The organism is Mesorhizobium sp. EU05-FHT14A09, from assembly GCF_058790995.1.
Genome location: NZ_JBYTDF010000004.1, coordinates 169,506 through 284,848 on the forward strand (window position 1 = coordinate 169,506; position 115,343 = coordinate 284,848).

Sequence of the window (115,343 nt, forward strand, 5' to 3'; positions counted from 1 at the left end):
CTGGTAGAGTTCGTCCGGCACGCCGGCATCGGCGATCCTGGTCACGGTCTCGACCCACTTGAAAGCCATACGCTCGCGATCGGTGAAAAGCGGTGATTCCTTCCATGCGGCAACTAGGTACAGGCGCTGCTCACTCTCACCATCGTCGCGCGCCTCGCGGCTGTGCATTTCCACGCAATAGGAGCAACCGTTGATCTGAGAGGCGCGCAGCTTGATCAGGTGCAGAAGGCTTTTGTCGAGCCCACACTCCTCGACCGCCCTGTTCAGGCTGACGACATATTTCATCAGCTGGGGCGCCGCGGCGAAAAAATCTAACCTGGGTTGCATGGTCGGTCCTTTCCTGGACTGTCGGTTACTGTTTGGAAGCGGATTTCTGCGGCCGGGCATGATGCGCGGCGAAGGCGCAGGCAGCGTGGACGACGCGCGGATCGGCATCGGCCATGAATTCGGCGATGATGTCGGAAAGCTTCTCCGCAGCCAGTGCAGCACGATAAGCGCGCTCGGCGCGCAGCATGGCGGCGTTGATGCCACACGGCTGCACATAGGCGGATGCATCGATCTTGGCCGGGCTGTTGCGGCGAATCTCGCCACACCGGAACGCCGGGCGCGACCCTTCGACGGCCAGCACGATGTCGAGCAGCGAGATCTTCTCCGGCACACGCGCCAACCGATATCCGCCGGTAGGGCCGGGAACGGATTCGAGGATACGGGCGGCAGTCAGAGCCTGCAGATGCTTCAGCAGATAACTGGCAGAGAGGCCAAAGGCCTCCGCCAGAGCCGACCCCGGCATCGTCGCTTCCCCCTCGAGCGCAGCGAGCATAGCGACCGAATGAATGGCGGCTTCAACGCCTTCGCTTAGCTTCATATCTGCCGCTCCTTAATCATGGATATTTTTTATCGTGGATAATTTTTATCGTCAATAAGAATATCAAAAAAGGCGGTGCAGAACTGCACCGCCTTTTTCCAGTCAGAACTACTCGGCAGCCACCTTGGCCATCGGGTTGTTGGGATGCGTCGTCCAGTTCGCATAGACCGGCTCGACCGTCTTGCCGGTGCGCTGGTCGAGCGTGCCCGCAGCCAGCGGCACCATGGTGATGCAGCCATCGACCGGACAGACATTGACGCACAGGTTACAGCCGACGCACTCGTCCTCCATCACCTCGAAATGGCGAACGCCATCGACCATCGCAGTGATCGCCTGATGCGAAGTGTCCTCGCAGGCAATGTGGCAACGACCGCATTTGATGCAGGCATCCTGATCGATATGCGCCTTGGCGATGTAGTTGAGGTTGAGATACTGCCAGTCGCTCACATTGGGCGTCGCGCGCCCGATGACGTCGTCGAGCGACCGATGTCCCTTCTCGTCCATCCAGTTTTCCAGCCCGGCGATCATTTCCTGCACGATCTTGAAACCGTAGGTCATGGCCGCCGTGCAGACCTGCACGTTGCCGGCGCCCAGGGCCAGAAACTCGGCCGCGTCGCGCCAGGTGGTGATGCCGCCAATGCCGGAGATCGGCAGGCCGTGCGTTTCCGGATCACGGGCAATCTCGGCCACCATGTTGAGCGCGATCGGTTTCACCGCCGGACCGCAATAGCCGCCGTGGCTGCCCTTGCCATCGATCGAAGGCTCGGGCGAGAAGCTGTCGAGATTGACCGAGGTGATCGAGTTGATGGTGTTGATAAGCGACACCGCGTCGGTGCCACCAGCATTGGCCGCCCGCGCCGGCTTGCGGATGTCGGTGATGTTGGGCGTCAACTTGGTGATCACCGGCATGCGCGTATACTGTTTGCACCAGCGCACCACCATCTCGATGTATTCGGGCACCTGACCGACGGCAGCGCCCATGCCGCGCTCGCTCATGCCATGCGGGCAGCCGAAATTGAGTTCGATGCCGTCCGCCTCGGTCTCCTCGACCAGTGGCAGGATCGCCTTCCAGCTGTCTTCGACACAGGGCACCATGATCGAGGCGATCAACGCACGGTCCGGCCAGTTTTTCTTGACCTGCTTCATTTCGCGCAGGTTGGTCTGCAGGTCGCGATCGGTGATCAGCTCGATGTTGTTGAGGCCGAGCAGCCGGCGGTCAGCGCCCCAGATCGCGCCGTAGCGCGGTCCGTTGACATTGACCACGGGTGGGCCTTCCTCGCCCAATGTCTTCCAGACCACGCCGCCCCAGCCTGCCTTGAAGGCACGCTCGACATTGTAGGCCTTGTCGGTCGGTGGCGCGGACGCCAGCCAGAACGGATTGGGTGACTTGATGCCGACAAAATTGTTGCGGATGTCCGCCATGGCTTCTTACTCCGCGTTTCGGGAAAAGAAAGTTGTGTTGCGATCGACTGCACGGCGCGGATCCGCGCCGGCGTCACGGGCATGCTTCACGAGTTCGGTCCAAAGCGCATCGTCGGCAATCGTCTCGGCATCTTGCTTGCCGAGTTTCGACTTCACCAGATCAAACAGCTGTCCCATTGTAACGAGCTGCTCCGCTTCCGCATTTTCGAACCTGATGGCGAAGGCCAGTTCAATGGCCTCGATCATCTCGATCTCGTCGCCGTCACCCCGCATATCCAAGGAATTCGCCTTGCGGGGAGACAGCCAGCTCATTGTCAGCCCATCAATTGCCGATGGATGCTCTCTGCTGCGTCGCGTCCTGCCGCGACGGCCGAGACGGTGAGGTCTTCACGGCTGTCGATGACACAGTCGCCACCGGCCCAGACCTTGGCCAGCGACGTACGGCCTTCGCCGTCGACCTTGATACGGCCGTTCTCCAGTGCGATTGCCTGACCACTTCCGTTCAGCGCCGCCGGCACGAAGGATTGCCCGATCGCCTTGAACACCTGGTCGGCGGCGAGCTTCAGCGTTTCGCCGGTGCCGACGAGCTTGCCATCCTTCATCGTGGTGTATTCGAGTTCGATCGCAATCGCCCTGCCGTCGTCGGCAATGACCTTCCTGGGCTGCAGCCAGTGCCGGATTGTGACACCGTTGGCGGCCGCGAGATCCTGCTCGAATTCCGAGGCGTTCATGTCTTCCTTGCCACGGCGGTAGCAGATCGTCACTTCTTCCGCGCCTAGCAGCTTCGACTGCACGGCGGCATCCACCGCCGTCATGCCGCCGCCGATGACAACGACGCGGCGACCAACCGGCAGGCTGCCGAGGTCGCTCGCCTGACGCAGTTCGGCGATGAAGTCGACCGCATTGGCGACGCCATCGGTGTCCTCGCCTTCGGCGCGTAGCGCATTGACGCCGCCCATCCCCATGCCGAGGAACACCGCGTCATACTGCTTGGTCAGATCGGAAAGCTGGTAGTCGCGGCCCAGCGCCTTGCCATTTTCGATGGCGATGCCGCCGATCGCCGTCACATAGTCGACCTCGGCCTGAGCGAAATTGTCGACGCTCTTGTAGGCGGCGATGCCATATTCATTGAGGCCCCCTGATTTCGGCTTCGCCTCGAGCACGGTCACGTCATGACCATAGCGTGCGAGCCGATGGGCTGCTGCAAGGCCGGCAGGCCCTGCGCCGACAACGGCGACTTTCTTGCCGCTCGACTTGGCGCGGCTGTAGAACTGCTTGCCCTCCTCCATCGCCACGTCCGTTGCGTAGCGCTGCAGGCGACCGATCTGCACCGGTTTGCCTTCGGCGGTCTCGCGCACGCAGACTTCCTCACACAGCGTTTCGGTCGGGCAGACCCGGGCGCACATGCCACCAAGGATGTTCTGGTCGAAAATCGTCTTGGCCGAACCCAGCGCATTGCCGGTCGAGATCTGCCGGATGAACATCGGGATGTCGATGGACGTCGGACAGGCCTGCATGCATGGCGCGTCGTAGCAGAAGTAGCAACGATCGGATTCGACCAATGCCTCATGATGGTCGAGCGGCGGGTGCAAGTCGGAAAAATTGTCGGCATAGACATCCGGCGACAGCCGGCCGCCGGCTATGCCTTCCTTGAAATGACCTGTCGTCATTCCGGTTCCCCATTGTTGTGGTTTTGAGGGAAGGCTAGCACGTTTTATTTTTTTATCAATTGGTCAATTTTCAGGTTAAGTGCTTGAAAACCCTCAAAAATAACATGACTTTTATTGTCATGATTTAGTGTGGATATTTGCTGCATTGCAGAAATTTTCTTGGCCACTGTCGAAATGGCGGCCTCAGCTTCGTCTTAAGATTGCCGGCAGCAAGATCATGATCCGATCACCTGCCAAAATAGCTTGGACCCAAGGGAGAACGACATGCCAGCTTCAGCGAAATCCTTCTTCTGGTACGAATTGATGACCACCGACCTCGATGCCGCAGAGGCGTTCTATACCGCTGTGGTCGGCTGGCGTGCCGAGCCATTCGACAAGACGCCCGGGTCGCCGCGCTACATTGTCATCAATGCAGGCGACCGTGGCGTCGGCGGCCTGATGACGTTGCCGGAAGAAGCCGCCAGGATGGGCGTCCCGACAGCCTGGATGGGTTACTTCCCAACCGGGGATATCGATGCCTCGGTCAAAGCCTTGACCGAAGCTGGCGGCACGGTCCATCGCCCGATCGACGACATTCCCGGCGTCGGCCGTTTTGCCGTCGTCGCAGATCCGCAAGGGGCGGCGTTCATGTTCCTGGAGCCGAACGGCCCCGACCAGGAGGCAGTCCCGCTGAACACCCCGGGCCACATTGGATGGCATGAGCTCTACACGAGCGACTGGCAGCAGGCCTTCGACTTTTACGCGAGCCAGTTTGGCTGGGTGAAGGACGAACCTTTCGACATGGGCCCCATGGGTATCTATCAGCTCTTTTCGGTCGATGGCGAGCGTGCCGGCGGCATGATGAACAAGCCGGAACAAATCCCGGTGCCGGTCTGGCTTTTCTATTTCAACGTCGCAGGCATCGACGACGCCGCCAAGCGCGTCACCGACAATGGCGGCAAGGTTGTCATGGGGCCGATGGAGGTGCCCAATGGCCAATGGATCGTGCAATGCACCGATCCGCAGGGAGCCTATTTCGCGCTGCTCGCGCCGAAACGCTGACCACATCGCCGGCGAGAGCGCCCACCGCCTCTTGTCGGCGGCACATCACCCACGCAACCGCTGCTGGTTGCCGTCGAACAGCGGCGCCGGCTGCATGCGGGCAGCATGGCGACGGCCGAGATATTCGATCTCGAAGCCGTCGCTGTCGTCCGCGATCTCCTTCGGCACGTAGCCCATTGCCACCGATACACCGGAATGGTGAGCATAGCCGCCGGACGTCACCCAGCCACGCACCGCACCACCGTGCCAGATCGGTTCGTCACCGATCACATCCGCGTCCACCGCCTCGACCACGAAGCTGCGCAGCCTCAACGTCCCACCGGACGCGCGCTCGGCCATGGCCGCTTTCTTGCCGACGAACTCTACGGGTTTCGAATAGGCGACGAAGCGGTCGAGCCCGGCCTCGAGCGGTCCGTAGATCGGCCGGTATTCGCGCGCCCACGATCCATAGTTCTTCTCCAGCCGCAGCGCATTGAGCGCTCGCGAACCGAACAGGCCGATCCCGAACGCTGCACCGGCCGAGCGCAGCGTTTCGAAGACATGGCGCTGATATTCCGGTGCCATCCAGATTTCGTAGCCGAGATCGCCGGTATAGCTGACGCGCCCGACCAGACATGGCGCCATGCCGATATCGAGGTGCCTGATGTCCATGAACTTGAACGCCTCGGGCGACACATCGCTACGCGTGACCTTGGCAAGGACGTCCCGCGCCAGCGGTCCTGCAATCGACAGCCCGACACGGCGCAAGCCTAGCGCCTCGATCGTCACCGAACCATCAGCGGGCAGATGCCGCTCGAACCAGCGCATGTGGTATTGCTCGGCGACACCCGATCCAGCGAGGAACCATTCCGCATCATCACCCGTGCCGAGGTGGGCGAGCGAAAAATCACCGATCAGCTTGCCGTCCTCCTTCAGCATCGGCGCAAGGGTGATGCGCCCCTCCGCTGGCAATTTGCAGGCGAGCAGTGCGTCAAGCCAAGCCTCCGCGCCCTGCCCCTTCACACTATACTTGGCGAAGGAAGAGATCTCGGAAAGACCGACACGCTCACGCACCGTCCTTACTTCGGCGGCAACGTGCTCAAAGTCCGTCGAACGTCGCCACGAGAAGTCGTCGCGCACACCCTCCGGCGCATACCAGAGCGGCACCTCCAGCCCGAAAGCAGCGCCGAACTGAGCACCGCGAGCCGCGAGCTGGTCGTAGATCGGAGTTGTCTTGAGCCCGCGTGCTGCCGGCAGTTCCTCATTGGGGAAACGGATGGAGAAGCGGCGGGAGTAATTCTCGCGCACCTTGGCGTTGGTGTAGGCCATCGAAGCCCAATCGCCATAGCGCGCGACGTCCATGGCAAAGATGTCAGCACCAGGGTCGCCATGCATCATCCAGTTTGCCAATGCGAGACCGACGCCGCCGCCCTGGCTGAATCCGGCCATAACGCCGCAAGCGGCCCAGAAGCCCGGCAGCCCACGCACCGGACCGACAAGCGGATTGCCGTCTGGCGCAAAAGTGAACGGGCCATTGATGATCTGCTTGATGCCGGTGTTCTGGAATGCCGGGAAATGCCGGAACCCCACCTCCAGCGACGGCGCGATACGGTCGATATCCGGTTCCAGCAATTCGTGCCCGAAATCCCATGGCGTGGCTTGTTCCGACCACGGCTTGCCGGCCTTCTCATAGGTACCCATCAGCATGCCGCCCCGCTCCTGACGCAGGTAGAGCTCGCCATCGAAGTCGACGGCATGCATGATCTCGGTGCCGGTTTTCCTGTTCCACTCCGCGACCTCGGGCATGTCCTCGGTGATGAGATACATGTGCTCCATGGCCAGCACGGGCAGTTCGAGCCCGACCATGCGGCCGACCTCGCGTGCCCACAGGCCGCCGGCATTGACGACATGTTCGGCCACCACCTCACCCTTGTTGGTGATGACACGCCACAAGCCGTCCGGCCGGCGCGCGATATCCTCCACCTTGGTGAAGCGCTCGATCTCGGCGCCGAGCTTGCGTGCCGCCTTCGCATAGGCATGGGTCACACCCGAAGGGTCGAGATGGCCGTCTTCCTTGTTGTGGATGGCGCCGACGAACTGGCCGGGATCGATCAGTGGCATCAGTTCGGCCGCCTGCCGAGGCGAGATTTCCTCGAGTTCGATGCCGAGATAGCGCCCCTTGGCTACCATGTTGCGCAACCAGTCCATGCGTGCCTCGGTTGCGGCAAGGAACACGCCGCCGGTCAGGTGTACACCGGTCGCCTGCCCCGACAGTTCCTCGATCTCCTTGTAGAGGCTGATCGTGTATTTCTGCAGCTTGGCGACGTTGGGATCACCATTGATCGTGTGCATGCCACCGGCCGCATGCCAGGTCGAGCCGGATGTCAGCTCATCGCGCTCGATCAGCACGACATCGGTCCAGCCAGCGCGCGCGAGATGAAACAGCACCGAGCAGCCGACGACACCGCCGCCAATGACAACGACCCTCGCATGCGACTTCATCGTTCTTCCTGACAATTCAAAAGCTTGGACGGGTTTCGGGATTCAGGATGGGAAACAGTTGAATCGGTTTCTGAGGTCCGGATGGGCAATCACGGCTCCCCAACCCCGATCTCTTCCCTGCGCTTGGCCATATAGGCGTCCAGCGCTTCACGCCGGGCGACATCCATCGGTGGTTGCACATATTCCGCCAGCGCCTTCTTCCACAGGCGGGTTGCACGGTGCGTCGCATCGAGAGCGCCGGCTTCCGTCCACGCCTCGTAGTTCTGCCAGTTGGACAGTGGCGGCTGGTAGAAGGCCGTGGCGTAGCGCTCCAGCGTGTGCGGCTCGCCGAAGAAATGCCCTCCGGTCGGCACCGCCGCCAGCGCGTCCAAAGCCAGTTCATCGTCGTCAACCGCGATGGGACGGAGGAATTCCATCATGTGCTGGATCATCTCCACGTCGATGATGAACTTCTCGTAGGAGGCAGTCAGCCCGCCCTCCTGCCAGCCTGCGGCATGGTAGACGAGATTGCCGTGGCCGAGCACGGCCCCCCACAAGGCCATCAGCGTTTCATAGGCGCCCTGCGCATCGGCAGCATTGGAGGCTGAGCCCGGCGTGGTGCGGTAGGGCAGATTGTATCGCCGCGCCAGCTGGCCCGAAGCTATGTTGGCCTTGGTGTTCTCCGGCGTGCCGAAGGCCGGCGCGCCCGAGCGCATGTCCACATTCGACGTAAAGGCGCCGTACACCACCGGGCAACCAGGGCGTATCAGTTGTGCGAGCGTGATTCCGAACAAGGCTTCGGCGTTCTGCTGCGCCAACGCGCCGGCCAGCGTCACCGGGCTCATGGCGCCCATCAGGGTGAACGGGGTCACGCAAACGGATTGGCCGAACTCGGCCATCGCCATCAGACCGTCCGCCATCATCTCATCGAAGCGGCGGGGCGAATTGACCGAGATGACGGTGCCGACGCCGGGATCATCGGCGGCCTGCTCGAGCGAGAGCCCGCGGGAAATCGCCATCATGTTGATGCCATCCAGCGCCCTGCCCCGGCCAATGGCCGATACGTGGAACGGTTTGTCGGTCAGCGTCAGATTGGCGAGGTAAGTGTCGAGATGACGCGTGTTGGCCGGCAACTCGATCGGCGCGCAGACCTGGTTGCCCAGCATGTGAATGCAATTGAAATGCTGGGCGAGGCTGACCAACTCGTGATAGTCGCGCAGATTGCCGGAACGGCGACCACGCTCGAAATCGTGGACGTTGGGAGGCCCGGCGACCAGCGTGAAATTGATGACATTGCCACCAAATGTCAGCTGGCGAGCCGGATTGCGCGAGGCCAGCGTATAAGAGGACGGCGCTGTCTTGAGGGCTTCCGCGATCAGGCCTCGGTCGAGCCGCACCGTCATGGTGCCATGATCGACATCCGCACCGGCATCCTGAAACACTCCAAGCGCGCGACGGTTCATCACCTCGATGCCGAGATTTTCCAGGATGTGCAGCGATGCAAGATGGATCGTTTCGACCTGATCGACGGAGAGCAACGCCATGGGTGGATAAGGGTTTTCCACTCGGCGCGGCGGTAGTTGCGGGATCGGTATCCCGGCTCTGGAATGGACGCGTTCGGCGCTGCGTCTGGCGCGAAGTGCGGTCATGCCGCATCAGAACGCCGTTCGGCTGACCATACTATCAAAAATACGCCATATCCGGACGAGATTTTATCTCGAGCGTCATTATCCTCTAAATCGTATTAAATATACGACATCATTGGCCGTAAAATCAACAATCCTTCTTTTTGCCTTGCATCCGCCCAACAGGTTAAGAAGCGACGCAAGACTCCTTTTATGATTTGCGACTAATGCTTTCGCCATGCGTGCGTACAGTTTTAGTCGAGTTTTAGCGGTCGGTTTCGTGCTGGTGCTTGGCGCCTGCGCAACGGCGCCAAATCGCATCAACGATGTGTGCGCCGTGTTCGATCAGCGCGATGGCTGGTTCAACGACTGGCGTTCGTCGGCGGAACGCACGCAGCGCAAATATGGCATTCCGGTGCATGTGCTGATGGCGACCGTGCGCAAGGAATCGGGATTCAACAGCACAGCTCGCCCGCCGCGCACCAAGCTGCTTGGCTTCATCCCATGGACGCGCGTCTCCAGCGCCTATGGCTATTCGCAGGCGCTTGACGGCACCTGGAGCCAGTATCGGCGCGAAAGCGGCAACTTCACTGCAAGCCGCACCAATTTTGCCGACGCCGTGGATTTCGTCGGCTGGTACCACACCAAGACGGTCGATACCTACGGCGTGGCACGTGATGATGCCTACAACCTGTACCTTGCTTACTACATGGGCTGGGGCGCCTATAAACGCGGCGACTGGCGTGGCAACAGCGGTATCCAGCGCTATGCGCGTGACACCGCCGCCATGGCCGACCGCTACCGCGGGCAGTTGCAGAACTGCCGCTGAGCCCGAGGATCCGTTAGGAAAAGCGGTTACCTGGGCTTTCTTCCGAACACGCGCACATATTCCTCTTCGCCGCCATCAGCGAGAGCCTTGGCCTGCCTGATCCATTCATCGCGTTCGGAACGACCAAGCAACACCAGGCGCTTGTCGATCCATTCGCGTTCGGTCTCGGACCAGCCGGCGATCTGCGCAAAACGGTAGACGCCGAAATCATTGAGAGCGATCTCGATCTGCGGCCCGATACCGACGATGAGCTTGAGATCGTCCGGGGTGGCAGGACGTACCGTGCCGGACGGCCGGCCCACATCGGCGGGATCGACCGGCTCCACCGGCGGTTCGGCAGGCGCTGAAACAACCCTTCCGGCAGCTTTCGCAGGCTTGGCCTTCACGACCTTTGCTTTGACGCTCTTTACCGGGCCCTCTTCTTTCAGTGTTTGAGCCGCCTTGGCAGCGACCTTCCTGGTTGCTGGTTTTTTCGCGGCTGGTTCTGCAGAAACCTCAGCCGCCTCAGTCTTCTTCGCGGTCCTGATGGCCCTGCGGGAAACGGTTGCCTTGCGGACAGGCTTACCGCTCACCACGGCGGTGTCGACAACTCCTGCGGCATCGTCCGGGATGCCTTCGAGTGCCGCATGCTCCTTGTCGAACCGGATCACCGGCTCCATCGTGCCGAGAACCTCATCCGACAGCCAGCAAAGTGATCTGTGACCACTGCCAAGGTCCTTCAGCGGCGGCACTTCCTTCTCGCAGCGACCATCGGCCACCAGATGTTTGTAGCGGCAGCGTGTCTGGAACGGGCAACCGGGCGGAGGGTTCATGGCCGACGGGATATCCCCCTCGAGCACGATATGTTTCTTCACCACCGAGGTGTCGGCGATCGGGATCGCCGACAGCAGCGCCTCGGTATAGGGATGATAGGGCGGCGAGAAGATCTGATCGGTCGTGCCCTGCTCGACGATATGGCCGAGATACATGACGACGACGCGATCGGCGATGTAGCGCACGACAGACAGATCGTGGCTGATGAACAGCATCGTCGTCTTGTTCTTGCGCTGGATGTCCATCAACAGTTCGGTGACAGCTGCCTGCACCGAAACGTCGAGCGCCGACACGGGTTCGTCCGCCACGACCACCTTGGCCGAACCGGCGAAGGCACGCGCCACGCCGATGCGTTGCTTCTGCCCGCCGGAAAGCTGCCGCGGCTTGCGCTCGGCGAAAGCTCTCGGCAGCTTCACAAGGTCGAGCAGCTCCAGCATACGCTGCTTGCGGTCGGCGACCGTCCTGCCGACCTTGAATTTCTCCAGCGTGCGGATGATCTGCGACCCGACGGTATGGCTGGGGTTCAGCGTGTCGAACGGGTTCTGGAACACCATCTGGATGGCGGAAACCGTGTCGACGTCACGCTTCTCGATGCCGGTTGACTGGATTTCGCGGTTGCCGAGCGTCACCTTGCCGGAGCTCGCCGTCTCCAGGCCGAGCAGAACCTTGGCCAGCGTCGACTTCCCGCAGCCGCTTTCGCCGACGATGGCGACGGTTTCGCTTTCGCGCGCCTCGAAACTGATCGTCTCGTTGGCCTTGACCGTGCGGCCTTCGCCACCGCCGAACACGCCGCCTGTGCCGACGTGATAATACTTTCTCAAGTCGTCGATCTTGAGCACCGGCGCACCGGGCTTGACCGGCTCGGCTGATTTCTTCGCGCCGGGCGGCAGCGCGGCCCAATCGATCTCATCGAAGCGCACGCAGCGCGAGAAATGGCCTTCATGGCCTTCGACGTCGATCATCGGTATTTCGGCGGCGTTACAGACGCCCTCGATGAAGTGGTGGCAGCGCGGCCCGAAGTTGCAGCCCTTCGGACGCTCATGCGGCAATGGCAACTGGCCGGGAATGGCGATGAGCGGCCGTTCATTCTTGTCGGCACCGGGTAGTGGGATCGAGCGAAACAGCCCCTGCGTATAGGGATGCCGCATGCGGTCGAACACGTCCTTGATCTTGCCCGTTTCGACTGCCTCGCCCGAATACATCACAGTGATCTTGTCGCAGGTTTCCAGGATCAGCCCCAGATTGTGCGAGACAAAGATCATCGAGGTGCCGAACTGCTGGCCAAGCCCTTTCACCAGTTCGACGATGCCGGCTTCCACCGTCACGTCGAGCGCGGTGGTCGGCTCGTCGAGCAAAAGCAGCGCCGGCTTCGACAAAAGCGCCATGGCAATGACGATGCGCTGTTGCTGGCCACCGGACAGCTGGTGCGGATAGGAGCGCATCATACGTTCCGGATCAGGCAGCCTGACCGCGCGCACCATCTCCAGTGAACGCTTGTACGCCTCGTCCTTCGACACCTTGTCGTGGATGAGCGGCACTTCCATCAGCTGCTGGCCGATCTTCATGGCCGGGTTCAGCGAAGCCATCGGCTCCTGGTAAATCATGGCGATCTTGTTGCCGCGGATGGAGCGAAGCTCCTCCTCGGTCATCTCGCCCATGTCTTTGCCCTGGAACTTGATGCGCCCGCCGACGATCCTGCCGACATTGGACAGGTCGCGCATGATGCCGAGCGACACGGTCGACTTGCCGCAACCGCTCTCGCCGACGATGCCCATCGCCTCGCCCGGCATCACCGTGCAGGAGAAGTCCATCACCGCCGGGATTTCGCCCTTGCGGGTGAAGAACGAGATCGACAGGTTCTCGATCTCGATGATCGGCTCGGCATTGGCTGTGTTCGTGGCTTTTACGGCTTCGTTCATGGCGTCGCCCTCACTGGAGCGTTTCCGTTTTTCACGGAAACGCGGATACGCTCTAGTTCTTTGTTTTCCGCTATTCCGGACGGAAAACCGTCACACACTTTTCCTGGAATAGCTTTAGTCTTTCATCGATTGCTCACGCAGCGAGTCGGCGAGCAGGTTCAGTCCCAGCACGAACGACATCAGTGCGATCGTCGGCGGCAGCGCTGGGTGGATGAAGGAGCGCAGCAAGCGGCTGGCGTCCTTGATCGCCGTTCCCCAGTCCGGGCTCTCAGGCGCGAGGCCGAGACCGAAGTAACCCAGCGTGCCGAGCAGGATGGTGGTGTAGCCGATGCGAAGGCACGCATCGACAATCAGCGGACCGCGCGCATTGGGCAGGATTTCCCACAGCATGATGTACCAGGGCGTCTCGCCGCGCGTCTGGGCTGCTGCCACATAGTCGCGTGTCTTGATATCCATGGTCAGACCGCGAACGATGCGGAACACGCCAGGCGAGGAGGCGAACACCACCGCCACGAAGATGTTGAGCTGGTTCGGCTCGATATGCACGATCCGCAGCGGGTCGGCATCGAACACCAGGCCTATATAAATCCAGCCGCCCAGCAACAGTGTCAGTCCGAGCAGCCAATAGAGACGATCGGGCCGGTTCTTGTAGCGGGTCCAGAACAGCACGCAGAAGAAGATGATCGGGAATAGGAAGAACAATCCCGCCATCGCATAAGGGATCGGCGTGTCCATGATGCCTGGCGTGACGAGCAGATAGAACAGCAGGATCACCGGGAACGCCAGCACCAGATTGGCCAGGAACGACAGCAGCGTGTCGATCTTGCCGCCATAATAGCCGGCGGGCAGGCCGAGCGTGATGCCGACCATAAGCGCGAAACCGGTCGCTGCTGGCGCGATGATCAGGACGATCTGGCTGCCATAGACCATGCGGGAGAAGATATCGCGCGCCAGCTTGTCGCCGCCGAACAGGTACACGCCCTTGGAGGCCGGCTCGATAGCCCCCGGCAGCACATCCTTCATCACCGGAATCTGGCTGAGTGGATCGAACGGCGCGACGGTCGAAGCGAAGATCGCCGTGAACAACCAGAACAGGCAGATGACGACACCGGCTACGCCGACGCTGCTGTCGAAGAGCTGGCCGTAGAGGCCAAGCCGTTTCTTGTAGGTGAAGCTGGCGCCCAGCACGATGGCCATTGCCAGCCAGACCGGCCAGAACCGCACCAGCACGCCGATGATGATGTTGAAGGACCCGATGAATTCGATTTGCATCGCTCGCCCTCCCTACTGCACACGAATGCGCGGGTTTAAATACGCATAGCCGACATCCGAGATCAGCTGGGTGATCAGCACGATGAACACCGAGACCAGCGAACAGCCGAGCAGGAGATCGATGTCATTGTTGCCCGCAGCCTCCACGAGCGTGTAGCCGAAGCCCTGGTAACGGAACATCGTCTCGACGATGACGACACCGGTCAAAAGCCATGGGAACTGCAGCATGATGACGGTGAACGGCGCGATCAGCGCGTTGCGCAGCGCGTGCTTGACGACCACGTTGGAGAAGGACAACCCCTTCAGCCGCGCGGTGCGGATGTATTGCTGTGTCATCACCTCGACCATCGAGGCCCGCGTCATGCGCGCGATGTAGCCGATGCCGTAGATCGCCAGCGTGATTACCGGCAAGGTGAAATTGTAGAAGGTGATGCCTTGCGCCGCCGAAGCCGCTGAACCGTTAAGCCAGCCGAGCCAGGACGCGAAGATGACGGTGAAGATGACGCCCGAGACATATTCAGGCGTCGCCGTCGTCGCGATGGATGCGACCGATAATATTCGATCGGTGCGCGACCCCTCCCGCATGCCGGCGAGGATACCTATGAGCAGCGACACCGGCACCATCACCACCAGCACCCAGAACATCAGGATGCCCGTCGCACGCAATGCCGGAAACAGCTTCGCGGCAACCGTGGTCTTGAACTTCGTCGAACAACCGAAATTGCCCTGCAGCACCCCGGAATAGGCCGGCTCGACCGGGTCGTTGCAGAAAGAGAACCGCTGCGAGGCTTTCCCCGTCGTCGCATCGACGATGGGCTCCATCTTGAGCACACCCAGCCAATGGCCGTAACGGACGAAGAAATTCTGCCGGTAGCCGTGGTTGACCAACCAGCTTTCCAACTGTTCCGGCGGCGTGTGCATCTCGGTCTGGCTGATCGCCAGCTTCTTCAGGTTGGGCTCGAGATTCACCAGAAAGAAAACGACCAGCGTCAGGCACAGCATGGTCAGAAGGATGGTGCCGATACGTCTGGCTATGAATGAGAGCATTGCGTCCCCCTGCCGGCCGGGTTGGGGTCAGAAGCGATCAACCCTGTGTCAAAAATCTTTTTTGATTTAGGGCCGCCGCGACAAGGGGCGTCGCGACGGCGATGCCACCGGGCACGGAAGACAATCGTCTCCCATGCCCGCCGAACGATCTATCAGGCCTGCTCGAGCCAGACCTTGCCGAAGTCGTGCTCGTAGGTCGGGTGCATCGAGTGGTTCTTCACCTCAGGCTTGATGTTGATGTAGAGCTTGCGCCAGTAAGGCTGGATAATGATTCCAGAATCCTGCAGCGTCTGCTCGATATCCTTCATCACAACCTTGCGCTTCTCGGCATCGGCGATCGAAAGCGCCTCGTTGACCTTCTTGTCGAAATCCGGATTGGCATAGGCCGTTTCGTTCCAGGCTTCGCCGGTGCGATAGGCGATGGCGATGACCTGGATACCCAGCGGACGCATGTTCCAGTTGGTTTCCGAGAACGGATATTTCGTCCAGTCATTCCAGAAGGTCGAGCTCGGCAGGACCGTGCGCTTCACCTTGATGCCGGCCTCGCGAAGCTGGGCTGCGATCGCGTCGGTGGTGTTCTTGTGGTAGTCCTCGTCATTGCTGATCAGTTCATGCTCGAAGTCGAGCGCGCCGGCTTCCTCAAGCATCTGCTTGGCCTTGGCGGTATCGCGCTTGACCTTGGGCAGCTCGACATATTCCGGATGGATCGGCGCAACATGGTGGTTCTCACCAGGCGTACCGGCATTGCCATAGCCAAGCTGCAGCACGGTCGCATTGTCGACCGCAAGACACATCGCCTGGCGTACCTTCTGGTTGTCGTAAGGCTTCGCCTTGACGTTGAAGCGGGAACACACGGTCGCGGCCGTCACGACCTCCGAAGCCGGCGCGCCGACATCGGCGATGATCTTGATGTAATCGGCCGTCGTCTCATGGTTGGTGTGCACTTCGCCCGACTCGAACGCAGCGACGGTAGCGGCCGGATCGGTGCCGTAGTCGATGAACTCGACGCCATCGAGCAGCGCCTCGCCGCCCCACCATTTGCCGGTCTCGCGGCGCTTGTAGACCACCTTCTGGCCGACGTCATAGGAAACCAGCTCGAATGGGCCGGTGCCGATCGGGCAGTTCTTGAAATTGGCGCCCTTCTCATCGAACGTCTTGTGCACGATGAGTGCCGGATAATCGGTCATGTTGGCGATGATGGCGATGTCCGGGCTGGTCAGCTTCAGCTTGACCGTCATGTCATCGACTTTCTCGACCGCACCTTCGCGCAGCTTCTTGGTCTTTTCATCGACGAGGCTGCCGAGACGGCCAGGCATCGAGTTGCCTTCCGCAGCCTTGTCGGCCCAGCGGGTCAAATTGTAGATCACGTCATCGGCGGTGAACTTGTCGCCATTGTTCCATTCGACGCCCGGGCGCACGTGGAGCGTGTACTCCGTGGCGTCGTCATTGATCTCCCACTTCTCCAGGAGATACGGCTCGAACGTGTATTGCTTGGTGTATTTCACCAGCGGCTCGAGCGCCTGGCGCTCGGCATTGGAGATTTCCGACCAGTCGGCGGTACGCGGATCCTTGGGATCCTTGATGTTCATCGCGACCTTCAGGACACCGCCCTTCTTCGGTGTTTCCTGAGCCTGGGCCGGCGTCGGCGCGGCGATACCCAGCAGGCCATAGGCCATTGCCGTCGAAGCGCCGAAAATGCTGGCCATCGCCAGGAACTCGCGACGGTCGACGCCGCCCGACCTGGCCTGTTCGGCCATCGCCAGGATGTGTTCCGGAACGCGATCGCCATTGCTTTCATAGATTGTCATGACTAGCTCCCATTATTGGCTTTTCGCCTTTTAACATTCCGCACCTGACCGCCGTTGTCAAAGAACGGCCAGTGTGAGAACTCACTGCAAGAGTGCAACTTTGAAATGGGAGCAGTTGGCGCGATAGCGACAATCTTGGCGGAAATTTGCTATCGAGGGCAAAAAACAGACGCCCACCGGTTCTGCGTAAACCGCGTGCATTTCCGTCATGATACAATCGGCAATGCCATGGCAGCGCCAGTTCTGGCGCCTTGTCGGTCCACCCGATCGGCTACATCACGGAACCGCGGCGAAAGCAATTCCAGCAAAAATGCGTAGCGGTTTTCGATCCGGAATTGCGTAAAGCAATGAGGTAGAGCGTTTCCGTTAGAAACGGCGACGCTCTAGTATTCCTTTTCGTAGAAAATACCGCCCTTGGCCTCGCCATCGTCGGAGGCCTCGCCGCGCAGCTTGACGCCCTTGCCGACATTGAAGTCGATGCGGGCTCTGCCCGAACCGGGTTTCTCGCCCTTCTGGATGTTCAGATAGGTGCGATCGTTGAGATACTTGCCGGCCGACACCGCCGTGCCGCCCTGGTCGTCGGTGGTGACATCGAGGTCGTCGACACCGAGCTTGCCGCGCAGCTTCTCCAGAAGCGAGGTTGAACCGCCGACACCGCTGAGCTGCGCCGCCGCTTCTGCAAGCTGGGCGATCTGCAAAGGCGACAGGTTGGACATCGACCGGCCGAAGATCAGGCGCGCCAGCACCTCGTCCTCGGGCAATGCCGGCACCGAAGAGAATATGAACTTCGGATTGGTCGCTTCGCCCGAAACAGTGATGTTCACCGTCGCGTCGCCTGCGGTCGATTCCGCCACCATGTTGAGATACGGCACCAGTGAGCCCGAGAAGGTCAGCGTGCCTTCAGTGAAGGTCAGACGCTTGCCGAGGATGGAAAGCCGTCCGCGCTGCAGGGTGAACTTGCCAACCGCCTGCGGCGCGGAAGCCGACCCGGTCAGACGCAGATTGCCGCCGAGCTCAGCGTCGAGACCGCGCCCCATGACGAAGATCTGGTTGGGAGCATTGACGGTAACGTCGAGCGTCAGCCCGCCGCTTCCGCCGCCACCACTGCTGCTGGCGCCGGCAGGACGCAGCGCCTTGTCCTGCGCCTTCACGGCCGCCGGGGCATCCTTGCGCTTGATGTTCAAGGTCGACAGCGACGTCGGCAGCCGTTCCGGCACGGTGACGACGACCTTGCCAAGATTGATCGTCCCGGCAACCGCCGGCGCCGTCGCCAGCGGTCCCTTGATGGTCAGGTCACCGCCGAGATTGGCGGTTACGATGCGGCCATCGGTATAGCGTCCATCGACGAGCTTGATCGACAGGTCGGCGGGAAACCCTCTGGCGGCATCGATGGCGACCGTGCCGCCGGCCGACAACGCACCGCGCGTCGACAGCGTGCCCGTCAGCCGGTTTATGGTGGCGACGCCATTGTTCACGCCGATGTCGAGCGTAATGTCCTTGACCGCGAGCCCGGACTTTGCATCCAGGACGCGCCCGCCCGATGAGCGCACGGAACCGGAGATCACCGGCTTGCTGGCCGGACCACGCACCTGCACAGCGACATTGGCACCACCGGTCAGCGAAAGCCCCTGTTCGGCCAGCTTGCGCGCCAGAAGTTCGAACGGCACGTTGCCGGCGATATCGACCGACAGATTGGGCGTACCTGCAGTGGTGACCGAGCCACCACCCTTCAGCGCCAGTCCGGCCGCACCGCCGATGTCGGCATTGAAGGTGAGCTTGTTGGACACGAAGGTGCCACCGGACGCGATATTGATGGCGCCGATGCCGGCGTCCCGCGTCGCCGCAACGCCAAGCCCGCTGGCCTTGATGTTGTATGTGACCGAGGGGGCAGAGGCCGCGCCAGTGACTTTTGCGGTACCCGAGACGGTGCCGGCAGCGCCAAGTCCTGGCGAGAACGTATTGGCGGCGGCGACCGGCAGATTGGCCAGGGCCACGTCGATGTCGAGAGCCTTGCCCGCCGTGCCCGTGATCGTCGCGCGACCGCTATCGACACCGACCACCAGCCTCTGGATCGTCGTCGTGCCGTTGGCCATCGTGATGGTCGAAAGCTCCGGGATCACCGCCCTGAGACCGCGGATCACCGCCTGACCCGAGGCGAGTTCCACCGTGGTCACCCCACCCGTCGATTTCACACGGCCGACCGCCTTGGCGGGAATGTCCTTGACCGTGGCACCGCCGGAAAAGCCGGTCCACTCGCCGTCGCGCTTCAAATCGATGGCGATGCCGGTCACGGTCGTCGTTCCGGACGTGACAGCGTCGGCCCTGACCGTCCCGGAGACCGCCGGAGCGGCCGCATAATTGGCCACCAGCGCATCGATGGCGACATTCCTGGCGACGAGGTCGCCGCGCTTGATGCCGGCCCTGGCCTGCAGCGCCACTTCGGGCACGCCGTCGCGTTTGGCGAACCGCACGGTACCGCGCACATCGCCTTCCGCCTTTTCCAGCGCCAGCGCCGCCAGCGGTCCGATATCGGGCAGATCGATCGTCACCATACCTTCCGGCAGGAAGGCTTCGTCGAGAACGAGATCACCGGCGACGCCGTTGGCGCCAAGCGCGAGCTTCAAGCCATCGATGCGGCGTTGACCGTTCTCGGTCTTCAGCACCGCCTTGCCTTGCAGCGGTTGCCCGGCAACCGTGGCCGACACCGTGACGTCAGCGGCCGGATTGGCAACGTCGGCCCTGCCGGTTGCCGACAGGTTCAATCCGCTGATCTCGCGACCCGCGACCTCGAGCTTGTCGCCGCTCAGCGACACCGAAACGTCCGGCGCAACCATGACGCCTTTTGCGGTGACCGAAAGGCCGATGGCGCCCTTCGCTTCCTTGGACAGCAGCGAGAGATCCGCCAACGCGCCCTTGAGCTCGGCAACGATCTGGCCTTCGTGCAGGCTGGCGCTGCCGCTGGCCGAAACAGCGCCGGAATCGAGCGTGATGGAGTCCGCGGTCACCGTGCCTTTGGAATCACGCCGGATTGCCGCCGAGAGCACGGCGCGTTCGCCAAGCACCGGCCGCGCGGCGACCGGCAGAGCCGAGGAAGCAGCGTCCGCCTTGACGTTCAATTCGATCGAACCGTCGGCCAGCGCCATCTTGCCGTTGAAATCGCCGATCAGCGTGTCGGAGCGGATCGAGCCCTTGTCGACATTGATGGTTTCCTTCGCGAGGCTTCCGGCGACATCCGCGCTGATCTTGCCGGCAATCAGCGGGGCGATGGTTGGATTGTCAAACCCGATCCTGTCGACGGTCAGCGAACCGGTCATCGGCCCGACGCGGTTGGCAACGTCGAAATTGTCGGAGTGGATGGTCAGATCGATGTTCTCGAACTTGGTGACCGTCGTCGTCAACTTGGCCAGCGAAGCGCCGATGTCGAGCGCCGGCGCGCTGCCCTCGCCGAAGGCGCGCAGAGTTGCCGACTTCATCTCGATATCGATCGGGCTTTCCTTGCTGCCGAGCGCCAGCGGCAAGGTCGGGCCGACGGAATTGAACTGCAGCGAAAAGTCCGTCGCTCCCTTGGGGTCGACGTGGCCGGCAGCGGTTCCGCGCACGGCATCGCTGTTGATCTGCGCCTGTTCGATTTCCACGCCACCGGTCTTGGTCGCGGTGCCGACGAAGGCAAAATCCGTCTTGCCGGCGAGCAGCGGCTTGAAACGGTCGGGCAGGAAACGGGCGAAATCGCCATCTCCCTTGGCCTCGATGCGGTTGCCTTTTTCGGTCTGCTGATTGCGGCCGGTCAGCTGCGTGACCACCTGGCCGTCGACGCTGAAGCTACCGGTACCGTTCCAATCCGCCAGCGAGCCCCTTCCGGCAAGGGTGATGTCGACCGATGGATCACCCGGCAGCTGCAGCAGGTTGGCGAGAATGCCGCCTGCAGGCTCCGACGCTTTCACGTCAAGGTCGAGCCTGTTGTCGGCCGGTGCGAAATCGACGGTCGCATCGACGGTGCCTTGCTTGCCGTCATTGCGTGCCACATTGAGCTTGGCTGCCACCGCCAGCGGCGAGGCGTCGGCCTTCACCGATCCCTTGGCGGCCAGTTCGGCAATACCGGCGCCGGCAAGCGCTTCGCCGAGCGCGATGTTGGGCAGATCGATCGCCTTGATGTCGAGCGACACCGGCAGGCTGAAGCCAGCTTCGGTGTCGCGCTTCGGCTCGCCTTCGGACACCGGCAGACGTGCCACCTCGATACGCCCGACCGCGACACGATCGGCGCTGAACGTCTTCGTCAGCAGGGCAAACGGCGACCAGTCCACCGCAACCTGGCGCAGCACCAGCCAGGGCCCCTTGCTGTCTTTCAGGACGACATGGTCGACGCGCAGCGCGCCCGACCAGATGCCGTCGATGCCGGCGACCGTCACCTTGCTGTCCGGAGATGAAGCCATCGACGAGATCAGGCCGGCAAGATTGTCGCGTCCGCGCTCCGTCGTGGTGAAGACGATCAACGCTCCGAGCGCCGCCGCAACGACAACCGCTGCGATGTAGAAGAAGATACGCAATGCCCGTTTGAACAATTTCGCCATGCCGTCAGAACGCCTGGCCGATGCCGGCATAGATGCCGAAGCGGGGATCGCCCGGTTCGCGGTTCAGCGGCACGGCTCCATCGATGCGCAGCGGCCCGAACGGCGTGATGTAGCGCAGGCCGACACCGGCGCCGACCTTTACGTTGGAGAAGTCGGGGAACTGCGCGGTCGAAACCGTGCCGGCATCGATGAAGGGCACGATGCCGATCGTGTCGGTGATGCCGATGCGCATTTCGGCCGAGGTTTCGAAATAGGACAGGCCCCCGGTCGGCTTGCCGTTGATATCCTTGGGGCCGATCCCCTGATAGGCATAACCGCGCACCGAACCGCCGCCGCCCGCATAGAAGCGCCGATCGGCGGGAACATCCTGCAGCCCCGCGCCGACGATCGAACCGATCGCGGCGCGACCGGCCAGCACGAAGCGGCCACCGGTGTCGAGCGCCTGATAGGCACTGCCCTCGCCGCGCAGCTTCACGAAAGTGGCGCCATTCAGGAGATCATAGCTCGGCTCGGCATAGGCGAGCAGCCTGAAGCCGCTCTTCGGGTTCAGCTTGTTGTCGCGATTGTCGAAGACATATTGCAGCGGCACGCTGGCGATCAGGTAATCGTGCTTGCCGAAGCTGTCGGTGATCTTCGAGTAATCGAGCGAAACCTCGGCCGAGACGGTCTGCCGTTTGTCGATCTCATAGGACAGTCCCATGCCGCCCTTGGTCGAGAAACGATCATAGGCGTCGGGATGCTCGTACACGGTCTTCAGATTGGCGAAGAACTTCGAGGCCGGGCCGACCACGCCCGGCTTCTCGAACATGATGCCGGCATTGTAGTTCAGTTCGCCAAGCGCGTTGGCGCCGATGCCGCTGATCTTGCCTTCGATGCGCAGTTTTTCAGCGCGGCCGAACAGATTGCGATGGCCCCAATAACCTTCCAGGCCAACCCCTTCCGTGTTGGAGAAGGTGCCGCCGACGCCAAAATAGCGCGGCTTGCGTTCGCTGACTTCGACACCGATCGGAATGTTGCCGTCGGCATCGAGCTTGTCGCCTTCCTTCAGCGAGACGCTGTTGAAGACTTCCAGCCCGAGCAGGCGATCGCGCGCATCCTCGATCTGCTTCGGAGAATACCGCTCGCCGCGCTTCAAGCCGGTCATGTATTCGGTGAACTCGCGATCCACCGCTTCGGTGCCCTCGACGGTGGTCTGGCCAATGCCTGCGACCGGACCCGCCTCGACGGTCAGCGTCACATCGAGTCGTCCGTTGTCATGGTCGGCCACGACCTCGCGATCGGTGACCTTGGCCAGGGGCCTGCCCTCGTCCTTCAGTGCCTTGACGAGCCGCGCTTCAGCCTTGAGCACCGCGCCCGAACCGGCATCCCCGCCCGAGATCAGGCCGAAGTCGGCACTCGCCATGCCGGCGGCGTCGCCCTTGAGGAGGATATCGCCGAGCGTGAACTTCTGTCCGGGCCTTATGGTGATCGTCACCGGGACAGGTTGCTGTCCCTTGAATTCTGCGTCAGGCGGCAGGTCGTCGAGCGACTTGCCGGCGATGGCGACGTCGACGACCCCTTCATAGCGGGCATCTTCGTAGAGCGCCGCCACCAATTGCTCGCGGTCGCCGCGGGCCTTGGTCATCAGGCCGAGCGACCCCGAAGCCGGCCGCTCCTCGTCATTCTTCAGGCTGGAGACATTCTCCAGCTTTTCCTTCAGGTCGTCGTCCGCGTCGGGCGCTTCGATGGTCACCGTATAGCGCAGTGGATCGGCGATCGGCTCATCCGCCTCTTCTTCCGATCCCCACAACCTGATGCCGAACAATTCGAAGGCTGTTGCGCGAGAGCCTTCGACCATCAAGCCTGAAATGCCGAGCGTGGTCAAAAGCAAGGCGCGCGAAAGCGCACGCCAGGACGTGCTTGCTTTCCAACGGCACCTCTCCTCTACAGGCATCAACTCGCCTTGTCCCTCAATACGCGGACTCTACCCTCCCAATGCGCCCTACCGGTAAAATTGGAATGAACATGTGAAGTCCTCGTAAACTCGCATTGCGGCCACAATGCAAATGTCCGAATTGTAGCGGGCTTTGGAATACACACCTTTTGTGCCGTCGCAAAATTGTGTGATCCAGGCGCTAAGTGAGTGTCTCGGCAATGAGCAGAAAAAAGGCCACTACATCCTTTGGTTTAAACGCCATTTGGCCGTTGACAAGCCTTGTCGAAAAGTGAACATATCCGGAACAACTGGATGCCAGGAGGGTGTGATGGCATTGCGCGCGGCTCGTTTCTTGCCGGTTCTGCTGTTTTTCTTGTTTGCTGTTCTCGGCCCCGCACAGGCCGACGAAACCAAGCGGATCGAGACAATCGAAAATACCGACTATTTCGGATTCGATCTGCGTTCCGAGCAGAACGTTACACTCGACCAGTGCAAGACGACATGTCTTGGCGATTCGGCTTGCCGCGCCTTCACCTATAACACCAAGGCGAAGTGGTGCTTCCTCAAGTCCGACTTCAACACGGTAAAACCGTTTGCCGGTGCAGTTGGCGGCAAGGTCGTCACTCTGGACACCGAGCCCGATATCGGTGCGCCTGCAGATCTTCCCTTTTTCCCGGCCTGGATGGCCGATCAGGCGCAGCAATACAGCAATTTCCTGACCGGGCCTGGCTACACCAAGCCTGCCGACGGTCTGACGACCCTGCAGCAGGAAGCCGAACAGGCTGCGCTCTCCGGCGATCGTCGCGGCGCGATACAGAAATACCAGGCAGCACTTTCGCTCATGCCGGACGACTCGACGCTCTGGCGCAAGCTCGCGCGCGAGATCCTGGCCGCACTCGAAGCGTCCAGTGACAACAGGACCGACAACAACACGACATTGCAGACCAACTCCACCTCAGCCGCCTATATGGGTTACAAGCTCTCGCGCACGGCATCCGCCAGAGCAGAAGCCCTGGCATTGCTCGGGGCCGGGCTCAACAGCCGCGATCAATATCGCCCGGCGTTGCAGGCCTATGAGGCGAGCCTTACGCTCCAGAATTCTGCTGCAGTCCGTTCCGAATATGATGACCTCAGAGCCCGCAAGGGCTTCCGTGTCATCGAACACTCCGTCGATGCCGACACTTCGAGCCCGCGTATCTGCGCGCAGTTTTCGGAGGAACTCGTCAAGACAGGTGTCGATTACGCCCAGTTCGTCACCATCGGTGGCGCTGCCCCCAAGGCAGTCGAGGCCAAGGACAAGCAGATTTGCGTCGAAGGCCTTGAGCACGGCAAGTTTTATGACGTCGTCTTCCGAGCCGGCATCCCGGCGGCAGTCGGCGAAGTGACGGCCGCCCCTGTCACGCTGTCGATCTATGTGCAGGACCGCGCACCATCTGCCCGCTTTACCGGCGACAGCTTCGTGCTGCCGGCAGGCGTGCGCCGTGGCATCCCTGTCGTCACTGTCAACATGAACGCTGCCGACATGAAGCTCTTCCGCGTCGGCGACCGCTCGCTGGCGCAGCTTCTCTCCGGCTACCAGTTCCTGCGCCAGCTCGACGGTTACGACCTCTCCAACATCAAGGACCAGATGGGCCAGCCGATCTGGGAAGGCCGCATGGAGATCACCGGCGACCTCAACAAGGAAGTGACCACCTCCTTCCCGGTCGATGAAGCACTGCCGCAGCGCAAGCCCGGCGTGTACATCCTCACCGCACAGCCGGTGGACGACAAGAGCGATGAATACAACTCGCGCGCCACGCAGTGGTTCGTGGTCTCCGACATCGGCCTGTCGACCTATACTGGCCAGGACGGCCTCAACGTTTTCGCCCGTTCGCTGGGCAGCGCCAAACCGATCCAGGGCGCGGAGCTCACCCTGCTTGCCCGCAACAACGAGATCCTCGGCACCGCCACGACGGACGGCGAAGGCCGCGCGGTCTTCAATCCGGGCCTGACCCGCGGCGAAGGCAGCATGGTGCCGGCGGTGCTCATGGCCAAGCAGGGCGACCAGGACTTTGTCTTCCTCGACATGGCCAAGGCCGGTTTCGACCTGTCCGATCGTGGCGTTGCCGGGCGCGCCTCCCCTGGCGCGCTTGATGTCTACGCCTGGACCGAACGCGGCATCTACCGTGTCGGTGAAGACGTGCACGTCCAGGCGCTCGCCCGCGACGATGCCTCGAAGGCGGTCGAGAACCTGCCGCTGACCTTCATTTTCACGCGCCCCGACGGGGTCGAAGCGCGTCGCATCGTCAGCGACGGCACCTCGGCCGGCGGCCATGCCGTCGATCTGGCGCTGGAACCCAATGCCATGCGCGGCACATGGACGGTGTCGATCCATACCGATCCCAAGCAGGCGGCGGTGGCGACGCAGATGTTCCTGGTCGAGGACTTCGTGCCCGACCGCATCGAGTTCGATCTCGCCGCCGACAAGACCGAGATTGCCCAGAACGAAACCGCAAACGTCACGGTCGACGGCCGCTTCCTTTATGGCGCCCCCGCAGCCGGCCTTGCACTCGAAGGCGAGACGACGCTGTCGGTGACTCGTGACTGGGACCGATTCAAGGGTTTTGCTTTCGGTCTTGCCGACGAACAGGCCGCTCAGCCGACGGTGACACCTCTGGCCGACCTGCCGGTGGTGGGCGACGATGGCAAGGCGACCTTCCCTGTCACAATTGATCAGTTGCCGGCCACCACCAAGCTGGTGAACGCCAAGGTGACGGTGCGCATGCGCGAAACCGGCGGCCGCGCCGTCGAGCGTTCCCTCAATCTCGCCTTACGTCCGCAAAGCGACCTGATCGGCATAAGGCCGGATTTCGACAATGATGAAGTGCCGCAGGGGGGTACTGCCAAATTCAGCCTGATCGCGGCGGATCGCGATGGAAACCGGAAGGCGCTCGCCGGGGCGCAATGGTCGCTGGTCAGGGTCGAACGCAACTATCAATGGTATCGCAACGGCGGCTCCTGGGCCTATGAGGCGGTGAACCTCACCAAGGCTATCGCCAACGGCAAGGTCGACATCGCCGCCGACGGGGAAGCGACGGTTTCGCTGCCCGTCGATTGGGGACGCTACCGGCTGGAAGTCGAGACGGCTGACCCCGAGGGTCCGGCCTCGTCATACGAGTTCGATGGCGGCTGGTATGTCAGCGCCACCTCGACTGAGACACCTGACGGGCTGGAGATCGCACTCGACAAGGATGACTATGCGGTCGGCGATACAGCCAAGCTGAAAGTGTCGCCGCATTATGGTGGCGAACTGCTGGTAACGATCGGGGCCGACCGTCTCCTGAAGACCTTCAATGTCAGCATCCCCAAGGATGGCGGCACGGTCGACATTCCGGTCTCCGAAGATCTCGGCGCTGGTGCCTATGTCACGGCTACCCTGTACAGGCCAGGCGACTCCGAACAGAGCCGTATGCCGGCCCGTGCCATCGGCGTGAAATGGCTGAAGATCGACCCGGGCGCCCGGAAGCTCGGCGTAGCCCTCACACCGCCCGCCAAGATGGAACCGCGGCAGACGCTTTCGGTACCTGTTTCGGTGACCGGGGTTGCCCCCGGCAGCGATGCCTATGTCATGGTCGCAGCCGTTGATGTCGGCATCCTGAACCTGACCAACTACAAGGTGCCGGATCCGGAGAACTGGTTCTTTGGCCAGCGCATGATGGGACTGGAACTGCGCGACCTTTACGGTCGCCTCATCGATGGCTCGCTCGGCACCACCGGCAAGCTGCGCACGGGCGGTGACGGCAATGCCTTGCAGAGCCAGGGCAGCCCCCCGACCGAAAAGCTGGTCGCCTTCTTCTCCGGCATCGTCAAGCTGGATGCAGAGGGCAAGGCGGCGGTCGATTTCGACCTGCCGCAGTTCAACGGCACCACACGCATCATGGCCGTAGCCTGGACCAAGGACGCTGTCGGCCACGGCGTGACCGATGTGATTGTCCGCGATCCCATCGTCATCACAGCTGGCCTGCCGCGCTTCATGGCACCCGGCGATGCCGCGACCATGCGGCTTGATTTTGCCAACACCGACGCGCCTGCCGGCGAGTACGCGCTCGCTATCGAGACCACAGGCGACATCACCATCGGCAACGAGGCCGTGCCGGCCAAACTCACCTTGGCCGAAGGCAAGCGCCAGACGCTGAGTGTGCCCTTGATCGGCGTGTCGCCGAGCGATGCCACCATCACGGTCAAACTGGCCAAGGATGGCGGACCTTCGGCGGAACAGACGCTGTTCCTGCCTGTGCGTCCGGCCCAGCTGCCGGTTCCGGTCCGCCTGGTCGTGGACCTGAAGAACGGCGCTTCGCTGCGTGTGGACCGTGAACTGCTGGCGGAAAGCACGCTGCAGGGCTCGTCCGTCAGCGTCGGCGTGTCACAGTCGGCAGCGCTCGACGTACCATCCCTGATCCTGTCGCTCGATCGCTATCCTTATGGTTGCGCCGAACAGACGACGAGCCGGGCCTTGCCGCTGCTCTATATGAGCGAAATGTCGAAGGGTTACGGCATCCCGGACGATCCAGACCTGCACGACCGGGTGCAACAAGCTATCTACCGGGTGCTGAGCTACCAGGCATCCGGCGGCAGCTTCGGCTTGTGGGGTCCGGGTTCCGGCGATCTGTGGCTGGATTCCTACGTCACCGATTTCCTGACCAGGGCGCGCGAGGCAAAATACGAGGTGCCTGCTCTGGCGATCTCGCAGGCGCTGAGCAATCTGCAGAACTCGCTCGGCTACGATCAGAGCGTCGAGGATCGTGGTTCACAGATCGCCTATGCGCTTTATGTCCTGGCCCGCAACAAGAAGGCGTCGGTCGGAGATCTGCGTTATTATGCCGACACCAAGCTGGAGGCCTTCTCCAGCCCGATGGCGGTGGCGCAACTCGCCGCCGCGCTGGCACTGTATGGCGATGCACAGCGTTCTGAATCGACATTCCAGGCTGCACTGACGCTTGCCAGGAACACCAAGAACTATGACTGGTACCGTTCCGACTACGGCTCGGCGGTCCGCGACGCCGCTGCGATGCTGGCGCTTGCCGCCGAATCCAAACCGGCACCGTCGGTGCTGCCGGAACTGATCAGGCAGGTGGAGAGGCAGCGTGCCGCGCAGCGATGGACAAGTACCCAGGACAATGCCTGGATGCTGCTGGCGGCGCGTGCGCTGAAGAACGGCAACGACAGCATCAAGCTCACCATCAACGGCCAGCCGCACAGCGGTGCCTATTCGACCGAGATGACTGGCGAGACCCTGCTGGACACCCCGTTGACCCTTGCCAATGCCGGCACGAACGGTCTGCAGGCGGTCGTCACAACGGTTGCCGCGCCGTCGCAGCCACTGCCCGCCGGCGGGGAAGGCTTCACCATCGAACGCACCTACTACACGCTCGATGGCAATGAGGCGAATGTCAGCGAGGCCAGGCAGAACGAACGCTACGTCGTCGTCCTGAAGGTGACGGAGCTGAAGGATTGGCCGCAGCGTGTGCTGATCACCGACCTGCTGCCAGCCGGCTTCGAGATCGACAATCCAGGTCTGGTGTCTTCAGCGCAGCTTTCCAACTTCTCCTGGCTGGCGCAGACCAACGCCGCGCATCTCGAATTCCGCAACGACCGTTTCGTTGCTGCTTTCGATCCCGCGGCTGACGATGGCGACCGCACCAAGACCCTCGCCTATGTGGTACGGGCGGTGACGCCCGGCGTCTATGCGCATCCGGCGGCCAGCGTCGAGGACATGTACCGGCCGCAATATTCGGCGCGCACGGCCACCGGCATGATGGAGGTGAAGGCGCCGTAAGGCCGGCGCCACGACGGCCATGACCGATAGCGTCTCCCCTCCTCCGGTTCGAAGGAGCCTACGGCGCCTGGCGATTTACGCTGGCGCCGCTGCCGGTCTGGCGGCGATCGCGATTGGCGGCTTGTGGGCACTCGACCGCGCCTTTCCGCCACCATTGCCGGATACGCTGGCGGTGTCGGCCGAGGTCCTCGACCGCGATGGCGCGTTGCTGCGTGCCTTCGCCACCAAGGACGGGTACTGGCGCCTGCAGGTCGGCCTCGATCAGGTCGACAAGAATTTCGTCGACATGCTGGTCGCTTATGAGGACAAGCGCTTCTGGGACCATGAGGGCATCGACCTGCTGGCGCTTGGGCGTGCCGCGACGCAGCTTGCCAACAACCGCCGCATCGTCTCGGGCGGCTCGACGCTGTCGATGCAGTTGGCCCGGCTCATCGAGCCGCGCGAGAGCCGTTCAGTCGGCTCCAAGCTGAAGCAGATGCTGCGCGCGCTGCAGATCGAGCGACGCCTGACAAAACGTCAGATCCTCGAACAATACCTGACCCTGGCGCCCTACGGCGGCAACCTCGAAGGTGTCCGTGCTGCCTCGCTTGCCTATTTCGGCAAGGAACCACGCCGTCTTACGGTTTCTGAGGCCGCTCTCCTGGTTGCGCTGCCACAATTGCCGGAGCGGCGTCGTCCCGACAAGAATCCCGCCATTGCCCAGGCAGCGCGCGACCGCGTGCTCAATCGCATGGTTTCGGCCGGCCTGATCGGCGAACGTGAAGCACGTCGCGCGGCCCTCGACGACGTCGCCGGGCTGCGGCGCCCGCTGCCTGCCTTTGCCGCGCATACCGCCAACACGCTGCTGCGCAGGGCAGAAGCAGGTGCGCCGCTCAAACTCACTCTGCGCAAGGGTGTGCAGGAGGGGCTGGAGGCCGTGGCGCGCGAAGCCGCCGGCCGGCTCGGGCCAAAACTCTCGGTCGCCATGGTGCTGGCCGATTCCCGTACGGGCGACATTCTGGGCAGCGTCGGCTCGGCTTCCTTCTTCGATTCCAGCCGCGCCGGCTGGATCGACATGACCCGCATCGTGCGTTCCCCGGGCTCGACCCTGAAACCCTTCATTTACGGGCTGGCCTTTGAGCAAGGCATGGTCGCGCAGGAAACCATAATCGAGGACAGCCCGGCCGATTTCTCCGGCTACCGGCCGAAGAACTTCGACATGGGTTACCAGGGTGACGTCTCGATCCGACAAGCACTGCAACTTTCCCTGAACGTGCCCGCGATCCGCGTCCTGGATGCGGTCGGACCGGCACGCCTGACCGCCCGGTTCCGCCAAGCCGGCGTGTCACCGGTGCTGCCGCTCAACCAGCCACCGGGCCTCGCCATCGGACTCGGCGGCGTCGGCACCAGCCTGCGCGATCTGGTTCAGCTCTATACGGGGCTCGCCAATGGCGGCAAGGTGCATCCGCTGCGTGACGGCACCGAGATCGTGCCTGTGACCGGCAGCGCCACCAGCATTCTGAACGAACAGGCCAACTGGCAGATCATCGATATCCTTGCCGGCGTGAGACCGCCCGAAGGCGCGCCGCAGCGCGGTATCGCCTACAAGACCGGCACATCCTATGGCTATCGCGACGCATGGGCGATCGGCTTCGACGGCCGTTATGTTCTCGGCGTCTGGGTCGGCCGCGCCGACGCCAGCGCAGTGCCGGGCCTCTCGGGTTATGTGTCAGCGGCGCCCATCCTGTTTGAGGGCTTTGTCCGTTCAGGCCTAGCAGCGGTTGCGTTGCCCAGCCAGCCCGCCGGCGTACTGCGGCCGAGACGCGAGGACTTGCCCGTCACCCTCGCCCGCTTCGGAGCAGGCACCGAAACCCAGCCCGGCATTGCCGCAACAGAGCCGGCGCCGCGCATCGTTTTCCCGCCTGATGGGGCTCGGGTCGACCTTGGCGTATCAGGAGACGAAGTAACGCCGCTGGTTCTCAAACTGCAGGGCGGCCGCGCGCCCTTCCGCTGGCTCGCCAACGGCAAGCCACTGGCCGGCATCGACCGCCGCCGCACCGCCACCTGGCTGCCGGACGGAACGGGCTATTCGACGCTGACCGTCATTGACGCCGCCGGCCGCGCCACCAGCGTCAAGGTCTTCGTCGAATAGGCTTGCCGGGCCGCCGGCGCAGGTTCAAGCGGAATCCAGCCATGACTCCATTCGGTGATCGCCACGCCGCTTCGATGAGGTAGAATTTTCTTGCCTGACCGGCAAATCGCTGGAACTTTTCTCCATGAGCCTGAAAAAGGCAACTTTCGCCGCACCCAAATTCTACAATTTCGATAGAGTAGAATACAGTTCAACGGAGGCGGAAATGACCAAACCTCATTTCAAGAAACTGCTCGGCATCCTTATCGCCGGTTCTGTCCAGTTCGGTGCGCTCGGTTTCGCGTTCGCTGACACGACGATCCTGAATGTGTCTTATGACCCCACCCGGGAACTCTACAAGCAGTTCGATGAAGCCTTCGCCGCATACTGGAAGAAGGAGAGCGGCGAGACCGTGACCGTCCAGCAGTCGCATGGCGGTTCGGGCAAGCAGGCGCGCGCCGTCATCGATGGCCTTGAAGCCGATGTGGTGACGCTGGCGCTGGAAAGCGACATCAACGCCATTGTCGACAAATCGAAGAAGATCAACCCCGATTGGCGCACCAAGTTCGAGCACAATTCCGCTCCTTACACCTCGACCATCATCTTCCTGGTCCGCAAGGGTAATCCGAAGGGGATCAAGGATTGGAACGACCTGGTGAAGGACGGCGTCCAGGTAATCACTCCGAACCCCAAGACTTCGGGTGGCGCACGCTGGAACTATCTTGCAGCCTGGGCCTACGCCAATGCGCAGAATGGCGGCGACGAGGCCAAGACCAAGGAATTCATCTCCAATCTCTATTCACACGTTCCAGTGCTTGACACTGGTGCACGCGGCTCGACCGTGACCTTTGCCCAAAAGGACCTCGGCGACGTTCTGCTCGCGTGGGAAAACGAGGCTTATCTCGCTCTTGATGAATTCGGTGCCGACAAATTCGATGTCGTCTATCCGCCTGCGTCCATCCTCGCCGAGCCACCCGTCGCCGTCGTCGATGGTAATGTCGACACCAAGGGCACGCGTAAAGTGGCGGAAGCGTATCTGAAATACCTCTATTCGAAAGAGGGCCAGACGATCATCGCCAAGAACCACTATCGTCCCGCCAAACCGGAGCTCGTGCCCGCCGAGGACCTTGCCAAGCTGCCCGAGATCAAGCTTGTGACGATCGATGACCCGCAATTCGGCGGCTGGAAGAAAGCTCAGCCTTATCATTTCGCCGACGGTGGTATATTCGACCAGGTCTACAAGCCGGCTCAGTGAGGGCTGCGGTGACACCTCGAACAGTTTCGAGGCGTCTTCCGGCTAAGGAAACAAGAAGGGACGGGCTAACAACAACATGACCACAGCACCCGCGCAGGCGGGGTGGCGGTTCAAGCAGCCGAGTGTCATTCCGGGTTTCGGACTGACGCTCGGCTTCTCGCTTGTCTACCTCACCCTTATCATTCTCATTCCCCTGGCGGGATTGGTCTGGCGTTCTGCTTCACTCGGATGGGTCGATTTCTGGCGCATCGTCACCGCCGACCGCACCTTGAAAGCTCTCGAAATCAGCTTTGGCACCGCACTCATCGCGGCCCTCATAAACGTGGTTTTCGGCACGATCGTCGCCTGGGTGCTGGTGCGCTACAAGTTTCCCGGCCGGCGCGTCGTCGATGCCATGGTCGATCTTCCCTTCGCATTGCCGACCGCTGTGGCCGGTATCGCCCTCACCACGCTCTATGCCCCCAATGGCTGGCTGGGCAGCCTGCTGATGCCACTCGGCATCAAGGTCGCCTATACGCCGCTCGGCATCATCATCGCGCTGGTCTTCGTCAGTCTCCCCTTCGTTGTCCGCACCGTCGAGCCGATCATCGAGGAGATCGACAAGGAGGTCGAAGAAGCAGCCGCCACGCTTGGCGCCAGCCGCTTCCAGACGATTACCCGCGTGCTTTTCCCGGGGCTGGCGCCTGCCATCATCACCGGTTTTGCCCTCGCCTTCGCCCGTGGCGTCGGCGAATACGGCTCCGTCATCTTCATCGCCGGCAACCTGCCCAAGGTGACCGAGATCGCGCCGCTGCTCATCGTCATCCGGCTCGAGGAATTCAATTACGCCGCGGCGACCGCGATCGCCGCCGTCATGCTGGCCATCTCCTTCGCCATGCTGCTTGTCATCAACCTCCTGCAGGCATGGAGCCGCAAGCGCTATGGCTGATCCGGAAATCAAGTCCTACGAGCCGGTGCATGACAACGTCTCGGCAGCCATCACCGAAAGCCGCCCGGCCCGTGCAGCTTTGATGGCGATCGCTTTCGTTTTCCTCGGCATCTTCCTGCTGCTGCCGCTGATCATCGTCTTCAAGGAAGCCTTCGCCAAGGGTGTCGGCGCCTACTTCGCCTCGCTGAACGACCGCGACACGCTGTCGGCCATCCGCCTGACCCTGACGGTGGCGCTGATCGCCGTGCCGCTCAATGTCGTCTTCGGCATCGCCGCTGCCTGGGCGATCGCCAAGTTCGAATTCAAGGGCAAAGCCTTCCTCACCACTCTGATCGACCTGCCTTTTTCGGTTTCGCCTGTGATTTCCGGCCTGGTCTATGTGCTGCTGTTCGGCGCCCAGGCCGTGCTCGGTCCGTGGCTTAAGTCGCATGGCATCGAAATCCTCTTCGCCGTGCCGGGAATCGTGCTGGCAACCGTCTTCGTCACCTTCCCGTTTGTCGCACGTGAATTGATCCCGCTGATGCAGGAACAGGGAACCGGCGACGAGGAAGCAGCGCTTTCGCTTGGTGCCAATGGCTGGCAGGTGTTCTGGTATGTCACGCTGCCCAACATCAAATGGGGGCTGCTCTATGGCGTGCTGCTGTGCAATGCCCGCGCCATGGGGGAATTCGGCGCGGTGTCGGTGGTGTCCGGCCACATCCGCGGCATGACCAACACCATGCCACTGCATGTCGAGATCCTCTATAACGAATACAACGCCGTCGGCGCTTTTGCCGTGGCATCGCTGCTGGCCGGTCTCGCGCTGGTCACTCTGATCTTGAAAACAGTTCTCGAGATGCGCTACGGCGCCGAACTCGCCGCGACACGCGGACATTGACAGGGACATTTGAATGGAAGTTCGCGTTGCCAATGTACGCAAGGAATTCGATCGGTTTCCTGCGCTTCGGGATGTCTCGGTCGATATTCGCTCCGGCGAACTGATCGCGCTGCTCGGCCCTTCCGGCTCGGGCAAGACTACACTGCTCAGGCTGATCGCCGGGCTGGAGCAGCCGACTGCCGGCAAGATATTCTTTGGCGACGAAGACGCGTCGAGCAAGACCATCCAGGAGCGCAATGTCGGTTTCGTATTCCAGCACTATGCCTTGTTCCGGCACATGACGGTGGCCGACAACATCGGCTTCGGCCTCAAGGTACGCCCGGGCGCCACCCGCCCGTCGAAGGACGAGATCCGCAGCCGCGCTTCGGAGCTACTCAAGCTGGTCCAGCTTTCGGGGCTGGAGAAGCGTTATCCCGCGCAACTGTCCGGGGGCCAGCGCCAGCGCGTCGCGCTTGCCCGCGCCATGGCGATCGAGCCAAAGGTGCTGTTGCTCGATGAGCCCTTCGGTGCGCTAGATGCGCAGGTGCGCCGTGAACTGCGGCGCTGGTTGCGCGAGATTCACGACACCACCGGTCACACCACTGTCTTCGTCACCCATGACCAGGAGGAGGCGCTGGAACTGGCCGATCGCGTCGTGGTGATGAGCCAGGGTCAGATCGAGCAGATCGGAACCGCCGACGAAGTTTACGACACACCGAATTCGCCCTTCGTCTTCGGTTTCATCGGGGAATCGAGCTCGCTGCCGGTCCGCGTCACTGACGGTCAGGTCTGGATCGCCGACCGACCGATCGGCCTTTCAGCGCCGAACCATCCGGCCGGCGATGCCCTGCTCTACTTCCGTCCGCATGACATCGAGCTGCTCGACGGCTGCAGCGGCTGCATTGCCGGCACGGTGGTGGCCAGTCGCCGCGTCGCCGGCACGCGCCGGGTCGAGCTCGAGATCGGCGGTGAGCGTCAGCGCGTCGAGATCGAACTGCCGGTCGATCATATCGCCTCCCAGAAGAGTCGCATCGCTTTCCGTCCGAGCCGATGGAAGCTGTTTCCGGCAAAGAGCACCTAAAACCTGGATTGCGCAGACCCTTCTCCACAATAAAAGAAAATTCATCCCGAAAAACCAAACAATGGGGATGGTTTTTCTATTTCCATTTATGGCTACAGACAGGCGTTCCTCGCCTTTGTGGTATCAGGTTCTAATGTACGGACTTCCGCAGTAAATTTTTCCAACGGAGTCCTTTCATGAAACGCCTTTTGCTCGCCGGTGTTGCGCTGGCCAGCCTAGTCCTCGCCGCAGTGCCCGCTTCTGCCGCCGAGAAGCTGCTCAACGCTTCCTATGACGTCGGTCGCGAACTGTTCGCACAGGTCAACAAGGCTTTCATCGAAAAGCACCCGGGCGTCACCATCGACCAGTCGCATGCCGGCACCTCGAAGCTGGCGCGTTCGATCGTCGAGGGCCTCGGCGCGGATGTGGTCACCTTCAACCAGGTTCCGGATGTCGACTTCCTGGTCAGGCAGGGCTTCGTCTCGGCGGACTGGCAAAAGGATTTCGCCAACAACGCCTCGCCGTTCTATTCGCTGCCTTCCTTCTTGGTCAGAGCCGGAAACCCCAAGAACATCAAGGACTGGGAAGATCTCGCCCGCGACGGCGTCCAGGTCATCTTCCCCAATCCGAAGACCTCCGGCAATGCGCGCTACACCTATCTGGCGGCGACCGCCTATGCCAACGAGAAGTTCAAGGGTGACGCAGCCAAGGTCAAGGAATTCGTCTCCAAGATCTTCGCCAACGTGCCGGTGTTCGATACCGGTGGCCGTGCCGCCACCACCACTTTTGCCGAGCGCGGTATCGGCGACGTGCTGATCACCTTCGAGTCGGAAACGCAGGGCATTGCCCGCGAATACGGCACCGACAAGTATCAACAGGTCGTTCCATCCGTCAGCCTGCTGGCCGAATTCCCGGTCGCGATCGTCGACAAGGTTGCCGATGAACACGGCACCCGTGAACTGGCCAAGACCTATCTCGATTTCCTGTACACGCCGGAAGGCCAGAAGATCGAGGCGCAGAACGGCCTGCGCGTGCGCGATGAGAAAGTCGCCGCCGAGTTCAAGGACAAGTTCCCTGAAGTCAGGCTCGTAACCGTCGAAGACGCATTCGGTGGCTGGGAAAAAGTCCAGAAGGAGCATTTCGCCGAAGGCGCGCTGCTGGACGAGATTTACGGCAACCGCTGACCCGGGCTGGTTCAATTTGAACCCGCCCCTCCCGACAGGCAATCGAGAAGAAGCCGGCGTAAGCCGGCTTTTTCATTTCCGCGCCCGCAACAGTGCCATTTTTGTAGCACAAACTCTTCGCGTTTCGAAAACACACGAAAAATCAACGCTCTTTTTATTGTATATCGACAAACTGGACTCTATTCTCTCTTGGTGCGTCCTGGCTGACGATTTCGCCATGATTTGCGCACAAACAGCCGGCAAACGGCTGACGGGATTGCGGCTCAGGCAGTGACAGGCATGCTCACCAAAAAAGGCAAGTACGGGCTCAAGGCCCTTGTGCATCTGTCGCGGATGCCGACCGGGCAACTGGCCTTCGTCAACGACATCGCCGTCGCCAACAACATCCCGAAGAAATTCCTCGACGCCATCCTCGGCGAATTGCGCAATGCCGGCTTCGTGCAGAGCCGCAAGGGCAAGGACGGTGGTTATCGCCTCGCCCGTCCGGCAGCGGAGATCAAGATCGGCCACGTCGTGCGCGTGCTCGACGGCCCGCTGGCGCCGATCCCTTGCGCCAGCCGCACTCAGTATCAGCGTTGCGAGGACTGCAACGAGGAAACCTGCGAAGTCCGCCACATGATGCTGGAAGTGCGCCAGGCGATCGCCGACGTGCTCGACAACCGCAGCCTGGCGGCGATGCGTGACGCCGACAATGACGACTATCCGCTGGAGTTGTCTTCCCAGTCCAACTGACCGCGAAACGCGGTCGGTAGTTTTCGGCAATTACGCGGTTGCGTGCCTAGGCCGCCCTACCCGCCACAAGACCAGCACCATCACGGCCAGGTTCACCACATTCCAGGCGATGCCGTTGAGGAACGCTGCGGCGTAGGAACCGGTAAGATCGTAGATCCAGCCCGAACTCCAGCCACCCACGGCCATGCCGATGATGGTGGCCATGATGACCAGGCCGACACGCTGGCCGGCCTCGGCCGCCGGCATGTATTCGCGCACGATGATCGCGTAGCACGGCACGATGCCGCCCTGGGAGAGACCGAACACCAGCGACACGATGTAAAGCGACGCCAGCCCGTCGAAAGGGATGTAGAAAAACAGCGACAGGCACTGCAACGCCGAGCCGATCAGCAGCGTCTTGATCCCGCCGATGCGGTCGGCAACGAAACCGGACACCAGCCGGCTGACGACGCCGCCGGCAAGCATGATCGACAGCATCTCGGCGCCGCGCGCCACGCCATAGCCGAGATCCATGCAATAGGCGACGATGTGCACCTGCGGCATCGCCATCGCCATGCAGCAGCCGAAACCGGCGACAATCAGAAGGCCTTGCAGGGTTGCCGGTGACAGCGCGATCGGCTGCACACGCCGAGCGGTGGAAGAAGGCGAGCCCGAGAAGGCGTCACGCGGCGCCGGTTGCCGCATCAAAAGCACCAGCGGTATCATGGTGACGAGGCAGAAGATGCCGATGACCAGATAGGTGAAACGCCATCCCTCGGCAGCGATCAGGGGCGGCATCACCACCGGCCACAACGCGCCGGCCAGGTAATTGCCGCAAGCAGCCGCAGCGACCGCGACACCGCGACGCCGATTGAACCAGTGCGAGATGTCGGCGACCAGCGGCCCGAAGATCGCGGCGGTACCGAAGCCGACCAGTATCCCTTGCGCCAGTGTAAACTGCAGGATCGAGCCGGCAAAGGATGCCAGGATCATGCCCGCGGCGAGCGCCAGCGACGACAGCAGTGCGGGCATCCAGTAGCCCCTACGGTCGACCGCGCGACCGACCAGCACGTTGCCGGCGGCAAACCCCACCATCGTGGCAGTGTAAGGCAAAGACGCGTCGGCTCGGTCAACGCCGAATTCGGCCTGCACGGCGGGCAGAACGACGACCACCGCCCACATGCCGACGGCGCCGATCGTGCCCAGCACGACGGACACACCAAGCCGCAGCCACGCTTCGCGGCCATCGATAACGGATATCGTATCGGCCGGCCGGATGGGATTCTGGTTCATGTCGGACTCCGTTTTCGGCGGGCCCGTCTTTATCGTTCACCACACGCGCAGCCGGCAGCACCAAGCTGGCTTAAGATTTAAGACCAGACCTGGTGCCTCAAGGCCGCGATACGACACCGCTTTCGGTGATCATCATGTTGGTCAGCGTACGCTCGGCATGGGTCAGTCGCCAGTCGAGCATCTTCTGCGCATAGCGCAGCACCCTTGCCGCCATTTCAGGCAGTCCGGCCAGATTGGTCGTCTCATGCGGGTCCTCGACCAGGTCGAACAGCAGCGGCGGCAGCGCGGCAAAATGCACATATTTGTAGTGCTCATCGCGTATCACCGCGTAGCTGCACTGATCGGATGTTATGCCGAGCGTTGTCTCTGCCTTCTGCGTCGCCACGGTGCGGAAGTCATGCTCGAAGAACACTGCGTTTCGCCAGTCAGCCGGCGTGTTTCCATGCAGCAGCGGCAACAGCGAACGGCCATCGCAGGCGCGCGGCTTTTCAAGCCCAAGCCAGTCGAGAATGGTCGGCATGATGTCGACGGCTTCGGTGAAAGTCTCCACGATCGAGCCGCGCGCGCCATCGGCAGCGGCACGTGGATCGCGGATCACCAGCGGCAGATGGAAGGCGCCGTCGAAATAGACCTCCTTGCCCCAGGCATGATGCTCACCCAGCATTTCGGCATGGTCGCTGGTGACGATGATCAGCGTGCGGTCATATTCGCCGGTTCGTTTCAGATGCTCGACAATGCGGCCAAGGTGGTGGTCGACTTCGGCGATCAAACCGTAATAGGTCGCGCGCATCTGCCGGATTTCGAGTTCGTTGGCGGTGACTGGATCGAACGGGCTGTGCTCGTCGTATCCGCCAGGCACGCTTATCCGATCCAGCTCATAGGCGAGCATCGGATGCTGCCGCTTTTCATCGGAAAGGCTTGTCGCCCGCACCGGCAAGGTTACGTCCGCCGGGTCGACCATCGCGTTGTAGGGCTCTGGCGCAATCAGCGGCGGATGCGGCCGCAAAAACACGAAATGCGCGAACCATGGGCTGTCACACCGCACCGAAAGCCATTTCAGGAAAGCGCCGGTCAGGAATGCCGCTTCGCTGTGTTCGGCCGGATAGATCGTGGGAATGTAGCGGAAGCCGCGATCGGCAGGCTTGTCGAAGCCAGGCTTTGGCCGGAAGACGTCGGCGCGGCCGCCTGGCAGGTCATAGCCCTTGGCGAGGAGATCGGCGATCCATTCTTCCATTTCGTCGGGCAGATGCAGGGCGGCCTCGAACCCGGGCATCACGCTCTCATAGGTCTTGAGCGACGGATCGTTGGCGTCGAGATCACGCGGGTCGGCACTGGTGTCCGTATAACCGAACAAGGCAGGACGGTAGCCTGCCTTGCGGGCCTCCAGGGCAACGTTGGTATGGCGCGCGTCGAGCGGCGTACCGTTTCGGCCGGATCGGTGGTTCATCAGATAGAGCCCGGTCAGCAGGCTGGTGCGCGAAGGCCCGCACGGCGTGCACTGTCCGAAATGCTTGCGAAACAGCATACCATCCGCGGCAAGCGCATCCAGGTTTGGCGTATGCACATTGGGATGGCCAAGGATCGACAGACAGTCGCCGCGCCACTGGTCGGCGCAGATCAGAAGCACGTTCGGGCGTTGCGTCATGTCGTCAGGCTCATTGTGGTTCGCGCCCCACCACCTTGTCGGTGTTGGCGAGCAGCTTGCGGACCGCCGCACGCGCTGCATCCGGGCGCTGCTGGCGGATGTTCTTTTCGATCAGCTCATGCAGTTTCTGAGCGGTCTCGAGGTCGTCGCCTTCACGCGTTACATGCACGAACAAATGGTCGAAAGCCTGCTCGATCAGCACACCGAGCGGCACCAGCAGGTCGTTGCCGGACGCGCGCAGGATGGCAAGGTGAAAGCGCGTGTCGGCGCGCGTGCGTTCTTCCAGTGTTGCAGCGTCGTTCATGTCGCGGCAGGCCCGCGAAATCTCCTCCATCTGCTCTTCGGTCCTGCGCATGGCGGCGAACGCCGTGGCCTCAGGCTCGATCAGGTGACGGAATTCCTGCACCGTGCGCAGGAAAGCGCCGCGGTCCGGCGAGGTCGCGTACCAGCCCAGCACATCCCGGTCGAGCAGGTTCCAGCGTTCGCGCGGTTCAACCCGGCTACCAACTTTAGGGCGAGATGCAAGCAGGCTCTTGGCCATCAGCATCTTGATCGCCTCCCGCACCGCCGAGCGGCTGACGTTGAAGGTTTCGGCCCATTTGGTTTCGTTGGGCAGGATGGTGCCGGGCGGATAGTCACCGCGCACGATGGCGAGGCCGATCTCGTTGGCGACATGCACGTGCACGCTGGAACCCGCCCGACGCACGGTGGGCTTCGCCTTTCCGACGCGATTGTCGCTTTCTGCCTTCCCCTTGGCCGCGCGCATGCTGTTCCTTGTCGGCACCAGGCCAACAAGCAGGCCCGCATCACCCGCCCAACAAGTCTGGGCTTGGCCGGCATGTCAAGGCGTCAGCCATGAGAAGACTTCAGCTCAGCGCCACGTCCAGTGAAACGTAACGTCGTGGTGAGGAGGCGATGGCCGCAGAAGCCACCGCAACGCCGGCCCGCAACGCATCTTCCAGCAAAGCACCCTCCAGCAAAGCGCCGAGATAGCCTGCGTTGAAGGTGTCGCCCGCACCGGTGGTGTCGATCACGGTGACGGCCGGTGCCGGCACATGCGTGACCTTGCCGTCGCGCCAGGCGAAAGCGCCATCGCCACCGCGCTTGACGACGACGATGGCGCCGGGTTTGGCGTGCCTCGCGAGCCAACCCGCAGCCGCTTCCACAGTCTTCTCACCGGACAAGGACAGGCTCTCGATCTCGTTCAGCAGCACATGGTCGCAATGCGCGAGACAGGCGACGGTGGACGCCTTGATCGCATCGGTCCAGCCGTTCGAAGGCCAGCCGGTATCGAGGGCGACCGCAAACCCGCGTGCGGAGATCGCCGCCAGCATCGTCTCGAAGGCATCGATCAGATCGAGGTAAAGAAAAGAGCCGGTCAGCAGCGCGATGTCGCCGGCGGATGCCTTCTCCGGCAACATGGCCAGCATGCTTTCCGGTGTCTGCACCGCGAGATTGCCGGCAGTGGTGAGAAACGATCTCTCGCCACCCGGATGCTCGACACCGACCGATAGCGCCGTCGGGGCTGCCACCTGGGGCCAGGTGCGGGCCACCTCGCCGAACGTCTCCACCAGCCAGGCGCCGAACATATCGTTGCCGACATTGCAGACGATGTGATGCGGCACGTCCAATGCCTTGAGCGCCAGCCCGGTATTGCCTGCCGGCCCGCCGGCCCGCAGTTCGGAATGATCGACGAAGGTTTCCGTTCCCGGCCGGGGCCAGGGCGTTACCGGTCCCATGATCAGATCGACCATGACGCCACCGATGACATGGATGGAGGGTCCCTCAGGAGGGTGTGGACGTTCATGCTTCATGGTCAATTCCAGTTACTTTCGTCGAGCGCACCGGTTCGCCGACGCCCGCAACCTTGCGGCCGGAAACGGCAATGATGAGCTTTTGCAAGGCAGGCAGCATCGTGGCGACGGCGCAGAGCCCGTTGCCGCGAGGAAATGCAACGGTCATGGTGCCTTCGATCGGCGCCTCACCGCTGCAATCGAAGATCACCGGAATGGTCCCAGCACCAAGCGCGGCCTTGGCGAGCGTCGCCGTACCAGCGCTGAGCACACCTGCACCCCGCAGCAGAAGCACGCCCAGATCAGGTGCCAAAGCCTCCAGCGGGCCGTGACGGAACTGGCCGAATTCGAAGCCGAATGCCGGGATGCGGGCCAGCTCCATCAGCATCAGGCCATTGGCTTCCGCTAGCCCGCGCAATTCGCCTCGCCCGGCGATGATGACGGAATTCTTCCGTACCAACGCCTCGAGGGCCTCGTCGGACACGGGCCCAGGTGATGCAGCAAGGGCAATCGCAAAATCGCCGATGTCATTACCCGCCGCCGCGAGGATTGCCGCATGCAGCGCAAGCGTGACGGTGAGGCTACGCGTCGCCGCGAACGCCACCTCCTGGCCGCCCGTGCCGATAAGGCATGGCAAGACGCGCCCAAGCGTGCTCTGCGCCGCCAGCGTCATGCCAAACAGGTCGACGCCACGCGGCAGAAGATCCAGCAACTGCAGGATCTCTCCGGATTCACCCGATTGCGAAACCAGCACGATCGTGCACGACTTCGGCGGCGGGCCTTGCAGCAATGCATCGCCTGCCGTCTCGGCCCGGCAATCGACTCCAAGCCGGCGCCAGCACGTCTCAACCACGCGATTGGCATAGTGCGACGCGCCCATGCCGATCAGGACCAGCCGGCCAGTGCGCGCGATGCTGGCAGCCACTTGAGCCGCCATTGTTTCATTCGATGTCAGCGAAGCAACCGCATCAGCACCTTGTCGCGCCATCTCGGCCTGCAGCAATGCGAGCCCCTTGCCGCTTGTTGTCTCCGTCGCCATGGTCAGCCTTTCACGCTGCCGGCAGACAGGCCGGAGAGCAATGATTTCTGCAGGAAGAAGCCGATCAGCACCGGCGGCAGCGCCGCCAGAAGACCGACCGCCGATATCAGTCCATAGTCGGTGGCGCGACCAGCCGCGAAGTCGGCGATCGCTACCGGCAGGGTCTTGGCGCGCGTGTCGCTCGTGTAGAGCAGCGCATAGAAGAACTCGTCCCAGGCAAGCAGCAGTGCAAACAGCGCAGCCGCTCCGGTCGAGGCGGCCGCCACCGGCAAGGTGATGCGCGTCAGGATCTGGAACAGATTTGCCCCATCGATCGAGGCGGCCTGCTCGATCTCCACCGGCACGCTGTCGAAACCCGACTTCATCAGCCAGGTCACGAAAGGCAGAAGGATGGTGCAGTAGACGATGATGAGCGAAGTGACATTGTTGAGTAGGCCCAGCGCGGAAAACACCTTGTAGAGCGGCAGGATCAGCGCCACCGGCGGCATCATGTAGGTGACGATCACCGCATAAAGCAGCGGCATGCGGCCAGGAAAGCGCGAGAAGGAATAGGCCGCGGGAATGCCGGCGGCGAGCGCGATCACCGTGGCACTGACGGCGACGATCACCGAATTGCGCAGCGCCGACAGAAAGGCCAATCCGGCCGATCCTTCCTCCAGTGAAAACAGCCGCGCGTAGCGCGAGAAATCCGGCTGCTCGGGAATCCAGCGCAGCGGAAGGGTGGTGAGGTCGTTGGCGTCCGAAATGCTCATGATGAACAGCCAGGCGACCGGCGCCAGAATGGAAGCCACGAACACGGCCACGGCGAGATAGACCAGGACGGTGGCGGTCAGGCTGCGTCTCACGAGCGTTTCTCCCGCCGCATCAGCATGACGACATAGACCGAAATCATCATTGCGCTCATCGCGGTTACGGTCAGAGCGTAGGCAGCACCACTGCCGGCGCGCAGATAGGTGAATGATTCCTGGTAGACGAAAAACGACACCGTCTTGGTGGAGTCGGCCGGCCCGCCACGCGTCATCACATAGAAGATGTCGAAGACCTTGAAGGCTTCGATGGCGCGCAACACCATGGCGACGCTGAGCGAGCCCATGATGCCCGGCAGTGTAATCTTCCAGAACCGCGTCCAGGCGTTCGCCCCATCCATGATCGCGGCTTCATAAAGGTCCTTCGATACCGTCTGCAGACCGGCCAGCGCGATCAGCGCGATCAGCGGGTAGTTCTTCCAGATGTCGGCAAGAATGACCATGTTCATCGCCGTGGCCGGATCGCCCAGCCAAGAGCGATAGGCATCGAGCAAGCCGACTTGCGTCAGCAGGGCATTCAGGCTGCCATATTCGGGGTTGTAGATCAGGCGCCACATCACAGCGTTGACGATCGTGGGCAGCGCCCAGGGCAGGATCAGCAGCGCCCGGACCAGGGTTCGGCCTTTGAATTCCTGGTTGAGCAGCAGCGCGACCAGCACACCGAGCACCACTTCGGCGGAAACCGACAGCACGGTGAAATAGGCGGTGTGTCCGACGGCAGCGCGAAAGTCGCTGTCGTCGATTATATAGGCGAAATTCTCCAGCCCGACCCATTGCCACACATAACCCTGGCCGGTGAGGCTGGCGTCGGTGAACGCCAGCCACAAGGTGTTGAGCAGGGGAAAGGCCGTCACCAGCACCATGATCGCAATCATGGGCGCAAGCAGCAACCAAGCCGTACGGTCCTGTTGGGCTGAGGCCATGACGGCTTTGTTCTCCCCTTCGAAGCGGCGTGGCTTAACGCAGCCGTCCGGCGGCCTTCGTCGCCGCCTTCATGGCATCGTCCGTCGAAGCCTGGCCGAGCAGCACCTTCTGGATGTTCTTCTGCAGGATCGACGACAGTTCCGGATAGGATGGCGTCATCGGACGCGCGAACATCACGCCGAGCGAAACCTTGGCGGCTTCGATCAGCTTCTCCTGCCCCTTGGTCACGGCCGGATCCTCATAGGACGATTTCCAGATCGGCAGGCTAAGCTTGGCGTATTTGTTCTGCGTCTCCTGCGAGGTCATGAAGGTGATGAACTTCCAGGCCTCGTCGGCGTGCTTGGAGCCGGCGGAAATGCCCAGGCCCATCGAGCCATTAATGGCGGAGGCTTCGGCCTTGCCCTTGAAGCCGGGGGCCGGAACGATGCCAACCTTACCCGCGACCTTGCTCTCCTTCGGGTCGTTGGCCATGTTGAACATGTAGGTCCAGTTCAGCGCGAAGGCGGCCTCGCCTGCCGAGAACACCTTGCGCACGTCCTCTTCCAGATATTCGCGCGAATTCGGGTTGGTGACGCCGTCGTCCAGGGTCTTCTTCATGTAGTTGACCGCCTCGACCGAACCGCCCGTGTCGAAGGACAGCTTGCCGTCCTGGCGGAAAGAGCCCTTGGCGCCGCCGACCATCGACGTGTAGTCGCAGATCAGCGCCTCTGCCTGGCTCCAGCTCCAAACGATCGGATATTTGGCGATGCCCTTGTCCTTGATGATCTTGGCCTGCTCGGCCAGTTCCTCGAAGGTCTTGGGCGGGGCGGAAATGCCCGCCTGCTTCAGCATGTCCTCGTTGTAGAACAGGTACTTGGTGTCGAGGATCCAGGGCATGCCCCAGATCTTTCCATCATAATCCACAGTGGTCCACGCGCCATCGAAGACCTTGTCCCTGTCACCTTTCGGGACGCGGGCGGTGACATCCTGCAGGAAGCCCTTGGTGGCGAATTCCGGTGGCCAAATCACGTCGAAAAGGACGACGTCATATCCGGAAGAGCCTGCCCCTTGAGCTGCCACGATCTTGTCGTGCAGCGCCTCGTAAGGCACGAATTCGAGATTGACCTTGAGACCTGGATTGGCCGCCTCGAACGCCTTGGCCATAGCCTTGGTATCATCCTCGCTGTAGGCAGCCTGTTTCATGAAAATGGCGTTCAGCGTCACGTCCTCGGCGAAAGCCGGAAGCGACTGATGGATCAGCAGCGCAAGCCCGCAGGCCGCGCCCTTGAAGAAGCTGTTCATTGATTCCTCCCGATTGGCAGCTGTCCAGCCTGTGCGACCTCGACAGCCGAGCCGACTAGACCATGTGAAATTAATTAAATCAAGTTGATTGGCTTATATTTTCCTTCATAATCGACCGAACTCGCGTAGAGAGTTCACATGACCCTCAGAAGACCCGTCGCAGGCACCAATCTCGAACAAGCCAAGTCGCACAATCGCCGCGTCGTCATCGAGGCGATCAGGACCAATGGCGCGCTCTCGCGCGCCCAGATCGCGCGGCTTACGGCGCTCAGCTCACAGACGATTTCCAACATCGTCGACGAGTTGGAGCGCACCGGGCTGGTCCGCGCCGAGGCGACACAGAAAGGCGCGCGCGGGCAGCCCGCGGTACCCTATTCGATCGACCCGAATGGCGGCTATTCGATCGGCCTGCAGCTTGACCATCAAACCGCGGTCGGCGTCGTCACCGATCTTTCCGGCACCTTGCGCTCGCGCATCGAGCGCAGCGTCGACAGGCCGACGCCGGCAGAAGCGATGCCTTTGCTCGCCGCGATCACCGAGGAACTGGTGCGGTCCTTCCGTTTCGACCGCAGCCGCCTGCTCGGCATCGGCATGGCAATGCCCGGCCCCTTCGATGTGGAAGGAATGACGTCGGTCGGCCCGACCGCCCTGCCCGGCTGGCAGGATTTTCCGGTCGCGCTGGAGCTGGAACGCCTGACCGGCCTGCCGGTGACCTTCGAGAACGACGCGACTGCCGCGGCCATCGGCGAGCGGCTTTACGGCGTCGCCAAGAATCTCAACAGCTTTGTCTATCTCTTCATCGGCACGGGGCTCGGCGCCGGCCTTTTCCTCGACGGTCATCTCTACAAGGGCAGCCGTCACAATGCCGGCGAGATCGGTCACATGATCGTCAAGCCGGACGGGCTCGCCTGCTTCTGCGGCAAGCATGGCTGCCTGGAACGCTACGTCTCGCTGCGCGCCGCCTATGATTGCCTCGAAATGCCAGATCCCGACCATGCTTCGCCCGACAGGCTGGACGAACTGCTGGCTGCCGGCGACGCGCGCCTGCTCGCCTGGGCCGATCAGGCGGCAGCGCCACTACGGCAAGCCATCGATGTGCTGGAACTAGCATTCGATCCCGAAACGGTGGTGCTCGGCGGCTTCATGCCGCTTGCCGTCATCGAGCTGCTGGCAAGCAGGCTCGAGCCATTGCACCTGTCGGTTTCATCGACACGCGCGCGCACCGTGCCGCGCGTCCTGATCGGCGCGGCCGGCAAGGACACGTCTGTCCTGGGTGCTGCCGCGCTACCGATCTTCTCCGAGACCAACCCGCAATTCGACGTGCTGCAGAAACCGCTCGATTGAGGCTCACGCCATAAGGTCTTCGCACCATCGGTTTTTTGCGCGTTGGCTCGTCAAAGCGCAATTGCGATGCTTGCCGTGCGGGCGGGATTGCAGGATCGTTGCCTAGAGCATTTTGTAGCCAAGTGGAATCACTTGGCGTTACAAAAATGCGGCGAAAACAAAAACTTAGAGCGTTTCCGCGTTTCCGTAAAGAACGGAACGCTCTCGTCAAATCGACAGGAGAGGATCATGAAGGCAATGAGCTTTGTGCGGCTCGCCGCGCTTGGCGCCGTGCTCGCGGCAAGCAGCGCCGCATCGGCGGAAGAACCGGCATTCTGGAAATTCTACGAGCAGTCGCTGAAGTCGGCGAAATACATCGACCTGACCCATGCCTTCGCGCCGGTTCAGCCGGTCTGGCCGGGCTTCGGGCCAGCGAAGTTCAAGCCGGCCGTGGCCGGCGCCGACATCGAAGGTTACGTCAAGAAGGGTGACGAGTTCACCTATGAGAAGCATGGTTTCGTCGCCAGCGCCTACGACCTGACCACCGACCAATACGGCACCCAGCTCGACCCGCCCTCGCACTGGAACCCGAAAGGCGCGACCATCAGCGACCTGCCGCCGACATTCGCGGTGCGGCCGCTGGTGGTGATCGACATCAGCGCCAAGGCGAAGGCCGACGAGGGTTATCACCTCAAGGTTTCAGACATCGAGGAATGGGAGAAGAAGCACGGCCGCATCCCCGAGGGCTCGGTCGTGTTCGTACGCTCCGATTGGTACAAGAAATGGAACGAGCCGGAACGCTTCGCCAAGGCACCATTCCCGGGAGTGAGCCTTGACGCGCTGAAGTTCCTGCATCTGGAACGCAAGATCCTGTTTCACGGTCACGAGCCGCTCGACACCGACACCACGCCGACCCTGGAAGGCGAGTATTGGCTGATGCACAACAACTTCGTCCAGGCTGAAGGCGTGGCCAATCTCGACAAGGTCCCTGAGGCCGGCGCACTGGTGACGATCGGCTTTGCCAAGCCGCAGGGCGGCTCGGGCGGCTACGCACGCTATGTCGCGATCGCTCCGTCGGACTGGCCGCAGGGTGTTTCCATCATAGACGCCCCCGGGGCCCCGCTTCCTGAGCAGACTGCTCCGCTGAAACGCGACAAGGACGGCGTTTTCCGGCCAACACCGTAACAGTCATGGCGCGGAGGCCTCCATCGTCATGACGAGGATGGAGGCCAGCACCTCACGCCGCGGCCGTGATGCCGTAGAGGATCGGCATCAAGCCGGCCAGCGCCTTGAAGCGCTCCCATGATTTGCGCTCGGGCCTGGTCCAGCCCGTCTCGGCCACCGCGGAGATGCGCGGAAACACCAGCCGGTCGAACACGCCGCGGTCGGTCATCGGTTCCGACCAGATGCAGGATTGTATGCCGAGGAAGTGCTTCCTCTGCTGTTCGGTCCACCCCTCCACCGGGTCGAACTCATAGAGCGTCTGTGGTTCCGACCAGCCGGCCCAGGCAGCACCCGGCTCGGACCAGGCAGGGCTGTTGGCCATGTCGAGATAATAGACCTGCCCCGGACAGACGACGATGTCGTAGCCGCGCCCGGCAAGTGCTGCCGACACCTCGACCGAACGCCAGCCATTCAGGAAGCTCTTGTCCTTGTCGATGATATCGCCATGCGCCGCCTCTTCCCAACCGCCGGTGATGCAACCGCGCGAGGCCAGGAATTTCTGGATACGCGCAAGGAACTGCGCCTGCAGCACGGCAGCGCCCGAACCGTCGATTTCGTCGGCGCCGTGGTGGTTGGTGACGACGTTGAGGCGCTTGGCATGTGCGGCCGCGACGTCGGCACCGGCGAGTTCGGCAAGTCTTGCCAAAGCCTCCGGCGAGCCGGACCAGGCGCCGATCGGCACCTCGTCGGCGCCGACATGGATGCGCTTGTATGGGAACAGCTCGATCACCTCGTCGAGGATGGTCTCGAGAACCCGGTAGGTCTCCTCGCGCGCCGGGTTGAGGCAGTTGTTAGGAAAGCCCTGCACCGAATAATAGTCGCCATGCTCGGCCGGATCGCGCAGTTCGGGGATCGCCTGCAGCATCGCGTAGCAATGGCCGGGAACGTCGATTTCGGGAATAACCTGGATGCCGACACGACCGGCCAGCGCAACGATCTCGCGCACCGAAGCCTTGCTGTAATAGCCGCCGGCCCGCTCCGGGCCGGAACCCAGCAGCGGCGGCAATGGCAGGCCGTGACCGCGCCAGGCACCGATGCGGGTCAGTTCCGGATAGGCATCGATCTCCAGGCGCCAGGCTTCGTCGTCAGACAGGTGCCAGTGGAAGCGGTTGAGCTTGTTCCAGGCCAATATCTTGAGGAAACGGCTGACCTCGGCCGTGCCGTAGAACTGCCGGGCCACGTCGAGATGTGTGCCACGCCAGCCAAGCGACGGCTCGTCCTTGATCTCGCCTTCCAGCGGGAACAGGAATGTCTCGGAATGATGGCGTGCGCCCCGCAGGATCTGGCCCAGCGTGATCAGCCCGTAGAGCAGGCCGGTGCGCGTCGCCGCCGAGATCATCACGCGACCGCCGGCGAAACGGATGGCATAGGCCTCCGGAGCGAAATCGTCGGCCAGGGCGAGGGATACCGGCAGACCACCTTCGCCTTCCGGTCGTACGATCCCCTCCACCGGAAACAGCCCTTCAACCAGTTCGACAAAGGCGGATGCGGCCGCCTTGGGCTCCTCGCCCTTGGCTTCGATCGCCAGACCTTGCGGCACGGCAGCGCGGCCCGATACGGACACGCTGTTCGGCCATGGCACAATCGACACCGGCACCGGCGCCACATGCGGCACGGGATAAATCTCGGCGCCACGCTTCAGCGGTGCGTTGTCACCTTTGGCCTGGGTCGGGGCGACGGAAACCGGCACTGTCGTCCCATCGGCCAAGGCGACATAGGCGGTGTTGGCGCCATCGGTCCAGTGACGCAGCGGATAGGACAGACCACGCGCGGTTACAGTCCAAGACGCTCCGGATTCCAGCACGAAGCCGTCAGGCGGTGACAGTTCGGAATGGTTGGAAAGCCGCGCGGTCAGGACGCCGCCCTCGACTGCCGCTGCCGGATCGATGCGGGCGGGACCGCTCACGCACAGCTTGAAGCCGGAAACCGGCTTGGCCGAGAGATTGGTCAGCGTCAGCGAATAGGCCAAGCTCTCGCCGTCAACGGCAGGGGTCCAATGGGTCTGCAGGCGGAAGGCTGATTTCGGCTGGATGGTCATGTCAAACTTTCAGTCAGGCAAACGTTGCGTTGGAGGTGGCGAGCCAGCGCGCTATTCGCGCGACCGCAGCTTCAACAATCCGGCATAGATGCCGGGTTCGGAGTCGGGGATCATGGTCGCGCCCACCGTGCGCTCGTAGAATTCCGAAGGTCCGACATCGCCGATGATACCATAACCGTAACCCATCGTTTTCAGGTCGAGCAGCGAAGCGAGCAGCAAGGCATGGCCGATGCCGAGGCCTCTTGCCGCCTTGTCGACGCCGGTTGGGCCGAAAAACCCGCGCGCGATCGACTCGTGGCAGGAGAAGCCGATCAGCCTTTCTTCGCGTGTCGCCAGGAAACAGGTCGGTGGCTGGCGCATGATGGCGACGGCCGTTTCGCTCGACCATCCCGCGCCGAACATCTGGCGTACCCAGTCGGTGACCAGTTCAAGCTCCGGGGCCAGCGCCCTGCGGATCGTCACTCCGGCTTTCTGCATGCGCTCTTCCAGCGCGGGGTCCGGTTTCAGGAGAGAGAGATTGACGAGGTAGTCCATACTGTTTCTGCCGCTTCAGGAGATTTGGTTCACGCGCCGAGGGCGCGGATGAAATGATTGGGGCCAACCTGCTCGACGATGTCGGAAGCCGGCCTGCTGATACGGCGTACCTCTTCGGCATGACCGAGGAAACGCGCGCTGTCACCCGGCACGAAAGGCCGATCCGGATCCGGCACCGCCGAGAGCAACAGCTTGGTGTAGGGATGCCTGGCGTTCCGGATCACCGTTTCCGTATCACCCCACTCCACCATCTGGCCGGCGAACATGACGATCACCTCCTCCGCGACATGCGCTGCTGTCGCAATGTCATGGGTGATGTAGAGCAGCGCAAGCTGTCTTTCGCGCTTGATGCTGGACAGCAGCTCGAGAATCCCCAGCCGGATCGACACGTCGAGCATCGAGGTTGGTTCATCCGCCACCAGCACCTCCGGCCGCACGGCAAGAGCACGCGCGATGTTGACGCGTTGCCGTTGGCCGCCGGAAAGCTCGTGTGGAAATTTGGCAGCCGTTATCGCCGGATCGAGGCCCACAGAGGCAAGCAGGCCAGCGACGCCCGAAACCATCTCGGCCTTGCCGCCGGCATGCCCATGCAGCTTCAAGGGCCGCGCCAGATGGTGCTGGATTGAAAAGACGGGATTGAGCGAAGCGAACGGGTCCTGGAACACCATCTGCACAGCCCGCCTGTAAGCGGCCTCACCCGCCTTTGGGCCGGGATGAGTGATGTCACCGCCACGAAAGTACATCCTGCCGGCCGTCGGTTCGTCCATGCGGGCGATGATGCGTGCGCAGGTGGTCTTACCGCAGCCGGACTCGCCGACCAGCGCCAGCGCCCGTCCAGGCTTCAGTGCCAGCGAGACGCCACGCAGCGCCTGCACCGCACCGAAACTGCGTTCGATGCGCTCAAGCCGCACAACGGGTTCGGTCAGCGCCTCGGCGCCATCAACTGGAAGGCTCGGCTGCGCGTTCATGCGGCCGCTCCGTGTCCGGGCAGCTGCGGGATCGCCCCCCACAGCTTGCGCGTGTATTCATGCACCGGCGCGCGGCTGACCTGCCGCACGTCACCAACCTCGACCAGTTCGCCTTTCAGCATGACGCCGACACGATGGCAGAGCTGCGCCATCAGATGCAGGTCGTGGGTGATGAACAGCACCGAGAAACCGTGGCTGCGCTGCAGGTCGATGACCTGTTCCAGGATCTCGCGCTGCACCACCACATCGAGCGCAGTGGTCGGCTCGTCCATGATGATGAGCTCAGGCCGCAGGGCGAGGCAGATGGCGATCACGATGCGCTGCCGCATACCGCCGGAGAATTGGTAGGGATAGTCGTCCAGTCTTGTCGGCGAAATGCCGACCAGCTTGAACATCTCCTCGGCACGCGCCCGCGACTGCGCCTTGCTTGCGCCGGTATGGCGGGCCAGCACGTCATGGAACTGCGCCACCACCCGCATCAGCGGATTGAGCGAATTCATCGCGCTCTGGAACACCATGCCGATGCGCCGCCAGCGCACCTTCTGCAGCGCCGTCTCCGGCAGCTTCAGCAGATCCTGGTCATCGAGCAGAACCTGACCGCCTGCCACCCAGGCCGGCGGCTTCGACAGCCGCGTGATGGCGTAGGCAATGGTGCTCTTGCCACAACCGGATTCGCCGGCAAGCCCGAACAGCTCGCCACGCCCGATGTCGAAGGACACGTTCTTCACGGCGCGGAATGCGCCGCCGTCGGTCAGGTAGTCGACGTCGAGGTTGCGGATCTGAAGCAGCGGGGCGTTCATCGGGCAGCCCTCAATTCACGGGCCCGCAACCGGTTGAGCCGCAGCCAGCGGCTCAGCGCCGGTCCGGAGCGGAGTTGCGGATTGGCGATCTCGTCGAAGGTGAAGTTCAGCAGTGCCAGGCCCAATCCGACGATGGCGATGCCGAGCGCCGGTGCACCGATGTCCCACCAGGCGCCGACAATGATCGCCGAGGAATTCTGGGCGTTGTAGAGCATGGTGCCCCAGGTGACATTCAACGGGTCGCCGAAACCGAGATATTCCAGCGTCGTCTGTGCGACGATCGCATAGATGATCGAGCCGACCAGGTTGATACCGATCAGCGGCACCAGATTGGGCAGGATCTCGACGAAGACGACGCGCCACCAAGGTTCGCCCACCATGCGCGCCGCGACAACGAACTCACGGTTCTTCAGCGACAAGGTCTGCGCCCGCGTCATGCGAGCGCCCCAAGGCCACGATGTCAACGCGATGATGGCCATGATCGCCATCGGCCCGACGGTACCCGCAAAGGATGCAAGCAGGATCAGCAGCGGGATGTTGGGAATGACCAGCACAGCATTGGTGGTCAGGTCGAGGACTGCGTCGGTGCGGCCGCCGAAATAGCCGGCGATCAGTCCGATCGCGGTGCCGAGCGCCGTGATCGCCAGGCCCGTGGCGAAGCCAACCGCCAGCGATGGCCGCGCGCCCCAGACGAACTGCGCATAGACGTCACGACCCATCTTGGTGGTGCCGAAGACATGCTCGGCTGTCGGCGGTTGATGGGAACGGCCGACGCGCTGGGCGGGATCGCCGGGCGCTAGCACAGGCGCAAACAAGGCCATCAGGCAAAGCGCCGTTATGATGATGAAGCCGGCCACCGCCTTCTTCTGGCGCAGGAACAGTCTGAGACCCGAGCTCATGTCCGTCCCTCCTGTACCCTGGGGTCAACCACGCCGTAGAGCATGTCGACCAGCAGGTTGGCACCGAGCGTGGCCATCGTCATCAGCAGCAACTGTCCCTGGATCACCGGATAGTCGCGCGCGACGCTCGCGGTGAACAGGGTCAGGCCAAGCCCAGGATAGTTGAAGACGATCTCGGTGACGATCGAACCGCCAAACACGGCGCCCAGCATAAGCGCAAGATTGGTCATCACCGGCAGCATGGCGTTGCGTGCCGCATAGCTGAACATCACCGCGGTGTTGCCGAGCCCTTTCGCCCGCCCCATCGTGACATAGTCCTCGCCCAGCACCGAGATCATGGAGGAACGCATCGTCGTCTGGAATTCGCCGATCATGTAAGGCGAAAGCGTCAGCACCGGCATGATGGCGTGCCAGAACACCGAGCTGAAGAAGGTGAAATTGATGCCCGGGTCGAGGCTCGGGTCATAGGCGTAGCCCACCGGGAACCATCGCAACGTCACGCCGAAGGTGAACAGCGTGGCGAGCGCGATGATGACCGGCGGCACCGCGATCAGCACGACAGAAAAGGGCGAGACGAACGCATCGAAGCGCCCGCCTCGCCGCCAGGCTGCCACTGCGCCGAGGGAGACGCCGACGCAGAGCGAGAAAACGATTGCTGTGGAGACCAGGAAAGCGGTCCAGCCGGCCGAGCGGGCCAGAACCTCGGTGACGGTCTGCGGATAATATTTGACCGACACGCCGAGATCGAAAGTGGCCAGCCCCTTCAGATAGTCAAGGAACTGCGACCATATCGGCTGCTCCACGGCGCCGAAGCGGGCCTTGATCGCCTCGATCGCCGCCGGCGTGGCGCGCGGCCCGAGCTGGGCGATCATGCTGTCGACCGGGCTCCCCGGCATCAGCCGGGGAAGCGTGAAGTTGACCACGACGGCAAACAGGAAAGCGGCCAGATAAACCCCGAGCCGTCGAAGAGGTATACGCATCGCCGCTATCCCGTCGCCGATCCCTCCCGATTACTGCACTGGCTTCAGCCGCAGCAGATGCACAAGCCGCAGGCGATTGTTGTCGTGGTCTTCCGGGTTCATCACCGGCTCGTCCTTGGTCACCCAGCCGGTGAAGCGCTTGGTCGAATACTGGAACCAGGTCGGCCCGTTGAACACCGGCACCACCGGGAATTCCTTGGCCACGATCAGTTGCACTTCGTTGAAGAGCTTGTGACGCTCCTCTTCCGAAGTCGCCTTGCGATAGGCGTCGAAGACCTTGTCCAGTTCCGGATTGGAATAGCGCGAAGGCGCCGAGGTGATGCGGCCGGCGAACGGCGTCGACAGCGACTGGTAGTAGCCGCGGAAAGGCGTCGGCCCGTCGGCGCGGGAATTCATCACGGCGTCCAGCGTACCGTCGAGAATCTGCTTCTGCCACTGCTCATATTCCGGCGTCGCCACCGAAGCGTTGACGCCGATCTTGCGCAGCCCCTCGACGCCGATCTGCACGGCATCGATCCAGTCCGTCCAGCCGTTCGGTACGGCAATGGAGAAGGCGATCGGCTGTCCTTTCGGCGTGGTGCGGAAACCGTCAGCGCCCTTCTTGTAGCCGGCATCGTCGAGCACCTTGTTGGCCTTGTCGACGTCGTAGGCCATCCACACGTCGAGCTCGCCCTCGGCAGCCTTGTTGCGCCAGCTGTCGAAGCGCGGCGGCAGGCCGGATGCATGCAGGTTCACCACCGGATATCCGAAGCCGGCAATGTCGACCATCGAGGTGCGGTCCATCGCCAGCGAGAAGGCATGGCGGAAATTGACGTCGGCGAAGGCCTCGGCATTGCCAGGGTTCTTGGTCTTGAAGTTCATCTGGAAGGCCACCGTTTCGGCGGGTGGCTGCCAGTAGCCATTGTTCTTCGCGTCGAGCGCGACATAGGTTTTGTCGATCTGCGGGATAAACGAGCCGATCCAGTCCATCGTGCCTTCAGGGAGCAGCGCCAGCATCTGGTCGTTGCCCGAGATCTGCGGCAGCTTCAGGCAATCGACCTTGAGGTTGGCGGAGTCCCAGTAATTGGGGTTGCGGCACTGTTCGTAGACCTGCGGCGTGAAGCGCCGGACTTCGGTCATCGGCCCGGAACCAACCGGCTTCTCGTTCTTGAACGCCAGCGGATCCTTCACATCCTTCCAGATATGCTCCGGCACCACTGGGAAATCGGCCAGCGTTTCGGGAAAATGCGTATCGACGGCCTTGAGGTTGATCTTGATCTCGGTCGGCGATGGCGCCTCGACGGAGGCGACGGTTTCACCGACGCCGACCGTGTCTACCGCCGGATTCTTCAGCATCAATTCCAGCGTGAACTTCATGTCTGCCGAAGTCAGCGGCTTGCCGTCGGACCACTTCACGCCATCGCGCAGCGTGTAGGTGATAGACTTCAGGTCGTCGGAGAATTTGTAGGCCGTGGCGAGACGCCAGATCGGCTTGCCGCCGTCATAGTCGTTGAAGATGACCAGAGGCTCGTAGATGAAATCCATCGTGCTCTGGCGACGTCCGCCGAGATCGAACGGATTGAAGTTCTGCACCCAGCTGGTCTGCTCCTCGATGTGCATGGAGAGCACGGCTTCGGCGGATGCGGGGGTCGATTGGGCGGTCAGCCCGGCAGAAACGGACAGCGCTGCGAAGGCAGCGCCGGCGAACAGACGCCGCAGCGACACGGCCCGGTGGAAAGAAGACGGATTCGTCCTGTTGGCACGCATGTTTTGGTTCCCCTTGGTTGGAATTGACCCTTCCGCTCTTGTTGGCGGATAGAATAAATCAATTTGATTTATGGGTATGAGTGAAGCGGCCCCGCGTCAACCGTGAAAAAGACCGTTCCGACGAAAAAATCGTTTTAACATAATGGCTTGCGGGAAATGTGGGCGCGCCCAATGCCGCCGGAATTCGGGCTTTCAGGCCGAAAATCGCAGCACGCAGAATGGCTTAATTTGGCCGCTTTGGAGGTTGCTTCACACTCGTACAGCGAACGGAAGATCACCTCTGATCCTATGATTGTGAATATCAGCCATGTGCAATCTTAAGGTGTATTTTCTGCTAGAAACGAGGGAGCAATGCCCTTGAACTCCCCCTCAGGGGCGGACATTGACGTTGGTTTTCAGACGGTTGTCCGATGCTCGAAATGAATGTGCTGCCCCGTGGCCCGCACATTCATTGTCGGCTGGGTCGACCCTGAGCGCTCCGATGGAGCGTTCAGGACGATCTTGGGAAGCGCGCCGGAACAGGCCGCCCCTGCGCGAACGGAAATCGCAGAGCCGGCCAGAGCCGACCTCCTCAGGCTTTCTGCAATGCCGCCTGATGGATCAGCGAGCTCCAGCTGTTGGTCGATGCAAGATGGCAATAGACCAGCGTCAGCGCGCCGGATTTCCTGAGGTCGAGGAAGGCCTCGTCGCTCAGCTTGTTGAAGGCGTCTTCATCGATGATCTTGAAGTCGGTAAGGTTCAGAACCTCGCCGTTCTCCAGCGTCACCGTGCTGCGGCGTTCGACGAAAAGCCCGTGCGCGGCGATCTTTTCGACCATCGCGTGGGTGGCCGCGAAATCCATCTGATACTGATTGCAGAAGGCGAGCGCCTGCTTGGTCGCCTCGGTGGCCTCCGCTCCCGCGAAGAAAGGAACAGCCTTGTCGCCGCGCGCAGCAGCGACGACCTGCTCGACCACTCGGTCGCTGGCCCGGTCGACACACAAGGCAAGCCGCCCGCTGCCTTGTCCGCCATCGTCGGCGAGGATGAACGGATAGCGGCGAACATAAGCGGGGATGTAGTGCGGCTTGGCCCACTGGCCGTCCTTGTCGACGAACAGGTTCTCGCCTTGCCTGAGACCCGTGATGACGACCGGCTGGTTGCTCGGGCCAACGAAGACGATCGGGTAGGAACGCATGGCCGCCGGCATCTCGCCTGTCACCACGGGCAGCGCATGCGCAGCGCGCGTGAATGTGAAATCAACACGCGCGGCGAGCCCCAGCGAACCATGGCGGTCGGGATTCATCGCCTCGGGGTTGGTGTAGAACAAAGGCAGCGCTTCCGCCGCCTGAGCCGTTGCGATGCCATTGTCTGCGGTCATGTCTCGTTCCCCCGAAGCCGGCGCATGTCGATGACGGTCTGCCTTCGTGCATTCCAGTGCGGCAGCGTCTTACGCCATCGGCCGGGAAAAAGTCCATCCGCCGCATATGGTGGGAAGAGGAATAGACCCAAGAATGGTCAGGCGCCATCCCCGCCGCCGGCGGGAACGAAGCTATGCGTCGCCACGAACCGCCCTGCCCGCTTTCTGCAGCAATTCGAACGCCTGGAAACGGTTTGCGTGCCATCCGGCAGGCGCCGTGTTGGGCTGGTAGATTTCGCCAAGCTCCGACATCGCGGCCATGGCCGACGCCATGTCTGGGTAATCGTCCGACGCGACGGCGCCCAGGATGGCAGAACCGAGCAGGACCGGTTCCGGCGAGGTCGAAGCTGCAACCACCAGCCCGATCGTATCGGCCAGAAGCTGGCGCACCAGCGGGCTCTGCCCGGCGCCGCCACTGACAACGATGGTGTCGGTAACAACACCCTTCTCGGCGAGGACGCCGACGATCTGGCGGGCGCCATAGCCAAGACCGCAGATGCCGGCCAGGTAAAGCCCAATCAACCCGCTCAGGCTGGTGTCCATGCCGATGCCGGCGATCACGCCGAGCGCTTCGGGATCGGCAAATGGCGCGCGGTTGCCGAGGAATTCCGGCACGACATGCAGTTTGCCCATCAGCTCTGGCGCATTTCCGGCCCCTCCAAGTTCTACAGCCTTCGTTGCGAGCCACTGGCTGAGGCTCGTCCCTGCCATCCTGGCTTGCGCCTCCGCCTCGGCGGAAGCCGGGTGCATGCGCACCAGATGATCGATCGCGGCACCCGCGGCAGACTGACCGCCTTCGTTCAACCACAGCCCCGGCACCATCGCCGAGAAATACGGCCCCCAAACGCCATCGACGAATGCCGGATCGACGGTTGTCGACATGGTACAGGCCGACGTACCGAACACGTAGGCCATGCGCGTCAGTACGCTTCCCGCACTTCCGCGTGCACCCACCGTGCCGATGCCGCCGGCATGGGCGTCGATGAGACCGGCCGCCACCGGCGTGCCTTCGACAAGGCCGAGGTCATGCGCGGCTTCGGACGTCAACCCCTTGCCCAGCGCCGTACCCGCCGGCACGACATCCGTGCCGATGCGGCGGAACTGCTCGTCGGCCAGCGCGCCAAGGCCGACGGTACGGAAATAGCCTTCGTCCCAGCGCTGCTGATGCGCCAGGTAGGTCCACTTGCAGGTGACGGTGCAGGCGGATCGTGCAAGGCTGCCCGTCGACTTCCAGGTCAGGAAATCGGTCAGGTCCATGAACTGCCAGGCACGTGCAAAGGTCTCCGGCTTGTGTTCGGCCAGCCATAGCAGTTTCGGCGTCTCCATCTCCGGCGAGATGGCACCACCGACATAGTTCAGCACCGCCTCGCCAGTGCGGTTGATGCGCGAAGCCTGCTCGGTGGCGCGATGATCCATCCAGACGATGATGTTGCGCTCGGCCTCTCCAGTCGGCCCGACGGAAAGCGGCGCTCCATTCTCCCCCAACACCACCAGCGAGCAGGTCGCGTCATAGCCGATACCCGCAATCGACGCCGCCGGCACACCAGCTTTGGTGACGGCTTCCCGCGTGCAGTCAGCCACCGCCTGCCAGATGTCGTTGCTCGATTGCTCGACGATGTCCCCTGCCTCGCGAAACAGCGCAATGTCGCGCTTGGCAGAGGCAAGCATGGCGCCGCGCGCATCGAACACGCCTGCGCGCGCGCTACCCGTGCCGACATCGATGCCGATGAAGTGTTTTGCCGAAGTCATGCGATTACCCGTGAGCCGAGAAAGGGAAACAACGCCGGCGCATAAGCCGGCGGCGGTCGATGTCAGAGATCGTTGCTCTGCGGCAGGATCACCAGGTCGCGAATGGTGATGTTGCGTGGCCTGGTCAGCATGAACATCACCGCCTCGGCCACCTCCACCGGCTGCATCAAGCCGCCGGCGGCAAGCTCATCCTCCAGTTTCTGCTTTGGCCAGTCGCTGATCAGCGCTGTCACCACCGGCCCCGGAGCGACTGCGCCGACACGCAGGCCATGCTTGGCCACCTGGCGGCGCAGCGTGTGCACAAAGGCCTGGATGGCATGCTTGGAAGCCGTGTAGATCGGCTCCCATACCACAGGCACAAGACCGGCGATCGAGCTGGTGACGACGACATCGCCGGTCTTGCGCTCGACCATGTGCGGCAACACCGCGTGGATGGAGCGGAACGCCGCGTTGATGTTGAGGTTCAGCACGCGGTCCCAGGCATCCGGGTCTCCATCCAGCACCTCGCCGCCGACGTATGAACCGGCATTGGCGTGGAAGATGTCGAGCTGACCGGCCTTGTCCAGGATCTGCGGCATCATGCCGGCCACGCTTGTCGGGTCGATCAGGTCGATCACCACGGGGAATGCCTGCGGCCCAAGGTCCTCGCAGACGGCTTTTAGCGCATCCTGATTGCGGTCGACGAGCCCGACCCGCACGCCGGCCGCGACCAGATGCCTGGCGCACTCCAGGCCGATGCCCGATGCAGCGCCGGTGATCGCCGCGACTTTTCCGGTAAGGTCCTGAGCCATCTCTGCCTCTTGTTCTGCTTGGTTTGCTTGGGAGTCGAGCAATTCCAGGAAAAGTGCGTCGCGGTTTTGCGTCTGGAATTGCGTAAAAAGAAAACGAGAGCGTTTCCGTGAAAACGGAAACGCTCCAGATCAGGCGCGACCGTGCGAGACACGAGACCTGCGTGCCAGCGAGTCGACGATCACAGCGATTGCCAGGACGGCGCCGGTGATCATGTAACGAAGCGACGAAGACAGATCGAGCAGCGTCAAACCACTGGCGATCGACTGGATGACGATGATGCCAAGCAGGGCCGAATAGGCGCTGCCGCGACCGCCGAACAGGCTGGTGCCGCCGATCACCGCCGCCGCGATCGCATTGAGATTGACGTCACCGGTTCCGGCCTGCTGGCTGGACGAGGCAAGACGCGCCGCAGCCAGGATGCCGCCGGTGGCCGCCAGTGTCGAACACAGCATGAAAGCGGTGGTGTAGATGAAGCGCACATCGATGCCGGAACGCCGGGCAGCCTCACGGTTGCCGCCGACGGCATGCATCGAGCGGCCCCATTTGGTACGCTTGAGCGCGTAATTCATCGCCACGACGAGGCCGACGAACAGGCCGAACATCCAAGGAATGCCGCGCGAGCTGTTGAGGTAGAAAACGATCGACTCCAGCACGACGATGATAGCGATGGCGCGGACCAGCAGGCTGGCCGTCGATTGCGCTGAAAGTCCCGCCTCACGGCGCCGGGCAGCCTCGCGATAGCCGGTCCAGAACACGCCGATGCCGGCAATCGCCGCCAGCCCGTAAGAGACCCAGGCCGGCATCACCATCAGCTGGCCGAAATTCACCAGCGCGGATTCATATGGCAGGTTGATCGAGCCGGTAGATCCCAGCAGATAGAGCTGCAGGCCAAGCACGGCGAGCAGGCCGGCCAGCGTCGAGACGAAACTCGGCATGCCGAAGCGGTTGAACAGCAGCGCGTAGACAAGCCCGATCACCGCTCCCGCCGCCATGGCGGTGACGATGGCGAAACCGACCGGCCAGCCCTGGTTCACCCACAACACGCCGACCAGGGCGGATGCGAACCCGCTGACCGAACCGACCGAAAGATCGATTTCGCCCAGCATGAGGATACAGACGATACCAAGCGCGATGACGCCAACGGTCGAGCAATCGAACAGAAGATTGACCAGATTGTTGGCCGACAGGAACACCGGGTTCAGGCTCTGGAACACCGTCCAGATGATGGCGAGGCCGACGATCACCGGCAGCGAGCCGAGGTCGCCCGACCGCACGCGGTCGAAGAAGGCACTGACGGCACCGCCAAGCCCTTCGGCATGTTTCACGCGCACGTCGGCGCGGTCGAGAAGCTGGGGCGCAGTTTGCGGGGTTTTGTCGGTCATGGCTGGCTCTCCTGAGCTTGCGCGCGACGGCTGGCCCGGCGGGAAACAGAATTGTTCTCGGCGCCGGTGATCGCGCTGACCAGTTCCTGGTTGGACGCATCGGGAAGGAAGACGCCGTTGTTCTTGCCAAGCCTCAGCACGACGATGCGGTCGGCGACGGCACGGACGTCTTCCATGTTGTGGCTGATCATGATCACGCCGAGGCCGCGCTCGCGCACCCGCTCGATCAGATCGAGCACTTCCGCCGTCTGGGCGACACCGAGCGCCGCGGTCGGCTCGTCGAGCATGATCAATTTCGGATCGAGCAGCAGCGATCGCGCGATCGCCACGGTCTGGCGTTGACCACCCGAAAGGGAGGCGATCGGCTCGCGCACGCTGGGAATGCGCGCCGACAGCTCGTTGAGCAATTTCCAGGCCTTGATCTCCATCGACACCTCGTCCAGCCGCATCGGGCTGAGCTCCTTGCCGAGAAAGATGTTGGCGACCACGTCGAGGTTTTCGCACAATGCGAGATCCTGGAAGACGGTGGCGATGCCAAGGTCGAGTGCGGTTGCCGGATCGGAGAGGACGACCGGTTCGCCCTTGAAGGTGATGGTGCCCGACGTTGGCTGGTGCACGCCGGCAAGCACTTTGACCAGCGTCGACTTGCCGGCGCCGTTGTCGCCGACAAGCGCCACGACTTCGCCGGCATGAACGTCGAGATCGATGTCGGTCAGCGCCGATACGGCACCGAATTGCTTGGAGATGCCGCGCAGGCTGAGCACAAGCTCACGTGCAGAGGCCGACCCCTGTGATGTTCCCGTCATGATGCAAGCCTTTCCAGGATTTTTCGCCCACGATAGGCAACGCTGCTCCGCCGGCAGGCAGCGGAGCAGCCGCAATCGTGGCTTACTGCGTGATGCCGAGTTTCTTGCAGCCTTCGGCATAGCGGCCGGTGCAGAGCTGCTCGGGTGTCGCGATCTTCTTGTCGATGATCTCGGCCTTCAGGTTCTCCTGGGTAACGACCACTGGCACGAAGAGCTGCGAGGGGGTGTCGAACAGCGTGGCCTCGGCTTTCGGCGTTTCGCCCTTGAGGAACTGAACCGTGACATTGGCGGCGGCCGCTGCGACGATCTCGCTCGGCTTGTTGATCGTGTTGTATTGGTCGCCGGCAATGATCAGCTGCAGGCCGGCCAAAGTGGCATCATTGCCGGTGATCGGTGGCACCGGGTCAAAACCGCCTGCCTTGAACGCCGCGATGGCGCCGCCGGCCGTGCCGTCATTGGCAGCGACGACACCCAGGATGTTCTTGTCGAAGCGGGTGATCTGGCCGCTCGCCCACTGCTGCGCCTTTGGCGGGGCCCATTCCGGCGTATCGTATTCCGCCAGGATCGGATAGCCGCTGCTGTCGAGGCCGGCATGAATGCCTTTCTTGATCAGGCCGGCTGCCGCATCCGTCGGCGAGCCGTTGATCTGCAGCACGCCGGTGCCTTCGCCGGCCTTCACACCCTTGTCTTTCAGGTGCTTGACCAGCGAGTCGGCAATCGACTTGCCGATGGCCTCATTGTCGAAGGATACGTAGAAGTCGGCCTTGGCGTTCGGGATCGGGCGATCATAGGCGATCACCTTCACGCCTTGCGCCTGCGCCTGCTTGACCAGCGACGTGGCGGCGATGGAATCGACCGGATCGATGACGATGACCTTGGCGCCTTGCGAGATCATCGAGTTGAACTGCTGCTGCTGCCGTGCGGCATCGGCATCGGCGTTCTGGTAGAGCACCTTGCAGGAGGCGCAGAGCTTTTCCATTTCCGCCTTGAAGCCGGGATAATCATGCTCCTCGTAGCGGGTCGAGGCCTGGTCCGGCATCAGGAAGGCGACGGTAGCCCCCTCGGCGCTTTGGGCTAGTGCCGCGCCGCTGGCAAGAGACAGGGCCAGCATCGCAAAGCCTGCTGTTTCCCATGAGTTTTTCATTGCATCTTCTCCCTTGAACGATATGACAATGAGTGATCTGAAAGACTGCCCTCCCAGGCAGCACGGATCCGTCAGCAGGCCTATCGGCACGGCGCCGATGGCAGCTTCGGGACAAAGCTTTCCCCTCGCGAGCAGCACGGGGCCGCTCACGTTATTTTTCTTCCGCTGGTGTTTCCTCCCTCGTCCTCCGTGCCGGGCGGCCTCGGCCGCTTTGCTAATGTTGGTGAAACCGCCTTGGTAACGAAGCTTTGGCCGCGTTTACTCAGGCGGCTTTCGCCGCGTTTATGTGGTCGATCGTCAGGCGCCGGAAGCGCGATGGCGTCATGCCCTTCTCGGCCAGGAACTGGCGGTTGAAATTCGACAGGTTGTTGAAACCGACCTCGAAACAGATGTCGGTGATCGGTGCTTCTTCGTCGCTGGTCAGGATCTGGCACGCAAGATTGATGCGCAGCCGCTTCACATACTGCACCAGCGTCATGCCCGTGTGGCGGCGAAAGGCTCGTGAGAAAGCCGAGGTCGACTGTCCAGCGATGCGTGCCAGATCCGCCTCGGTGAACGGATGGGTCAGGTTCTCGCGCAGATAGTTGAGCGCCTTGTTGATACCTGCCGACATGTAGCCGGACGGGTCCGGCAGATAGTTCGGACTGGCCAGCATGCGCGTGCCCTGGCCACGGCTGAGCAATCCGGTGATGGCCATGAACAGCTCGATGCGGCGAACACCTTGCGCCCTCATCAACTCTTCCATCACCGGAGCGACCTGGCGACTGGTCTCGGTCGAAAACAGCACGCCGCGCCGTGACTGCTCCAGCACCGGCGCCAATGCTGTGAGTTCCGGCAGCACGCGCATGGTGTCGCCGATGAAACCCTCATTGAACTGCAGGATGCGGCAACGTAGCGGGATGGTCGATCCGGCCGGGATGTCGCTCACCCAATTATGCGGCAGGTTCGGCCCCGTCAGAACCAGATTTCCCGGTTCGAACTCCCCGATGAAATCGCCGACGAAACAGCGGCCGGCGGTGGCGACCACGAGATGGAGCTCGTATTCGGGGTGGAAATGCCAGCGTACCGTATGGAACGGATAGCCGTGCGACCAGGCTTTGAACGACTCGCCCTGTCGAATCTGGACGACTTCCAGGTCCGGACCCATGTGTGTTTCCTCCGGGCGTACGGCAATCTCACCGCTACGGCCCTTTCCCAATCGGCTGGGTGTTTTCCAGCTCTGACCTTCGCAACAGACGCTAATCCTGACGCTGAGACAGCGCCACCACGTTTGGGTGTTTGCAATGATACTTTTTTGACCCTAACCGGCAAAGATATGCAGATGTCGCCAGGTTGCGCTCCCCCGACGCGACGGCTTTGCATGAGCTCCGTCATCATTCCATTAAGCATTGATTTACCAATGCGGCCGGCAGCTGTGGTTGTCGAAACGAAACGTTTCGCGTCGGGACCGCGAGTCGAATAGCCCCGAATGCGGTCGGGCTCATCACAAAGGCGGCTCATGGCGGACTCGGGCAACACGGTTGCTCTGAGCCGAGATGGGTCCGATCACCCCTTTTGGGGAACCGCGCCCAACGACCCCGCCACCCTCTTTCATAACGATCTATATATGAGATCGGCCTTAGATATCATTTTACCGAACCGCATGGTTGGGCGATGGTGCCGCTTCCGGCTGGATATGTCCCGGCCATACCACCTTCTGGGTACCGAATGCGAACACAGGTCGTCATTGTCGGTTCCGGGCCTTCAGGCCTGTTGCTTGGCCAGCTCCTAAGCAGAGCCGGCATCGACAATGTCATTCTCGACCGGGTCGGAAAGGATTACATCCTGGGCCGCGTCCGTGCCGGCGTTCTGGAACAAGGCACGGTTGACCTGCTGCACAGGACCGGTGCCGCGTCCCGCCTGAGCGCTGAAGGCCTGAGGCACGACGGCTTCTCCATCGCTTTCGACGGACGCGACCATCGCATTGATCTTGCCGCCCTCGCCGGTGGGCATGTCACCGTCTACGGCCAGACCGAAATGACGCGCGACCTGATGGCAGCTCGCGAAGCTGCAGGCACTTCGACGCTTTATGAGGTCGAAGATGCCGCCTTGCACGGTTTCGAGACCGACAGCCCGCACGTGACCTACAGGAGGAACGGCGTCGCCGCGCGGATCGATTGCGACATCATTGCCGGCTGCGACGGCTTCCACGGCATCAGCCGCCGCAGCGTCCCGGCCGGCGCGATACGGACTTTCGAACGCGCCTATCCGTTCGGCTGGCTGGGCGTGCTGGCCGAAGTGCCGCCGGTCAGCGACGAACTGATCTATGCCAGCCACGAACGTGGCTTCGCGCTCTGCTCGATGCGCTCGACGACGCGCTCGCGTTATTATGTGCAGGTGCCCGCCGACGAGCAGATGGACCATTGGAGCGACGACCGCTTCTGGGACGAGTTGCGCAGCCGGCTCCCCCGCCACCATGCCGAAGCCGTCACCATCGGCCCTTCCTTCGAAAAATCGATCGCACCGCTGCGCTCCTTCGTGGCGGAGCCGCTGCGCTTCGGCCGCCTCTTCCTCGTCGGCGACGCCGCCCATATCGTGCCACCTACCGGCGCCAAGGGATTGAACCTTGCCGCCAGCGACGTGCACTACCTGTTCGAAGGTTTGCGTGAATTCTTTCTCGACAAATCCCCGGCCGGCATCGACGCCTATTCCGGACGCGCATTGGCCAGGGTGTGGAAGGCCGTGCGTTTCTCCTGGTGGATGACCACTTTGCTCCACCGCTTCCCCGATCGCACCGATTTTGAGCTCAGGATACAGGCTGCTGAGCTCGACTATCTGACACACTCCCGCGCCGCCGCGGCAGCTCTCGCGGAGAACTATGTCGGCCTGCCCTACTAGAGCCCGTTGTCGAAGACCGAGCGTTATTCTAACCAGATTGATACGCTCAATCCCGAATATGGAACGGCTATTGCGGCAATTCCGCCGCAGCCTCGCGCAGCGTCTGCATCAGCAGCCCCAGTCCAAGCGTCGGCTGCTGGTCTGCGCGGATGGTGAGGCCGACCGGGCCCTTGGTTTCGCTGGTGTCGATCGGCAGCATGGCCAGCACCCCGTCTTCGATGTCGGCAGCCACCACACCTTCGGAAATCACCCACACGGCGTCATTCGAGCGCACGAAGGCACGCCCAAAGGCGTGCGACACAGTTTCGATCTGCGTCGGCCAATTGGGCATGCCATTGGCGATCAGCAGGCGCTCGACGAAGGGACGGATGATCGAGGTGTGTGTCGGCATCAGGGCGACATAACGCGTGAGATCGGCGAAATCGAAAGTGCCACGGGCCAGCAGAGGATGGCCGGCGCGCACCACGAACCTGACTTCTTCCGAATAGAGGTGTTCGAACGAAAGCCCGGTCATCTGTTCGGGCGCCGCCAGCCGCCCGACGACGATGTCTAGGTCTCCGACCCGCAACTGTCCAAGCAGCACGGCGTTCTCGCCGGTGACGATCTTGACGCGACTGGCGGTATTTTCACCAAGGAACAGCGCCATGGCGCGTGGCATGATGCGCGTGGAGACAGTCGGCAACGCACCGATCCGCACCGGCTCGGAATTGCCCAGCCTGTCGGCGGCAATCGAATCCACACCTTGCCGCAGCGCCGAGATCGCTGCGCCCGCGTGGCGCAGGAACAGCTCACCCAGCCGGGTGACGCGAATGCCACGGCCATCGCGCTCCAGCACGCGCACGCCGAGCGCATCTTCCAGTTCACGGATGGTCTTGGTCACGGCCGGCTGGCTGACATGCAGCATTTCAGCCGCCTTCATCACGCTTTTCTGCCGCGAGACCTCGACGAATGTCTGCAGATGTCGGAACTTGATGCGTTGGTCGATCATGTCGCCCATAACCTGCGAGTTAATGGAATAGCCCAATTTATTATTTTACTTAACCAAACGGAAGGGCGACAACAACGCAGGAGGTGCGCATGCGACTGACACGGATCAACGATATCGTCCTGCATCACCGCCTGACGGGCGCGCCGTCCGACGGCGCTGTCGTCGTCTTCATCAACTCGCTCGGCACTGATTTCCGTATCTGGGACGAGACCGTCGCTCGCCTGGCGGGCGAATGCGCGACGCTGGTCTACGACAAACGCGGCCACGGCCTTTCCGACCTCGGCGATGCCCAGCCGAGCATCGACACCCATGCTGCTGACCTTGCTGCCCTGCTTGACCATCTCGCCATCAAGCGTGCGATTGTCTGCGGGCTTTCCATCGGCGGCCTTATAACGCTGCAGCTCTACGCCAAGCGGCCGGATCTCGTGCAGGCAATGATCCTGAGCAACACAGCGCACAAGATTGGTACAGTCCAATCGTGGGGAGAACGCATCGGGATTGCCGAGACCCGAGGCATCGCCGCCTTCGCCGACGGCGTCATGGAAAAATGGTTTACGCCAGCCTTTCACCGTGGACGCGCCGACGAGCTCGCCGGCTACCGCAACATGCTTATCCGCCAGCCTGTGGCTGGCTATGTTGCCGCCTGCAAGGCGCTGGCCTCGGCCGATCTGACCGAAACCGCGCAACGCGTTTCAGTCCCGTCACTCTGCATCGTCGGCGACCAGGACGGTTCGACGCCGCCGGCTCTCGTTCGATCGCTCGCCGATCTCGTGCCTGGCGCGCGCTATCAAATCATCGAGGGCGCGGGACACATCCCTTGTGTCGAGCAACCGGAAGCCTTCACGGCACTGGCCGGCGCCTTCATCCGCTCGCAATCACCGGGACGCTGACATGGCCAAAGGCGAAACAACGTCGGAACGCTACCGGCAAGGGATAAAAACACGTCGCGCGGTACTCGGTGACGCCCATGTGGATCGCGCGGAGCTTGCCGCAACCGAATTTGACCGTCCCTTCCAGGAATTGATCACCGAAGCGGCCTGGGGCACGGTATGGGCCCGCCCCGCCTGGACGCCACGGGAACGTTCCATCGTCACCATCGCGCTACTGGCGGCTCTCGGCCATGACGAGGAAGTGGCCATGCATGTGCGCGCCACCGCCAACACCGGGGCGACACGCCAGGACATCACGGAGGCCATGCTGCATGTCGCTATCTATGCTGGCGTCCCGGCGGCCAACCGTGCCATCCGTATCGCCAAGCAGGTCTACGCCACGCTCGATGCCGAAGGGAAAGCCTGACCATGACGGACCGCAAGCCCGACACCGGCGCCTTCTTCACGCGCGACCGCACCTGGCAGCCGCCGGCCTACACGCCAGACTACAAGACCTCGGTGCTGCGCTCGCCGCAGCGGGCGTTACTGGCGCTGGACAATACGCTTTCGGAGATCACTGGCCCGGTTTTCGGTCACGCAATCCTCGGTGAGCTCGACAACGACCTCATCCATAATTTCGCCCGCCCCGGCGAGGCCGCGATCGGCGAGCGCATCATCGTGCATGGCCGCGTCCTGGACGAAAGCGGGCGTGGTGTGCCGGGCGCGCTGATCGAAGTGTGGCAGGCGAATGCCGGCGGCCGCTACCGTCACAAGAAGGAAGGTTATCTGGCGGCGCTCGACCCCAATTTCGGCGGCTGCGGACGCTGCATCACCGATGAGCATGGCAACTACCGTTTCCGTACGGTGAAGCCCGGCCCCTACCCCTGGCCGAACGGTCCGAACGACTGGCGTCCCGCGCACATCCATTTTTCCGTGTTCGGCCAGGGCTTCGCCCAACGGCTGATCACGCAGATGTATTTCGAGGGCGACCCGTTGATCTGGCGTTGCCCGATCGTGCGCACCATTCCCGATCGCCGCGCCGTGGAACTGCTGATCGCGCCGCTCGACATGGCCAACACCATTCCCATGGACGCGCGCGCCTACAAGTTCGACATTGTCTTGCGCGGCAGGCGTTCAACGCTCTTTGAAAACCGGCTGGATGGCAACTAGACCCGAGCCCGGAGGATGATCGAATTGGGACCTGAAATGACAAAAGGCTCGTGAGCTTAATGGTGCAGGATCTGACCTATCTCAAGGAAAGTGCCTCGCAGACGGCGGGTCCATATGTGCATATCGGGCTGACACCGAATGCCTCCGGCATCACCGGCGTATACCCGTCCGACCTCGGTACGGCGATGGTGAACGACCGCACCAAGGGCACGCGGATCGCCATCCGCGGCCGCGTCTTCGACGGCGGCGGCGCAGCGCTGCGCGACGGCCTTGTCGAGATCTGGCAGGCGGATGCGGCGGGCCTTTACAACAGTCCGAGCGAGCCGCGTGGGCAGGCCGACCCTGACTTCACCGGCTGGGGTCGCCGTGCTTGCGACGGCGACAGCGGCGAATTCGTCTTCCAAACCGTCAAACCCGGCCGGGTGCCGTTCAAGGACGGGCGACTGATGGCGCCGCACATCACCTTCTGGATCGTCGCCCGCGGCATCAATCTCGGGCTGCACACTCGCATGTACTTCCCCGAGGAAGAGCAGGCGAATGCTGAAGATCCGCTGCTTCTGCGCCTTGAGCATCGCGACCGGGCGAAGACCATGATCGCCCAAGCCGAAGGCAGCAACGGCTACCGGTTCGACATCCATCTGCAGGGCGAACGGGAAACCGTCTTCCTGGATATCTGAGCCGGACGCAATGAGCGTTTGCCCTTTCGATCACCCAATCCTTGGCGGGCTTCTCGGCGATGAGGAGATCGCCGGTTACTTCTCCGTCGAAGCGGAAATCAAGGCGATGCTTGTTTTCGAGGCGGCGCTGGCCACCACCGAGGGCAAGGCCGGACTGATATCCGAGGAATCGGCGACGGCCATCGTCTACGCCATCGCCGCGTTCGAACCCGACATCCACCGGCTGCGCATAGCGGTCTCAACCGACGGCGTCGTCGTGCCGGAACTGGTGCGGCAGTTGCGTGAAGCGGTCGGGGGCAAGGCGGCTTCCGATATTCATTTCGGCGCCACCAGCCAGGATGTCATCGACAGCGGACTGATGCTCCGCCTGAAACCGGTGCTGGCCATCATCGAACAGCGGCTCGCCGTCTTCCTGCGCGCGCTTGCCGGCCTTGAGAAGCGCGACGGTGAACGCGCACTGATGGCCGTCACGCGCATGCAGCCCGCAATCTCGATTCGAGCAGCCGACCGCATCGTGAGCTGGCGCGAACCGTGTGAACGCAACTTGGAGCGGCTGCGCGCATGGATGGTGGACGGGCCTGCGCTGCAGTTCGGCGGCGCGGCCGGAACGCTCGACAGGCTTGGCGACAAGGCGAATGGAGTGCGCGCAGCTCTTGCCGAAGAGCTCGGGCTGGCCGATCGCCCGCGATGGCACAGCCAACGCGATCGCATCGCCGGCCTGGCTTCCACCTTGTCGCTGATCTCCGGCATTCTCGGCAAATTCGGACAGGACATAACCCTCATGGCGCTGTCCGGCGACGCGATCGAGCTTGTCGGCAGTGGCGGTTCTTCGGCCATGCCGCACAAGCAGAACCCCGTCTCAGCCGAAGTGCTGGTGACGCTCGCCCGTTTCAACGCCACGCAGCTTGCCGGCATGCACGGGGCGCTGGTGCATGAGCAGGAACGATCCGGCGCCGCCTGGACCCTGGAATGGATGATCCTGCCGCAGATGATCGTCGCTACGGCGACCGCTACCAGGCTCGCCACCGAGCTTGTCACCAACATTCGACGACTGGGCAACGAAGCCTAGCCTTAGCATCATATTTGACTGCGTTCAGACGGTCAGATGTTTGACGATATCGGCGCGCCCAACCTCCGTCCGCGAACCGGTCAACACACAGCGACCGTGATCCATCACCAGATAGTGGTCGGCGATCAGCTCGGCGAAGGAGAGGTTCTGCTCGACAACGATGAAAGCCGTGCCAACTGCCTTCCTTGTGTTGATAATGTCGGCCATGCGCTGGATGTTTTCCCACTGCACACCCTCCGTCGGCTCGTCGAGCACGACGGCAGGCTGACCTTCCGCGAGCCCACGCGTGAAGGACAGCAGTTTCTTCTCGCCACCGGACAGAGTGCCCGCGCGCTGCGCCAACCGCCGCTCAAGAACCGGGAACAAATCGAAGAAGGGCCGATAGCTGTCCAGCCGGCCGTCCTTGCTCATCAGCGCCAGATTGTCCGAGACGGTGAGATCATCGAACACCGGGCGCTCCTGCGGACAGTAGCTGATCCCCAGTCCTCTGCGCGCCTCGGGCGCCATCGCGCCTGCCTTGCGGCCACCGATTGCCACCTCGCCCGATCGGCACGGCAGGTAGCCGAGCAGCAGCTTGAGCAGCGTCGACTTGCCGACGCCATTTCGGCCAACGATGCACAGCACCTGCCCGGTACCAACTTCGGCGCTGAGTTCCTCCACGACTTTCAGGCTGCCGTAGCCGCCGGAAAGATTGTTGAAGCTGACCGGGATCATTTCTGACCTCCGACATAGACGGCTTGTACAGCCGGATCGGCCTGGATGTCGGCGACGCTACCTTCTGCCAGCAAGGCGCCATTGTGGAACACCATCACACGGTCGGCGATCCTGCGCACCAGCGCCATATCGTGCTCGATGATGATGATGACGTTTCCAAGTCTCTCGGCTGCCCAGCGGATGACGTCGACGGCGCGCGAGGTCTCGTCGGCTGAGAGGCCGGCGCAGGGTTCGTCCAGCAGCAGGATGCGCGGTTGCACGGCGAGCGCCATGGCAAGCTCTAGGATCTGGCGCTCGCCATGCGAAAGGTCGCTCGCCGGCGCGTCTTCATTGCCGAGAAAGGCATAGCGGTCGGTCAGTTCGCCGACGATCGGGCTCGACCATCGACGTAGCGACCGTAGCAGCAGATCGAATGGTCGCGCGCCGTTGCTCCACAGCGCTATCGCGAGATTGTCCCCGATCGACAGTTCCGGAAACACGCTTGGCGCTTGCAGCTTGCGACCGAAGCCGAGCCGCGCCACCCGATACGGCGCCAGGTTGGTGATATCGAGCGCGCCGACCTTCACGCTGCCGGCACTGGCCGGCAGTTCGCCGGTGATCAGGTTGAAGGTCGACGTCTTGCCGGCACCGTTGGGTCCGATGATGCAGGCTACGCCTTTCGGCGGGAACGCGACGGTCAGGTCGTTCAGAATGTTGATGCCGCCGGCACTGACCCGCGCCGCGTCGATGGTCAGGGCTTCCTGCACCCCAGTTCCGGTCCGCGCGGGGGCTTCGATGGCTGCCTGCGGATGTGCACCGGCCAAGGCGCGGCGCAGGCGCTCCGTCACCGGCGTGAACAGTCCGATCACCCCTTGCGGAAAGGCGAGCACGACCACCATGAAGAAGCCGGCCATGATGACTTCCCAATAGGGAATGCTGTCGCGCATCTCCGCCGTCATCGAGCCGACCAGCAAGGTACCGAGGACCGGCCCGTAAAGCCGGCCACGCCCGCCAACCGCCGTCCATACCAGAAGTTCCGCCGAAAAGGCAAAGCCGACGACCTGAGGCGAAACCAGGCCCTGCTGCGGCGCGTAGAGCGCACCGGCAAGACCGGCGAAAAACCCCGACACGGCAAAGGCGATTGCCTTGTAGTGATGAGGGTTGAAGCCGAACAGCGCGACGCGGCGCTCGTTCTGGGCGATGGCGCGCCACAGCACGCCGAGTGGTGCGCTGTACAGCCAGGACGCGATCGCCAGCACGGCGACGAGGGCGACGGCGGCGAGATAATAGTTGGCGCGGAAATCATCGATCCCTGGCAGTCCCGGGATGCCGGCGAGGCCGTTGAAGCCGCCCGTCACCGAATTCCAGTTGCTGGCGATCTGGAACGCCAGCATCGAGAGCGCCAGCGTGATCAAAGAGAAGAATGGCCCGCTGCCGCCGTCGCGGCGAAACACCATCAATCCGATCAGCAGCGCCAGTACGCCGCTCGCCAGGGCAGCAAGGGGCAGCAGCAGGTAGATCAGGTAACTGCCGGGCATTGCCTTCAGGAGGATTGCCGACAGATAGGCCGAAATGCCGAAGAACATCGCCTGGCCGAGCGGCAGGAAGCCTGCCTGTCCCCAGCACAAGCCAAGCCCGACGGCAACCATCGCATAGAGATAGTAGAGGCCGAGCTGATAGGTCCAATAGTCGCCAACCGCAAACGGCAGGACAAGCAGCGCGACAAGCGTGATGATATTAGCCATGCGAAAACAATCCGCGCGGCTTCAGCCACAGGAACAGGATCGCCACCACCAGCACGGTGAAATAGGCTTGCGTGCTGCCGAAGACGGCCGACATCAAACTGTCCAGGCCGCCGATGACGCCTGTGCCGGCGACCACGCCAAGCACGCTGCCCAACCCGCCGACAACCAGCACGAAGAACGATTTGATGACATAGTCGAGCCCGAGATAGGGATGCACCGGCACCAGCGGCGCCACCATGACACCGGCAAGACCCGCAAGGCAGGAGCCGACCACGAAAGTTGTTGTGGCAAGCCGCTTCACCGGCATGCCGAGCGCGCGGGCAAGGTCCGGATTGCCGACCATCGCCCGGATCCTCAGCCCAGCCCGGCTGGTTCCGTACCAGGCGAAGAGCGCGCCGATGATTGTGACGCAGACAATGATCAGCACCAGCCGGTAGGTCGGATAGTCGGTACCGAACAGCGCCGCCGTACCGGCAAGCGGCACGGCTACACTGTTGAAGCCAAGACCGAACCCGGCCTCCGCCAGCTTGCGCAGGAGCAGGCTCAACCCCCATGTTGCCACCAGCGTATCGAAAGGACGGCGATAGAGGGGACGGATCAGAAGCACCTCGACGATGAGGCCGACGCCTCCACAGACCAGAAGCGCCAGAGGCACCGCCAGCAGGAAGGGCGCGCCGGCCCGATCGACAACCAGGGCGCAGAACGCACCCATCATGACGAATTCGCCATGCGCCAGATTGAGCACGCCGAGCATGCCGAAGGTGATGGCAAGCCCGAGCGCGATCATCGCCAGCGTCGTCACGCCGAAAACGATGTTCAACAGCTGCGTGACGATCAGCGGATCCACGACCCCTCCCCCTAGCTGTGTCGACAGTTCACACCGGACAGGACTGGCCGCTGGCAACCTTCTCGAAGGTCTTGACCACCTCGAACTCGGCGCCCTTGCACATTGCGAGATACATGTCCTTGTCGACATGGCGTCCCGTCATCGTCGCGGTGCCGCCGGCGGTGGCGAAGGTGAGCCCCTGCGAAGCCGCAGCAACAGCGGCCGCTTCCGTCGAGCCCGCCTTGTCGACAAGCGCCTTGGCACAATGCACGCCGGCATAGGCGTCGGCACCGAGCGTCGACAGCTGGGGCACCTTGTCGCCGAACTTCGTCTTCATTGCCGCCTTGAATTTCTGGTTGGCCTCGGAGCCGACATTGGCGAAGTAAGCCATGCAGGAATAGAGATTGCCGCTGCTCTCGGCACCGATGCCCTGCAGCGTGTTTTCCTCGAGCAGGAAGGCCAGCCGGGTGATGTCCTTGTCGAGGCCGAATGAAGCGAAGGCCCGGTTGAAATTGACGTTGTCGGCCCCAATCACCGTGATCAGCACGACATCGGGCTTGGCACCCTTGATGCGCGTGACGATCTCTTCGAAACGGTTGGGCGCGCCGAGCGGGACATATTCTTCCCCAGCAATCGTGCCGCCGCCGGCACCGATGTAAGATTTGGCGGCTTCGTTGGAATTGCGGGCCCAGACATAGTCGTTGCCGATGAGGTAGAAGGACTTTGCCCCCTTCTCCTTCATCATGAACTCGATAGACGGCTTGATCTGCTGCGGCGGCGTTTCGCCGAGGCAATAGAGATTTGCGGTGCAGTCGCCGCCTTCATAGACCGGCGTGTAGATGTAAGGAATCTTGCCTTTGACGGTGGCCTCGACCGCCTGGCGCACGGCGCTGTCATGCGAGCCGACGACGAGGTCGACCTTTTCCTCCAGCATCAGGCGCACCACCGATTTCGCCACTTCGGCGGGAGCAGCTCCTGCATCGGTCGGAATCAGCTTGATCTTGCGGCCAAGAATCCCGCCGGCGGCATTGGCTTCGTCCGCGGCCAGTTCCGCGCAGCCCTGGTTCGACGGCCCGAAAAGCGCTGCGGGTCCCGACAGCGGGATCAACAGTCCGATCTTGAATTCCCCCTCCGCGGCGATGGCGCGGCGCAAAGTGGCCGGCGCGATGCCGGCTGCAAGCGCGCCGGCCATGCCGGCCAGCATGGTGCGGCGATCGATGGTCATGAATGGTGGCATGTCGTTCCTCCCCTTGTTGTTTTTTGTCAGGCTCGCTCGATGGCTGCCCGGTTGAGCGTTGGCGCCGGAAGCGCCGGCAACAACGCTTCGAACGCGGCCGCGATCGACAGCAGCGCCCGATCTGTCCCCGGCAATCCGTCAAGGGCCAATCCGACAGGCAATCCCCGTGCCGTGAGCCCGACCGGCAGGTTGATGCCCGGCAGCCCGGCAACGCTGCCCGGATCCGTGTTGCGGATGAAGGTCTGGAATGTCGGCACCCGCCGACCGTTCAACTCGACGTCGACATCCTCGCCGATCGGACGCGCGGGCAGCGGTGTCGTCGGAAACACCAGCGCATCGATGCCATGACCAGCAAAGTGATCTTTGTAAGCTTTGATCAGGCGCGGTCGATGAACATCCATTGCTTCCCGATATAGAGCTTCGGGAACCATCGTGGCCGGATCGCTGATCAGGCGCATGATGCCTTGCACATCCGGGCTCGCGGCCTTGCCGACGATGTCGTCGAAGCTGACCGACGCGCCACTTTCCGCGAGGTAAGCAACGATGTCACGACCTGGTTCATAGAAGGCTATGATGCTGGCGGCAGCGTTCAGCGCGGCAAGGTCCGCAACGTCAGACTCGACCAACGTCACCCCGGCAGCCTTGAGCTGAGCCAGCGCCTGCTGGCAGATCCGTTCCGTCTCGGGGTCGAGATCTTCCCAGAAATAGCCGCGCGGAACACCGAGCCGCACTCCATCCAATGGCCGCGCGTCTTGGACGCCGGTGTTGCCGGTGACGATCCGATCCATCAATTCGAGGTCGGCGACGCACCGCGCCATCGGGCCCGGCGTATCCCGGGTCGACGAGATCGGCACGATCCCGTTCACCGGCCAGCGACCGGCGGAGGGACGCAGGGAAGCGATGCCGCACAAGGCTGCCGGAACACGCACCGACCCTCCGGTGTCGGTGCCAATGCCTCCTGGGGTTAGGCGTGCCGCGCAGGAGGCACCGGCACCACCCGATGATCCACCTGGAATCATCAGGGGATCATAGGGATTGCGGATTGCACCGGAGAAAGCGTTGTTGTTGGTGATGCCGAAGGCCAGCTCGTGCATGCCGGTCCGACCGAGAAAAACGGCGCCGGAATCGCGCAAGGCTGCGGCGACCAGCGCATCCTTCTTTGGACGATGGCCGGCAAGGCCGGGCGTGCCGGCACAGCATTCCTGGCCGGCGATGTCGATGTTGTCCTTCATGCCGAGCGGCACGCCGGCGAGAGGCCCCAGCACTTCGCCGCTGCGGCGTGCGCAATCCACCTCGTACGCGGCTTCGAGCGAAGCTTCCGCGTCGATCGAGACGAAGGCGTTCAGATGAACATGAGCAGCGCCACGATCGAGAAAGGTCTGAATGAGACGCTCGGCGCTCACCTCGCCGTTGCGAATGGCTTCTGCCGCAGCCGCAACGCCGAGCTCATGCAATTCGGCCATCCAGTCCTCCTCACCCGATCAGGCAAGGCGGATGCTAGAGGCGCGAGCCCGGCGCGTGTATCAGCAGAAATGCGGATGCGCTCGGATCGTGATGCTCAAGGATTGCAGAGGCAGAGCGGAGTTCCGTCTCAGCTCAATTGCCTTCTGGTCCGGTCAATTGTCGGAGCGGGAAACCGTGGCCGCCAGTTCCGCGCGATTGGCGCAACCACGTTTTTCCATGGCCCGCGAAAGATGCGTGCGCACGGTGGCGAAGCCGATGCCGAGCAGCCGGGCGATGTCGCGATCGGTGCAACCACGCGCCACCAGAACCGCAACGTCACGCTCGCGCGGCGTCAGGTCATCGCCATGCAGTGAGGCCCGCAACAGCGCACGCCGCAGGAACGGTTCCAACATGTCGAGCAGCACCACGTCGCGTTCCTCGAACTCCGGCCGCCCCTTGGCGCGCCAGATGCGCAGGTCACCAAGGTCCTTGCCATCGTCGAAGACGAACAGGTTGATGCCATGATGCATGCCGTCGCGGGACAGGAAATCGTTGAAGAATTCCGTGTGTTCGAGCTTGCGATGTGGAATCACAAGCTCGACCGGCGTCGCCCGCTTTCGCGCACGCAACTGCTGCGTCATCGGGTCGTGGAACTGGAACCAGTCGTCATAGGCCCTGAGATTGTCTTCGCTCATCCGGTAGGCACGCGAACGCTCGAAAACGCCCTTGCCGCCGTTCCAGACATAGGAAGCGCCGAAATCCGAGCGCGTCAGGCGAATGATATCCGCCAGAACGTCACCGCGCGCGTCGGCACCCGGACCGACACGTTCAAGCCGTGCGACGATATCGCCATAAAGGCGGATCTCGTCGGACGTGATGTCCCTCATCACAACGCCCATGACCCGCTCCTCCCCAGCAACAGGCTCACGGACGCGGACTATAATGAGCTATCGCGCCCTGTCTACCTCGTCAGTCCAGGGAGATAGCCGGCTCTCCACGATCAGTTCCAGCGCATGAATCGTTTCTTGATCAAAAGATCGAATGATGCAATCTTTCAAGTTATCCATTGATGTATCCGAACCGCCTGGCGATCCGCTCCACCATGACACTCACCGCTCAAACTCATCCACCGATCGAACAGACAATCGGCTTCTTTCGCGTCAGCGATCTCCGGCGCACCCGCGATTTCTACGAACGGGCTTTCGGCTTGCGTCTTGTCTTCGAGCGCGAAGGCAAGGTGCTGATCCTTCAGGCCACCGGCGAGAGCTTCTTCGGTTTCGTCACCGGCGAGCTGCCTGCGAACCAGCCACGGATGGGAGCCATCACCTTTGTCTCTTCCGATGTCGATGCCTGGTCGAAACGCCTCGCTGAACTCGGCATCGAAACCAAGGGCCCACCTATCTTCAAGCCGGAATTCGGCATCTACATCCTCTATGTCACCGATCCGGACGGCTACACGGTCGAAGTGCTCGAGATGCGCGCCAAAGGCTGGCCGCATAAGACGCAATGAGCAGCCCGGCCGATGCTATCAGGCTGCAGTGCCCGGATCGCGAACGGAGCAAGCCATGCCGGAGTTGAGCCAGCAAAGCCGTGCTCTTGTCTCCAACATCAAGGATGACTACGACAGCAGAAGACTTGGAGCGATCCAGTCGCAACCGTCCTTCCAACAAGGGATAATATCGTGGCAGTCGACGTCTTTGCACCGATAGCGTCGCGCAGCACCATCCAGGACGGTGTCTACCGGCAGCTCAGGCATGCCCTGATGACGGGTCGTTTCGACCCGGGCCAGACGCTGACGATCGCATCGCTGTCGGATTCGTTCGGCACCAGCCATATGCCGGTGCGGGAAGCTCTGCGTCGGCTCGCTGCCGAAAATGCGCTCGAGGTGGCGGCAAACGGTTCGGCCCGCATTCCCGCCACCAGCCGCGCAAGGCTCGATGATCTGTGCCGCGCACGCATCGCGGTCGAGAGCCTGGCGACCGAACTGGCCGTGCCCAACATCACCGCACGCGACATCGTTCAGCTGGAAGGTATCATCCACGAGCACGAAACGATCGGACGAACCGACAGCGTCTACACCATGCTCGGCAAGAATCAGGAATTTCATTTCCATCTCTACGCCGCATCGCAGTCGGAAGTGCTTATCCAGCTCATCGAGACGCTGTGGTTGCGGTTCGGCCCCTACATGCGGCTGTTGACGCGCCACATCGAACCGCTGCTGAAGTCAGACGAAAGCGGCACCTATTCCGTGCACCATCACGAGATGGTTGCTGCGCTCAAGGCCAGGAATGTCGACGCGGCCCGCACCGCCATTATCGCCGACATCGAAGCGACGCGCGACCTGTTGCGCGAATTGACGGCGGAAGATCAATCCTGAGATCACGCAAGTGTGCCCATATCGGGCATACTCTCGAAACTATTTGGTCAATTAATCAACGAGAACGACAATGTCCGAAAGACGAGCGATTTCATCCGGATCGAAGTTCGAGGAGCTGGCCGGTTATTCCCGCGCCGTTGTCGACGGAGAATGGGTCTTCATCTCGGCCACGGCCGGTTCCGAAACCGACGGCAGCTTCTCGCCGGACACCGCTCAGCAGGCACGGCGCGCGCTTGCTGTCATTTCGGCGGCACTCGCGGAAGCCGGCGCGACGGTAGCCGATGTGGTGCGGGTGCGCGTCTATCTGGCCGACCGTGCCGACGTGATGGCGGTGTCGAAGATCCTGGGCGAGACATTTTCCGCCCCTCGCCCGACCAACACCACCATCCTCTGCGGCTTTCCGGCCGAAGAGATCAAGGTCGAGCTGGAGATGACCGCGCTCAAGCGGCGCTGATCGCATCGCAGCGGTTCGACACCAAGCCCGAATTCACGGAGGGGAAAAACAATGGATACATCGACAAAGACGGGGACACTGCCAGTCAACGCGCAGGTCACCTTCCTTTACTACAAGGACCTCGCCGCGCCCGAGCATTTTTATGGAGAGCAGCTGGGCTTCGAGAAGACGTTCGACAAGGGCTGGGTCAAGTTTTTCCGCATCACCGCCCATTCTTATGTCGGCCTCGTCGACGAGGCGAAGGGACATCACAAGGCGTCCGACGCCAAGGCTGTCATGGTCAGCATGGAAACGCCGGAGCTCGAAGCCTGGTACGAACGCATGCAGCAGAGCGGTGCCGAGATCGTCGTCCACTACGATCCGGCCAAGGCTGACGAGCAGATGGTCTCCACCTTCCTGATGCGTGATCCCGGCGGCTACAGCGTCGAGTTCTTCCGCTTCAACAAGCGCGACTGAGCGCTCCGAGGCGATTCAGGACAGTGCTGTTTCCCTGTGGAATTGCCTCACATTCTCAGCGGCTGCGCGCTGTCATTTCGTCAAGCGCAGCCGTTCTCCATCGGCCGGGTCGAACAGGCAGACGTCGGCGGGCTTGATCGCCAGCGACACCGGCTGTCCAACGGCAAGTTGCAGCCGCTCCGTGGTGAAAAGTTTGAGCTGCTGGCCAGCGATGTTCACATGCACAACCGTGGCTACCCCCGTAGGCTCAACAAGCTCGACGGTCGCCGCGACACCGGCTTCACTCGCCGGCAGCAGTCCGATCCGCTCCGGCCGAATGCCAGCAATCACCTCGCCATTGTCGGGAAGTCGATCAGGCGCCGGCATGGCCGAAAGCTTGATGGCGCCGACCTGCAGGTCGATCCCTTTGTCCTGGCGCACCGCGCGTGCCTTGATGAAATTCATGGCGGGAGAGCCGATGAACCCGGCGACAAAGATGTTGGCGGGGTTGTCGTAGAGCTCCAGCGGGGCGCCGACCTGCTGGATGACGCCGCCATTCATCGCCACGATGCGGTCGCTCATGGTCATGGCCTCGATCTGGTCATGCGTGACATAGACCGACGTCGCCCCGATATCGCGGTGCAGCTTGCGTATCTCGAAACGCATCTGTTCGCGCAATCGCGCATCGAGGTTGGACAGCGGCTCGTCGAACAGGAACGCCTTCGGGTTGCGCACGATCGCCCGCCCCATGGCGACACGCTGGCGCTGTCCGCCTGACAGGGCGCGCGGCTTGCGGTCCTGCAGCGCCTCCAGCCCCAGCTTGTCACCTGCCCGCTTGACCGCCTCGGCTATGCGTTCGGCCGGCGTGCGCTTGAGCTTCAAGCTGTAGCTCATATTGTCGCGTACGCTCATATGCGGATAGAGCGCGTAGGACTGGAACACCATGGCGATGTCGCGGTCGCGTGGCGCCAGATCGTTCACACGCATATCGCCGATGCGGATCTCGCCGGCATTGAGATCTTCCAGTCCGGCGATGATGCGCAACAGGGTCGACTTGCCGCAACCGGACGGCCCGACGAGGACGACGAATTCGCCCGACTCGATCGTCAGGTCTACCCCCTTGAGAACCGGAACCGCGCCATAGTCCTTGCGCACGCCGTCGATAGCGATCGATGCCATTTGCCGAACACCCTTTCGTTTCAGCCCTTCACCGCGCCGGCCGTCAGCCCCTGCACGAGATAGCGCTGGATCAGGAAGAAGAAGAAGCACACAGGGATGAGCGCGAGGACACCCGCCGCCATCATCGGCCCGTACTCGATCGTGGCGCGCGTCGAATACAGCAGCAGGCCGACCGGGAAGGTGCTTGCCGAAGCTGACGAATTGAGCAGCAGCGCGAACAGGATTTCACCCCACGCACCGGTGAAGCAGAAGCCGGCCGTCGCCACGATACCCGGTAGCGTCAGCGGCGCGATGATCTGCACGAATGCCTTGAAGCGCGTGGCGCCATCGATCATCGCTGCCTCCTCGAGATCTTTCGGTATGCCGTCGAAGAAGGACTGCATCAGGAAAGTGGCGAAGGGGATATTGAAGGCGGTGTAGATGATGATCAGCCCCGTCAGGCTGTTCGTCAGCCCCAGCGTGCCGAAAATGCTGAAAATCGGCGTGATCACGATGACCAGCGGAAACATCTGTGTCACCAGCATCAGGCCGACGATCCAGAACTTGCCTTTGAAGGCAAAGCGCGAAAACGCGTAGCCCGACGCCGTGGCAAGCACGGTCGACGCAATCGCGGTGACACCCGAAACAATGATCGAATTGCGGAAGAACAGCAGGAAGTCGCTTTTGCCTATGACCGTCGCGTAGTGTTCGAAGCTCACCTTGGAAGGCAGCAAATCGGTGCCTTGCTTGTAAAGGATGTCGTTGGGTGTGATCGAAACCTTGACGAGCCAGTACAGCGGAAACAGCGCCACCAGGACATAGATGAGCAGCAGCCCGTAGTGCAGCGCCCATTTCGTCGTCCGGATTTGAAAAGAGCCGCGCATGATGCCGTCACCTTGAGCCCAGCATCATCTGCCGGATCGATATCAGCAGAAGCGCATAGATGAGAAGCAGGACCACCAGTGCCGTCGCAACCGCCGAGGCATAGCCGAAATTCAGCCCTTGATAGGCCTGTGTGAAGACATAGCTGGCGATAATCTGCGAGGAATCGGCCGGGCCGCCTTTTGTCATCACCACGATGAGCTCGGACGAATTGGCGATCCAAATCGTGCGCAGCATCACTGTGACGACGATGGTCGGCGCCAGGAAAGGCAGCGTGATCGACCGGAAGCGCTCGAAACTGCCGGCGCCGTCGATCTCGGCAGCTTCATAGATCTCGCCCGGAATGGCCTGCAGCGCGGCAAGCAACGTGATCGCGAAGAACGGCGTGCCCCACCAGATGCTGGCGATGATCGGCCCCAACAGCGCGTGCTGCGGATCGGAGAGAATGTTGTCGGGCGCGCCCATCAGGCCAAGCGCATAAGCCCAATGCGGCAACGGTCCGATCGCCGGATTGAACAGCCAGGACCAGTTCATGCCTATGAGGAAGGTTGGGATGGCCCAAGGCAGGAAGACGATTGGCTGAATGATCGCCCTGCCGGGAAAAGGGCGGTTCAGCAGCAACGCCAGGATCAGTCCGAAAACAAACTGGAATGCAACGCAGCTCACCGTCCATGTGACCGTGTTTTTCAGCGCGCCCCAGAAGCTGCCGTCGCGCATCAGGTCACGGAAATTGTCCAGGCCGACAAACCCTCCCGATGTCGGGTCCAGCAGCATGACATTGCGGAAGGCATAAGAAATGCCAATGACGATCGGAACCAGCGTCGTGACCGTGATCAGCAACAGCGCGGGGGCACTGTAGAGATACGGCTCAAGCGCGGCGAGGCGCCGCCGTGCGCCCGCGGAGGGATGGGATACAGTCATGTTCGGCCCGGATTGTCAGGATAGCGACGATGCGCCAGGCATCGCCGCTATCGTGGGGAGCACAGTTACTTCGCCAGGAATTTCTGCTGGGCCTTCGTCAGGATACCCGCAAACTGCTTGCCGAGATCCTCGGCCGTGATCTGCCCAAGCAGCGCCTGCTGGGCGAGCTTCACCGCCGTCGAGCCCGCAAAGAGGCTGTATTCTGGCAAATAACCGGGAGTGACCGTGGGCACGATGTCCTTGTCGTCGAGCGAATCGAACCAGGCACGGTATTTCGGATCGGCATAGGTCGGATCCTTTTCCGCACTCTTGAAGATGGGCAGAGCTCCCACCGCCTTCGTCCAGAGCGGATCGGATTGTGGATTGTCGATCATCGCCAGGAATTTCCAGGCCAGATCCTTGTTCTTGCTGGCCGACATCACGCCCCACGAGCCATAGCTCAGCACCGGGAAGGCCTTGCCACCCTTGCCCTTCGGCATCGGCACGACGCCGAAATCGTCGGGGGCCATGTGTTCGGAGGTCGGCGCCAACACGTCGGCATCCTGGTCGAGCATGGCACAGGTGCCGGTATAGAAGCCGGCGACCGTTTCCTTGTAACCCCAGTTGACGCTGTCCTTCGGTGCCCAGCCATTCTTGTAGAGGTCGATCTGGTTCTGGAAACCTGCGACCCAGCCCGGCTGGTCGAGCGTCGACTTGCCGTCCTTGTCGAAGAACGCGTTGTCGCCATTGGCGGCGGCACCCATCATCGCCCATGCATTGAAGGTGCCGGAGCCGCCGCGCAGGCAATAGCCATACTTGCCCGGAAGCGCCGACACTTTCTTGGCGGCATCCATGAACTCGTCGACCGTCTTCGGCGGCCCGGCAACACCCGCCTCGGCGAACAGCTTCTTGTTGTAGTAGAGCGACTTCACGAAGAGGCCGTAGGGAAGCACATAGGCCGTATCCTTGACCTTGCGTGCCAGTTCCAGCGCGCGCGGGTTCAGATCGCCCTTGTGTTCCCACTTCTCGATATAGGGCTCAAGGCTCTCGAGGTGCCCGGAATTGGCATAGAGCGCCACCCAGTTGTCGGGCATTTCCGCCACGTCGGGAATGTCGCCCGCCGCAATCATAGTGGCGAACTTCTCGAAGGAATTATCCCAGGGGATCGAGATGAGCTCGACCTTCACGCCCGGGTTTTCCGCTTCGAACTTCTTGATCAGCGTGTTGAGGACGGCCAGGGATTCATCGCTGGTGTTGGTCTGGACGAACCGCAGCGTGGTGTCGGCAAGCGCAGGTGCGGCGAGCATGGCCAGGGCCGCACCCGCCAGAAGCAGTTTCTTGATCATCAATTTCCCTCCCATTGATGCCAGCGCAACCGCCTCGATCTCTGGACAGGCACAGCTCTGCGCTTGCCGACATCGGATCGATTTTTGACGGTCGCTTGGCACTACGCGGGCAGATTACATCATTCGATCTTTTGATCAAGAGATTCCAAAATACGATCGTATGGCTGATTGCCGTCAGGTCCGCCCGGTGGCGGCAGTTCGAACAATTCCGGCAAAACATACACGCTTCTGCGTCAGGACTGACGCAGAATTCAGAGCGTTTGCACGTATCGCCGAGAAAAAAGCAACGCTCTAGTCAAGCTTGCCCAGCAGGCTCAAAAGCAGATCGAAGAAGCCGTCTGCATCGGCCTTGATCGCAACCTCGGTGTTGGCCGGCTTGCCGCTCAGCCCCCAGATGTCATGCACGCTGCGGCCGAGACTGAGGCCACTGTTGGTTTCGACATCCACCCGCATGGTGCGTGTCTGGAAGATGTCCGGCTTCAGTAGCCAGGCGACGGTACAGGGGTCATGCAATGCCGACCCTTCAAAACCATACCGCTCCCGATAGACCTTGGCGAAGAACTCGGCCATGTCGGCGAAGACCCGCCCTGCCCTGTTGCCAAGTGCACACATGCGCTCGACGTGCCGCGGTGTCGCAATCACCTGATGGGTAACGTTCAGCCCGAACATCACCGTCGGAATGCCACTGTCGAGCACGATCTGGGCAGCATGCGGATCGCATAGCAGGTTGAATTCGGCGGCCGGGCTGTCATTGCCGTAATCCGTCGAGCCACCCATGAAGACGATCTGTTCGATCTTTTCGGCAATCGAAGGCTGCAGCCTGAGCGCGATCGCCAGATTGGTCAGCGGCCCGGACGCCACCAGCGTGATCTTGTCCGACGAACCGGCAAGCGTCCGCACGAGATAGTGGATCGCGTTCTCGGCTTCCGCGCCGCGCTTCGGCTGGCCGATCTCCGGCGCCTCGAGCCCGCTTTCGCCATGATAGGCGGCGGCATCGACCCTGTTGCTCAGGATGGCGCGGTCGACGCCGGCATAAACGGGAACGCCACTGCCCAGCCAGTCGAGCACACGCAAGGCATTGTTCGTCGTGTGGCCAAGGCCAACATTGCCATAGGTGGTGGTGACGCCGAGGATTTCTATGTCCTTGGATGCAACGGCCATAGCCAGAAGAAAGGCGTCGTCGATTCCGGGATCGCAGTCGATGATGATGCGCTTGGCCATGAATGGATCCGATTGAACGAAAGGGTCGTGAGTAAGCCCACGACCCTTGCCGGACGGCAAGCGGGTTTTGCCCGGCCTCGCACTGGACTACCAACAGCAACTGCCAGAAATGTCAGCGCATGCGGGGCAACGCCCGTTGCACGATATTCAGGAAGTAGCGCATGCCGATCGGCACGATATCGTCGTCGAAGACGAAACGATCGCCATGCAACCCCTCGCCGGGACCGACATCGCCTGCGCCGATCCAGGCATAGGCACCGTCGCCGACGCCGCGCAGCAGGAAGGCAAAGTCTTCGCAGCCCATACTGGGCTGGAAGTCGATGCTGACGCGCCCGGCCCCGACCGTGTCCTGCGCAGCGAGTGTCGCCAGCCCCGCGCCGGCAGCCGGGTTGACCACCGGCGGATAGCCGCGCTTGTAATTCACCTCCGCCGTCACCCCATGCATGGCTGCGACCGCTTGTGCGACCTGTCCGATTTCTTCGGCGCAATGGTCCGACAGAGCCGGGTCGTAGAAACGGCATGTGCCTTCGACCCTGGCTTCGGTCGGGACGAAATTGTTGAACCGCCCGCCGTGGATCTGGGTGACCGAAAGAACGGCAGCGGCAAGCGGATCGATGCTGCGGCTGACCACGCGCTGCACCGCGGTGACGAAACTGGCCGCCGCCAGTAAGGGATCGTCGCCGAGATGCGGCATCGCCGCATGACAACCGCTGCCGTGGAAGCGGATTTCGAAATCATCCACCGCCGCCATCTGGGGGCCGCTCAGAACGCCGATCTGACCTTTCGGAAAACCCGGCCAGTTGTGGATGGCAAACACCTTGTCGACCGGAAAGCGCTCCAGCACCCCATCCTCGATCATCTGCCTGCCACCGCCCACCACCTCTTCCGCCGGCTGGAAGATGAAAACGACCGTGCCATCGAAATCCCCGCTTTCGGCGAGCAGTTTTGCCGTGCCCAGCAGGATCGCGGCATGACCGTCATGGCCGCAGGCATGCATGACGCCCTTGTTCTTCGACGCATAATCGATATCGGCCATTTCCTCGATCGGCAGCGCATCGAGTTCCGCGCGCAGCGCGATCGCCTTTTTGCCGTTTCCTCTGGTCAGCGTCGCAATGACGGCGGTTCGGCTGACATCGGCATGCACGGCAAGGCCGAATGCGGCGAGCTTTGCGGCGATGAAAGCGGCAGTTTCATGCTCGGCAAAGCCGAGTTCGGGATTGGCATGGATGTGCTTGCGCCAGGCAATGACCTCTGGTGCGATTTCAGCGACGCTGTCGTTGGCAGACATGGATAATCTCGCGGTTCACTTTTCTCAGAATGACCGCGATCCTAAATGCGGATGCAGGACCCGTCTTGAACAGGATTGACCGCTAGGCCGGTTTCCGGAAGGCTGCCACCGATGAGCGATGCAAGGGAACGCGAAGAAGCGCGACTGACACGGCATGCGGGGCTCGGCGATCTCGAATTGCTGAGTGCCCGCTATCGCGATCACGCCTATGCGTTACACACCCATGACAGCTACGTGTTTGGTGTCGTGGTTGCCGGCGCCGAGAAGCTGCGCATCCACCGCCGGTCCTATCTTGCGCCTGCCGGTTCGATCATCGTCGTCAATCCCGAGGATCCGCATGACGGCGAGAAAGGCTGCGAGGCTGGCTGGGCGTATCGCACCTGCTACCCCCGCGCAGAGCTGATGCGGGAAGTCGCGGAAGATCTCGAGCTCGGCCATTTGCCGATGTTCAGCCAGGGCGTTTTCGAGGCTCCGGACCTCGCCAGCGATTTCGTGCAGGCCCACCGCCTTGCTGTCGCCGGCAAGGCCATGGCAGCGGAAACGACCATGCTGATGGCCCTGCGCGGGTTGACCCGGCGCTTCGCGGACCGTGGAGGCCGCAATGCTTCGACCGACGACAGCGAGGCAGCCAGGCGATTTCGGCGCTACCGCGACCTCATCGAAGCCGACCTCAACGGCACCTTCGAGCTGGGCGATCTCGCCGAGGTGGCGGATGTAACCCGTTTCCAGGTCATCCGCGACTTCAAGCGTGTGGCCGGCATGACGCCCGGCCAATATCTGCGCAACTGCCGCGTCCGCACCGCCGCCGCCCTGATACGCACCGGCAAACCGCTGGCCGACATCGCCTTCGAGACCGGCTTTGCCGATCAAAGCCACCTCACCCGGCTGTTCAAATCAATGCGCGGCGTGTCGCCTGGAGCCTTTCGCGAAGCGGGTTGAGCCGCTGCCGACCACGTTCAGCCGGCCAGATTGTGCCGATGCAGGCCTCTCGGATGGTGTGCAGTGTTTGCACCAAACGCGGTTTTCCACCGAACGACAGTGTGCCGCCTGGCGTCTTCAAGGGTCCGCAAAGCCCGGCATTCCGCGGACTGTCGCCCAATGACGACAAAATTGTCGACAAAATAGTTGACAATAAAGCCAACATCCTGAATATCCGATGCCAGGCTGCAAACGACGGCATCAAGATCGTCGCCGCGACATCGGGAGGATGTTCCATGACCGACCAGCACGCGTCGAACAATCGGGTAACGACCGTTGCCCATCGCGGTTCGCTGCGCCTCTGAAGCGCATCCCTTAAACGGTCGGCCCGACGAGGTTCCCCATGCTGGTCTTCACGATAAGCCGTCTCGCCAACGCCATCATGGTGATGCTCGCCGTTGCCATGCTTGCCTTCCTGATCTTTCGCCTTGCCGGCGATCCGGTCGAGATGATGGCCGGTGAGCAGATGACGCAGGAAGATCGCGATGCGCTGCGCGAACGCCTTGGCCTGAACGACGGCACCGCAACGCAATTCGTGCGTTTCGTCGCCAATGCCGCGCGCGGCGACTTCGGCGTTTCCTACCGCAACGGGCAGGATGTGCTGACGCTGATCGGCGAACGTTTCCCGGCAACGCTTGAACTCGTGCTGGTGGCGACACTGATTTCCCTGATCGTCGGCCTGCCCCTCGGCGTCCTGACCGCCATCAAGCGAGGGCGATGGTACACGGAATCGCTGCAATTCCTGTCGATCATCGGCGTCTCGCTGCCGAGCTTCGTGGTCGGCATCCTGCTCATCCTGGTCTTTTCAGTCATTCTTGGCTGGTCGCCGTCTTTCGGACGCGGCGACGTCGTACAGATCGGCTGGTGGTCGACCGGCTTGCTGACGCCATCGGGACGCGCAGCACTCATCCTGCCGGCCATTGCGCTGTCGCTCTACCAGATCACGCTGATCATGCGGCTGGTGCGCGCCGAAATGCTGGAGGTGCTGCGCTCGGACTATGTGAAATTCGCCCGGGCCCGCGGCATTCCGCGCTGGCGCATCTATTTCCGCCACGCCCTGCGCAACTGCCTGATGCCGGTGGTGACGATGACCGCCATGAATGTCGGTTCGTTGATCGCTTTCGCGCTGATCACCGAAACAGTTTTCCAATGGCCGGGCATGGGCATGCTGTTCATCCAGGCCGTCACTTTCCTCGACATCCCGGTGATGGCAGCATATCTGTGCATCATCTCCTTCATCTTCGTCGCGCTGAACACGCTGGTCGACATCACCTATGCGGTGATCGATCCACGCCTGCGCGCCTCGCACTGAGGAGACCGTACGATGACGCTCGACACCTCGAAAGCTGCTCCGGCAAAACCTTCATCCGCGCTGCAGCGCTGGCGCGACAGCGATATCTGGTGGTCGTTCACGCATTCGAAAGCCGCCATGCTGGCAGCCGCGATCTTCGCCATCCTGATCCTGACGGCGGTGTTCGCGCCGTTGTTCGCGCCGCAGAACCCCTACGACGCCGCACAGCTCGACATGTGGAAGGCCGAGCTGCCGCCGGTATGGCAGGAAGGCGGTGAATGGCCCTATTTGCTCGGCACCGACACGCAAGGCCGCGACATGCTGTCGGCCATCCTCTACGGTACCCGCATCTCGATGGTCATCGGCCTCGCTTCCGTCGCGCTCTCCCTGCTGATCGGCATGACCGCCGGCCTGGTTGCCGGCTTCTTCGGCGGGTTCGTCGAGAACATCCTGATGCGCATCGGCGACATCACCTTGTCGATCCCGACGATCCTGATCGCCATCCTCGTCTCGACGGTGGTGCGTCAGCTGCTGCCCTCGGATCTGCGCGAGATCGGCGCATCCGCGGTGCTGGTGCTGGCCATCGCGCTGTCTTCCTGGGTGCAATATGCACGCACGGTGCGCGCGCAGACCATCGTCGAACGCAGCAAGGAATATGTGCAGGCGGCACGGCTGCTCAAAGTGCCGGCGCGCCGGATCCTGGCACACCACATCCTGCCCAACACGCTCACCCCGGTTCTGGTCGCCGCGACGCTGAATTTCGGCATGGCGATCCTGACCGAAGCCACGCTCTCGTTCTTGGGCATCGGTATGCCGCCCGGCCAGCCATCGCTCGGCACGCTGATCCGCATCGGCAACCAGTTCCTGTTTTCCGGCTCGTGGTGGATCGTCCTGTTTCCAGTGATCCAGCTCTGCCTGCTCGTCGTCGTGGTCAATGTGCTGGGAGACTGGCTGCGCGACGTGCTCAATCCGAAACTGAGGTAAGTGCATGACCAATCTGCTGCTCCGCAACGTCCGCCCCTATGGGGGCGCCGCCGGCGATCTGCTGATCCGCGACGGACGCATTGCCGGAATCGGTCATTTCGAACCGGATGCCGGCATGCCGGTCGAGGACGGCGGCGGTGCCATCGCCATCCCCGGGCTGATCGACGCGCACACCCACCTCGACAAGACGACCTGGGGCATGCCCTGGCATGAGAACAACCGGCGCGCGGTGCTGCGCGAGCGCATCGACTTCGAACGCGAGAACCGCCTCGCCATCGGCATCGACCCGCATCGCCAGTCGATGCGTCATGCCATAGGCCTCGCCGCGCACGGCGCGACCCATATCCGCAGCCATGTCGACATCGATCCGACGCACAGGCTTTCGATCGTCGACGGCATCATGGAAACCCGCGAGAAGTTGAAAGGCATCATCGACATCGAAATCGTCGCCTTCCCGCAATCGGGCGTCATGGTGATGCCGGGCACGGTGGAACTGCTCGATGAGGCGCTCGCGCAAGGCTGCGAAGTGCTGGGCGGCATCGATCCCTGCGGCATCGACCGTGACCCAAAGGGCCAGCTTGATGCGATCTTCGCGCTGGCGGTGAAGCACCAGAAACCCATCGACATCCATTTGCATGAAACCGGAGATCTCGGCGCCTTCACCATGGAGCTGATGTTCGAACGCATCCGCGCCAACGGTATGCAGGGCAAGGTGGCGATCAGCCACGCCTTCGCGCTTGGCATGAACGACTATCTGCGCGTCGGCCAGCTCATCGAACAGATCGCCGAGCTCGACGTCGCCATCCTGACCACCGGCGCGCCGTCGGCGACGGTGCCTTCGATCATGCGGCTGAAGGAAGCCGGCGTCCGGGTCGGTGCCGGCTGCGACGGCATCCGCGACACCTGGGGCCCGTGGGGCCAGCCCGACATGCTCGACCGCGCCAAGGTGGTCGGCATGAAGAACGGCCTGCGCTCCGACAAGGACCTGGCGCACGTCCTGCACATCGTCTCGCAGGGCGGCGCCGACGTCATGCGCATCGAAGGTTACGGCCTCGCAGAAGGTTGCAATGCCGATCTGACACTTCTGACTGGCGAGACCCTCGCCCATGCCGTGGTCGACGTCGCGCCACGCCCCCTCGTCGTCAAGGGCGGACGCGTCACCGCCCGCAACGGCCAGCCCTCGGTGGACATGCCATGACACGACAGATCCTGGATTCACTCGAACTCGGCAAGCGCCCGCAAGGCCGCACGCTGATCACCGCAGGCTGGGTGCTTGGCCATCGCGACGGCGGCCATCGGCTAATCCGGAACGGCGAAGTCATCATTGACGGTGGCGCGGTCGTGTTCGTCGGCACGAAGTTCCCTGGCGAAGTCGCAAGGCGCATCGATTTCGGCAATGCGCTCATCAGCCCCGGCTTCGTCGACCTCGATGCGCTTTCCGACCTCGACACCACCATACTCGGCATCGACAACCAGCCGGGCTGGGCCAAGGGCCGGGTGTGGCCGCGCTCCTATGTCGAAGCCGGCCCCTATGAAATGTACAGCCAGGAGGAACTGGCGTTCCAGAAGCGCTTTGCCTTCGGACAGTTGCTGCTCAACGGCATCACCACGGCAGCCCCCATTGCCTCGCTGTTCTACCGCGAATGGGGTGAAACGGTTGCCGAATTCGATGCCGCGGCGGATGCCGCCGGCGACCTCGGCCTCAGGGTCTATCTCAGTCCCGCCTACCGGGCCGGCGGCATGGTGCTGGAAGGTCCCGGCCAGATGATGCCGGTGTTCGACGAACAGCGCGGCCTGACCGGACTTCGGGACGCCGTCGACTATATCGGCCGGCAGAATGGCCGTCACGGCGACCTGGTGCGCGGACTGCTGGCGCCAGATCGTGTCGAGACCTGCACCGAGGAGTTGCTGCGCCAGACCCAGGCGGCCGCAGCCGAACTCGGCTGCAAGATCCGCCTGCATATGGCGCAAGGCTCGATGGAGGTCGATACCGTGCGCAAGCTGCATGGCACCACCGCTCCGGTCTGGCTGGCGCGCGCCGGCCTGCTGAACGACCGGCTGATCGCGCCGCATGCCACCAACGCCACCGAGGAAGATCTCCGCCTCTATGCAGACCATGGCGTCTCGATCGTGCATTGCTCATTGGTGTCGGCGCGCAGCGGCAGCATCCTGAATTCATTCTCCAAATGCCGCGAACGCGGCATCAACATCGCCATGGGAACCGACACCACCCCGGCCGACATGCTGATGAACCTGCTGATCAGTCTCATCACCTGCCGCATCGCCGACAAGGCGTCCGACCGCGTCCGCTCCGCCGACCTGTTCGATGCGGCAACCCTGGGGGGCGCGAAGGCCCTCGACCGCGGCGATCTCGGCAGATTGATGACAGGTGCCCGCGCCGACATCGCGGTCTTCGGCCTCGACGATGCCGTGATGGCACCCTCGGTGGACCCGATCACCACGCTGGTCACTGGCGGTTCGGGCAAGGTCACGCAGGCCGTGTTCGTCGATGGGCGGCTGTCGATGCGTTTCGGCGAAGTCGCCGGCATCGACATGAAGACCGCGCGCGAGCGCGCGCAGCGGCAATATGATGGTCTGATCGCCAAATATCCGGACCGCAGCTGGGGTCACCCACCGGTCTCGGAGATCTTCTCGCCAAGCTATCCCATCGAGGTCGACGCCAATGGCTGAAACCCAGGCGGTGCTTGAGGTTCGTGGCCTCAAGGTCGAATTTCCCGGTCGTCGTGGTGTCGCTACGGCACTTTCGGATGTGAGCCTTTCGATCCGCCCCGGCGAGATCCTCGGCGTGGTCGGGGAATCCGGTGCCGGCAAGTCGATGACCGGCCTGGCCATCCAGGGGCTGCTCGAACGTCCGGGACACATCGCCGAAGGCGAGATCTGGCTGGCGGATCGCCGCATCGACAATCTGGGCGACCGTGAGATGGAGAAGATCCGCGGCCGCGAGATCGGCGCGATCTTCCAGGACCCGCTGACCTCGCTCAATCCACTGTTCACGGTGGGTGCACAACTGACCGAAACGATCCGACAGCATCTCGGCATGGGCAAGGCCGAGGCCAGGACGCGAGCTATTTCGCTCTTGAAGGATGTCGGTATCCCCTCGCCTGAAGAGCGCGTCAACCAATACCCGCATCAGTTCTCCGGCGGCATGCGCCAGCGCGTCGTCATCGCATTGGCGCTGGCCGCTTCGCCGAAACTGATCATAGCCGACGAGCCGACCACGGCCCTCGACGTGTCGATCCAGGCGCAGATAACGTCCCTGCTGCGCAAGCTCTGCAAGGAGAAAGGCACGGCGGTGATGCTGGTGACCCACGACATGGGTGTCATCGCCGAGACGGCAGACCGTGTCGCTGTCCTCTATGCCGGCCGCCTCATCGAAATCGGCCCGGTCGAGCAGGTGCTGCGCGCGCCGAAGCACCCCTATACGCGTGGGCTGATGGCTTCGATCCCTGCGCTTGGCGCCCGCGTCGAACGGCTCAACCAGATCGACGGCTCGATGCCGCGCCTCGACGCCATTCCGGCGGGCTGCGCTTTCAACCCTCGCTGCAAGGAAGCCGGGCCTCGTTGCATGCGCGAACGGCCGGGTCTGTTGCCGGCAGGCGCCGGCGCCAGCGCGTGCTGGCTGAACGCGGGAGGAACTGCATGACCGCGATGACTGCACAAAAGATCTCGGCCCTCTCGGTCAGCCGGCTGGTCAAGACATTCGACGTTTCCGCGCCCTGGCTCAACCGTGTCGTCGAACGCAAGCCACCGCAGTTCCTGCAGGCCGTCAGCGACATCAGCTTCGATGTCCCCCTGGGCGGATGCCTCAGCCTCGTCGGCGAAAGCGGCTGCGGCAAGTCCACCGTTGCCCGCCTCGTGACCGGCCTTTACGCGCCAAACAGCGGTGAGATGCGGTTCGCGCCGGGCAATGACGGCAAGCCGCTGTCCGCGCAGATGATCTTCCAGGATCCTTATGCCTCGCTCAACCCGCGCTGGCGCGTGAAGAACATCATCGCCGAACCGATCCGTGAGTTGAAACTGCGCAAGACCGGGGCCGAGACCGACGATCGCGTGATCGAGCTCTTGAAGACGGTCGGCCTGTCGGCGTCCGACGGTGACAAGTTTCCGCATGAGTTCTCGGGCGGCCAGCGCCAGCGCATCTCCATCGCGCGGGCGCTGGCCGGCGAGCCCGAATTCCTGGTCTGCGACGAGCCTACCTCCGCGCTCGACGTCTCCGTGCAGGCGCAGGTGCTCAACCTGATGCGTCGTTTGCAGGATCAGTTCGGCCTGACCTATCTGTTCATCAGCCACGACATGAGCGTGGTACGGCACATGTCGGACCGCATCGCGGTGATGTATCTCGGCCGTATCGTCGAAGAAGGCGAAACCGAAGCGCTGTTCGCCAGGCCGCGCCACCCTTACACGCAACTGCTGTTGCAGACGATCCCGAACATCGAGCAACCGCATCGCGACCGCGTTGTCGCCGGCGGCGAGGTTCCAAGCCCGCTCAAGCCCCCTCCAGGCTGCCCGTTCCATCCAAGATGTCCGGTCGCGACGGCACGCTGTTCGACCGAATTGCCCGAGGTGCGAACGCTCTCCAACGGCACGCGGGTAGCCTGCCATCTCGCGGAAGATGCGTAGAGGTGGTCGGCCTAAGCCAGCGCGGCCCTGAGGTCATGGGACATGTCGCGCACTTCCCTCAGGTCCAGCTCGGACTCCACATGCTCCAGATGATGTTCCATCAGCGCGGAAGCCTTTCTGAGATCGCCGGCGGCGATCGCGTCGACGATCTCGGCGTGCTCGTCAGGTCCGCAGTTGAAGCGCGCCGTGTTCCGGTAGACAGCGGTGATCAGCGAGGTGCGCGAGATCAGATCGCGCATCATGCCGAACAGGAAGTCGGAACCGGATATCTCGGCGAGCAAAAGATGGAAGCCGCCGGACAGCTTGATGATGTCGGTGGTGGCGTCATTGGTGTTGGCGGTGCGCTCCTGGACAACGTGGCTGCGCAACCGTGCCAGATCGGCCTTCGTTACCGAAGCGCCAATGCGGGCAACGACACGGCTCTCGACGGAACGGCGGATGGTGAAGACGTCCCTCGCCTCGTCCACGGTCGGCTGGCACACGAAGGCGCCACGATTGGGGATGATCGTCACCAGGCCCTCACGCTCGAGTGCGGCCAGCGCCTGGCGGATGCGTGCGCGGCTGACGTCGAAGATCGCCGCCATCTGGCCTTCCTTCAGCTGAACGCCCGGGCGCAGACGACGCTCAGCAATCGAGAGCCACACCTTTTCGACGATCTGCTGTATCGAAATGCCTGCCTGTTCGGTCATGACTCTCTTTCCCGCTGTCTGACCGACATCCGCCAAGGATGACAAAAAGTCAATATTTGCATTGGTCCATGAGCTTTTTTTGTAGATAATACATTCAAAAATTGTCTACAATATTCAGCATGGATGGGGAGACTCGCATGGAATTCGACTTCACACAGATGGAGGCAGAAGGGCGCTATCGCCTGCTGACCAACTTTGTCGGTCCGCGCCCGATCGCACTGGTCACCACGCGCTCCGCTTCCGGGCGCAGCAATGCCGCGCCGATGAGCTTCTTCAACGTCTTCTCGCACGAGCCTCCCATCGTCGTGCTCGGCATACAGCCCCGGTTGTCCGGCGAAGACAAGGACACCGTCGCCAACATCCGGCGCACCGGCGAGTTTGCGGTCAACATGGTCGACATGGCGCTGTCACAGCAGATGCTGGTGTGCGGACTGGCCTTCGAGACCGACGTCGACGAGCTGGAGATATCCGGCCTCCCCACCGCTCGCTGCAGGCAGATCGATGTCGATTTCGTCGCCAGTTCGCCTTGCGCCTTCGAATGCCGGGTGGAACGGCTGATCGAATATCCGCGCCGCGTGCTGGTTCTCGGGCAGGTCGCACACATGCATGTGCAACGCGACTGCCTCGACGAAGCTGGCCGCTATGTGAACCCCGAGACCTATCAGCCGATCGCCCGGCTGCATGCCGACAATTACATCACTTCCGACCGCCAGTTCGTGCTCAAGGCACCGGCAATCTCGGAAGTCCTCACCACAGCCAAACGCGCGGGCCAGTAAAGTGCATATTCACCTGATCAATCCCAATTCGACGGCCTCCATGACCGCGCAGGCCCTGGACAGCGCGCTGAAGGTCGCAAGCGCCGGCACACGCGTGACCGCCGTCAATCCGGTGGGAACACCCGTCAGCATCGAAGGCTCGGCGGACGAAGCCTTGTCGGTGCCGGCCATGCTCCAGGAAATCCGCAAGGGCGAGGCACAAGGCGTCGACGCCTACGTCATCGCCTGCTTCGACGATCCTGGCCTGCACGCAGCCAGGGAAATCGCAAAAGGACCGGTCATCGGCATCTGCCAGGCAGCAGTGCAGGTCGCCATGACGATCAGCCGACGTTTCTCTGTCGTCACCACCCTGCCGCGCTCGGTTCCGATCATCGAGGACATCGTACAGGCCTATGGCGCCGGCCATCATTGTCGCGCGGTCCATGCCATCGACCTGCCGGTGCTGGGACTGGAAGAAGATCCTGAGACGGCAGAGCGGTTGCTGAGGGAGACGATTGAACGCGCCAAGGCGGAGGACCGCGCCGAAGCGATCATCCTGGGCTGCGCCGGCATGTCGAGCCTGTGTGAACGCCTGTCGGCGGCAACCGGCGTTCCGGTGATCGATGGCGTCACCGCCGCGCTGAAGATCGCCGAGGCGCTGGTCGGCGCGGGTTATGCGACCTCGAAGGTCAGCACCTACGACTATCCGCGTCCAAAGGGACAGTTTGCCGAGAGCGTTGAAGAGGCGCCGATCCGAGCGCACATCCAGCAAACGCTCCAGTCGCTTTGAAAACAGCGAGTTAGAGCGCTTTCACGATTCTGCTTCCGAAGTTTACCGGAGTTACCCAGGTCACCGCCTTGCGATCTTCATCGGTCGGCGTCCCCAATCCGGCGCGATTGAAAAAACCGCCTACGATGCGGGGCCGGGCAACACGATCGGCTCGTGAAAAGTTCGGCTGATCTGGCCCCAGCCCGGTTCGTGCATATGCGCCTCGAGACCGGCACGCTTCACCATCGCGCAGGCTTCGCGTTCACCGAAATCGATCGCCTGCTCGACATCCACCGTCAGCACACGCCCTTCCTGCATCAGGATCTTGCCGTCGACGATCACGGTGTCGACGTCGCTGCCGACAACCTGATGGATGAGCCGGTGCACCGGCATCCAATTGGGCGCGAGATGTGGTTGGCGCATGTTGATGATGGCGATGTCGGCCTTCTTGCCGACCTCCAGAGAGCCGATCTCGTGCTGTTTGCCGAGAGCCTTCGCGGCATCGATCGTGATCATCTCGAAGACCTTGCCCGGCGGCAGCAGGTAGCGGTCATTGTTGTTGAGCAGATGCTGCGTGAATTGCGCAAGGCGCGCGATCTGGAACATGTCGAAATACCGGCTGGGCGAAACGCCATCCGAAGTGATCGCCACCGGCACGCCTTTCGACATCATGTCCAGCAGCGGCACAGCACGGCCGGGCGGCGCATGCGTTACATGGGTTCCGGTCGCGGCCAGTATGTCGACCTCTTCATGCGAGACGCCCCAGCAATGCTGCAGGTGCACATCGGGTCCGAGCAGCGCGCTTTCCTTGTCCTGGAACGCCATGCGGATCTGTCCCGCAAAGGCATCGGAATGAATGCGCACACCCCATTTACGTCCGATTTCGCGCACCCGCCTTGCCTGCATCCGGTCTTTGTCGGTCAGCTTGATTGCAAGATCCGGCGTGGTCGGGTTTGACGGATCGAGGGACGGCAGAATCGTGAACGGCGTGACGAAGACATCGATGCGGCCGTCGGCACTGCCGTTCAGCGCCTCGATGGTCGCCTCCGTTCCCTCGATCATCTCTTCGAAAGAAACGTGCCGCCCCATCGGCGCGCCGCTCTCCCAGCGTGTGACTGGATGCGGCCAGGGCAAGCCGGCCGGCCCGACACAGACAATGTCCCGCAGGCCGATCTCGGAATAAGCCCTGGCGTGATTGATGGCAAAGAGCGGGTCGTCACTCCGAGGCATGGAGGAAATGATGCTGACCCCGGTGGTGACGCCGGCCCGCAGGCGCTCCAGGCCGCCAATCAACCCATCCGCATACCAATAGTCTCGGGTCGCGTAGTGGTAGTAGGTCGGCGTGACGATCCGCATCCACAGTGAATAGGTGTCGGCAGCGATGGAGCGGATCAGCGCATGACCGGCATGGCCATGCGCGTCGATGATGCCAGGAATGATGAGCTTGCCGCGACAATCGACGACCCTCTTGTCCGAGTGCCTCGGTTCCAGATCCTGGGCATGTCCAATGTCGACAATCCTGTCGCCGAGGATCGCAACGGCACCATCTTCGATCACACGCCGACCGGCATCGACCGTGACGATGGTTCCGTGAAGCAACAGCAGTCCGTCCACGTTCTCCTCCCCGAGACATTCTCAACCTACCGTATTTTGCTATCCATCTGCGCAATTTACGTCAACAATATTGTTGACAATCCTGTCGAGCATGATGATTGTGAAATCGAGTGAGGAACCTGGGAGGTGAACATGTCCTGCTTGAAAAGCTTGCTGGCCGGTGCGGTGGCCATGGTGGCCCTGACGGCTTCGGCCAACGCGGAAACGCTGCGCTGGGGCAGCCGTGCCGACATCTATTCGCTGGATCCGGACTCGGTGCCCTCAACCGCCAACCTGGCTTTCCTGAACCACATCTACGAAGGACTGGTGCGCTACGACACGAACTTCAAGATTGAGCCGGCGCTCGCGACGGAATGGCAGCTAATCGACAACAAGAAGTGGCGTTTCACCCTGCGCAAGGGCGTGAAATTCCACGACGGAACCGAGTTTACCGCCGACGACGTCGTTGCTTCGCTCAAGCGCGTCAGCGACCCGACATCGCCGCTGCGCGGCAACATCCCGCTTTATGTGAACAGCACCAAGGTCGACGACTACACGGTCGATGTCGAGGTTTCGGCGCCGACGTCGCTTTTCCTCAACGACATGACCAACATCTTCATGTTCAGCGCCAAGTGGCTGAAGGACAACAACACCGAAAAGCCGACCGACGTCGCGACCAAGACCGAGGGCTACGCCACCCACAACACCAACGGCACCGGCCCGTTCAAGCTGGAAAGCCGCACGCCGGACAGCAAGACCGTCCTGGTGGTCAACGACAAATGGTGGGACCAGAAGAAGCACAACATCGACCGCATCGAATTCCTGCCGATCGCGTCGCCCGCCACGCGCGTGGCCGCGCTGCTTTCCGGCGAAGTGGACCTGGTCGACTCCGCGCCGATCCAGGACCTGCCACGGCTCGAATCCTCATCCGGCATCACCGTCAACAAACGCACGGAACTGCGCACCGTCTTCATCGGCTTCAACCGCAAGCAGAAGCTGGAAGACGGCCGTGACAATCCCTTCAACGACCTGCGCGTGCGACAGGCTTTCGAAGCCGCCATCGACCGCGACCTGATCAACAAGAAGGTCATGCGTGGCCTGGCGCGCCCGTCTGGCTCGCTGATCGCTCCCGAGATTGCCGGCTATGCCAAGTCGCTTGACACTTACAGCCCTGCCGATCCGGCCCTCGCCAAGAAGCTTCTCGCCGAGGCCGGCAAGGAGGGCCTGAAATTCACCTACATGTGCACGAACGACGAGAGCATCAACGAGGAAGATTTCTGCGCCGGCATCACCAACATGCTGAAGCGTGCCGGCTTCGACCCGACGATCGACATCGCGCCGCGTGCGGTCCAGTCACCGAAGCGTTCCAACGGCAAGGCAGACGTCTTCAACCTGAGCTGGGCGAACGAGCCTACCCTCGATGCCTATTCCCTGCTCGCCCAGGTCCTCTCGACCAAGACAGGCAAGGTCGGCGTCTCCAACTATGGCGGCTGGTCCTACCCCGAACTCGACAAGCTTGTCGAACAGGCGGTGCAGGAACCGGACAATGCCAAGCGCCTTCAGCTCGAGGAAGCAGCGCTCAAGATCGCCAAGGACGACACGATCCTGATCCCGTTGCACCAGCAGCCGATCGCCTGGGCAATGCAGGCCAAGGTCAAGAGCGTCGATTTCCGGGCCGACAACAAACCTCGCCACTGGCTGACACAGATGGGCGAGTGATCCGGTCCGGCAAGAGACCGTACTTCCAACTCGTGGCGCTTCACCCTTAGAGCGTTTCCGTCTTTCACGGAAACGCGGAAACGCAAAAATGCGGGCGAAGCGCCATTTTTCTTTGGCAGACTTGGCTGTGCCACCCGATGCAACTCGATCTGACGAGTGTCAGGTCAGCCCTGCAGCACCGGCAGGGATTTGGGCGCCAGCTCGCCAATGTCGCGGCCACGCGGATCGAAAAGCCCCGCCCGCGCGCAAGCCCAATCCTGCAGCGCCTGCATTTCGCGCAGCGCACCTTGATAATCGATCCCGGTCGGCTTCCCCTCTTCCACCGTCAAGCGCCCGTCGACATAGACCCGCTCCACCGCGCGTTCGGCGGCGCAATGCAGCAGACTGCGCAACGGATCATAGACCGGACGCATGGTCGGCGCATCGAGATCGACCACCACCAGATCCGCCTTGGCGCCGACGCTCAGCCGGCCGATGTCGGACCGGCCGAGCGCGCGGGCGCCGGCCAGCGTCGCCGCTTCGAAAATGTCGCCGGTCGAAAGATCGAAAACACTCTTGCCGCCAAGCCGCGAGCAGATCAGCGCCTGTCGCATCTCCTCCAGCATGTTGAACGGATAGCTGTCGGTACCGATGGCGACATTGACGCCGGCGCGGCGATAGGCGCCCAGCGTCTCCAGCGCCATGCCGCTGCGCGCAAAGGTGACCGGGCAATGCGCCACGCTGGTGCTGCGCTCCGCCAGTGTCACCAGATCGGCGCGTGTGCGCTGCCGCGTCCAGGAATGATGATCGGTGAAGATGCAGTGTCCGATGATGACGTCCGGCCCGAGCACACCGAGCTGGTCGAGATATTGCACGGCGGTCAGGCCGGTCCGGCGCAGCAGTTCCTCGTGCTCGGCCATGGTCTGCGCAGCGTGGACGGTGAACCGCATGCCTCGCTTGCGCGCTTCATCGGCGGCATCGGCCAGCAGGTCGGGCCGGCAGGTTTCGACCTGTGACGGCGAGACGACGCCATCAAGGCGGCCGCTTGGATGAGCTCTCGCCCGGTCGACGAAATCCAGGGCTCGCAGAAAGGCATCGCGGCCGGCCTGATCATCCCATGTAAAATCGAGGCGATGGCTTTCGTGCACCACCCAATCCGCCTGGCGGAAACCGGGAGCAAGGTAGCCACGCACGCCGCTTCGCGCGGCGATGTCGAGCCATGCGTCGTGAATGCCGGCGATGTCGAGAACCGTGGTCGCGCCCGAATGCATCAGGTCGCCGAGCATGACGGTCAAACATGCGGCGCGGGCGTCCGCGCCGCCATCGATCACCGAGGAATATTCATACATCGCCTGCCCCCATAGGGCAGCGGTGCCGACATCCTCGAAAATGCCCTTGGCCATCGGCTCGTCATGCGAATGGCAGTGGATGTCGATCAAGCCCGGCATGACCATGCGTGCCTTGCCGGAGAGTTCAGTGGCTGCCTGCCCTTCGAACCGTTCACCGACGCAAAGCAGGCCGGTTTCGTCGAAGGCAACGTCGCCGCCATGCCGATAGACCTGCTGATCATTGGCTGCGTCATAGGCAATGATGGTGTCGACATCGCGGATGACGGTGATCTCAGTCATGGCCTACCCTGAAGCGTTTTTCGAGAAAGCGGCTGTAGGCGCCCATCAGGGCGCTGAAGACGAAGTAGACGACAGCCGCGAAGAGATAGCCTTCCAGCACCGCGATGCCTTGCCAATTGGGATCGCGCAGTGCGGTGCGCACGGTGTTGAGGAAATCGAGCAGGCCGACGATGGTGACCAGCGTCGTATCCTGGAAGAAACCGATGAACAGCGAGACCAATGGCGGAATGACGGTCTTCAGCGCCTGGGGGATGATGACCAGGAATGTATACTGCCAATAGTGCAGCCCCAATGCCTGGGCGGCCTCTGTCTGGCCGCGCGGCAGTGCCTGCAGTCCGGCGCGCACGATCTCGGCGATGTAGGCCGCGGCAAACAGGATGATCGCGACCTGGGCGCGCAGCAGCTTGTCGATCGTCACGCCTTCGGGCATGAACAAAGGCAACATCACCGAGGCCATGAACAGGATGCTGATCAGCGGCACGCCCCGCACCAGCTCTATGAAGGTGACGGCGAGAATGCGGATAGCCGGCAGATTGGAGAGACGCGCCAGCGCAAGCAGAATGCCGAGCGGCAATGCCAGCACGAGTCCGATGAAAGTCAGCATGAAAGAGAGTGGCAGGCCGCCCCATTGCGACGTCGGCACGGCGGTCAGGCCGAAGGCGCCACCCGCCATCAGCACGAAGAGCAGTGGCAAGAGCACGATCCAGCCGACGACCAGTGGGCGCCCCCACAGGCGCGGGATGCCGGAGACGGCCATGGCCGCAATGAACAGCAGTGTTGCGGCCAGCGGCCGCCATTGCTCCTCGAACGGGTAGATCCCGAAAAGCATGTAGCGCAGCTTGTCGGCGAGGTACGGCCAGCAGGCGCCGGAGGCGACCTTGCAGTCTTCCGGCGTGCCAGTGAATACGGCGTTGATCAGGAGCCAGGAGATCGCTGCCTTGGCGGCGAAAGCAAAAACGACGAGGCAGATCAGTGTCACCGCCGAGTTGCCGGCCGTACCAAAATAGCCATGCAGCCCGCCGCGTTGCCGCTGCGGACGGATCGGAGCGCTGGCCATCGTGGACTGTTCGCTCATGAATGACGTTCCTTGAGCGCGACATGTCCGTTGTACCAGTTCATGACGGCCGCGGTGACGAGCGACAGGATCAGGTAGGTCAGCATGAACAGGGCAATCGGCTCGATCGCCTGTCCGGTCTGGTTCATGATGGTGTTGGAGACCATCACAAGGTCAGGGTAGCCGATCGCGATCGCCAGTGAGCTGTTCTTGAACGTCGTCACATAGACATTGGTCAGCGGCGGCACGATCACCCTGAGCGCTTGCGGCAGGATGACCAGCCGCATCGCCTGCCTGTCGGAGAGGCCGAGTGACTTGGCCGCCTCGCGCTGCCCCTTGCGGATCGCCTGGATGCCGCTGCGCACGATCTCGGCAACGCTGGCCGAGGCGCTCAGCGTCAGGCCGACAAGCAGGGCGACGAATTCAGGCTTCAGATGCGCCCCGCCAGTCAGGCGAAACTTGCCCAGCACCGGCCAGTCGACTTCGCCGCTGATGTCGAAAAGCAATGCGGCGGCGGCGACGGGCAACACCAGCAGCACACCGACCACCGGCCAGCCGGGAAGCGCCCTGCCCGTCGTGATGCGCCTGTGGCGCACGATCCTGAACCAGATGGTGGCAGCCGCAATGCCTATGGCGAGCGCGGCAGCAGCGACCCAGAAGCCGGAATGCCAGATGATGGCCGGCACCACCAGGCCGCTGTTGGAGACATGGACGCCGGGCAGCAAAGTGATGGCCTGCTTGACCGGCGGCAGCGTGAAGATGATGGCTGAGTACCAGAGGAAAAGATAAAGCAGCAGCGGCACGTTGCGCAGCGCTTCGACGTAAAAAAGCATCAGCCGCGACAGAAGCGGATTGCTCGACAGGCGTGCAACGCCGACAAGCGTGCCGATGATGGTGCTGAACACGATGGCGAGCAGCGCAACCTTGACGGTGTTGAGCAGACCGACCAGCAGCGCGCGTGCATAGCTATCCGACGGTTCGTAGGCGATCGGTGTCTCGCTGATGACAAAGCCGGCCTCGCGGCTGAGATAGCCGAAGCCGGTGGCTATGTCCTGTTTGGCGAGATTGGCGAGCGCGTTGCTGAGCAGATACCAGCCGACGGCGATGACCGCCGCCACGCAGATGGCCTGATACGCCAGTTCGCGCACGCGCCGGTTTCGCAGCAGAACAATGGGCGACACGCCGTGTTCCCCTTCGCAAGGTCAGGTTGAGAAGTATGGCGCATGTCGTTCGACATGCGCCATATCAGGAGGTCGGCTTACCGGAAAGGCGGCGGATAGAGCAGCCCGCCCTGGTTCCACAACATGTTCGGACCACGGCTCAGGCCGAGCGCGGTTTTCTCGCCGAGGTTGCGGTCGAAGACTTCGGCATAGTTGCCGACCTGCTTGACGATGTTGTAACCCCATTTCTTGTCGAGGCCGAGCATCGGGCCGAGATCATCCGTCCCGCCCAGCATGCGCTGGATCTCCGGATCGGCACTTTTGGCCTGTTCGTCGACATTGGCCTGAGTGATGCCTTTTTCCTCGGCGGCCATCATCATCCAGATCGACCAGGAGACGATGTCGCGCCAGTTGGAATCGTTCTGGCGCACGGCCGGCGCCAGCGGCTCCTTCGAGATCGTCTCCGGCAGGATCACATAATCGCCCGGGCTCTTCGAACCGGCGCGGATGGAGGCGAGATCGGAGCGGTCGGACGAAACGGCATCGCAGCGGCCGGAGAAGAAGGCGTTGTTGTTTTCGTCCGGGTTCTCGAACACCACCAGCTCGAACTTCTTGCCGGTCGTGCGGAAGAAGTCGGCCAGGTTCTGCGCCGTCGTGGTGCCGGGCAAGGTACAGATAGCCGCGCCATCGAGCTCCTTGGCGCTGTTGATGCCGAGGCTCTTTGCCACCATCAGCCCCTGGCCGTCGTAGAATACTGTTGGGCCGAAATCGATGCCGAGCGAAGCTTCGCGCGAATAGGTCATCGTCGTCTGGCGCGACAGAATGTCGATCTCGCCCGACTGCAGCACCTGGAAACGCGTGTTGATGTTGGTCATCACGAAGTCGACCTTGTTTGGATCTCCGAACACGGCGCTCGCCACCGCGCGACAGACGTCGACGTCAAACCCGGCAAACTTGCCCTGAGCATCAGCCAGCGCAAAGCCCGTCGTACCCATCGAAACGCCGCAGATGAGTTTGCCACGCGCTTTCACCGTCTCCAGCGTCGACGCAGCCTGCGCTGCGGCGACGGAAGTGCCCAAAAGCAGCGCGGCAGCCGCCAGGCGGCGTGCCGTCCGAAATAGTGCCATTTTGTCCTCCCAAGCGGTTCTGACGGAATCTCCGTCGACCGTCACCTTTTTCAACACGACGATCCAACCAAATTGCCGACAATTCTTCAACAAAATAATCGACAATAATTGTAATCAATCGCAGAAACCGTCCATCCGGTCGGCTCTGGGCGGCGGCCAGTTGTTCCTTTAGCTATCCTGCGCAAACTGCCACAATGCTCCAATGACAGTCTTTCGACGCTCGCTCCTGGGGAGCCCCGCTGCTCTGATCGCCATCTGGTGCTTGCTGCTACTCGTTGCAGCCGGAGTACTGGCGGCGTGGCAATACCGGACGCTTGTGACAGAACTCGAGCAGGAAAGTTTCGCCCTGCACAGGCTCGCCTCGCAACGGGCAGACCAGCACGATGCTCATATGACAGCGCTTTCGGCCATCGCAGTCGCATCGGACGGTACCGGCTTCGACCTGTTCCTGGACGTGGCTTCGACCATTGCGCGTTTCTATCCGCGCATTGACGAGATCCAGCTCGTCCCGCTCGACCCGCAGGCCCCTATTGTCGGCACGGTGCCGCTCGATCCGTCGGCGGCGGAGCGTATCCGAACGGCAGCCAGAACTTCGACCGGCCAGATAACGTTGCTGCCACACCCCGAGCGGCCCGACCACTACATCATGGTGAAGCGCAGTCCCAACAGCGACGCCGCGCGCTATGGACTGATGCTGGGCATCGACGCCGCCAAGCTGATCGGCGAAGAAGCGCCCTTCTGGTCGCGACCCGGCGTCACGATGCGGCTTTCCTTGCCCGACGGCCACCTTCTCGTCGGACCACCGGCCCAGCCAGGCGCGGTCCGTTTCTCCAGGCCACTCAGCAGTGCCTCCCAACCCCTGGCGTTGGAAACCGGCATGACGATCGGTTTGGCCGACCTGTTCCCACCCCTGCGCACAGGCCTTGTGCTTCTTGGCATCAGCCTGGCGTGCATTGCTGCACTGGCCGGGTTGCGACAGCGCGCAAGCGCACGCGCCGCCGTCGAACAGGCACGACTCAGCGCACTGGAATCGCGTCTTGCCCATGCCTCTCGCGTGAATGCGCTGGGCGAGATGGCGAGCGGTATGGCGCATGAATTGACACAACCGCTCACCGCTATCCTGGCGCAGGCGCAGGCTGGGCGCCGATTGGCCAACAGGGGCGACGCTGCTGCGCTTGCACCAGTTCTGGAAGACACTGTCACCCAGGCCAAACGGGCCTCTGCCATCCTGGAGCGCTTCCGCAACTGGTCGCGCCCCCAGAACACGCTGGCGGAAACCTTCGATCTGCGCCAGGCGCTGACGAACGTGCGAACGCTGCTGGCACCGGAGGCCGCATCGCGTGGAATGCAGCTTGATGTCGATATCCCCGACAAACCTATCGTGGTGGTTGCGGACCCTGTCGAAATGGAACAAGTCGCTTTCAATCTCGTGCGCAACGCAATGGAAGCGTTGGACGATGGACGAAATGGGACGGGACGCGTGACGATGAGCCTGAGGCAAGAGAGTTCCCGAGCCGTTTTTGAAGTCAGCGACAATGGCCCAGGGGTGCCGGAAGCAATGCGGTCCAGACTGTTCACTCCTTTCGCCACGACCCGCGTCGACGGCACTGGGCTAGGCCTGGCGCTCAGCCAACGGCTGGTCGAGCGCGCAGGTGGCGAAATCACACTGGCCGAAGACACTCCTGGCGCGACTTTCAGGGTCGTACTGCCGCGTGGACGGGAAAATGCGGAAGCGGCCCAATGAGCAGCCCCGTCTATCTTGTCGATGACGATGAGGCCGTCCGCCGGGCTCTCGGCTTGCTGCTGTCCACAGTGGGGGTGACGGTAACCGGCTTCGCCGACCCGCAGGCTTTCCTGGCACAGGTCGGCCGGCTCGAACCCGGTTGCCTCGTCCTCGACATCCGCATGCCGGTCATCTCTGGGCTGAAGCTGCAGGAAAGATTGGTGGAACAAGGCGTGGACTGGCCAACCATCGTTATTTCCGGCCATGGCGACATCGAGGCTTGCCGGCGCGCGTTCCGCAACGGCGCCGTCGATTTCCTGTCGAAACCCATCGACGAGCAAGACCTGATCGACGCGATCCAGAAAGGGCAACAGGTGCTCGAACGCACCCTGCGCAAGCGCGCCGAAACGGCGGAGACGATCACGTTGCTGGCGGCATTGACGGCGCGCGAGAGCGAGGTGCTGGACCGCATCGCGTCAGGTTTCACCACAAGACAGATCGCCGAGGGGCTCGGCCTGTCGCCGCGCACCGTGGAGAGCCATCGTGCTGCGATCGGCGCCAAGCTCGGCACGACATCGCAGGCCGAGATGACCCGGCTGTGGCTGGAGGGCCAGGAAACTCCGTAGAACTACGTAGCTGCCCGCAAGCCCTACGAATACCGGCTGCCCCGATCACGCGGTAATCCTCTCCCATCAACTGGATGGAGACCACGATGATCCGCACTCTCGTACTTGCAGCTGCCCTTGTTGCTCCGCTTGCCGCCACCGCACAGGAACTGCCGACGACGCCTTATCTTCCGCTCGAGCTGGCGACCAAGGCCGCCGACGCCGCGCTCAAGGCCTGCGTTGCCGAAGGCCACAATGTCAGCGTCGCCATCGTGGCTCGCGACGGCGCAACCAAGATTTTGCTCAAGGGCGACAATTCCGGCCCGCACACCGGCGCAAGCGCGCAGGGCAAGGCCTTCACCTCGGCGGCCCTCGGCCGCGACACGGCAGGGCTTGCCGAGTTCATTGCCGGCAAGCCGGCCAATGAAGGCATGCGCGATATGGACAGCCGCATGGTGATCCAGGCCGGCGGCCTGCCTGTGAAGTTCGGCAAGGCACTGGTCGGCGGCATCGGTGTGGGTGGCGCGCCTTCGGGCGACATCGACGCCAAGTGCGCGGCTGCCGGGCTGAAAGCAATCGGCGCTGCCGAGTAACACCGGGCGACCGGTCACGCAAAAGCACCGCCGGCGGGTTGTCCCGCCGGCGGTGGACTTTCGACTAAGACTTCTGGACCTTTGCCTTGTATTCCGGATCCAGCGACAGCGCGTGGAACAGGAACGGCCGGTTCACATAGTGGAAACCGAGCGGGCAATGCTTGACCCCAGCCGGGATATAGATCGAGCCCGACTTGTTGATGATGCGGCGCTCACCCTCGATGTCGATGTAGAGCTCGGCGCCGAGATCCTGCGGATTCTCCGGGTCATTGCCAGTCCAGATCAGGACCTCGTCATAATCATGGACGTGCTCCGACACCCAGTGCAGGTGACGGTTGAACGGCGTGATCCAGATATGGGTCATGTGAATCTTCGCATTGGGCTGCACCAGCGTGCCGACCAACTCGAAACCACCCGTGTTCGGCGGATTCTCAAGGTCGGCCAGCGCGCCCTCGGCGGTGAAGTCTACCTGCAGCAACGGCAGTGTGTCGTTGAGCAGACCGTCAAAATGGCTCATCATCTTCTCCTCTTGATGAACGGAAAACCTCGAATTCACCGCGAACCGGCTGCGGATTGCCTCGGAGCGATCGCAGGAATGTCCACGGCTTCGCTTGGCAGTTGCAGCGTGTTGGCCAGCAGCGATTGTGTGTAGGGATGGCTGGGCGCGCTCAGGACCTTGTCAGCGTCACCCTGCTCGACGACGCGACCGGCGCTGAGCACCGCTACGGTATCGGCAATGTTGCGCACCACGGCGAGATCATGCGTGACAAAGAGCATGCCGAGGCCATCGGCAAGCAGGCTGCGCAGCAGTTCGATCACCGAGGCCTGCACCGACACGTCGAGCGACGATGTCACCTCGTCGCACAAAAGCACTGCCGGATTGGCAACCAGCGCACGGGCGATGGCGACACGCTGACGTTGACCGCCCGATAGCTCGGCCGGATAACGTATGGCAAGATCGGGGGAGATGCCGACCCGTTCGAGCGCTTCCGCGATGATGGCACCGGATCGGTCAGCAGCCCCGGGCCTGTTGGCCAATGCAGCTGTCAGACTCTGGCCGATCGTGCGGCGCGGATTGAGCGAAGCGTTGGGATTCTGGAAGATGTATTGCAGCCGCTGACGGGCATTCTGGTCGCGCTCGGCCACGGTGAGCGGCAATGGCTTGCCGTCAAGGCGGAACTCACCGGTGAGGTTGCCATGCAATCCGATCAGACAGCGCGACAGCGTTGACTTGCCGCTGCCGGATTCGCCCACGACAGCCAGGCACCGGCCCGGTTCTACCTTCAGGCTGACATCGAACAGGATCTGGCGTTGCCCGTAGAAAGCATTGACCCCATCCGCCTGCAGCACTACCGCGCTGCCGGCGACCTGCCTGTCGGAATGGCCGACAGCCTGCGGTCGTGCCTCGACCGTTTGCGCCAATTCCGGGCGTACGCATCGCACCTGGGTGCCGCCGACCAGTCTCAGCGCCGGCCGAGCGCTGCAGTCCTCGACGACGTGGTCGCAACGATCCGAGAAGATGCAACCGCTCGGCGCCTCACCGACCGCCGGCACGCGTCCGCGGATCGGACGCAGCGCCTGGCGGGTCTGCAACGAAGGAACCGCGTCCAGCAAGGCGCGTGTATAAGGATGGCGCGGCGTCGCCAGCACCTCCCGCATACGACCCTGCTCGACGACCTGCCCGCCATACATCACCGTGACATGGTCGGCGACGTTGGCGATCACCGCGAGGTCGTGGCTGACATAGATCGCGGTCAGATTATCCGAAACGCAGAGCTGGCGGATCAGGTCCAGCACCCTGGCGCGCGTCGAGACGTCGAGCCCCGTCGTCGGCTCGTCGAGAATGATCAGTTTGGGTTGTGCGATCACCGCCATGGCGATCGCGATGCGTTGCTGCTGCCCGCCGGAAAGCTGGCGCGGGCGGCGCTGCAGGAAGGCTTCGTCGTCGGGCAGGCCGACCTTGCGCAGGATTTCCTGCGCACGGGCCGTCTTTTCGGCCGCGCCACCGGCCAGTCCTTCGGTCAGCAGAGTGCCGAGCGTCAGCATCGGATTCAGCGCCGCGCCGGGATCCTGGGCGACATAGGCAACGATTTCGCGCCGCGCCTTGCGCAGGCTCGCCGTGTCGAGCCCCAGCATGTCGGTGTCGGCAACGCGAACCGAGCCACCGGCGATGCGCACGCCGCGCCTCGCATAGGCAAGCAGCGCCAGCGCCAGCGTCGATTTTCCGGAACCGGATTCACCGACGATGCCCATCACCTCGCCTCGCTCGAGGCTCAGCGAGACATCCTCGATGATCGGCGCACCGTCGGTGCGTTCGACGGTCAGCCCCGCGGCTTTCAATACCGTCATCATGACTTGCCTTCCGTCCGGGCCATCACCCGCGCAGCGCCTTCGGCGATCAGTCCGCCGCCGATGGTGTAGAGGATGATCATCAGGATCGGCGCCAGCACCGCAAAGGGCTGGGTGCCCAGGCCGGTGCCGTTTTCACTGACCATCAGACCCCAGTCGGCCGCCGGCGGCTGGATGCCGTATCCGATGAAACTCATTGATGACAGGATGCCGACCGACCAGCTCAGCCTGAGCCCCAGTTCGACCAGCAGCGGTGAAGAGACATTGGGCAGCAATTCGCGCAGGATGATCACCGGGCCCGGCGTGCCGACTGCCTTGGCCCACAGCACATACTCCCGGTCGAGAAGCGGAATGGCGGCGCCTCGGATGACACGGGCGACACCCGGCATCAGGGTCAGAACCACCAAGCCCACCAGCAGGATCGGCTGTGGCCCGAACACCGAGACACACAGCAATGTCAGAAGAATACCCGGGAAGGCCAGCAGCACATCCAGCGACCGCATCAGCACAAGGTCGGTCCAGCCGCGATAATAGGCGGTCACCAGGGCAACCGCGGCACCGATCGTCACGCTGAGCAGAGCTGAAACCGGAGCCATCCAGGCGAGATAAACACCGCCTGAAAGCACCCGGGACAAAACATCGCGCCCGAGATTGTCGGTGCCGAGCCAAGCCGCTGCCGAAGGCACGTCATAGGGTTTACCCACGGGCGCGGCAGGATCGTAGGGCGCGACGAAGGGACCGATCACCACCAGTGCGGTCATCGCCACCAACAGGATCACGCCCCAGCGAACCTGGGCGGATGCCCAAAGCCGCCACCAGCCGCTGGCTGGGCGCCGGCGCACCGGTTGATGGGGTGTCAGTGTCATTTCCACGTCGGTACTCACGCCTTGGACTGCCTCTGGCCTGCCGCCTCATCCCGTTGGGCAAACGAGTCGGCGATGAGGTTGAAGATGAAATAGGCCGAGGCGATCACCAGGACGTTGGCCTGGATGACAGGCAGGTCGCGGTTGGTGACGGCATCGACCAGGGCACTGCCGACACCCGGATAGGCGAACAGATATTCCACCACGACAACACCGCCGACGGTGAAAGCCGCGACAAGGCTGGCCGCCGGAATGATCGGCGCCACCGCGTTCGGCAAGGCATGCCGAAACAGAATCCGGCTCGGCGACAGGCCCTTGAGCTCGGCAGTCTGGATGTATTCGGTCGCCATCACGTCGATGACCGCAACCCTCACCAACCTGGCGAGATACATTACGCCAGGAATGATCACCGTCGTCGCCGGCAACACCAGCGCGTCGGGGTAGGAAAACGGCGAATCTCCTGGCGGGATGAATGAAACCGCCGGCAGCACGTGCAGCACCGTGGTCGCGAAAAGCGCGACCAGCACCGTCCCCGTCACAAAGTCAGGGACCGCATTGGCCACCATCGACATGCCGAGAAAGACCTTGTCGACGAAGCCGTCGCGAAACTGGGCGGCGATCACCCCGACCAGCAGCGACAGCGGCAGCATGACGGCAAGCGCTACCCCGCTCAGGGTTGCGGAATTGCGCACCCCGAGCGCAAGCAGGTCTGCCACCGGCTGTCCGTTGGAGAGGGACGTTCCCCAGTCGCCCCGAAGGATGCCGCCCAGCCAGATAAGGTATTGCCACCACAGCGGCTGGTCGAGCCCGAGCTGGACGCGAAGCTGGTCCAGTTGTTCCTGCGTCGCGCTCTGGCCGAGGATCATGTTGGCGACATCACCCGGCAGGGCGCGAGCCGCGAGGAAGATCAGCAATGACACCGCAAGCAGCGTCAGCACCCCTTGCAGCAACCTTGCGAGCAAAGGCTGCAGCCGGGCGAAAACCCCGATTGCTGCGTTGTCATTCTGGCTGTCGACTGTCATCTAACGCTCTTCCCCGCGTCTTCGACTGATCATTGGTGACGGGTAACCGTCACTTGTTTACGGTCACGCCGCCGAACAAGATGGCGGTGCGGCCATAGAGATCAGGCTTCAGCCCGCTGACCGTATCCCGATAGACGGTGATGTTTTCGGGATAGGCAGGAACAATGTCGCCGCTGCGCTTGTATTCGATCGCCTGCAGTTGCGTGACCAGCTTGCACTGCTCCGCCAGGTCGCCGGTGCTCTGCAGTTTCTTGGCGAGATCGTTGTATTCGGCGTCGTCGAAATGCGTGGCATTCTCGCCCTGCTCCGGCAGCAGCGCTGCCAGTGCAGCGGTTTCGTACGGGCCGCTGGTCAGGCTGATCAGGAACGGCCATTCGCGCCAGCGGTTGAGGAAGGTGGCCGGATCGAGCCGGCGTACCTTGATGGTGATCCCCGCCGCCGCGGCCTGCTGCGCATAAAGCTGCGCCATCTCCATCATGCCGGCGAAAGCCCCGTCGGTCACCAGTTCGAGCTTGAGGTTGCTCTTGCCAGCCTCGGCCAGGAGCTGCTTTGCCTTGGCAATATCCTGCACGCGCTGCGGCTCGGACGGAACCGGGCAAGCCGTGTTGTTGCCAAGATAGTCATTGGCGATCTTGCCAAAGCCGCCGAAGGCGTTGTCGACGATCTGCTGGCGATTGACCACCAGCTTGAGTGCTTCCAGAACCTTCGGGTCATTGAAGGGTGCCGTGTCGACGCGCACGGAAATGATCGGATAGGTGGTCGTGCCACTGACCACGGTCTTCAGCTTCGGATCCTTGGTCAGTGCCGGGACGTCGGTGTAGGGCACCGAATAGGCAACGTCGATCTGGCCACCACGCAACGCGTTGGTGACGGCCTGCTGATCGCGGAAGCCGATGATGCGCAGCTTGTCGAAACCGGGCTTCTCACCCCAATAGTCGTCGAAGCGGCTCAGCCGTGCTTCCTGGCCAGGCGTGAAGGAATCGAGCTTGAAGGGCCCGGTTCCGGTCACGGAGCCATCATCCGAAATGGCACGGATTCTGAAATCCTCGTCGGCGAAGGCGTTGGCGAACAGGCCGAACGGACGCTTGAGGGTGAACTCCATCGTCAGGTCATCGACCTTGCGGATCTTGGCAGGGTCGACGAAGTCGATCTGGCTGGAGACGACGAAGTTGTTCGCTGGGTCCATCATGTGCTTGATGCTGGCGATGACGTCGTCGGCCGTGAACGGCTTGCCGTCATGACGCTTGACGTTGGGGCGAAGCTTGACGGTCCACACGTCAAGGGTTGCGTTCGGCGTCATGGACTCGGCGAGTTCCATCACCACCGCGCCCTTGGAATCGTAAGCCGTCAGGCCGTCATAGAGCTGGTTGTACATCGAGCCTGCAGACGCCGAACTGGTCGGCGTATAGGGCTGCACCTGATCCTTGCTGTTGCCGATAACGCCGAGCACAAGCTCCTGCGCCTGCGCAATCGTATGGGTCGTCAGGGCCGTCGTGGCGGTCAGCAGAGCGACCGCAATAGCGCGACTGAATTTCACCGGAATCATAGCCGTGGTTTCTCCTCCAGATGTAGCGGATCGCGCCCCTGCCCCGACCTTCGTGCGGGTTCTTCTTTGGCGACCTTACCGTCACAACCAACACCGGCAGGGCCGCTGTGTCTTGGAGTGAAACGAAATACGAAATGGGCTCCAGCGTAAAATCGACGTCAACGATCCTGGAAAGCATGATCCGACGGATGCTGCCTAACACCCTGAAACATTGCTCGAAAATCAGCTTCCAACGGGGGCTAATGCACCCTGTTCTTATGCGGAGCCGATTTCAGAAGCTCGCTGGGTGCACAAGCAAACAGCTCCCTGAAGCAACGATTGAAATAGGAAAGATCGTTGAAGCCGGCGGAGTAAGCCACATCCGCGATGGTCTGCGCACCATTCTGATAGTGCAGCTGCTTGATCTTCTCGCGGGCGAAACGCAGTCGCTTGTCGCGGATGAAGGTGGTGCACGTCATGCCCAGATCGCGGAAATGCAATTGCAGCACCCGCATGGACACCCCGACCCGCTTGGCCAGCCACTGCGCGGACAGATATGGGCTGGTCAGATGCTGATCGATGAGAACGTCGATCATCTGCAATCGTCTTGACGCCAGCTCGCTGAGCGAATCGAACGACAGCGAATTGTTCATATCCGATACGAAGGCCTGCCGGGTGGCGTCCAGCATGAGCTGGCGCAGGTTCGTCGCATGAACATCGCTGTCGGACGTCGACAGGACCTTGGCCAGCAACGCCCGCAACGTGACCGCCATTGGATCGGCGGCTTCGAGCGTACGCGCCACGTCGAGCTTGTCGCCACCGTGGAAGTACATGAGCTGCCTGGGCAGATTGAGCGACAGGTGATTGCTGAACTTGCCGCCGAAATGGAACGTCGTCGGCTTGGTG

At 62.4% G+C, this 115,343-nt stretch carries 96 protein-coding genes (2 of these 96 cut by a window edge); 36 read left to right on the plus strand and 60 right to left on the minus strand.

Features of this window, described 5'->3' with window-relative positions:
• The 5 genes from AC3WTO_RS15965 to AC3WTO_RS15985 all read right to left on the minus strand — a co-directional run.
• Positions 1-327 carry the 5' portion of a carboxymuconolactone decarboxylase family protein gene (locus AC3WTO_RS15965; RefSeq protein ID WP_492461721.1) on the minus strand. The gene continues 132 nt to the left of window position 1, outside the view, so the window shows 327 of its 459 coding nt (coding positions 1-327); it begins with the start codon at positions 325-327; its stop codon lies beyond the left edge, outside the window.
• Between the two features lie 25 nt (positions 328-352).
• On the minus strand, positions 353-865 hold the full coding sequence (locus AC3WTO_RS15970) for an RrF2 family transcriptional regulator (protein ID WP_492461722.1): 513 nt from the start codon (positions 863-865) through the stop codon (positions 353-355).
• A 108-nt stretch (positions 866-973) separates the two neighbouring features.
• The gene (preA, locus tag AC3WTO_RS15975) at positions 974-2,287 is read right to left on the minus strand and encodes an NAD-dependent dihydropyrimidine dehydrogenase subunit PreA (protein ID WP_492461723.1); all 1,314 of its coding nucleotides are present in this window, start codon (positions 2,285-2,287) and stop codon (positions 974-976) included.
• 6 nt (positions 2,288-2,293) lie between these two features.
• A complete protein-coding gene (locus tag AC3WTO_RS15980) occupies positions 2,294-2,566 on the minus strand; it encodes a hypothetical protein (protein WP_492461724.1) in 273 nt (90 codons plus the stop codon).
• A 35-nt stretch (positions 2,567-2,601) separates the two neighbouring features.
• Complete coding sequence (locus AC3WTO_RS15985) at positions 2,602-3,957, minus strand: NAD(P)-dependent oxidoreductase (protein ID WP_492461725.1); 1,356 nt, start codon at positions 3,955-3,957, stop codon at positions 2,602-2,604.
• Positions 3,958-4,221: 264 nt separating this feature from the next.
• Here AC3WTO_RS15985 and AC3WTO_RS15990 point away from each other — a divergent pair, with 264 nt between their 5' ends.
• Entirely contained in the window at positions 4,222-4,998 is a 777-nt protein-coding gene (locus tag AC3WTO_RS15990) for a VOC family protein (protein WP_492461726.1), read from the plus strand.
• A gap of 45 nt (positions 4,999-5,043) precedes the next feature.
• Here AC3WTO_RS15990 and AC3WTO_RS15995 read toward each other — a convergent pair whose 3' ends face one another.
• Positions 5,044-7,479 carry a GcvT family protein gene (locus tag AC3WTO_RS15995; RefSeq protein WP_492461727.1) on the minus strand — a complete coding sequence of 812 codons (2,436 nt, stop codon included), beginning with the start codon at positions 7,477-7,479 and terminating at the stop codon, positions 5,044-5,046.
• 89 nt (positions 7,480-7,568) lie between these two features.
• Entirely contained in the window at positions 7,569-9,107 is a 1,539-nt protein-coding gene (locus AC3WTO_RS16000; protein WP_492461728.1) for a trimethylamine methyltransferase family protein, read from the minus strand.
• A 214-nt stretch (positions 9,108-9,321) separates the two neighbouring features.
• Here AC3WTO_RS16000 and AC3WTO_RS16005 point away from each other — a divergent pair, with 214 nt between their 5' ends.
• On the plus strand, positions 9,322-9,912 hold the full coding sequence (locus AC3WTO_RS16005; RefSeq protein ID WP_492461729.1) for a transglycosylase SLT domain-containing protein: 591 nt from the start codon (positions 9,322-9,324) through the stop codon (positions 9,910-9,912).
• A gap of 26 nt (positions 9,913-9,938) precedes the next feature.
• Here the strand turns inward: AC3WTO_RS16005 and AC3WTO_RS16010 are convergent, their stop codons facing one another.
• From AC3WTO_RS16010 to AC3WTO_RS16035, 6 genes are all read right to left on the minus strand, one after another.
• On the minus strand, positions 9,939-12,644 hold the full coding sequence (locus AC3WTO_RS16010) for a dipeptide ABC transporter ATP-binding protein (protein ID WP_492558420.1): 2,706 nt from the start codon (positions 12,642-12,644) through the stop codon (positions 9,939-9,941).
• 114 nt (positions 12,645-12,758) lie between these two features.
• Positions 12,759-13,916: an ABC transporter permease gene (locus tag AC3WTO_RS16015; RefSeq protein ID WP_492461730.1), complete on the minus strand. Its 1,158-nt coding sequence runs from the start codon at positions 13,914-13,916 to the stop codon at positions 12,759-12,761.
• Positions 13,917-13,928: 12 nt separating this feature from the next.
• Entirely contained in the window at positions 13,929-14,963 is a 1,035-nt protein-coding gene (locus AC3WTO_RS16020; RefSeq protein ID WP_492461731.1) for an ABC transporter permease, read from the minus strand.
• 152 nt (positions 14,964-15,115) lie between these two features.
• Positions 15,116-16,771 carry an ABC transporter substrate-binding protein gene (locus AC3WTO_RS16025; RefSeq protein ID WP_492461732.1) on the minus strand — a complete coding sequence of 552 codons (1,656 nt, stop codon included), beginning with the start codon at positions 16,769-16,771 and terminating at the stop codon, positions 15,116-15,118.
• Between the two features lie 383 nt (positions 16,772-17,154).
• Complete coding sequence (locus AC3WTO_RS16030) at positions 17,155-21,339, minus strand: translocation/assembly module TamB domain-containing protein (RefSeq protein ID WP_492461733.1); 4,185 nt, start codon at positions 21,337-21,339, stop codon at positions 17,155-17,157.
• A gap of 4 nt (positions 21,340-21,343) precedes the next feature.
• Positions 21,344-23,272: an autotransporter assembly complex protein TamA gene (locus AC3WTO_RS16035; RefSeq protein ID WP_492461734.1), complete on the minus strand. Its 1,929-nt coding sequence runs from the start codon at positions 23,270-23,272 to the stop codon at positions 21,344-21,346.
• A 310-nt stretch (positions 23,273-23,582) separates the two neighbouring features.
• On the opposite strand from AC3WTO_RS16035, the gene AC3WTO_RS16040 reads away from it, so the two are divergent.
• The 8 genes from AC3WTO_RS16040 (at position 23,583) to AC3WTO_RS16075 (ending at position 37,194) form a co-directional block, all read left to right on the plus strand.
• The gene (locus AC3WTO_RS16040) at positions 23,583-29,069 is read left to right on the plus strand and encodes an alpha-2-macroglobulin family protein (protein WP_492461735.1); all 5,487 of its coding nucleotides are present in this window, start codon (positions 23,583-23,585) and stop codon (positions 29,067-29,069) included.
• A 19-nt stretch (positions 29,070-29,088) separates the two neighbouring features.
• Positions 29,089-31,200, plus strand: coding sequence for a penicillin-binding protein 1C (gene pbpC, locus AC3WTO_RS16045; protein WP_492461736.1), 2,112 nt, complete (start codon positions 29,089-29,091; stop codon positions 31,198-31,200).
• Between the two features lie 205 nt (positions 31,201-31,405).
• Positions 31,406-32,434 carry a sulfate ABC transporter substrate-binding protein gene (locus AC3WTO_RS16050; RefSeq protein WP_492461738.1) on the plus strand — a complete coding sequence of 343 codons (1,029 nt, stop codon included), beginning with the start codon at positions 31,406-31,408 and terminating at the stop codon, positions 32,432-32,434.
• Between the two features lie 76 nt (positions 32,435-32,510).
• Positions 32,511-33,362, plus strand: a complete 852-nt coding sequence (gene cysT / locus AC3WTO_RS16055) for a sulfate ABC transporter permease subunit CysT (protein WP_492461739.1) — start codon at positions 32,511-32,513, stop codon at positions 33,360-33,362.
• On the plus strand, positions 33,355-34,239 hold the full coding sequence (gene cysW, locus AC3WTO_RS16060; RefSeq protein WP_492461740.1) for a sulfate ABC transporter permease subunit CysW: 885 nt from the start codon (positions 33,355-33,357) through the stop codon (positions 34,237-34,239). Before cysT ends, cysW begins: the two co-directional genes overlap by 8 nt.
• Before the next feature lie 13 nt (positions 34,240-34,252).
• Positions 34,253-35,299 (plus strand): sulfate/molybdate ABC transporter ATP-binding protein, encoded by a 1,047-nt coding sequence (locus AC3WTO_RS16065; RefSeq protein WP_492461741.1) that lies wholly within the window; start codon positions 34,253-34,255, stop codon positions 35,297-35,299.
• 176 nt (positions 35,300-35,475) lie between these two features.
• On the plus strand, positions 35,476-36,462 hold the full coding sequence (locus AC3WTO_RS16070) for a sulfate ABC transporter substrate-binding protein (RefSeq protein ID WP_492461742.1): 987 nt from the start codon (positions 35,476-35,478) through the stop codon (positions 36,460-36,462).
• 279 nt (positions 36,463-36,741) lie between these two features.
• Positions 36,742-37,194 (plus strand): RrF2 family transcriptional regulator, encoded by a 453-nt coding sequence (locus AC3WTO_RS16075; RefSeq protein WP_492461743.1) that lies wholly within the window; start codon positions 36,742-36,744, stop codon positions 37,192-37,194.
• A gap of 30 nt (positions 37,195-37,224) precedes the next feature.
• On the opposite strand, the gene AC3WTO_RS16080 is transcribed toward AC3WTO_RS16075, so the two are convergent.
• From AC3WTO_RS16080 to AC3WTO_RS16115, 8 genes are all read right to left on the minus strand, one after another.
• Entirely contained in the window at positions 37,225-38,466 is a 1,242-nt protein-coding gene (locus AC3WTO_RS16080; protein ID WP_492461744.1) for an MFS transporter, read from the minus strand.
• Positions 38,467-38,563: 97 nt separating this feature from the next.
• Complete coding sequence (locus AC3WTO_RS16085) at positions 38,564-40,111, minus strand: alkaline phosphatase family protein (protein ID WP_492461745.1); 1,548 nt, start codon at positions 40,109-40,111, stop codon at positions 38,564-38,566.
• 10 nt (positions 40,112-40,121) lie between these two features.
• Positions 40,122-40,877 carry a FadR/GntR family transcriptional regulator gene (locus tag AC3WTO_RS16090; protein ID WP_492461746.1) on the minus strand — a complete coding sequence of 252 codons (756 nt, stop codon included), beginning with the start codon at positions 40,875-40,877 and terminating at the stop codon, positions 40,122-40,124.
• 100 nt (positions 40,878-40,977) lie between these two features.
• On the minus strand, positions 40,978-41,925 hold the full coding sequence (locus AC3WTO_RS16095) for a carbohydrate kinase family protein (protein WP_492461747.1): 948 nt from the start codon (positions 41,923-41,925) through the stop codon (positions 40,978-40,980).
• Positions 41,915-42,943, minus strand: a complete 1,029-nt coding sequence (locus tag AC3WTO_RS16100) for an SIS domain-containing protein (RefSeq protein WP_492461748.1) — start codon at positions 42,941-42,943, stop codon at positions 41,915-41,917. Before AC3WTO_RS16100 ends, AC3WTO_RS16095 begins: the two co-directional genes overlap by 11 nt.
• A gap of 2 nt (positions 42,944-42,945) precedes the next feature.
• Complete coding sequence (locus AC3WTO_RS16105) at positions 42,946-43,788, minus strand: carbohydrate ABC transporter permease (protein WP_492461749.1); 843 nt, start codon at positions 43,786-43,788, stop codon at positions 42,946-42,948.
• Positions 43,785-44,672, minus strand: coding sequence for a carbohydrate ABC transporter permease (locus tag AC3WTO_RS16110; protein ID WP_492461750.1), 888 nt, complete (start codon positions 44,670-44,672; stop codon positions 43,785-43,787). Before AC3WTO_RS16110 ends, AC3WTO_RS16105 begins: the two co-directional genes overlap by 4 nt.
• A gap of 34 nt (positions 44,673-44,706) precedes the next feature.
• Positions 44,707-45,954 (minus strand): extracellular solute-binding protein, encoded by a 1,248-nt coding sequence (locus tag AC3WTO_RS16115; RefSeq protein WP_492461751.1) that lies wholly within the window; start codon positions 45,952-45,954, stop codon positions 44,707-44,709.
• 138 nt (positions 45,955-46,092) lie between these two features.
• Between AC3WTO_RS16115 and AC3WTO_RS16120 the strand changes: the two genes are divergently transcribed.
• Both AC3WTO_RS16120 and AC3WTO_RS16125 read left to right on the plus strand, forming a co-directional pair.
• A complete protein-coding gene (locus AC3WTO_RS16120) occupies positions 46,093-47,298 on the plus strand; it encodes an ROK family transcriptional regulator (RefSeq protein ID WP_492461752.1) in 1,206 nt (401 codons plus the stop codon).
• 228 nt (positions 47,299-47,526) lie between these two features.
• Complete coding sequence (locus AC3WTO_RS16125) at positions 47,527-48,462, plus strand: cyclase family protein (protein WP_492461753.1); 936 nt, start codon at positions 47,527-47,529, stop codon at positions 48,460-48,462.
• 52 nt (positions 48,463-48,514) lie between these two features.
• On the opposite strand, the gene AC3WTO_RS16130 is transcribed toward AC3WTO_RS16125, so the two are convergent.
• The 14 genes from AC3WTO_RS16130 to AC3WTO_RS16195 form a co-directional block, all read right to left on the minus strand.
• A complete protein-coding gene (locus AC3WTO_RS16130; protein WP_492461754.1) occupies positions 48,515-50,539 on the minus strand; it encodes a beta-N-acetylhexosaminidase in 2,025 nt (674 codons plus the stop codon).
• Positions 50,540-50,590: 51 nt separating this feature from the next.
• Entirely contained in the window at positions 50,591-51,073 is a 483-nt protein-coding gene (locus tag AC3WTO_RS16135; RefSeq protein ID WP_492461755.1) for a GNAT family N-acetyltransferase, read from the minus strand.
• A 29-nt stretch (positions 51,074-51,102) separates the two neighbouring features.
• Positions 51,103-52,041: an ABC transporter ATP-binding protein gene (locus AC3WTO_RS16140; protein WP_492461756.1), complete on the minus strand. Its 939-nt coding sequence runs from the start codon at positions 52,039-52,041 to the stop codon at positions 51,103-51,105.
• Positions 52,038-52,841, minus strand: coding sequence for an ABC transporter ATP-binding protein (locus AC3WTO_RS16145; protein ID WP_492461757.1), 804 nt, complete (start codon positions 52,839-52,841; stop codon positions 52,038-52,040). The genes AC3WTO_RS16140 and AC3WTO_RS16145 overlap by 4 nt, the downstream gene beginning before the upstream one ends.
• A complete protein-coding gene (locus AC3WTO_RS16150; protein ID WP_492461758.1) occupies positions 52,838-53,740 on the minus strand; it encodes an ABC transporter permease in 903 nt (300 codons plus the stop codon). The genes AC3WTO_RS16145 and AC3WTO_RS16150 overlap by 4 nt, the downstream gene beginning before the upstream one ends.
• Positions 53,737-54,720, minus strand: coding sequence for an ABC transporter permease (locus AC3WTO_RS16155; protein WP_492461759.1), 984 nt, complete (start codon positions 54,718-54,720; stop codon positions 53,737-53,739). The genes AC3WTO_RS16150 and AC3WTO_RS16155 overlap by 4 nt, the downstream gene beginning before the upstream one ends.
• 30 nt (positions 54,721-54,750) lie before the next feature.
• Positions 54,751-56,466 (minus strand): ABC transporter substrate-binding protein, encoded by a 1,716-nt coding sequence (locus AC3WTO_RS16160; RefSeq protein WP_492461760.1) that lies wholly within the window; start codon positions 56,464-56,466, stop codon positions 54,751-54,753.
• Between the two features lie 571 nt (positions 56,467-57,037).
• Positions 57,038-57,823 carry a SapC family protein gene (locus tag AC3WTO_RS16165; protein WP_492461761.1) on the minus strand — a complete coding sequence of 262 codons (786 nt, stop codon included), beginning with the start codon at positions 57,821-57,823 and terminating at the stop codon, positions 57,038-57,040.
• 171 nt (positions 57,824-57,994) lie between these two features.
• Positions 57,995-59,611 (minus strand): FGGY-family carbohydrate kinase, encoded by a 1,617-nt coding sequence (locus AC3WTO_RS16170; RefSeq protein ID WP_492461762.1) that lies wholly within the window; start codon positions 59,609-59,611, stop codon positions 57,995-57,997.
• Positions 59,612-59,673: 62 nt separating this feature from the next.
• Positions 59,674-60,402, minus strand: a complete 729-nt coding sequence (locus tag AC3WTO_RS16175; RefSeq protein WP_492461763.1) for an SDR family oxidoreductase — start codon at positions 60,400-60,402, stop codon at positions 59,674-59,676.
• A 129-nt stretch (positions 60,403-60,531) separates the two neighbouring features.
• Positions 60,532-61,785 (minus strand): sugar ABC transporter permease, encoded by a 1,254-nt coding sequence (locus tag AC3WTO_RS16180; protein ID WP_492461764.1) that lies wholly within the window; start codon positions 61,783-61,785, stop codon positions 60,532-60,534.
• Positions 61,782-62,591 (minus strand): ATP-binding cassette domain-containing protein, encoded by an 810-nt coding sequence (locus AC3WTO_RS16185; RefSeq protein WP_492461765.1) that lies wholly within the window; start codon positions 62,589-62,591, stop codon positions 61,782-61,784. The genes AC3WTO_RS16180 and AC3WTO_RS16185 overlap by 4 nt, the downstream gene beginning before the upstream one ends.
• 82 nt (positions 62,592-62,673) lie before the next feature.
• Positions 62,674-63,735 carry an ABC transporter substrate-binding protein gene (locus tag AC3WTO_RS16190; RefSeq protein ID WP_492461766.1) on the minus strand — a complete coding sequence of 354 codons (1,062 nt, stop codon included), beginning with the start codon at positions 63,733-63,735 and terminating at the stop codon, positions 62,674-62,676.
• A 262-nt stretch (positions 63,736-63,997) separates the two neighbouring features.
• Positions 63,998-64,882, minus strand: coding sequence for a cupin domain-containing protein (locus AC3WTO_RS16195; protein ID WP_492461767.1), 885 nt, complete (start codon positions 64,880-64,882; stop codon positions 63,998-64,000).
• A 560-nt stretch (positions 64,883-65,442) separates the two neighbouring features.
• Between AC3WTO_RS16195 and pobA the strand changes: the two genes are divergently transcribed.
• Positions 65,443-66,612: a 4-hydroxybenzoate 3-monooxygenase gene (pobA, locus tag AC3WTO_RS16200; protein ID WP_492461768.1), complete on the plus strand. Its 1,170-nt coding sequence runs from the start codon at positions 65,443-65,445 to the stop codon at positions 66,610-66,612.
• Between the two features lie 67 nt (positions 66,613-66,679).
• Here pobA and pcaQ read toward each other — a convergent pair whose 3' ends face one another.
• Positions 66,680-67,600 (minus strand): pca operon transcription factor PcaQ, encoded by a 921-nt coding sequence (gene pcaQ / locus AC3WTO_RS16205; RefSeq protein WP_492461769.1) that lies wholly within the window; start codon positions 67,598-67,600, stop codon positions 66,680-66,682.
• An 89-nt stretch (positions 67,601-67,689) separates the two neighbouring features.
• On the opposite strand from pcaQ, the gene pcaD reads away from it, so the two are divergent.
• From pcaD to AC3WTO_RS16230, 5 genes are read left to right on the plus strand one after another with little or no spacing between them, the layout of a single operon-like run.
• Complete coding sequence (gene pcaD, locus AC3WTO_RS16210; protein WP_492461770.1) at positions 67,690-68,490, plus strand: 3-oxoadipate enol-lactonase; 801 nt, start codon at positions 67,690-67,692, stop codon at positions 68,488-68,490.
• Position 68,491: 1 nt separating this feature from the next.
• The gene (gene pcaC / locus AC3WTO_RS16215; protein ID WP_492461771.1) at positions 68,492-68,896 is read left to right on the plus strand and encodes a 4-carboxymuconolactone decarboxylase; all 405 of its coding nucleotides are present in this window, start codon (positions 68,492-68,494) and stop codon (positions 68,894-68,896) included.
• 2 nt (positions 68,897-68,898) lie between these two features.
• Positions 68,899-69,639, plus strand: coding sequence for a protocatechuate 3,4-dioxygenase subunit beta (gene pcaH / locus AC3WTO_RS16220; RefSeq protein WP_492461772.1), 741 nt, complete (start codon positions 68,899-68,901; stop codon positions 69,637-69,639).
• A gap of 59 nt (positions 69,640-69,698) precedes the next feature.
• Positions 69,699-70,316: a protocatechuate 3,4-dioxygenase subunit alpha gene (pcaG, locus tag AC3WTO_RS16225; RefSeq protein ID WP_492461773.1), complete on the plus strand. Its 618-nt coding sequence runs from the start codon at positions 69,699-69,701 to the stop codon at positions 70,314-70,316.
• A gap of 10 nt (positions 70,317-70,326) precedes the next feature.
• Positions 70,327-71,385 (plus strand): 3-carboxy-cis,cis-muconate cycloisomerase, encoded by a 1,059-nt coding sequence (locus AC3WTO_RS16230; protein WP_492461774.1) that lies wholly within the window; start codon positions 70,327-70,329, stop codon positions 71,383-71,385.
• A gap of 24 nt (positions 71,386-71,409) precedes the next feature.
• Here AC3WTO_RS16230 and AC3WTO_RS16235 read toward each other — a convergent pair whose 3' ends face one another.
• The 6 genes from AC3WTO_RS16235 to AC3WTO_RS16260 all read right to left on the minus strand — a co-directional run bounded on the left by AC3WTO_RS16235 (position 71,410) and on the right by AC3WTO_RS16260 (position 78,228).
• Complete coding sequence (locus tag AC3WTO_RS16235; RefSeq protein ID WP_492461775.1) at positions 71,410-72,099, minus strand: ATP-binding cassette domain-containing protein; 690 nt, start codon at positions 72,097-72,099, stop codon at positions 71,410-71,412.
• Positions 72,096-73,823: a branched-chain amino acid ABC transporter ATP-binding protein/permease gene (locus AC3WTO_RS16240; RefSeq protein ID WP_492461776.1), complete on the minus strand. Its 1,728-nt coding sequence runs from the start codon at positions 73,821-73,823 to the stop codon at positions 72,096-72,098. The genes AC3WTO_RS16235 and AC3WTO_RS16240 overlap by 4 nt, the downstream gene beginning before the upstream one ends.
• Entirely contained in the window at positions 73,816-74,670 is an 855-nt protein-coding gene (locus AC3WTO_RS16245; RefSeq protein WP_492461777.1) for a branched-chain amino acid ABC transporter permease, read from the minus strand. Before AC3WTO_RS16245 ends, AC3WTO_RS16240 begins: the two co-directional genes overlap by 8 nt.
• Before the next feature lie 28 nt (positions 74,671-74,698).
• Entirely contained in the window at positions 74,699-75,886 is a 1,188-nt protein-coding gene (locus AC3WTO_RS16250; protein ID WP_492461778.1) for a substrate-binding domain-containing protein, read from the minus strand.
• A 26-nt stretch (positions 75,887-75,912) separates the two neighbouring features.
• Positions 75,913-77,349, minus strand: coding sequence for an indoleacetamide hydrolase (gene iaaH / locus AC3WTO_RS16255; RefSeq protein WP_492461779.1), 1,437 nt, complete (start codon positions 77,347-77,349; stop codon positions 75,913-75,915).
• A gap of 153 nt (positions 77,350-77,502) precedes the next feature.
• Positions 77,503-78,228, minus strand: coding sequence for a helix-turn-helix transcriptional regulator (locus AC3WTO_RS16260; RefSeq protein ID WP_492461780.1), 726 nt, complete (start codon positions 78,226-78,228; stop codon positions 77,503-77,505).
• A gap of 170 nt (positions 78,229-78,398) precedes the next feature.
• On the opposite strand from AC3WTO_RS16260, the gene AC3WTO_RS16265 reads away from it, so the two are divergent.
• The 4 genes from AC3WTO_RS16265 to AC3WTO_RS16280 all read left to right on the plus strand — a co-directional run bounded on the left by AC3WTO_RS16265 (position 78,399) and on the right by AC3WTO_RS16280 (position 80,616).
• Complete coding sequence (locus tag AC3WTO_RS16265; RefSeq protein WP_492461781.1) at positions 78,399-78,839, plus strand: VOC family protein; 441 nt, start codon at positions 78,399-78,401, stop codon at positions 78,837-78,839.
• Positions 78,840-79,010: 171 nt separating this feature from the next.
• Positions 79,011-79,706, plus strand: coding sequence for a GntR family transcriptional regulator (locus AC3WTO_RS16270; protein ID WP_492461782.1), 696 nt, complete (start codon positions 79,011-79,013; stop codon positions 79,704-79,706).
• Positions 79,707-79,776: 70 nt separating this feature from the next.
• A complete protein-coding gene (locus tag AC3WTO_RS16275) occupies positions 79,777-80,160 on the plus strand; it encodes a RidA family protein (protein WP_492461783.1) in 384 nt (127 codons plus the stop codon).
• Between the two features lie 51 nt (positions 80,161-80,211).
• Positions 80,212-80,616, plus strand: a complete 405-nt coding sequence (locus tag AC3WTO_RS16280; protein ID WP_492461784.1) for a VOC family protein — start codon at positions 80,212-80,214, stop codon at positions 80,614-80,616.
• A 72-nt stretch (positions 80,617-80,688) separates the two neighbouring features.
• On the opposite strand, the gene AC3WTO_RS16285 is transcribed toward AC3WTO_RS16280, so the two are convergent.
• The 6 genes from AC3WTO_RS16285 to AC3WTO_RS16310 form a co-directional block, all read right to left on the minus strand.
• Positions 80,689-81,774 (minus strand): ABC transporter ATP-binding protein, encoded by a 1,086-nt coding sequence (locus tag AC3WTO_RS16285; RefSeq protein WP_492461785.1) that lies wholly within the window; start codon positions 81,772-81,774, stop codon positions 80,689-80,691.
• Between the two features lie 20 nt (positions 81,775-81,794).
• Positions 81,795-82,637, minus strand: a complete 843-nt coding sequence (locus tag AC3WTO_RS16290) for a carbohydrate ABC transporter permease (protein WP_492461786.1) — start codon at positions 82,635-82,637, stop codon at positions 81,795-81,797.
• A gap of 7 nt (positions 82,638-82,644) precedes the next feature.
• Complete coding sequence (locus AC3WTO_RS16295) at positions 82,645-83,556, minus strand: carbohydrate ABC transporter permease (protein WP_492461787.1); 912 nt, start codon at positions 83,554-83,556, stop codon at positions 82,645-82,647.
• Between the two features lie 65 nt (positions 83,557-83,621).
• Positions 83,622-84,878, minus strand: a complete 1,257-nt coding sequence (locus AC3WTO_RS16300) for an ABC transporter substrate-binding protein (RefSeq protein WP_492462115.1) — start codon at positions 84,876-84,878, stop codon at positions 83,622-83,624.
• A gap of 294 nt (positions 84,879-85,172) precedes the next feature.
• Positions 85,173-86,102 carry a nucleoside hydrolase gene (locus AC3WTO_RS16305; protein WP_492461788.1) on the minus strand — a complete coding sequence of 310 codons (930 nt, stop codon included), beginning with the start codon at positions 86,100-86,102 and terminating at the stop codon, positions 85,173-85,175.
• A gap of 112 nt (positions 86,103-86,214) precedes the next feature.
• Entirely contained in the window at positions 86,215-87,390 is a 1,176-nt protein-coding gene (locus tag AC3WTO_RS16310) for an amidohydrolase (RefSeq protein WP_492461789.1), read from the minus strand.
• Positions 87,391-87,501: 111 nt separating this feature from the next.
• On the opposite strand from AC3WTO_RS16310, the gene AC3WTO_RS16315 reads away from it, so the two are divergent.
• The 8 genes from AC3WTO_RS16315 (at position 87,502) to AC3WTO_RS16350 (ending at position 95,284) form a co-directional block, all read left to right on the plus strand.
• On the plus strand, positions 87,502-88,329 hold the full coding sequence (locus tag AC3WTO_RS16315; RefSeq protein ID WP_492461790.1) for an AraC family transcriptional regulator: 828 nt from the start codon (positions 87,502-87,504) through the stop codon (positions 88,327-88,329).
• 101 nt (positions 88,330-88,430) lie between these two features.
• Positions 88,431-88,673 carry a hypothetical protein gene (locus AC3WTO_RS16320; protein WP_492558421.1) on the plus strand — a complete coding sequence of 81 codons (243 nt, stop codon included), beginning with the start codon at positions 88,431-88,433 and terminating at the stop codon, positions 88,671-88,673.
• Between the two features lie 38 nt (positions 88,674-88,711).
• Positions 88,712-89,680 carry an ABC transporter permease gene (locus AC3WTO_RS16325; protein ID WP_129414095.1) on the plus strand — a complete coding sequence of 323 codons (969 nt, stop codon included), beginning with the start codon at positions 88,712-88,714 and terminating at the stop codon, positions 89,678-89,680.
• A gap of 12 nt (positions 89,681-89,692) precedes the next feature.
• Positions 89,693-90,643, plus strand: a complete 951-nt coding sequence (locus AC3WTO_RS16330) for an ABC transporter permease (RefSeq protein WP_492461792.1) — start codon at positions 89,693-89,695, stop codon at positions 90,641-90,643.
• Between the two features lie 4 nt (positions 90,644-90,647).
• Positions 90,648-91,841 carry an amidohydrolase family protein gene (locus tag AC3WTO_RS16335; RefSeq protein WP_492461793.1) on the plus strand — a complete coding sequence of 398 codons (1,194 nt, stop codon included), beginning with the start codon at positions 90,648-90,650 and terminating at the stop codon, positions 91,839-91,841.
• On the plus strand, positions 91,838-93,334 hold the full coding sequence (locus tag AC3WTO_RS16340) for an amidohydrolase family protein (RefSeq protein WP_492461794.1): 1,497 nt from the start codon (positions 91,838-91,840) through the stop codon (positions 93,332-93,334). The genes AC3WTO_RS16335 and AC3WTO_RS16340 overlap by 4 nt, the downstream gene beginning before the upstream one ends.
• Positions 93,327-94,307 (plus strand): ABC transporter ATP-binding protein, encoded by a 981-nt coding sequence (locus tag AC3WTO_RS16345; protein ID WP_492461795.1) that lies wholly within the window; start codon positions 93,327-93,329, stop codon positions 94,305-94,307. Before AC3WTO_RS16340 ends, AC3WTO_RS16345 begins: the two co-directional genes overlap by 8 nt.
• Positions 94,304-95,284 (plus strand): ABC transporter ATP-binding protein, encoded by a 981-nt coding sequence (locus AC3WTO_RS16350; protein ID WP_492461796.1) that lies wholly within the window; start codon positions 94,304-94,306, stop codon positions 95,282-95,284. Before AC3WTO_RS16345 ends, AC3WTO_RS16350 begins: the two co-directional genes overlap by 4 nt.
• Before the next feature lie 11 nt (positions 95,285-95,295).
• Here AC3WTO_RS16350 and AC3WTO_RS16355 read toward each other — a convergent pair whose 3' ends face one another.
• A complete protein-coding gene (locus AC3WTO_RS16355; RefSeq protein ID WP_492461797.1) occupies positions 95,296-95,973 on the minus strand; it encodes a GntR family transcriptional regulator in 678 nt (225 codons plus the stop codon).
• Between the two features lie 137 nt (positions 95,974-96,110).
• Here AC3WTO_RS16355 and AC3WTO_RS16360 point away from each other — a divergent pair, with 137 nt between their 5' ends.
• Both AC3WTO_RS16360 and AC3WTO_RS16365 read left to right on the plus strand, forming a co-directional pair.
• Positions 96,111-96,749 (plus strand): flavin reductase family protein, encoded by a 639-nt coding sequence (locus tag AC3WTO_RS16360; protein ID WP_492461798.1) that lies wholly within the window; start codon positions 96,111-96,113, stop codon positions 96,747-96,749.
• Between the two features lies 1 nt (position 96,750).
• Positions 96,751-97,518, plus strand: a complete 768-nt coding sequence (locus AC3WTO_RS16365; protein WP_492461799.1) for an aspartate/glutamate racemase family protein — start codon at positions 96,751-96,753, stop codon at positions 97,516-97,518.
• Positions 97,519-97,638: 120 nt separating this feature from the next.
• Here AC3WTO_RS16365 and AC3WTO_RS16370 read toward each other — a convergent pair whose 3' ends face one another.
• Entirely contained in the window at positions 97,639-99,111 is a 1,473-nt protein-coding gene (locus AC3WTO_RS16370) for an amidohydrolase family protein (protein ID WP_492461800.1), read from the minus strand.
• Positions 99,112-99,243: 132 nt separating this feature from the next.
• Between AC3WTO_RS16370 and AC3WTO_RS16375 the strand changes: the two genes are divergently transcribed.
• A complete protein-coding gene (locus AC3WTO_RS16375; RefSeq protein WP_492461801.1) occupies positions 99,244-100,809 on the plus strand; it encodes an ABC transporter substrate-binding protein in 1,566 nt (521 codons plus the stop codon).
• Positions 100,810-100,973: 164 nt separating this feature from the next.
• Here AC3WTO_RS16375 and AC3WTO_RS16380 read toward each other — a convergent pair whose 3' ends face one another.
• From AC3WTO_RS16380 to AC3WTO_RS16395, 4 genes are all read right to left on the minus strand, one after another.
• Positions 100,974-102,416, minus strand: a complete 1,443-nt coding sequence (locus AC3WTO_RS16380) for an amidohydrolase family protein (RefSeq protein WP_492461802.1) — start codon at positions 102,414-102,416, stop codon at positions 100,974-100,976.
• Positions 102,409-103,491, minus strand: coding sequence for an amino acid ABC transporter permease (locus tag AC3WTO_RS16385; protein ID WP_492461803.1), 1,083 nt, complete (start codon positions 103,489-103,491; stop codon positions 102,409-102,411). Before AC3WTO_RS16385 ends, AC3WTO_RS16380 begins: the two co-directional genes overlap by 8 nt.
• Positions 103,488-104,651: an amino acid ABC transporter permease gene (locus AC3WTO_RS16390; RefSeq protein ID WP_492461804.1), complete on the minus strand. Its 1,164-nt coding sequence runs from the start codon at positions 104,649-104,651 to the stop codon at positions 103,488-103,490. Before AC3WTO_RS16390 ends, AC3WTO_RS16385 begins: the two co-directional genes overlap by 4 nt.
• A gap of 77 nt (positions 104,652-104,728) precedes the next feature.
• The gene (locus AC3WTO_RS16395; protein WP_492461805.1) at positions 104,729-105,757 is read right to left on the minus strand and encodes an amino acid ABC transporter substrate-binding protein; all 1,029 of its coding nucleotides are present in this window, start codon (positions 105,755-105,757) and stop codon (positions 104,729-104,731) included.
• 391 nt (positions 105,758-106,148) lie between these two features.
• Between AC3WTO_RS16395 and AC3WTO_RS16400 the strand changes: the two genes are divergently transcribed.
• The 3 genes from AC3WTO_RS16400 to AC3WTO_RS16410 all read left to right on the plus strand — a co-directional run bounded on the left by AC3WTO_RS16400 (position 106,149) and on the right by AC3WTO_RS16410 (position 108,678).
• Positions 106,149-107,501, plus strand: a complete 1,353-nt coding sequence (locus AC3WTO_RS16400; RefSeq protein WP_492461806.1) for a sensor histidine kinase — start codon at positions 106,149-106,151, stop codon at positions 107,499-107,501.
• Entirely contained in the window at positions 107,498-108,106 is a 609-nt protein-coding gene (locus AC3WTO_RS16405; protein WP_492461807.1) for a response regulator transcription factor, read from the plus strand. Before AC3WTO_RS16400 ends, AC3WTO_RS16405 begins: the two co-directional genes overlap by 4 nt.
• Before the next feature lie 86 nt (positions 108,107-108,192).
• Entirely contained in the window at positions 108,193-108,678 is a 486-nt protein-coding gene (locus tag AC3WTO_RS16410) for a GlcG/HbpS family heme-binding protein (protein ID WP_492461808.1), read from the plus strand.
• A 64-nt stretch (positions 108,679-108,742) separates the two neighbouring features.
• On the opposite strand, the gene AC3WTO_RS16415 is transcribed toward AC3WTO_RS16410, so the two are convergent.
• The 6 genes from AC3WTO_RS16415 to AC3WTO_RS16440 form a co-directional block, all read right to left on the minus strand.
• A complete protein-coding gene (locus AC3WTO_RS16415; protein WP_492461809.1) occupies positions 108,743-109,195 on the minus strand; it encodes a hypothetical protein in 453 nt (150 codons plus the stop codon).
• 35 nt (positions 109,196-109,230) lie between these two features.
• Entirely contained in the window at positions 109,231-111,030 is a 1,800-nt protein-coding gene (locus AC3WTO_RS16420) for a dipeptide ABC transporter ATP-binding protein (protein ID WP_492461810.1), read from the minus strand.
• Complete coding sequence (locus AC3WTO_RS16425; RefSeq protein ID WP_492461811.1) at positions 111,027-111,893, minus strand: ABC transporter permease; 867 nt, start codon at positions 111,891-111,893, stop codon at positions 111,027-111,029. The genes AC3WTO_RS16420 and AC3WTO_RS16425 overlap by 4 nt, the downstream gene beginning before the upstream one ends.
• A gap of 14 nt (positions 111,894-111,907) precedes the next feature.
• A complete protein-coding gene (locus AC3WTO_RS16430; protein ID WP_492461813.1) occupies positions 111,908-112,912 on the minus strand; it encodes an ABC transporter permease in 1,005 nt (334 codons plus the stop codon).
• A gap of 49 nt (positions 112,913-112,961) precedes the next feature.
• Complete coding sequence (locus tag AC3WTO_RS16435) at positions 112,962-114,458, minus strand: ABC transporter substrate-binding protein (RefSeq protein WP_492461814.1); 1,497 nt, start codon at positions 114,456-114,458, stop codon at positions 112,962-112,964.
• Positions 114,459-114,697: 239 nt separating this feature from the next.
• Positions 114,698-115,343, minus strand: the 3' portion of a protein-coding gene (locus tag AC3WTO_RS16440; protein ID WP_492461815.1) for a helix-turn-helix domain-containing protein. 341 nt of this gene lie beyond the right edge of the window; only the last 646 of its 987 coding nucleotides appear in the window; the start codon falls outside the window, past its right edge; its stop codon occupies positions 114,698-114,700.

What these genes read in the sequence shown, in the direction of transcription:
- AC3WTO_RS16015 (WP_492461730.1), bottom strand. Translation starts at nt 13,916, where the DNA reads ATGCAAATCGAATTCATCGGGTCCTTCAACATCATCATCGGCGTGCTG.
- iaaH (WP_492461779.1), bottom strand. Translation starts at nt 77,349, where the DNA reads ATGGCCGAATTGCATGAGCTCGGCGTTGCGGCTGCGGCAGAAGCCATT.
- AC3WTO_RS15990 (WP_492461726.1), top strand. Translation starts at nt 4,222, where the DNA reads ATGCCAGCTTCAGCGAAATCCTTCTTCTGGTACGAATTGATGACCACC.
- AC3WTO_RS16420 (WP_492461810.1), bottom strand. Translation starts at nt 111,030, where the DNA reads ATGATGACGGTATTGAAAGCCGCGGGGCTGACCGTCGAACGCACCGAC.
- AC3WTO_RS16125 (WP_492461753.1), top strand. Translation starts at nt 47,527, where the DNA reads ATGAAGGCAATGAGCTTTGTGCGGCTCGCCGCGCTTGGCGCCGTGCTC.
- AC3WTO_RS16185 (WP_492461765.1), bottom strand. Translation starts at nt 62,591, where the DNA reads ATGACGGGAACATCACAGGGGTCGGCCTCTGCACGTGAGCTTGTGCTC.
- AC3WTO_RS16100 (WP_492461748.1), bottom strand. Translation starts at nt 42,943, where the DNA reads ATGGCGACGGAGACAACAAGCGGCAAGGGGCTCGCATTGCTGCAGGCC.
- AC3WTO_RS16400 (WP_492461806.1), top strand. Translation starts at nt 106,149, where the DNA reads ATGACAGCGCTTTCGGCCATCGCAGTCGCATCGGACGGTACCGGCTTC.
- AC3WTO_RS16285 (WP_492461785.1), bottom strand. Translation starts at nt 81,774, where the DNA reads ATGGCATCGATCGCTATCGACGGCGTGCGCAAGGACTATGGCGCGGTT.
- AC3WTO_RS16170 (WP_492461762.1), bottom strand. Translation starts at nt 59,611, where the DNA reads ATGACTTCGGCAAAACACTTCATCGGCATCGATGTCGGCACGGGTAGC.
- AC3WTO_RS16050 (WP_492461738.1), top strand. Translation starts at nt 31,406, where the DNA reads ATGACCAAACCTCATTTCAAGAAACTGCTCGGCATCCTTATCGCCGGT.
- pbpC (WP_492461736.1), top strand. Translation starts at nt 29,089, where the DNA reads ATGACCGATAGCGTCTCCCCTCCTCCGGTTCGAAGGAGCCTACGGCGC.
- AC3WTO_RS16180 (WP_492461764.1), bottom strand. Translation starts at nt 61,785, where the DNA reads ATGACCGACAAAACCCCGCAAACTGCGCCCCAGCTTCTCGACCGCGCC.
- AC3WTO_RS15970 (WP_492461722.1), bottom strand. Translation starts at nt 865, where the DNA reads ATGAAGCTAAGCGAAGGCGTTGAAGCCGCCATTCATTCGGTCGCTATG.
- AC3WTO_RS16350 (WP_492461796.1), top strand. Translation starts at nt 94,304, where the DNA reads ATGACCGCGATGACTGCACAAAAGATCTCGGCCCTCTCGGTCAGCCGG.
- cysT (WP_492461739.1), top strand. Translation starts at nt 32,511, where the DNA reads ATGACCACAGCACCCGCGCAGGCGGGGTGGCGGTTCAAGCAGCCGAGT.
- AC3WTO_RS16025 (WP_492461732.1), bottom strand. Translation starts at nt 16,771, where the DNA reads ATGACAATCTATGAAAGCAATGGCGATCGCGTTCCGGAACACATCCTG.
- AC3WTO_RS16265 (WP_492461781.1), top strand. Translation starts at nt 78,399, where the DNA reads ATGTATCCGAACCGCCTGGCGATCCGCTCCACCATGACACTCACCGCT.
- AC3WTO_RS16230 (WP_492461774.1), top strand. Translation starts at nt 70,327, where the DNA reads ATGAGCGTTTGCCCTTTCGATCACCCAATCCTTGGCGGGCTTCTCGGC.
- AC3WTO_RS16360 (WP_492461798.1), top strand. Translation starts at nt 96,111, where the DNA reads ATGGAATTCGACTTCACACAGATGGAGGCAGAAGGGCGCTATCGCCTG.
- AC3WTO_RS15985 (WP_492461725.1), bottom strand. Translation starts at nt 3,957, where the DNA reads ATGACGACAGGTCATTTCAAGGAAGGCATAGCCGGCGGCCGGCTGTCG.
- pcaG (WP_492461773.1), top strand. Translation starts at nt 69,699, where the DNA reads ATGGTGCAGGATCTGACCTATCTCAAGGAAAGTGCCTCGCAGACGGCG.
- pobA (WP_492461768.1), top strand. Translation starts at nt 65,443, where the DNA reads ATGCGAACACAGGTCGTCATTGTCGGTTCCGGGCCTTCAGGCCTGTTG.
- AC3WTO_RS16175 (WP_492461763.1), bottom strand. Translation starts at nt 60,402, where the DNA reads ATGGCTCAGGACCTTACCGGAAAAGTCGCGGCGATCACCGGCGCTGCA.
- AC3WTO_RS16345 (WP_492461795.1), top strand. Translation starts at nt 93,327, where the DNA reads ATGGCTGAAACCCAGGCGGTGCTTGAGGTTCGTGGCCTCAAGGTCGAA.
- AC3WTO_RS16135 (WP_492461755.1), bottom strand. Translation starts at nt 51,073, where the DNA reads ATGGACTACCTCGTCAATCTCTCTCTCCTGAAACCGGACCCCGCGCTG.
- AC3WTO_RS16065 (WP_492461741.1), top strand. Translation starts at nt 34,253, where the DNA reads ATGGAAGTTCGCGTTGCCAATGTACGCAAGGAATTCGATCGGTTTCCT.
- pcaH (WP_492461772.1), top strand. Translation starts at nt 68,899, where the DNA reads ATGACGGACCGCAAGCCCGACACCGGCGCCTTCTTCACGCGCGACCGC.
- AC3WTO_RS16080 (WP_492461744.1), bottom strand. Translation starts at nt 38,466, where the DNA reads ATGAACCAGAATCCCATCCGGCCGGCCGATACGATATCCGTTATCGAT.
- AC3WTO_RS16335 (WP_492461793.1), top strand. Translation starts at nt 90,648, where the DNA reads ATGACCAATCTGCTGCTCCGCAACGTCCGCCCCTATGGGGGCGCCGCC.
- pcaC (WP_492461771.1), top strand. Translation starts at nt 68,492, where the DNA reads ATGGCCAAAGGCGAAACAACGTCGGAACGCTACCGGCAAGGGATAAAA.
- AC3WTO_RS16120 (WP_492461752.1), top strand. Translation starts at nt 46,093, where the DNA reads ATGACCCTCAGAAGACCCGTCGCAGGCACCAATCTCGAACAAGCCAAG.
- AC3WTO_RS16355 (WP_492461797.1), bottom strand. Translation starts at nt 95,973, where the DNA reads ATGACCGAACAGGCAGGCATTTCGATACAGCAGATCGTCGAAAAGGTG.
- AC3WTO_RS16430 (WP_492461813.1), bottom strand. Translation starts at nt 112,912, where the DNA reads ATGACAGTCGACAGCCAGAATGACAACGCAGCAATCGGGGTTTTCGCC.
- AC3WTO_RS16030 (WP_492461733.1), bottom strand. Translation starts at nt 21,339, where the DNA reads ATGGCGAAATTGTTCAAACGGGCATTGCGTATCTTCTTCTACATCGCA.
- AC3WTO_RS16020 (WP_492461731.1), bottom strand. Translation starts at nt 14,963, where the DNA reads ATGCTCTCATTCATAGCCAGACGTATCGGCACCATCCTTCTGACCATG.
- AC3WTO_RS16155 (WP_492461759.1), bottom strand. Translation starts at nt 54,720, where the DNA reads ATGCGTATACCTCTTCGACGGCTCGGGGTTTATCTGGCCGCTTTCCTG.
- AC3WTO_RS16195 (WP_492461767.1), bottom strand. Translation starts at nt 64,882, where the DNA reads ATGGGTCCGGACCTGGAAGTCGTCCAGATTCGACAGGGCGAGTCGTTC.
- AC3WTO_RS16145 (WP_492461757.1), bottom strand. Translation starts at nt 52,841, where the DNA reads ATGAACGCCCCGCTGCTTCAGATCCGCAACCTCGACGTCGACTACCTG.
- AC3WTO_RS16005 (WP_492461729.1), top strand. Translation starts at nt 9,322, where the DNA reads ATGCGTGCGTACAGTTTTAGTCGAGTTTTAGCGGTCGGTTTCGTGCTG.
- AC3WTO_RS16395 (WP_492461805.1), bottom strand. Translation starts at nt 105,757, where the DNA reads ATGGCACTATTTCGGACGGCACGCCGCCTGGCGGCTGCCGCGCTGCTT.
- AC3WTO_RS16330 (WP_492461792.1), top strand. Translation starts at nt 89,693, where the DNA reads ATGACGCTCGACACCTCGAAAGCTGCTCCGGCAAAACCTTCATCCGCG.
- AC3WTO_RS16010 (WP_492558420.1), bottom strand. Translation starts at nt 12,644, where the DNA reads ATGAACGAAGCCGTAAAAGCCACGAACACAGCCAATGCCGAGCCGATC.
- AC3WTO_RS15995 (WP_492461727.1), bottom strand. Translation starts at nt 7,479, where the DNA reads ATGAAGTCGCATGCGAGGGTCGTTGTCATTGGCGGCGGTGTCGTCGGC.
- AC3WTO_RS16140 (WP_492461756.1), bottom strand. Translation starts at nt 52,041, where the DNA reads ATGAACGCGCAGCCGAGCCTTCCAGTTGATGGCGCCGAGGCGCTGACC.
- AC3WTO_RS16405 (WP_492461807.1), top strand. Translation starts at nt 107,498, where the DNA reads ATGAGCAGCCCCGTCTATCTTGTCGATGACGATGAGGCCGTCCGCCGG.
- AC3WTO_RS16150 (WP_492461758.1), bottom strand. Translation starts at nt 53,740, where the DNA reads ATGAGCTCGGGTCTCAGACTGTTCCTGCGCCAGAAGAAGGCGGTGGCC.
- AC3WTO_RS16290 (WP_492461786.1), bottom strand. Translation starts at nt 82,637, where the DNA reads ATGCGCGGCTCTTTTCAAATCCGGACGACGAAATGGGCGCTGCACTAC.
- AC3WTO_RS16260 (WP_492461780.1), bottom strand. Translation starts at nt 78,228, where the DNA reads ATGGGCGTTGTGATGAGGGACATCACGTCCGACGAGATCCGCCTTTAT.
- pcaD (WP_492461770.1), top strand. Translation starts at nt 67,690, where the DNA reads ATGCGACTGACACGGATCAACGATATCGTCCTGCATCACCGCCTGACG.
- AC3WTO_RS16275 (WP_492461783.1), top strand. Translation starts at nt 79,777, where the DNA reads ATGTCCGAAAGACGAGCGATTTCATCCGGATCGAAGTTCGAGGAGCTG.
- AC3WTO_RS16190 (WP_492461766.1), bottom strand. Translation starts at nt 63,735, where the DNA reads ATGAAAAACTCATGGGAAACAGCAGGCTTTGCGATGCTGGCCCTGTCT.
- AC3WTO_RS16425 (WP_492461811.1), bottom strand. Translation starts at nt 111,893, where the DNA reads ATGACACTGACACCCCATCAACCGGTGCGCCGGCGCCCAGCCAGCGGC.
- AC3WTO_RS16090 (WP_492461746.1), bottom strand. Translation starts at nt 40,877, where the DNA reads ATGCGCGCGGCCAAGGGGAAGGCAGAAAGCGACAATCGCGTCGGAAAG.
- AC3WTO_RS16035 (WP_492461734.1), bottom strand. Translation starts at nt 23,272, where the DNA reads ATGCCTGTAGAGGAGAGGTGCCGTTGGAAAGCAAGCACGTCCTGGCGT.
- AC3WTO_RS16160 (WP_492461760.1), bottom strand. Translation starts at nt 56,466, where the DNA reads ATGCGTGCCAACAGGACGAATCCGTCTTCTTTCCACCGGGCCGTGTCG.
- preA (WP_492461723.1), bottom strand. Translation starts at nt 2,287, where the DNA reads ATGGCGGACATCCGCAACAATTTTGTCGGCATCAAGTCACCCAATCCG.
- AC3WTO_RS16165 (WP_492461761.1), bottom strand. Translation starts at nt 57,823, where the DNA reads ATGACCGCAGACAATGGCATCGCAACGGCTCAGGCGGCGGAAGCGCTG.
- AC3WTO_RS16280 (WP_492461784.1), top strand. Translation starts at nt 80,212, where the DNA reads ATGGATACATCGACAAAGACGGGGACACTGCCAGTCAACGCGCAGGTC.
- AC3WTO_RS16250 (WP_492461778.1), bottom strand. Translation starts at nt 75,886, where the DNA reads ATGCCACCATTCATGACCATCGATCGCCGCACCATGCTGGCCGGCATG.
- AC3WTO_RS16085 (WP_492461745.1), bottom strand. Translation starts at nt 40,111, where the DNA reads ATGACGCAACGCCCGAACGTGCTTCTGATCTGCGCCGACCAGTGGCGC.
- AC3WTO_RS16295 (WP_492461787.1), bottom strand. Translation starts at nt 83,556, where the DNA reads ATGACTGTATCCCATCCCTCCGCGGGCGCACGGCGGCGCCTCGCCGCG.
- AC3WTO_RS16070 (WP_492461742.1), top strand. Translation starts at nt 35,476, where the DNA reads ATGAAACGCCTTTTGCTCGCCGGTGTTGCGCTGGCCAGCCTAGTCCTC.
- AC3WTO_RS16385 (WP_492461803.1), bottom strand. Translation starts at nt 103,491, where the DNA reads ATGAGCGAACAGTCCACGATGGCCAGCGCTCCGATCCGTCCGCAGCGG.
- AC3WTO_RS16095 (WP_492461747.1), bottom strand. Translation starts at nt 41,925, where the DNA reads ATGAAGCATGAACGTCCACACCCTCCTGAGGGACCCTCCATCCATGTC.
- AC3WTO_RS16040 (WP_492461735.1), top strand. Translation starts at nt 23,583, where the DNA reads ATGGCATTGCGCGCGGCTCGTTTCTTGCCGGTTCTGCTGTTTTTCTTG.
- AC3WTO_RS16310 (WP_492461789.1), bottom strand. Translation starts at nt 87,390, where the DNA reads ATGTCTGCCAACGACAGCGTCGCTGAAATCGCACCAGAGGTCATTGCC.
- AC3WTO_RS16075 (WP_492461743.1), top strand. Translation starts at nt 36,742, where the DNA reads ATGCTCACCAAAAAAGGCAAGTACGGGCTCAAGGCCCTTGTGCATCTG.
- AC3WTO_RS16375 (WP_492461801.1), top strand. Translation starts at nt 99,244, where the DNA reads ATGTCCTGCTTGAAAAGCTTGCTGGCCGGTGCGGTGGCCATGGTGGCC.
- AC3WTO_RS16315 (WP_492461790.1), top strand. Translation starts at nt 87,502, where the DNA reads ATGAGCGATGCAAGGGAACGCGAAGAAGCGCGACTGACACGGCATGCG.
- AC3WTO_RS16325 (WP_129414095.1), top strand. Translation starts at nt 88,712, where the DNA reads ATGCTGGTCTTCACGATAAGCCGTCTCGCCAACGCCATCATGGTGATG.
- AC3WTO_RS16305 (WP_492461788.1), bottom strand. Translation starts at nt 86,102, where the DNA reads ATGGCCAAGCGCATCATCATCGACTGCGATCCCGGAATCGACGACGCC.
- AC3WTO_RS16410 (WP_492461808.1), top strand. Translation starts at nt 108,193, where the DNA reads ATGATCCGCACTCTCGTACTTGCAGCTGCCCTTGTTGCTCCGCTTGCC.
- AC3WTO_RS16340 (WP_492461794.1), top strand. Translation starts at nt 91,838, where the DNA reads ATGACACGACAGATCCTGGATTCACTCGAACTCGGCAAGCGCCCGCAA.
- pcaQ (WP_492461769.1), bottom strand. Translation starts at nt 67,600, where the DNA reads ATGATCGACCAACGCATCAAGTTCCGACATCTGCAGACATTCGTCGAG.
- cysW (WP_492461740.1), top strand. Translation starts at nt 33,355, where the DNA reads ATGGCTGATCCGGAAATCAAGTCCTACGAGCCGGTGCATGACAACGTC.
- AC3WTO_RS16130 (WP_492461754.1), bottom strand. Translation starts at nt 50,539, where the DNA reads ATGACCATCCAGCCGAAATCAGCCTTCCGCCTGCAGACCCATTGGACC.
- AC3WTO_RS16240 (WP_492461776.1), bottom strand. Translation starts at nt 73,823, where the DNA reads ATGGCTAATATCATCACGCTTGTCGCGCTGCTTGTCCTGCCGTTTGCG.
- AC3WTO_RS16415 (WP_492461809.1), bottom strand. Translation starts at nt 109,195, where the DNA reads ATGAGCCATTTTGACGGTCTGCTCAACGACACACTGCCGTTGCTGCAG.
- AC3WTO_RS16435 (WP_492461814.1), bottom strand. Translation starts at nt 114,458, where the DNA reads ATGATTCCGGTGAAATTCAGTCGCGCTATTGCGGTCGCTCTGCTGACC.
- AC3WTO_RS16000 (WP_492461728.1), bottom strand. Translation starts at nt 9,107, where the DNA reads ATGACCGCACTTCGCGCCAGACGCAGCGCCGAACGCGTCCATTCCAGA.
- AC3WTO_RS16235 (WP_492461775.1), bottom strand. Translation starts at nt 72,099, where the DNA reads ATGATCCCGGTCAGCTTCAACAATCTTTCCGGCGGCTACGGCAGCCTG.
- AC3WTO_RS16110 (WP_492461750.1), bottom strand. Translation starts at nt 44,672, where the DNA reads ATGGCCTCAGCCCAACAGGACCGTACGGCTTGGTTGCTGCTTGCGCCC.
- AC3WTO_RS16380 (WP_492461802.1), bottom strand. Translation starts at nt 102,416, where the DNA reads ATGACTGAGATCACCGTCATCCGCGATGTCGACACCATCATTGCCTAT.
- AC3WTO_RS16115 (WP_492461751.1), bottom strand. Translation starts at nt 45,954, where the DNA reads ATGAACAGCTTCTTCAAGGGCGCGGCCTGCGGGCTTGCGCTGCTGATC.